At 66.2% G+C, this 109794-nt stretch carries 116 protein-coding genes and 1 other RNA gene (2 of these 117 only partly in view); 84 read left to right on the top strand and 33 right to left on the bottom strand.

Annotated elements, in window-relative coordinates:
- Window positions 1-1648, bottom strand: partial view of a molecular chaperone HtpG gene (gene htpG, locus C2U58_RS10085; RefSeq protein ID WP_102945734.1) — the 5' portion only. Its footprint begins 278 nt before the window's first position; 1648 of the gene's 1926 nt are visible here — the first part of the coding sequence; it begins with the start codon at window positions 1646-1648; its stop codon lies off the left edge, out of view.
- A 279-nt stretch (window positions 1649-1927) separates the two neighbouring features.
- Between htpG and rsmD the strand changes: the two genes are divergently transcribed.
- The 6 genes from rsmD (at window position 1928) to C2U58_RS10055 (ending at window position 7109) form a co-directional block, all read left to right on the top strand.
- Entirely contained in the window at window positions 1928-2533 is a 606-nt protein-coding gene (rsmD, locus tag C2U58_RS10080; RefSeq protein ID WP_102945733.1) for a 16S rRNA (guanine(966)-N(2))-methyltransferase RsmD, read from the top strand.
- 7 nt (window positions 2534-2540) lie between these two features.
- On the top strand, window positions 2541-3050 hold the full coding sequence (coaD, locus tag C2U58_RS10075; protein WP_070209086.1) for a pantetheine-phosphate adenylyltransferase: 510 nt from the start codon (window positions 2541-2543) through the stop codon (window positions 3048-3050).
- A 44-nt stretch (window positions 3051-3094) separates the two neighbouring features.
- A complete protein-coding gene (locus C2U58_RS10070; protein ID WP_102945732.1) occupies window positions 3095-3586 on the top strand; it encodes a hypothetical protein in 492 nt (163 codons plus the stop codon).
- Between the two features lie 97 nt (window positions 3587-3683).
- Window positions 3684-3965 carry a YfhL family 4Fe-4S dicluster ferredoxin gene (locus C2U58_RS10065; protein ID WP_070209088.1) on the top strand — a complete coding sequence of 94 codons (282 nt, stop codon included), beginning with the start codon at window positions 3684-3686 and terminating at the stop codon, window positions 3963-3965.
- The gene (gene ggt, locus C2U58_RS10060) at window positions 3962-5698 is read left to right on the top strand and encodes a gamma-glutamyltransferase (protein ID WP_102945731.1); all 1737 of its coding nucleotides are present in this window, start codon (window positions 3962-3964) and stop codon (window positions 5696-5698) included. The genes C2U58_RS10065 and ggt overlap by 4 nt, the downstream gene beginning before the upstream one ends.
- Window positions 5699-6221: 523 nt before the next feature.
- A complete protein-coding gene (locus C2U58_RS10055; RefSeq protein WP_102945730.1) occupies window positions 6222-7109 on the top strand; it encodes an MBL fold metallo-hydrolase in 888 nt (295 codons plus the stop codon).
- Between the two features lie 38 nt (window positions 7110-7147).
- On the opposite strand, the gene upp is transcribed toward C2U58_RS10055, so the two are convergent.
- Window positions 7148-7783, bottom strand: a complete 636-nt coding sequence (upp, locus tag C2U58_RS10050) for a uracil phosphoribosyltransferase (protein WP_102945729.1) — start codon at window positions 7781-7783, stop codon at window positions 7148-7150.
- Between the two features lie 157 nt (window positions 7784-7940).
- Between upp and C2U58_RS10045 the strand changes: the two genes are divergently transcribed.
- From C2U58_RS10045 to C2U58_RS10020, 6 genes are all read left to right on the top strand, one after another.
- Complete coding sequence (locus C2U58_RS10045) at window positions 7941-10490, top strand: TonB-dependent receptor (RefSeq protein WP_102945728.1); 2550 nt, start codon at window positions 7941-7943, stop codon at window positions 10488-10490.
- The gene (locus tag C2U58_RS10040; RefSeq protein WP_102945903.1) at window positions 10490-11605 is read left to right on the top strand and encodes a phytase; all 1116 of its coding nucleotides are present in this window, start codon (window positions 10490-10492) and stop codon (window positions 11603-11605) included. The genes C2U58_RS10045 and C2U58_RS10040 overlap by 1 nt, the downstream gene beginning before the upstream one ends.
- Entirely contained in the window at window positions 11602-12981 is a 1380-nt protein-coding gene (locus tag C2U58_RS10035; RefSeq protein WP_172448126.1) for a metallophosphoesterase family protein, read from the top strand. Before C2U58_RS10040 ends, C2U58_RS10035 begins: the two co-directional genes overlap by 4 nt.
- Window positions 12978-13616 carry an inorganic diphosphatase gene (locus C2U58_RS10030; protein WP_102945726.1) on the top strand — a complete coding sequence of 213 codons (639 nt, stop codon included), beginning with the start codon at window positions 12978-12980 and terminating at the stop codon, window positions 13614-13616. The genes C2U58_RS10035 and C2U58_RS10030 overlap by 4 nt, the downstream gene beginning before the upstream one ends.
- A gap of 94 nt (window positions 13617-13710) precedes the next feature.
- Window positions 13711-14139, top strand: a complete 429-nt coding sequence (locus C2U58_RS10025; RefSeq protein ID WP_102945725.1) for a hypothetical protein — start codon at window positions 13711-13713, stop codon at window positions 14137-14139.
- A gap of 30 nt (window positions 14140-14169) precedes the next feature.
- Complete coding sequence (locus C2U58_RS10020; protein WP_102945724.1) at window positions 14170-14961, top strand: amidohydrolase family protein; 792 nt, start codon at window positions 14170-14172, stop codon at window positions 14959-14961.
- A gap of 58 nt (window positions 14962-15019) precedes the next feature.
- Here the strand turns inward: C2U58_RS10020 and C2U58_RS10015 are convergent, their stop codons facing one another.
- On the bottom strand, window positions 15020-16126 hold the full coding sequence (locus tag C2U58_RS10015; RefSeq protein ID WP_102945723.1) for a catalase family protein: 1107 nt from the start codon (window positions 16124-16126) through the stop codon (window positions 15020-15022).
- 196 nt (window positions 16127-16322) lie between these two features.
- Here C2U58_RS10015 and C2U58_RS10010 point away from each other — a divergent pair, with 196 nt between their 5' ends.
- Window positions 16323-17732, top strand: coding sequence for a deoxyribodipyrimidine photo-lyase (locus C2U58_RS10010; protein WP_102945722.1), 1410 nt, complete (start codon window positions 16323-16325; stop codon window positions 17730-17732).
- A 118-nt stretch (window positions 17733-17850) separates the two neighbouring features.
- A complete protein-coding gene (locus tag C2U58_RS10005) occupies window positions 17851-18546 on the top strand; it encodes an OmpA family protein (RefSeq protein ID WP_102945721.1) in 696 nt (231 codons plus the stop codon).
- A 113-nt stretch (window positions 18547-18659) separates the two neighbouring features.
- Here the strand turns inward: C2U58_RS10005 and C2U58_RS10000 are convergent, their stop codons facing one another.
- On the bottom strand, window positions 18660-19682 hold the full coding sequence (locus C2U58_RS10000; protein ID WP_070206428.1) for a LysR family transcriptional regulator: 1023 nt from the start codon (window positions 19680-19682) through the stop codon (window positions 18660-18662).
- 140 nt (window positions 19683-19822) lie between these two features.
- On the opposite strand from C2U58_RS10000, the gene C2U58_RS09995 reads away from it, so the two are divergent.
- From C2U58_RS09995 to C2U58_RS09965, 7 genes are all read left to right on the top strand, one after another.
- A complete protein-coding gene (locus C2U58_RS09995) occupies window positions 19823-20050 on the top strand; it encodes a hypothetical protein (protein WP_102945720.1) in 228 nt (75 codons plus the stop codon).
- The gene (locus C2U58_RS09990) at window positions 20047-20820 is read left to right on the top strand and encodes an SDR family NAD(P)-dependent oxidoreductase (protein WP_102945719.1); all 774 of its coding nucleotides are present in this window, start codon (window positions 20047-20049) and stop codon (window positions 20818-20820) included. The genes C2U58_RS09995 and C2U58_RS09990 overlap by 4 nt, the downstream gene beginning before the upstream one ends.
- A gap of 140 nt (window positions 20821-20960) precedes the next feature.
- Window positions 20961-22127 (top strand): efflux RND transporter periplasmic adaptor subunit, encoded by a 1167-nt coding sequence (locus C2U58_RS09985; protein WP_102945902.1) that lies wholly within the window; start codon window positions 20961-20963, stop codon window positions 22125-22127.
- A gap of 119 nt (window positions 22128-22246) precedes the next feature.
- Entirely contained in the window at window positions 22247-25417 is a 3171-nt protein-coding gene (locus C2U58_RS09980; RefSeq protein WP_102945718.1) for a multidrug efflux RND transporter permease subunit, read from the top strand.
- A gap of 24 nt (window positions 25418-25441) precedes the next feature.
- The gene (locus C2U58_RS09975) at window positions 25442-26179 is read left to right on the top strand and encodes an SDR family oxidoreductase (RefSeq protein WP_102945717.1); all 738 of its coding nucleotides are present in this window, start codon (window positions 25442-25444) and stop codon (window positions 26177-26179) included.
- On the top strand, window positions 26173-27603 hold the full coding sequence (locus C2U58_RS09970) for an efflux transporter outer membrane subunit (protein WP_102945716.1): 1431 nt from the start codon (window positions 26173-26175) through the stop codon (window positions 27601-27603). Before C2U58_RS09975 ends, C2U58_RS09970 begins: the two co-directional genes overlap by 7 nt.
- 150 nt (window positions 27604-27753) lie before the next feature.
- Window positions 27754-28026, top strand: coding sequence for a hypothetical protein (locus C2U58_RS09965; RefSeq protein ID WP_102945715.1), 273 nt, complete (start codon window positions 27754-27756; stop codon window positions 28024-28026).
- A gap of 6 nt (window positions 28027-28032) precedes the next feature.
- Here the strand turns inward: C2U58_RS09965 and C2U58_RS09960 are convergent, their stop codons facing one another.
- Window positions 28033-28899, bottom strand: coding sequence for an endonuclease/exonuclease/phosphatase family protein (locus C2U58_RS09960; RefSeq protein ID WP_102945714.1), 867 nt, complete (start codon window positions 28897-28899; stop codon window positions 28033-28035).
- 95 nt (window positions 28900-28994) lie between these two features.
- On the bottom strand, window positions 28995-36677 hold the full coding sequence (locus tag C2U58_RS09955; RefSeq protein WP_172448121.1) for a deaminase domain-containing protein: 7683 nt from the start codon (window positions 36675-36677) through the stop codon (window positions 28995-28997).
- Window positions 36678-36914: 237 nt separating this feature from the next.
- Here C2U58_RS09955 and C2U58_RS09950 point away from each other — a divergent pair, with 237 nt between their 5' ends.
- Both C2U58_RS09950 and C2U58_RS09945 read left to right on the top strand, forming a co-directional pair.
- Entirely contained in the window at window positions 36915-37931 is a 1017-nt protein-coding gene (locus C2U58_RS09950) for a serine hydrolase domain-containing protein (RefSeq protein ID WP_216362395.1), read from the top strand.
- 43 nt (window positions 37932-37974) lie between these two features.
- Window positions 37975-38286, top strand: coding sequence for a hypothetical protein (locus C2U58_RS09945; protein WP_102945712.1), 312 nt, complete (start codon window positions 37975-37977; stop codon window positions 38284-38286).
- A 15-nt stretch (window positions 38287-38301) separates the two neighbouring features.
- Here C2U58_RS09945 and C2U58_RS09940 read toward each other — a convergent pair whose 3' ends face one another.
- The 3 genes from C2U58_RS09940 to C2U58_RS20280 form a co-directional block, all read right to left on the bottom strand.
- On the bottom strand, window positions 38302-38973 hold the full coding sequence (locus C2U58_RS09940; protein ID WP_102945711.1) for an AprI/Inh family metalloprotease inhibitor: 672 nt from the start codon (window positions 38971-38973) through the stop codon (window positions 38302-38304).
- A 175-nt stretch (window positions 38974-39148) separates the two neighbouring features.
- Window positions 39149-39427: an AlpA family transcriptional regulator gene (locus C2U58_RS09935; RefSeq protein WP_102945710.1), complete on the bottom strand. Its 279-nt coding sequence runs from the start codon at window positions 39425-39427 to the stop codon at window positions 39149-39151.
- Between the two features lie 62 nt (window positions 39428-39489).
- Window positions 39490-39786 carry a hypothetical protein gene (locus tag C2U58_RS20280; protein ID WP_102945709.1) on the bottom strand — a complete coding sequence of 99 codons (297 nt, stop codon included), beginning with the start codon at window positions 39784-39786 and terminating at the stop codon, window positions 39490-39492.
- A gap of 452 nt (window positions 39787-40238) precedes the next feature.
- On the opposite strand from C2U58_RS20280, the gene C2U58_RS09925 reads away from it, so the two are divergent.
- Window positions 40239-40472, top strand: coding sequence for a hypothetical protein (locus C2U58_RS09925; RefSeq protein WP_102945708.1), 234 nt, complete (start codon window positions 40239-40241; stop codon window positions 40470-40472).
- Between the two features lie 50 nt (window positions 40473-40522).
- On the opposite strand, the gene C2U58_RS09920 is transcribed toward C2U58_RS09925, so the two are convergent.
- Complete coding sequence (locus C2U58_RS09920; protein ID WP_102945707.1) at window positions 40523-42403, bottom strand: DNA cytosine methyltransferase; 1881 nt, start codon at window positions 42401-42403, stop codon at window positions 40523-40525.
- A 428-nt stretch (window positions 42404-42831) separates the two neighbouring features.
- On the opposite strand from C2U58_RS09920, the gene C2U58_RS09915 reads away from it, so the two are divergent.
- Window positions 42832-43122 (top strand): hypothetical protein, encoded by a 291-nt coding sequence (locus tag C2U58_RS09915; protein ID WP_102945706.1) that lies wholly within the window; start codon window positions 42832-42834, stop codon window positions 43120-43122.
- Window positions 43123-43178: 56 nt separating this feature from the next.
- Here C2U58_RS09915 and C2U58_RS09910 read toward each other — a convergent pair whose 3' ends face one another.
- The 5 genes from C2U58_RS09910 to C2U58_RS09890 form a co-directional block, all read right to left on the bottom strand.
- On the bottom strand, window positions 43179-43610 hold the full coding sequence (locus tag C2U58_RS09910) for a hypothetical protein (RefSeq protein WP_102945705.1): 432 nt from the start codon (window positions 43608-43610) through the stop codon (window positions 43179-43181).
- Window positions 43607-44152, bottom strand: a complete 546-nt coding sequence (locus tag C2U58_RS09905) for a hypothetical protein (RefSeq protein ID WP_146033447.1) — start codon at window positions 44150-44152, stop codon at window positions 43607-43609. The genes C2U58_RS09910 and C2U58_RS09905 overlap by 4 nt, the downstream gene beginning before the upstream one ends.
- A gap of 136 nt (window positions 44153-44288) precedes the next feature.
- Window positions 44289-44486, bottom strand: coding sequence for a hypothetical protein (locus C2U58_RS09900; protein ID WP_102945703.1), 198 nt, complete (start codon window positions 44484-44486; stop codon window positions 44289-44291).
- Window positions 44483-44791: a hypothetical protein gene (locus C2U58_RS09895; RefSeq protein WP_102945702.1), complete on the bottom strand. Its 309-nt coding sequence runs from the start codon at window positions 44789-44791 to the stop codon at window positions 44483-44485. The genes C2U58_RS09900 and C2U58_RS09895 overlap by 4 nt, the downstream gene beginning before the upstream one ends.
- On the bottom strand, window positions 44788-45030 hold the full coding sequence (locus C2U58_RS09890; RefSeq protein ID WP_102945701.1) for a hypothetical protein: 243 nt from the start codon (window positions 45028-45030) through the stop codon (window positions 44788-44790). Before C2U58_RS09890 ends, C2U58_RS09895 begins: the two co-directional genes overlap by 4 nt.
- Before the next feature lie 49 nt (window positions 45031-45079).
- Here C2U58_RS09890 and C2U58_RS09885 point away from each other — a divergent pair, with 49 nt between their 5' ends.
- Window positions 45080-45502, top strand: coding sequence for a hypothetical protein (locus C2U58_RS09885; RefSeq protein WP_102945700.1), 423 nt, complete (start codon window positions 45080-45082; stop codon window positions 45500-45502).
- Between the two features lie 270 nt (window positions 45503-45772).
- On the opposite strand, the gene C2U58_RS20275 is transcribed toward C2U58_RS09885, so the two are convergent.
- The gene (locus C2U58_RS20275; RefSeq protein WP_253256700.1) at window positions 45773-46114 is read right to left on the bottom strand and encodes a hypothetical protein; all 342 of its coding nucleotides are present in this window, start codon (window positions 46112-46114) and stop codon (window positions 45773-45775) included.
- Window positions 46056-46553: a helix-turn-helix transcriptional regulator gene (locus C2U58_RS09875; RefSeq protein WP_172448120.1), complete on the bottom strand. Its 498-nt coding sequence runs from the start codon at window positions 46551-46553 to the stop codon at window positions 46056-46058. The genes C2U58_RS20275 and C2U58_RS09875 overlap by 59 nt, the downstream gene beginning before the upstream one ends.
- 82 nt (window positions 46554-46635) lie before the next feature.
- Here C2U58_RS09875 and C2U58_RS09870 point away from each other — a divergent pair, with 82 nt between their 5' ends.
- Window positions 46636-47112 (top strand): YdaS family helix-turn-helix protein, encoded by a 477-nt coding sequence (locus tag C2U58_RS09870; protein WP_102945697.1) that lies wholly within the window; start codon window positions 46636-46638, stop codon window positions 47110-47112.
- A gap of 158 nt (window positions 47113-47270) precedes the next feature.
- Here C2U58_RS09870 and C2U58_RS09865 read toward each other — a convergent pair whose 3' ends face one another.
- Window positions 47271-47531, bottom strand: a complete 261-nt coding sequence (locus tag C2U58_RS09865; RefSeq protein ID WP_146033446.1) for a hypothetical protein — start codon at window positions 47529-47531, stop codon at window positions 47271-47273.
- 155 nt (window positions 47532-47686) lie between these two features.
- Here C2U58_RS09865 and C2U58_RS09860 point away from each other — a divergent pair, with 155 nt between their 5' ends.
- Together C2U58_RS09860 and C2U58_RS09855 are read left to right on the top strand one after the other, a co-directional pair.
- Entirely contained in the window at window positions 47687-48217 is a 531-nt protein-coding gene (locus C2U58_RS09860; protein ID WP_102945695.1) for a hypothetical protein, read from the top strand.
- Window positions 48214-48525 carry a winged helix-turn-helix domain-containing protein gene (locus tag C2U58_RS09855; protein ID WP_102945694.1) on the top strand — a complete coding sequence of 104 codons (312 nt, stop codon included), beginning with the start codon at window positions 48214-48216 and terminating at the stop codon, window positions 48523-48525. The genes C2U58_RS09860 and C2U58_RS09855 overlap by 4 nt, the downstream gene beginning before the upstream one ends.
- A 64-nt stretch (window positions 48526-48589) precedes the next feature.
- Here C2U58_RS09855 and C2U58_RS09850 read toward each other — a convergent pair whose 3' ends face one another.
- A complete protein-coding gene (locus tag C2U58_RS09850) occupies window positions 48590-48928 on the bottom strand; it encodes a hypothetical protein (protein WP_102945693.1) in 339 nt (112 codons plus the stop codon).
- Between the two features lie 83 nt (window positions 48929-49011).
- Between C2U58_RS09850 and C2U58_RS09845 the strand changes: the two genes are divergently transcribed.
- From C2U58_RS09845 to C2U58_RS09655, 37 genes are all read left to right on the top strand, one after another.
- The gene (locus C2U58_RS09845; protein ID WP_102945692.1) at window positions 49012-49902 is read left to right on the top strand and encodes a helix-turn-helix domain-containing protein; all 891 of its coding nucleotides are present in this window, start codon (window positions 49012-49014) and stop codon (window positions 49900-49902) included.
- Window positions 49892-50566, top strand: coding sequence for a hypothetical protein (locus C2U58_RS09840; protein ID WP_102945691.1), 675 nt, complete (start codon window positions 49892-49894; stop codon window positions 50564-50566). The genes C2U58_RS09845 and C2U58_RS09840 overlap by 11 nt, the downstream gene beginning before the upstream one ends.
- Window positions 50563-50757 carry a hypothetical protein gene (locus tag C2U58_RS09835; protein ID WP_102945690.1) on the top strand — a complete coding sequence of 65 codons (195 nt, stop codon included), beginning with the start codon at window positions 50563-50565 and terminating at the stop codon, window positions 50755-50757. The genes C2U58_RS09840 and C2U58_RS09835 overlap by 4 nt, the downstream gene beginning before the upstream one ends.
- Window positions 50757-50999 (top strand): hypothetical protein, encoded by a 243-nt coding sequence (locus C2U58_RS09830; protein WP_102945689.1) that lies wholly within the window; start codon window positions 50757-50759, stop codon window positions 50997-50999. The genes C2U58_RS09835 and C2U58_RS09830 overlap by 1 nt, the downstream gene beginning before the upstream one ends.
- A complete protein-coding gene (locus C2U58_RS09825; RefSeq protein WP_102945688.1) occupies window positions 50999-51367 on the top strand; it encodes a Ref family recombination enhancement nuclease in 369 nt (122 codons plus the stop codon). The genes C2U58_RS09830 and C2U58_RS09825 overlap by 1 nt, the downstream gene beginning before the upstream one ends.
- On the top strand, window positions 51364-51804 hold the full coding sequence (locus tag C2U58_RS09820) for a hypothetical protein (RefSeq protein WP_102945687.1): 441 nt from the start codon (window positions 51364-51366) through the stop codon (window positions 51802-51804). The genes C2U58_RS09825 and C2U58_RS09820 overlap by 4 nt, the downstream gene beginning before the upstream one ends.
- A 60-nt stretch (window positions 51805-51864) precedes the next feature.
- Entirely contained in the window at window positions 51865-52569 is a 705-nt protein-coding gene (locus C2U58_RS09815) for a hypothetical protein (RefSeq protein ID WP_102945686.1), read from the top strand.
- A gap of 154 nt (window positions 52570-52723) precedes the next feature.
- Entirely contained in the window at window positions 52724-53212 is a 489-nt protein-coding gene (locus C2U58_RS09810; protein ID WP_102945685.1) for a glycoside hydrolase family 104 protein, read from the top strand.
- Window positions 53209-53526, top strand: a complete 318-nt coding sequence (locus C2U58_RS09805) for a hypothetical protein (protein WP_102945684.1) — start codon at window positions 53209-53211, stop codon at window positions 53524-53526. Before C2U58_RS09810 ends, C2U58_RS09805 begins: the two co-directional genes overlap by 4 nt.
- Window positions 53526-53996, top strand: coding sequence for a hypothetical protein (locus tag C2U58_RS09800; protein ID WP_102945683.1), 471 nt, complete (start codon window positions 53526-53528; stop codon window positions 53994-53996). The genes C2U58_RS09805 and C2U58_RS09800 overlap by 1 nt, the downstream gene beginning before the upstream one ends.
- A gap of 26 nt (window positions 53997-54022) precedes the next feature.
- Window positions 54023-54355, top strand: a complete 333-nt coding sequence (locus C2U58_RS09795) for a DUF1064 domain-containing protein (RefSeq protein ID WP_102945682.1) — start codon at window positions 54023-54025, stop codon at window positions 54353-54355.
- Window positions 54355-54561: a hypothetical protein gene (locus C2U58_RS09790; RefSeq protein WP_102945681.1), complete on the top strand. Its 207-nt coding sequence runs from the start codon at window positions 54355-54357 to the stop codon at window positions 54559-54561. The genes C2U58_RS09795 and C2U58_RS09790 overlap by 1 nt, the downstream gene beginning before the upstream one ends.
- Before the next feature lie 474 nt (window positions 54562-55035).
- Window positions 55036-55464, top strand: coding sequence for a hypothetical protein (locus C2U58_RS09780; protein WP_102945679.1), 429 nt, complete (start codon window positions 55036-55038; stop codon window positions 55462-55464).
- Entirely contained in the window at window positions 55457-57157 is a 1701-nt protein-coding gene (locus C2U58_RS09775; protein WP_102945678.1) for a terminase TerL endonuclease subunit, read from the top strand. Before C2U58_RS09780 ends, C2U58_RS09775 begins: the two co-directional genes overlap by 8 nt.
- Before the next feature lie 131 nt (window positions 57158-57288).
- On the top strand, window positions 57289-58443 hold the full coding sequence (locus tag C2U58_RS09770; protein WP_216362394.1) for a phage portal protein: 1155 nt from the start codon (window positions 57289-57291) through the stop codon (window positions 58441-58443).
- A 4-nt stretch (window positions 58444-58447) separates the two neighbouring features.
- Complete coding sequence (locus C2U58_RS09765; protein WP_102945676.1) at window positions 58448-59326, top strand: head maturation protease, ClpP-related; 879 nt, start codon at window positions 58448-58450, stop codon at window positions 59324-59326.
- 11 nt (window positions 59327-59337) lie between these two features.
- Window positions 59338-60681 (top strand): phage major capsid protein, encoded by a 1344-nt coding sequence (locus tag C2U58_RS09760; protein ID WP_102945675.1) that lies wholly within the window; start codon window positions 59338-59340, stop codon window positions 60679-60681.
- Between the two features lie 63 nt (window positions 60682-60744).
- The gene (locus C2U58_RS09755; protein WP_102945674.1) at window positions 60745-61173 is read left to right on the top strand and encodes a hypothetical protein; all 429 of its coding nucleotides are present in this window, start codon (window positions 60745-60747) and stop codon (window positions 61171-61173) included.
- Window position 61174: 1 nt separating this feature from the next.
- Window positions 61175-61513 carry a head-tail connector protein gene (locus C2U58_RS09750; protein WP_102945673.1) on the top strand — a complete coding sequence of 113 codons (339 nt, stop codon included), beginning with the start codon at window positions 61175-61177 and terminating at the stop codon, window positions 61511-61513.
- 1 nt (window position 61514) lies between these two features.
- The gene (locus C2U58_RS09745) at window positions 61515-61874 is read left to right on the top strand and encodes a head-tail adaptor protein (protein ID WP_102945672.1); all 360 of its coding nucleotides are present in this window, start codon (window positions 61515-61517) and stop codon (window positions 61872-61874) included.
- Window positions 61867-62370, top strand: coding sequence for an HK97-gp10 family putative phage morphogenesis protein (locus tag C2U58_RS09740; RefSeq protein ID WP_102945671.1), 504 nt, complete (start codon window positions 61867-61869; stop codon window positions 62368-62370). The genes C2U58_RS09745 and C2U58_RS09740 overlap by 8 nt, the downstream gene beginning before the upstream one ends.
- Window positions 62367-62729, top strand: a complete 363-nt coding sequence (locus tag C2U58_RS09735) for a DUF3168 domain-containing protein (protein WP_102945670.1) — start codon at window positions 62367-62369, stop codon at window positions 62727-62729. The genes C2U58_RS09740 and C2U58_RS09735 overlap by 4 nt, the downstream gene beginning before the upstream one ends.
- Window positions 62730-62813: 84 nt before the next feature.
- A complete protein-coding gene (locus C2U58_RS09730; RefSeq protein WP_102945669.1) occupies window positions 62814-63284 on the top strand; it encodes a phage tail tube protein in 471 nt (156 codons plus the stop codon).
- Window positions 63285-63404: 120 nt separating this feature from the next.
- On the top strand, window positions 63405-63782 hold the full coding sequence (locus C2U58_RS09725; protein ID WP_102945668.1) for a hypothetical protein: 378 nt from the start codon (window positions 63405-63407) through the stop codon (window positions 63780-63782).
- Between the two features lie 77 nt (window positions 63783-63859).
- Window positions 63860-64072: a hypothetical protein gene (locus C2U58_RS09720; RefSeq protein WP_102945667.1), complete on the top strand. Its 213-nt coding sequence runs from the start codon at window positions 63860-63862 to the stop codon at window positions 64070-64072.
- A 6-nt stretch (window positions 64073-64078) separates the two neighbouring features.
- Window positions 64079-66046 carry a hypothetical protein gene (locus tag C2U58_RS09715; protein ID WP_102945666.1) on the top strand — a complete coding sequence of 656 codons (1968 nt, stop codon included), beginning with the start codon at window positions 64079-64081 and terminating at the stop codon, window positions 66044-66046.
- A 22-nt stretch (window positions 66047-66068) separates the two neighbouring features.
- Window positions 66069-66812: a hypothetical protein gene (locus tag C2U58_RS09710; protein ID WP_102945665.1), complete on the top strand. Its 744-nt coding sequence runs from the start codon at window positions 66069-66071 to the stop codon at window positions 66810-66812.
- 289 nt (window positions 66813-67101) lie between these two features.
- Complete coding sequence (locus tag C2U58_RS09705) at window positions 67102-70863, top strand: phage tail protein (RefSeq protein ID WP_102945664.1); 3762 nt, start codon at window positions 67102-67104, stop codon at window positions 70861-70863.
- Between the two features lie 88 nt (window positions 70864-70951).
- On the top strand, window positions 70952-71260 hold the full coding sequence (locus C2U58_RS09700; protein WP_146033445.1) for a hypothetical protein: 309 nt from the start codon (window positions 70952-70954) through the stop codon (window positions 71258-71260).
- 63 nt (window positions 71261-71323) lie between these two features.
- The gene (locus tag C2U58_RS09695; protein ID WP_102945662.1) at window positions 71324-73147 is read left to right on the top strand and encodes a hypothetical protein; all 1824 of its coding nucleotides are present in this window, start codon (window positions 71324-71326) and stop codon (window positions 73145-73147) included.
- Window positions 73147-73410, top strand: coding sequence for a hypothetical protein (locus C2U58_RS09690; protein ID WP_102945661.1), 264 nt, complete (start codon window positions 73147-73149; stop codon window positions 73408-73410). Before C2U58_RS09695 ends, C2U58_RS09690 begins: the two co-directional genes overlap by 1 nt.
- A 20-nt stretch (window positions 73411-73430) precedes the next feature.
- Window positions 73431-74108, top strand: a complete 678-nt coding sequence (locus tag C2U58_RS09685; protein ID WP_146033444.1) for a hypothetical protein — start codon at window positions 73431-73433, stop codon at window positions 74106-74108.
- A gap of 23 nt (window positions 74109-74131) precedes the next feature.
- Window positions 74132-74467, top strand: coding sequence for a hypothetical protein (locus C2U58_RS09680; RefSeq protein WP_172448119.1), 336 nt, complete (start codon window positions 74132-74134; stop codon window positions 74465-74467).
- Window positions 74468-75149: 682 nt separating this feature from the next.
- Entirely contained in the window at window positions 75150-75572 is a 423-nt protein-coding gene (locus tag C2U58_RS09670; RefSeq protein ID WP_102945657.1) for a BLUF domain-containing protein, read from the top strand.
- Between the two features lie 356 nt (window positions 75573-75928).
- Window positions 75929-76588: a response regulator transcription factor gene (locus C2U58_RS09665; RefSeq protein WP_343125469.1), complete on the top strand. Its 660-nt coding sequence runs from the start codon at window positions 75929-75931 to the stop codon at window positions 76586-76588.
- Window positions 76589-76713: 125 nt separating this feature from the next.
- The gene (locus C2U58_RS09660) at window positions 76714-77163 is read left to right on the top strand and encodes a BLUF domain-containing protein (RefSeq protein WP_343125468.1); all 450 of its coding nucleotides are present in this window, start codon (window positions 76714-76716) and stop codon (window positions 77161-77163) included.
- A gap of 442 nt (window positions 77164-77605) precedes the next feature.
- The gene (locus C2U58_RS09655) at window positions 77606-78046 is read left to right on the top strand and encodes a BLUF domain-containing protein (RefSeq protein WP_102945656.1); all 441 of its coding nucleotides are present in this window, start codon (window positions 77606-77608) and stop codon (window positions 78044-78046) included.
- A 34-nt stretch (window positions 78047-78080) separates the two neighbouring features.
- On the opposite strand, the gene C2U58_RS09650 is transcribed toward C2U58_RS09655, so the two are convergent.
- The gene (locus tag C2U58_RS09650) at window positions 78081-78320 is read right to left on the bottom strand and encodes a cyclase (RefSeq protein WP_102945655.1); all 240 of its coding nucleotides are present in this window, start codon (window positions 78318-78320) and stop codon (window positions 78081-78083) included.
- A 318-nt stretch (window positions 78321-78638) separates the two neighbouring features.
- On the opposite strand from C2U58_RS09650, the gene C2U58_RS20060 reads away from it, so the two are divergent.
- Window positions 78639-78782, top strand: coding sequence for a hypothetical protein (locus C2U58_RS20060; protein WP_172448118.1), 144 nt, complete (start codon window positions 78639-78641; stop codon window positions 78780-78782).
- A 379-nt stretch (window positions 78783-79161) separates the two neighbouring features.
- Complete coding sequence (gene tmk / locus C2U58_RS09645) at window positions 79162-79836, top strand: dTMP kinase (RefSeq protein WP_102945654.1); 675 nt, start codon at window positions 79162-79164, stop codon at window positions 79834-79836.
- A gap of 22 nt (window positions 79837-79858) precedes the next feature.
- On the opposite strand, the gene C2U58_RS09640 is transcribed toward tmk, so the two are convergent.
- The 4 genes from C2U58_RS09640 to smpB form a co-directional block, all read right to left on the bottom strand.
- Entirely contained in the window at window positions 79859-81082 is a 1224-nt protein-coding gene (locus C2U58_RS09640) for an integrase arm-type DNA-binding domain-containing protein (protein WP_102945653.1), read from the bottom strand.
- Window positions 81083-81243: 161 nt separating this feature from the next.
- Window positions 81244-81597: a transfer-messenger RNA gene (gene ssrA / locus C2U58_RS09635) on the bottom strand.
- Window positions 81598-81706: 109 nt separating this feature from the next.
- Window positions 81707-82063 carry a hypothetical protein gene (locus C2U58_RS09630; protein WP_102945652.1) on the bottom strand — a complete coding sequence of 119 codons (357 nt, stop codon included), beginning with the start codon at window positions 82061-82063 and terminating at the stop codon, window positions 81707-81709.
- Between the two features lie 62 nt (window positions 82064-82125).
- On the bottom strand, window positions 82126-82629 hold the full coding sequence (gene smpB / locus C2U58_RS09625) for an SsrA-binding protein SmpB (RefSeq protein WP_102945651.1): 504 nt from the start codon (window positions 82627-82629) through the stop codon (window positions 82126-82128).
- 57 nt (window positions 82630-82686) lie between these two features.
- On the opposite strand from smpB, the gene C2U58_RS09620 reads away from it, so the two are divergent.
- Together C2U58_RS09620 and C2U58_RS09615 are read left to right on the top strand one after the other, a co-directional pair.
- Entirely contained in the window at window positions 82687-83115 is a 429-nt protein-coding gene (locus tag C2U58_RS09620) for a type II toxin-antitoxin system RatA family toxin (protein ID WP_102945650.1), read from the top strand.
- Window positions 83116-83118: 3 nt separating this feature from the next.
- Window positions 83119-83382 carry an RnfH family protein gene (locus tag C2U58_RS09615; RefSeq protein ID WP_102945649.1) on the top strand — a complete coding sequence of 88 codons (264 nt, stop codon included), beginning with the start codon at window positions 83119-83121 and terminating at the stop codon, window positions 83380-83382.
- 91 nt (window positions 83383-83473) lie between these two features.
- Here C2U58_RS09615 and bamE read toward each other — a convergent pair whose 3' ends face one another.
- Window positions 83474-83869: an outer membrane protein assembly factor BamE gene (gene bamE / locus C2U58_RS09610; RefSeq protein ID WP_070206514.1), complete on the bottom strand. Its 396-nt coding sequence runs from the start codon at window positions 83867-83869 to the stop codon at window positions 83474-83476.
- Between the two features lie 103 nt (window positions 83870-83972).
- On the opposite strand from bamE, the gene fur reads away from it, so the two are divergent.
- Entirely contained in the window at window positions 83973-84389 is a 417-nt protein-coding gene (gene fur / locus C2U58_RS09605) for a ferric iron uptake transcriptional regulator (RefSeq protein ID WP_068851145.1), read from the top strand.
- Window positions 84390-84505: 116 nt separating this feature from the next.
- On the opposite strand, the gene recN is transcribed toward fur, so the two are convergent.
- Window positions 84506-86167: a DNA repair protein RecN gene (gene recN, locus C2U58_RS09600; protein WP_102945648.1), complete on the bottom strand. Its 1662-nt coding sequence runs from the start codon at window positions 86165-86167 to the stop codon at window positions 84506-84508.
- Between the two features lie 125 nt (window positions 86168-86292).
- Here recN and hrcA point away from each other — a divergent pair, with 125 nt between their 5' ends.
- From hrcA to C2U58_RS09570, 6 genes are all read left to right on the top strand, one after another.
- Entirely contained in the window at window positions 86293-87360 is a 1068-nt protein-coding gene (gene hrcA / locus C2U58_RS09595) for a heat-inducible transcriptional repressor HrcA (protein ID WP_102945647.1), read from the top strand.
- Window positions 87361-87442: 82 nt separating this feature from the next.
- Window positions 87443-87958, top strand: coding sequence for a nucleotide exchange factor GrpE (grpE, locus tag C2U58_RS09590; RefSeq protein WP_102945646.1), 516 nt, complete (start codon window positions 87443-87445; stop codon window positions 87956-87958).
- A 129-nt stretch (window positions 87959-88087) separates the two neighbouring features.
- Window positions 88088-90019 (top strand): molecular chaperone DnaK, encoded by a 1932-nt coding sequence (gene dnaK, locus C2U58_RS09585; protein WP_102945645.1) that lies wholly within the window; start codon window positions 88088-88090, stop codon window positions 90017-90019.
- An 85-nt stretch (window positions 90020-90104) separates the two neighbouring features.
- Entirely contained in the window at window positions 90105-91229 is a 1125-nt protein-coding gene (dnaJ, locus tag C2U58_RS09580) for a molecular chaperone DnaJ (protein ID WP_102945644.1), read from the top strand.
- Between the two features lie 76 nt (window positions 91230-91305).
- Entirely contained in the window at window positions 91306-92214 is a 909-nt protein-coding gene (gene pdxY / locus C2U58_RS09575) for a pyridoxal kinase (protein WP_102945643.1), read from the top strand.
- Complete coding sequence (locus C2U58_RS09570) at window positions 92211-93323, top strand: prephenate dehydrogenase (protein ID WP_102945898.1); 1113 nt, start codon at window positions 92211-92213, stop codon at window positions 93321-93323. The genes pdxY and C2U58_RS09570 overlap by 4 nt, the downstream gene beginning before the upstream one ends.
- 121 nt (window positions 93324-93444) lie before the next feature.
- Here the strand turns inward: C2U58_RS09570 and C2U58_RS09565 are convergent, their stop codons facing one another.
- From C2U58_RS09565 to C2U58_RS09545, 5 genes are all read right to left on the bottom strand, one after another.
- Window positions 93445-93642, bottom strand: coding sequence for a hypothetical protein (locus C2U58_RS09565; RefSeq protein WP_070206524.1), 198 nt, complete (start codon window positions 93640-93642; stop codon window positions 93445-93447).
- Window positions 93643-93711: 69 nt separating this feature from the next.
- Window positions 93712-95478 (bottom strand): ABC transporter transmembrane domain-containing protein, encoded by a 1767-nt coding sequence (locus C2U58_RS09560; RefSeq protein WP_102945642.1) that lies wholly within the window; start codon window positions 95476-95478, stop codon window positions 93712-93714.
- Entirely contained in the window at window positions 95471-96079 is a 609-nt protein-coding gene (locus C2U58_RS09555; RefSeq protein ID WP_102945641.1) for a YigZ family protein, read from the bottom strand. The genes C2U58_RS09560 and C2U58_RS09555 overlap by 8 nt, the downstream gene beginning before the upstream one ends.
- A 37-nt stretch (window positions 96080-96116) precedes the next feature.
- Window positions 96117-97070, bottom strand: coding sequence for a hypothetical protein (locus C2U58_RS09550; protein WP_102945640.1), 954 nt, complete (start codon window positions 97068-97070; stop codon window positions 96117-96119).
- Window positions 97067-97621 (bottom strand): RNA polymerase sigma factor, encoded by a 555-nt coding sequence (locus C2U58_RS09545; protein ID WP_172448125.1) that lies wholly within the window; start codon window positions 97619-97621, stop codon window positions 97067-97069. The genes C2U58_RS09550 and C2U58_RS09545 overlap by 4 nt, the downstream gene beginning before the upstream one ends.
- 182 nt (window positions 97622-97803) lie before the next feature.
- Here C2U58_RS09545 and C2U58_RS09540 point away from each other — a divergent pair, with 182 nt between their 5' ends.
- Window positions 97804-100692 carry an EAL domain-containing protein gene (locus C2U58_RS09540; RefSeq protein ID WP_102945639.1) on the top strand — a complete coding sequence of 963 codons (2889 nt, stop codon included), beginning with the start codon at window positions 97804-97806 and terminating at the stop codon, window positions 100690-100692.
- Here C2U58_RS09540 and C2U58_RS09535 read toward each other — a convergent pair whose 3' ends face one another.
- Both C2U58_RS09535 and C2U58_RS09530 read right to left on the bottom strand, forming a co-directional pair.
- Complete coding sequence (locus tag C2U58_RS09535; RefSeq protein ID WP_102945638.1) at window positions 100693-101286, bottom strand: TIGR00730 family Rossman fold protein; 594 nt, start codon at window positions 101284-101286, stop codon at window positions 100693-100695.
- 43 nt (window positions 101287-101329) lie between these two features.
- Window positions 101330-102826, bottom strand: a complete 1497-nt coding sequence (locus C2U58_RS09530; RefSeq protein WP_102945637.1) for an aminotransferase class III-fold pyridoxal phosphate-dependent enzyme — start codon at window positions 102824-102826, stop codon at window positions 101330-101332.
- A gap of 247 nt (window positions 102827-103073) precedes the next feature.
- Between C2U58_RS09530 and queA the strand changes: the two genes are divergently transcribed.
- The 6 genes from queA to fabV form a co-directional block, all read left to right on the top strand.
- A complete protein-coding gene (queA, locus tag C2U58_RS09525) occupies window positions 103074-104105 on the top strand; it encodes a tRNA preQ1(34) S-adenosylmethionine ribosyltransferase-isomerase QueA (protein WP_102945636.1) in 1032 nt (343 codons plus the stop codon).
- Window positions 104106-104162: 57 nt separating this feature from the next.
- On the top strand, window positions 104163-105293 hold the full coding sequence (gene tgt, locus C2U58_RS09520; protein ID WP_102945635.1) for a tRNA guanosine(34) transglycosylase Tgt: 1131 nt from the start codon (window positions 104163-104165) through the stop codon (window positions 105291-105293).
- A gap of 98 nt (window positions 105294-105391) precedes the next feature.
- Window positions 105392-105736: a preprotein translocase subunit YajC gene (yajC, locus tag C2U58_RS09515; protein ID WP_070206534.1), complete on the top strand. Its 345-nt coding sequence runs from the start codon at window positions 105392-105394 to the stop codon at window positions 105734-105736.
- A 61-nt stretch (window positions 105737-105797) separates the two neighbouring features.
- Window positions 105798-107654: a protein translocase subunit SecD gene (secD, locus tag C2U58_RS09510; protein ID WP_102945896.1), complete on the top strand. Its 1857-nt coding sequence runs from the start codon at window positions 105798-105800 to the stop codon at window positions 107652-107654.
- A 16-nt stretch (window positions 107655-107670) separates the two neighbouring features.
- A complete protein-coding gene (secF, locus tag C2U58_RS09505; RefSeq protein WP_070206535.1) occupies window positions 107671-108651 on the top strand; it encodes a protein translocase subunit SecF in 981 nt (326 codons plus the stop codon).
- 207 nt (window positions 108652-108858) lie between these two features.
- A protein-coding gene (fabV, locus tag C2U58_RS09500) for an enoyl-ACP reductase FabV (protein WP_102945634.1) crosses the window boundary here: on the top strand, window positions 108859-109794 show its 5' portion. The gene runs 321 nt beyond the window's last position; 936 of the gene's 1257 nt are visible here — the first part of the coding sequence; it begins with the start codon at window positions 108859-108861; the stop codon falls past the right edge of the window.

Genomic DNA, 109794 nt, shown 5'->3' with positions numbered 1-109794 from the left:
GCGAGTCGGTCAGGCGATGCGAGACGCGCACGTCGGCCACCTCGTCGCCCAGCGCGGTCTTGAGGCGCTCGACCAAGCCCTGCTTTTCCTTGGCCGCTTCTTCCTGGGCCTGCTTGTCCTCGGCGCTTTCCAGCGCGCCCAGGTCGAGGTCGCCGCGGGCGACGTCGACGAACGACTTGCCGTCGAACTCGGTCAGGTAGCCCATCAGCCATTCGTCGATGCGGTCGGTCAGCAGCAGCACCTCGATGCCCTTCTTGCGGAACACTTCCAGGTGCGGGCTGTCCTTGACCTGGGTATGGCTGTCGCCGGTCAGGAAGTAGATCTTGTCCTGGCCTTCGATCATGCGGCCCAGGTAGTCGGCCAGCGATACGCTCTGCTCGCCGCTGGCGTCATGGGTGGAGGCGAAGCGCAGCAGGCCGGCGATCTTCTCGCGGTTGTTGAAGTCTTCGGCGGGACCTTCCTTGAGCACCTGGCCGAACTGCTTCCAGAAGCCGGCGTAGACCTCGGGCTTGTCGGTGGCCAGCTTCTCCAGCATGTCCAGCGAACGCTTGGTCAGCGCGGACTTCATCGAGTCGATGACCGGGCCGGACTGCAGGATTTCGCGGGAGACGTTCAGCGAGAGGTCGTTGGAATCGACCACGCCCTTGATGAAGCGCAGGTACAGCGGCAGGAACTGCTCGGCCTGGTCCATCACGAACACGCGCTGCACGTACAGCTTCAGGCCCTTGGGCGCGTCGCGGTGGTACAGGTCGAACGGGGCGTGGCCGGGCACGTACAGCAGCGAGGTGTACTCGAGCTTGCCTTCGACCTTGTTGTGGCTCCAGGCCAGCGGGTCCTGGTGGTCGTGCGCGGCGTGCTTGTAGAACTCCTGGTATTCGGCGTCGGTGATCTCGCTGCGCGGGCGGGTCCACAGTGCGCTGGCGCGGTTGACGGTTTCCCATTCGACCTCGGCCGGGGCGTCGTCGCCATGGTGTTCCTTGACCATCTGGATCGGCAGGCCGATATGGTCGGAGTACTTCTTGATGATGCTGCGCAGGCGCCAGGCATCGGCGAAGTCCTGCTGGTCGTCCTTCAGGTGCAGCACGATGCGGGTGCCGCGCTCGGGCTTGTCGACGGTTTCCACGTCGAATTCGCCTTCGCCGCGCGAGGACCAGTGCACGCCCTCGCTGGCCGGCAAGCCGGCACGGCGGGAGTAGACGTCGACCTGGTCGGCGACGATGAAGGCGCTGTAGAAGCCGACGCCGAACTGGCCGATCAGCTGGGAGTCCTTCTTCTGGTCGCCGGAGAGTTGGCGCAGGAAGTCGCCGGTGCCGGACTTGGCGATGGTGCCGAGGTGGGCAATGGCTTCGTCGCGGCTCATGCCGATGCCGTTGTCGTCGATGGTCACGGTATGCGCCTGCGGATCGACGCTGACCTGGATGCGCAGTTCACCGCCGCCGGGTGGAGCCGGGCTCTGCCCGGCTGCCTCCAGCAGTTCCGGCTGGGTCAGCGCTTCGAAGCGCAGCTTGTCGGCGGCGTCGGCGGCATTGGAGATCAGCTCGCGAAGGAAGATTTCCTTGTTGGAGTACAGCGAGTGGATCATCAGCTGCAGCAGCTGCTTGACCTCGGTCTGGAAGCCCAGGGTCTCTTTGTGGGTCTGCTCGGTCATGCGACGGTGCTCCTTGAATGCGGTGGCGCGCGGTGCGCGGCGGCTGGCTCAAGGGGTAGGGGTCGATTGTCCCAATTTCAAGGCGGCGGCGTTTCATTTTCTACGTGCTGGGGAGGCCGCCGGGCAGCCCCGCTCCGGGACACGCCGCAAGTACGTCCATGTAGGCTGCGCCAAAACATCCATGTTTTGGAGCGTCCCTCCGGGGGCTACCCGGCGGCCTCCCCCGATGGATGGTCGGGTCCGGAATGAAAGGCAACGCCGGCGCGGTATCCTTCACATATGAAATCACGCTCTTCCGCAGCTGCCCCCATCGGCCAGGTCCGCATCATTGGCGGCAAATGGCGTAATACCAAACTGCCGGTGCCGCTGGTGGCGGGCCTGCGACCCAGCAGTGACCGGGTTCGCGAGACCCTGTTCAACTGGCTGACGCCGCGCCTGGGCGGGGCCCGGGTGTTGGATCTGTTCGCCGGCAGCGGGGCGTTGGGGCTGGAGGCGGTGTCGCGCGGCGCGACGCAGGCGACCCTGGTGGAGCGCGATGCCGGGCTGGCCCGGCAGCTGCGGGAGTCCGTGGCCAGGCTGGGCGCCCAGGCCCAGGTCGAGGTGGTCCAGGCCGATGCGCTGCACTGGCTGGCGCAACGACCGTCGGGGCTGGCCGACATCGTGTTCATCGACCCGCCGTTCGCCGATGGCTTGTGGGACAGCGTCCTGGCCGGGCTGGGGCCGCACCTGGCGGCCGATGCCTGGCTGTACCTGGAGTCGCCGGCCGGGCAGACCCTGCGCCTGCCGCCGGGCTGGCTGCTGCACCGGGAGGGGGGCACCCGCGAGGTCGGCTTTGCCCTGTACCGCCGCGCCACTGTTACACTTTCACCAGATCAGAACGCGTAGCGTCCGCATGACCGTAGCCAATCGCCGCATCGCCGTATACCCGGGCACCTTCGATCCGATCACCAACGGTCACATCGACCTGGTGAACCGGGCCGCGCCGTTGTTCGAGAAGCTGGTGGTGGGCGTGGCGCAGAGCCCTTCGAAGGGGCCTTCGCTGCCGCTGGAGCTGCGGGTGTCGCTGGCGCGGGACGCGCTGGCCCACCACCGCAACGTGGAAGTGCGCGGATTCGACACCCTGCTGGCGCATTTCGTGCGCTCCGAGCAGGGTGGGGTGCTGCTGCGCGGGCTGCGCGCGGTGTCCGATTTTGAATACGAGTTCCAGATGGCGAGCATGAACCGCCACCTGATCCCGGAGGTCGAGACGCTGTTCCTGACCCCGGCCGAGCAGCACAGCTTCATTTCGTCCTCGCTGGTCCGCGAGATCGCCCGCCTTGGTGGTGACGTGTCCGGCTTCGTGCCGGCCTCGGTACTCGAGGCGCTGCGCAAGGTCCGCGAAGCGAAGTCGGGCCCGTCGTAACCCCAAGACCTACACATACCAAGAATCACCAAGAGGGAGACTCCATGAACAACACCATGCGTGCCATGTTGATCGCGTCGTTCGCGCTGGCTTTCACCGCCTGCAAGAAGGAAGAAGCCGCGCCGGTCGCCGAAGCCCAGCAGGCGCTGGTCGCCCCGTCCAAGGACGATGATGCGGGCTGGAAGAAGTACCTGCAGGCCGTGGCCGTGCAGAACATGGGCAACATCACCAACAGCCCGTTCCTGTACTACCTGGCGCCGGAATCGGATCCGGAGTTCCAGGCCAAGTATGACCGCCAGGTCGAAAGCGCCACCGCTGCGGTCGCCCGTGGCGTGCAGCCGGGCAACATGCTGGCCTTCGGTTCGTCTGCCTCGGGCAAGATGGCCGACATGATCCAGTCCGTGTTCAAGGACGTGTCCGCCGACTCGATGAAGGGTGTGCGCGTGGTGTTCATCGGCCAGGCCGCTGACAACGCCCGCGTGCAGTCGATCGTGCAGCCGACCGGCGCCGAGTACATCTTCGTAGAAGCCAAGTAAGCCGTGCCATGGCGGCCGCGCCCTGTGCGCGGCCCGGGCGGCGTCCCTGCGAGGGGGCGCCGCTTTCCCTTTGCCGGCACTGGCGTGGAGTAACGCCATGTCGCTGAAAATCAATGAGCTCTGCGTCAACTGCGACGTATGCGAGCCGGCCTGTCCCAACCAGGCCATTTCGATGGGTGAAACCATCTACGTGATCGACCCTGCACGCTGCACCGAATGCGTGGGGCATTTCGACGAACCGCAATGCGTGGTCGTGTGCCCGGTGGAATGCATCGATCCCGATCCGGACATTCCGGAAACCCAGGAGGCGTTGCTGGCCAAGTTGCATGGGCTGCAGCGCGATCATCCCGAACTGTATGCGGAGTCTTCCCCCGAATGAAAAAGCCGTCGCGTCGCTGGTTGTTGCTGGTCCTGCTGTGGACCCCTGCGCTCTGGGCCGCTGAGCCTGCAAAGGCGCCGCTGGCCACCCACCCGGATGGCGCGGCGATCGCCAGTGGCCATCACCTCGCCACGGAGGCGGGGATGGAGATCCTGGCCAAGGGCGGCAATGCGTTCGATGCGGCGGTGGCGGTGTCGTCGACGCTGGCGGTGGTGGAACCGATCAGTTCGGGGCTGGGCGGTGGCGGGTTCTTCCTGCTGCACGATGCGCGGACCGGCAAGGACGTGATGCTGGACGCGCGCGAGACGGCGCCTGCTGCGGCCACGCCGGAAGCATTCCTGGACAAGCAGGGCGAGCTGGACCGCGACCGTTCGGTGAACGGGCCGTGGTCGGCCGGCATTCCGGGCCTGCCAGCGGCGCTGGTGGAGCTGTCTGCGAAGCACGGCACGCTGCCGCTGAAGGATTCGCTGGCACCGGCGATCCGGATCGCGCGCGAGGGCTTCCCGGTATATGCGCGCATGGCCAAGGGCTATGCGTCGCGCCGTGAGGTGATGGAGCGTTTCCCGGGTACGCGGGAGGTGTACCTGCGCAACGGCAAGCCGATTGCCGAGGGCGATGTATTCAAGCAGCCGGAACTGGCGCAGACGCTGGAGCGGCTGGCGGCCGGCGGATTCGATGGTTTCTACAAGGGCCAGACCGGCAAGCTGCTGCTGGCGGGTGTGAAGCAGGCCGGTGGCAAGTGGACGGCGGACGAGCTGGCGGGCTACCGGGTCAAGCAGCGCGAGCCGATCGTGTTCAATTACCGGGACTGGAAGGTGACCACGGCGTCGCCGCCGTCGTCGGGCGGGATCGCGCTGGCGTCGATGCTGCAGATCCTGGAAGGCTGGGACCTGAAGTCGATGGATCCGGCGCACCGGACGCACCTGGTGGTGGAGTCGATGCGCCGTGCGTTCCGTGACCGTACGTTCTTCCTGGGCGACCCGGACTTCGTGCAGATTCCGCAGAAGGTGCTGACCAGCCGAGATTACGCGCAGGGTCTGCGTGCGACGATCCATCCGGAGAAGGCGACGCCGAGCGATCTGCTGTCGGGGAATCCGACGCCGCTGGAAGATGACGAGACGACGCATTTCTCGATCATCGATGGCGAGGGCAACCGGGTGGGGGCGACGCAGACGGTGAACCTGTTGTACGGGTCGGGCCTGATTCCGTCGGGCACGGGGGTGCTGCTGAACAATGAGATGGACGATTTCGCGCTGAAGCCGGGCACGCCGAATGCGTTCGGGGTGATGGGCTACGCGGCGAATGCGCCGAAGCCGGGCAAGCGGATGCTGAGTTCGATGACGCCGACGTTCATGGAGTCGGCTGACAAGGTAGTGGTGCTGGGCACGCCGGGCGGCAGTCGGATCATCACGATGGTGCTGTTGGGGGTGCTGGGCTATGACGACGGGCTGGACGCGCAGCAGGTGGCGGCGCTGCCGCGCTTCCACCACCAGTGGCTGCCGGACGTGATCGAGGCGGAAAGCAACGCGTTCGACGAGGCGACGATCAAGCAGCTGCAGGCGATGGGCCACAAGATCGACCTGCCGGGCAACAGCGCGGCAGGCGGCCGCGGCTCCAGCCACGTCTGGGGCAACCTGCAGACGGTCGAATGGAACCGCCGCAGCAATGTCCTCAGCGTCGGCAGCGACCCGCGCAATCCGGTAGGCAGCGGTGCAATCTCCAAGACGAACTGACCACCACGCGTAGTGCCGGCCGCCGGCCGGCTCCTTGGATTGCATGCGATCCGGTAGAGCTGGGCTCTGCCCAGCTCGTTGTTGGATTCAGGCGAACAGCCGTCGTTTGCGCGGTTTCCCTGGCTTGGGCCGCCCGGTGCCGGTTTGCGGGGTCGCCGTAAACCCATCCATGGGGGCTACGCGGACGCCATCCATGGCGCCGAGTCCCCCGCAAACCGACCCCGGTCGACCCTTTGACAGTCTGTCGGCGGCCACGGCAAACGCGTACCGCCGGGCTCTGCCCGGCTGCTTTTTCCCACCGCACACGACCATGTATGGGGGCGGCCGCCGGGTAGCCCCCGGAGGGACGCTAGAAAACATGGATGTTTTCTAGCAGCCTACATGGACGTACTTGCGGCGTGTCCCGGAGCGGGGCTGCCCGGCGGCCGCCCCTGCACGTACCACGGAGAAGCTGCTCTGGCCCTGGCTCTAGCGACGCCCGCGCATAGCGATTTATTAACGCCGACCGCCGGATAATTTACCGATGAAACTATGGTCGATCCGCGGTAACTCACAGAAGCTCGATGGCGGCGCGATGTTCGGCAATGCGCCGCGCGCGGTGTGGGAAAAATGGGCGGCGCCCGACGATCTCAACCGGATCGAACTGGCCTGCCGCGCGTTGCTCGCCAGTCCGCTGGCCGGCAAGACGGTGCTGTTCGAGACCGGCATTGGTGCGTTCTTCGAGCCTAAGCTGCGTGATCGCTATGGCGTGCAGGAACCCAGCCATGTGCTGATCGAGTCGCTGCGCGAAGCCGGCTTCGAGCATGAAGATATCGACGTCGTGGTGCTGAGCCATCTGCACTTCGATCACGCCGGTGGCCTGCTGGCGCCGTGGAGCGAAGGACGGGGGCCCGAGCTGCTGTTCCCGAATGCCACGTTCCTGGTCGGTGCCGAACATTGGGAGCGCGCGCTGCACCCGCATCCGCGTGACCGCGCCAGTTTCATTCCCGAGTTGCCGCAGCTGCTGCAGGACAGCGGTCGGCTGGAGATCGTGCAGGGGCCGTATTCGCGCACCCTCGGCGAGAGCGTGCGTTTCAGTTTCAGTGACGGGCATACGCCGGGGCTGATGCTGGCCGAGATCGTCGGGCCCGAACAGGTCGAAGGCCAGCCGCGCGGGGGCGTGGTGTTCTGCGCCGACCTGATTCCCGGGCGCTCATGGGTGCATGTTCCGATCACCATGGGCTACGACCGCAACGCGGAGCTGCTGATCGACGAAAAGCGCAGCTTCCTGGAAGACAAGCTGGCTCGCAACGTGCATCTGTTCTTTACCCACGACCCGCAGGTCGCGCTGGCCCAGGTGACCCGCGATGAGAAGGGCCGTTTCGGAACGGCCCACGAACAGGGTGAGTTGAAGGCGCGCGCGTTGGCCTGAGATTGCGTGTCCCACGCAATGCCGGATCGACGCCGGCCTCAGCCGACCACGCGGGTCCCGAAGATGCGGTCGCCGGCATCGCCAAGCCCCGGCAGGATGTAGCCGCGCTCATTGAGCCGCTCGTCGATCGCCGCCGTGAAGATCTCCACGTCCGGGTGCGCCGCCTGCACCGCAGCAATGCCTTCCGGGGCTGCCACCAGGAAAATGCCCTTGATCCGCCGCGCGCCGGCACGCTTGAGCATGTCGATGGTCGCGATCAGGGTGCCGCCGGTGGCCAGCATCGGGTCAAGGATCAGCGCGTCGCGCTCTTCCAGGCGGCCGGTCAGCCGCTCGAAGTACGGCACCGGCTGCAGGGTTTCCTCGTCGCGCTGCAGGCCGACCACGCTGACCCGCGCCGCCGGGATCAGCGACAGCACGCCGCTCAGCATGCCCAGCCCCGCACGCAGGATCGGCACCACGGTGATCTTGGCGCCTGCGATGCGCTGCACCGTGACCGGGCCGGCCCAGCCCGGAAGGGTGTGGGCTTCGGTGTCCAGGTCGGCGGTGGCCTCGTAGGCGAGCAGGCCGCCCAGCTCGTTGGCCAGTTCGCGGAAGTCCTTGGTGCTCAGGGACGCGTCGCGCATCAGGCCGATCTTGTGCTGCACCAGCGGGTGGCGAACTTCGACGATTTTCATGGGAATGCCAGCAAAACGGGGAGGACGCCATTTTGCCGCAGCCGCCCCGTACCCGGCCAGAGGCGACTGCCGCGACGCGAAATCACCACCGGTGTCACGTTCATGAAACCTCGCGGACATACCGTGCTGACCCAATCTTTACACCGTTGGGGATCTCGTGCAGAACAAATCGCCGCTGGGCCTGGCCATCCGCCTGTCGTTGCTCGTCCTGTCCACCGCGCCCGCCGTGGCCGCCGCGAGCGGGGAGCTCGCCGGCGCTGCGGCGGCCACCGAACTGGACCGCGTGGAAGTCCGTCCGCAGCTGGAATCGCAGACCCGCGCCGTCGACCTCAAGCGCAGCAGCGACGCGATCCAGGACGCGGTGTCGTCCGATTCCATGGGCGTCTATCCCGACAAGAACGTGGCCGAGTCGCTGCAGCGCCTGCCGGGCGTGAGCGTCACCCGCGACCAGGGCGAAGGCCGCTTCGTGGTGGTGCGCGGCCTGGACGCCAACCTCAACAGCGTCAGCATCGACGGCGTCTCGGTCGGTACCCCGGAAGACTCCAGCCGCGCCGCGCCGCTGGATGTGATCCCCTCCGACTCCACCGAGCGCCTGCGCGTGGTCAAGTCGCCCACTCCGGACATGCCCGGCGATGCCATCGGCGGCGCGATCCTGGTCGAGTCGGCGTCGGCCTTCGACCGCGACGGTCGCAGCCTGCGCGGCAAGATCGAAGCCAGCCACCAGGACCTGTCCGGCCACACCAGCCCGAAGGCCGCGTTCAACTACAGCGAAGTGTTCGCCGATACCTTCGGCGTGGCGCTGGGCGTGAACTACCAGAACCGCAAGTTTGAGTCCGACAACACCGAAGTCGAGTACGGTGAGTTCGACGGCGGCAGCGAGGACGATCTGTTCGCCACCAGCCTGCAGCACCGCAAGTACGAGATCGAGCGCAAGCGCATCGGCGCCAACCTCAACTTCGACTGGCGCCCCAGCGAAGACAGCCAGTACTACCTGCGCACGCTCTACAGCCAGTTCGACGATGCCGAAACCCGCCAGCGCGCCATCTTCAACTTCGGCGACGGCGAGGTCACCGCACTGGGCAACAACCAGTTCCGGGTCGATGACCTGCCGGCTGATGCCATCCAGAAGCGCATGCGCTACCGCACCAAGGAAGAGAACACCTTCGCGGCGAGCCTGGGCGGTGAGAACCGCCTGACCAACGCGGTGCTCGACTACAAGGTCGGCTATACCCGCACCGAAGAGCGCGTCAACGACGAAATGGAAGCGCGCTTCGAGTACAACGGCGACGACCTGGCCGCCACCGTGGACCAGAACAGCGGCATCCCGCGCTACACGCTCAGCGATGCAAGCTGGATGGACAACGGCAACTACGACTTCGACCGCTTCGTGCTCTCGCCCAAGCGCGTGGACGACAAGGAACACAGCGCACAGGTCAACATCCGCTTCGACGGCGACAACAGCAGCTACAAGTTCGGCCTGCTCGGCCGCTGGCGCGACCGCGACGTCGATACCGACGAGCGCGAACTGCGGGTCGGGCCGGACGTGGCCCTGTCCGACTGGACCACCTCCAGCCCCGACCACCGCGGCGGCAGCCTCGGCCAGGGCATGAGCTCGGACGCGATGCGCCGCTACTGGGCGCAGTTCGGCAGCCAGTACAGCGCCCGTCCGCAGGACGTCGGTGCCAACGCGATGACCTCGCTGGAAGAGGACTACACCGCCAGCGAAGACATCTTCGCCACCTACGCCATGGGCACGTGGGACATCGGCAACCTGCGCGTGATCGGCGGCGTGCGCGTGGAGAACACCCAGTTCCAGGCGACCGGCAACCAGGTGGACGTGGCCGCCAATGGCCGCAGCTACACCGTTACCCCGCTCACTGCCGACCGCAGCTACACCAACGTGCTGCCCGGCCTGCACCTGCGCTATGACGCCGGCAGCGACTGGGTGCTGCGCGCGGCCGCCAACAAGACCGTCTCGCGTCCGTCCTTCGGCGACATCGCACCGCGCATCGGCTACAACCGCGGCGATGAGGAAGTGCGGATCGGCAATCCCGAGCTGGACCCGTACGAATCGAAGAACCTGGACCTGTCGCTGGAGCACTACATCGGCAGCACCGGCATCGTCTCGCTGGGCCTGTTCCACAAGAGCATCGACGGCTACATCGTCAACACCGTCAGCGACAGCGACCCGGAGTACCCGGGCTTCGAAGTCACCCGCGTGATCAACGGCGACACCGCCAAGGTCTACGGCGCCGAATTCAACTGGCAGCAGCAGCTGAGCTTCCTGCCGGCGGGCTGGGACGGCCTGCTGGTCGGCGCCAGCGGCACCTGGCTCGACACCGACTTCGACCCGGGCCTGGACGGGCGTGCCGACGAGGATTTCACCCTGCCGCGCGCCTCGAAGCACGTGTACAGCGCGCACCTGGGGTATGAAAAGGAAGGGTTCAGCACCCGCCTGGCCGCGGTGTACCGCAGCGAGTACCTGGATACGCTCGGGGACAGCGGCGCCTACGATATCTTCGTGGCACCCAACACCCAGCTCGACTTCAGCCTGGACTACAAGATCACCGACAACGTGAGCGTCTATTTCGAAGCGCAGAACCTGCTCGACAAGCCGCTGGAGCTTTACCAGGGCGTGCGTTCGCGCACCCTGCAGAACGAAGAGTATGGCCGCACCTACGCACTGGGCCTGAAGGTGGCGCTGTGATGCGCGCGGCTCCCGTCGCCAGCCTGCTGGCCGTGGCGCTGCTGGCCGGCTGCAAGCCCGCGGCGGCACCGGCCCCGGCCGCACCGGCGGTGGACGCCGCGACGGCGACCACCACCAACCGTGCCGTGGCCACCGTGGCCGAGGCCTTCCTGACCCCGATGACCCCGGCCGACAACATCGACTCGCCGGCCAGCTGGACCACGCCGGACGGGCAGGTGTGGCTGATCGCCACCGCCAAGGCCACCGACAAGCTGGTGGTCTACGACGGCCAGACCGGCGCGCACGTGCGCGACGTGGGCAGCACCGGCACCGCGCCGGGCCAGTTCGTCCGGCCCAACGGCATTGCCGTGGTCGATGACCTGGTGCTGATCGTGGAGCGCGACAACCATCGCGTGCAGGTCCTGCAGCTGCCGGACTTCACCCCGCTGGGCGTGTTCGCCGCCGATGACCTGCGCAAGCCGTACGGCCTGTGGGTCAACAAACTGGCCAATGGCTATGACGTGTACGTCACCGACTCCTACGACGCCGGCGAAGACGCGCAGGGCAACGACGTGCTGCCGCCGCTGGCCGAACTGGACAAGCGCGTGCGTCGTTACGCGTTGCAGGTGCAGGACGGCAAGGCGCAGGCGAAGCTGGTGTCCAGCATCGGCGACACCAGCGAAGCCGGCGCGCTGCGCGTGGTCGAATCGATCTGGGGCGACCCGGCCAACGACCGCCTGCTGATCGCCGAGGAAGATGAAAGCTACGCCAGCGAGTTCAAGGTCTACACGCTGGAAGGCAAATTCACCGGCACCACCTTCGGCCGCGACGCCTTCAAGGCACAGGCCGAAGGCGTGATGCTGCGCCCCTGCGGCAAGGACGGCTGGTGGATCACCACCGAGCAGGGCAAGCAGCGCAGCGTGTTCCATCTGTTCGACCGCCACACGTTGAAGCATGTGGGCGCGTTCCAGGGCAACACGGTGGCCAACACCGATGGCATCTGGATGAGCATGGCGGCGTCGCCACGCTTCCCACACGGCGCGCTGTATGCGGTGCACGACGACCAGGGTGTGGTCGCCTTCGACTGGGCCAGCGTGGCCAAGCAACTGTCCTTGCCGCTGGAGTGTGAAAACTGATGTCCGTGCGTGATTGTGTGAAGGCGCTGGGCTTGGCGTTGCTGCTGTGTTCGGGGGCTGCATCGGCCAAAACCGCGACCCAGGTGGAACCCAACACGCAGGTGCCGGTGGGTAACCGTCATTACGCCGCTACGGGTTTCCCGGACCGCATCGTCGCCTCGCCGGCGCAGGACGCCGCGCGCGGCTTCGGCGTGGCCTGGCGCACCGATGGCACGGTGAAGTCACCGGTGCTGGAGTGGGTCGTGGCCGGCGACTCGCCGGACGTGGGCAAGGTGACCCGGGTGACCGCGACGACCACCGCGCTCACCACCGAGCTGGGCGCCTCCAACCACCACCGTGCAGACGTGACCGGCCTCGCGCCGGACACGCTGTATCTGTGGCGGGTGCAGGGCAACGGCACCTGGAGTGCCTGGAACCAGCTGCGCACGGCCGGGACGGCAGACAAGCCGCTGACGCTGCTGTACTTCGGCGACACCCAGAACAAGAACCTGAGCCACGTCTCGCGCGTGCTGCGCGCCGGTATCAAGGCGGCCCCTACCGCGACGCTTTCGCTGTTCGCCGGCGACCTGGTCAGCGGCGGCGACGGACAGGACGACAGCGAGTGGGGCGAGTGGTTCGCCGCCGCCGGCTGGCTGCCGCAGGAAAGCATGGTGGCGCCGGCGATCGGAAACCATGAGTACTTCGAAGAATTTGAAGACACCCCGCAGGAACGCCGCGTACTGGGCAAGCACTGGCCGGTGACGTTCGCACTGCCGCGCAATGGCGTGGACGCCGCCTCCACCAGCACCTACTGGTTCGACTATCAGGGCGTGCGCATCGTGGTGCTCGATGGGACGTCCGCGCTCGACCTGGGCACGGCCAAGGCGCAGGCGCAGTGGCTGGACAAGGTGCTCACGGACAACACCCAGCGCTGGACCATCGTGCTGCTGCACCAGCCGTTCTACTCGCCGCGCGAAGGCCGTGAGAATGCCGAGCTGCGCGACGTACTGCTGCCGGTGGTGCGTCGCCACGACGTCGACCTGGTCCTGCAGGGCCACGACCATACCTATGGCCGTCGCGGCGAAGGCAGCGATGCCACCCCGCAGTACGTGGTCACCGTGGCCGGTCCCAAGCAGTACCGCCTGTCGGACGAGGCGCGCGCGACCATGGCCCCGGTCGGCGAGGATACCCAGCTGTTCCAGGTACTCACGGTCGATCCACAGCAGCTGCGCTATGAAGCCCGCACGGTGACCGGCCGCCTGTACGACGGCTTTGAACTGACCCGCGCGGCCGACGGCAGCAAGCGCAAGACCGAGCTGACCGAAGGCCGCATTGCCCCGCGCGACTGCGCGCGTACCGAGACCCTCAAGGGTCGCGCCGACCGATGCTGGGAATGATGCTGATGAATCGCCACCTTCCGCTTCTCGCCCTCACCGCCGCGCTGCTCCTGCTCACCGGCGCCAGCGTTGCCAGCAACGCGGTCCTGCACCCGTTCCTGGCTGCGCAACCGAAGGAAGCGCCGGAAGAAGCCAACCTGGCGGTGGAGATCCCCGCCGGCAGCTTCACCAAGTACGAGATCAAGGAGGACGGCCTGGTCCACGTCGACCGCTTCCAGTCGATGCCCGTCGCGTACCCGGCCAACTACGGTTCGATGCCGCGCACCCTGGCCGGCGACAACGACCCGCTCGACGCCCTGGTCCTCACTCGTGAGCCGCTGCACCCCGGCGTGATCGTGCGCTTCCGACCGATCGGGTATCTCAAAATGGTCGACAAGGGCGAGCACGACGAGAAGGTGATCGGCGTGCCGACCGACAAGATCGACCCCACCTACGCCAGCATCCGCGACCTGCAGGACCTGCCGCTGATCGAACGCCAGCGCATCGAGGCCTTCTTCCGGGTCTACAAGGACCTGCCCGAGGGTCGGAACCCGGTGCAGCTCAATGGCTGGGGCAACGCGGCAGAGGCAAAGGCGCTGATCCGCGAATCCATGCAGCGCTTCGATGCGCAGCAACGGCGCGGCAAGGGCGACTGACCCACGGACGCACGCCGGGCGGCACCCTGACTAACGGCCCTTCTGCGGGTCCCGTAGTGCAGTAGCCTTGAGGTAGACGCCAAGGAGAGCCTGCATGTCCCGTACCGTGCTGAAACCCGTCGTGTTCGCTGCCGCGCTGCTGCTGGCTGGCCCCGCTGTCGCAGAGGATTTTGCCATCGTAGGCGCGCAGGTGTTTCCTTCACCGGACGCCGCCCCGATTACCAATGGGACGGTGGTGGTCCGTGACGGACGCATTACTGCGGTCGGCCCTCGCAGCAAGGTGAAGGTGCCGGAAGGGACCCGCATCATCGACGGCAAGGGCCGCAGCGTGACCGCCGGGTTCTGGAACAGCCATGTGCACCTGATGTCCCCGCCGTTCCACCAGCCCGACGCGCAGGCGCCGCAGGCGCTGCAGGACGCACTGCGCGACCGCTTCGGAAAGTGGGGTTTCACCACGCTGTTCGACATCGGTTCCCTGCCGGGCGATGTCGGCGCGCTGCGCACGCGCATGGCAAAAGGCTAGGTCCAGGGACCGCGCCTGCTGACCGTGGACATGCCGTTCTACCCCGAGCACGGAACGCCGATCTACGTGCGCGAGCTGTGGGCACAGACCCGCACGATCAGCGCGGAAGTCGCCACGCCCGCAGAGGCGCGCCAACGCGCCGAAGCCCAACTGGATGCTGGCGCCGACGGCGTGAAGGTCTTCACCGGTGCAATCGTGGGCGGCCCGCAAGGGGTACTGCCGATGCGGGTGGACGTCGCCAGCGCGGCCGTGGCCGCCGCGCACGCGCATGGCAAGCCGGCGTTCGCGCATCCGACCAACATGGCCGGGCTCGAGGTTGCCGAGGCCAGCGGCGTGGACGTGCTGGCGCATACCGCGCCGGACGCAGGCACGTGGTCCCCGGAACTGGTGGCGCGGCTGAGAGCGAAGCACATGGCACTGGTCCCAACGCTGTCGCTGTTCGACGCCCACCTGCGCCAGGAAGGCGTGCCTGACGAGGTGGTGAAGCGTTTCGTCGGCAATGCCCAGCAGCAGGTGAAGGCGATGGCCGACGGCGGCGGGCAGGTGCTGTTCGGCACCGACGCCGGCTACACCGAGGTCTACGACACCCGGCTGGAATACCGGCTGATGACCGCCGCCGGCCTCGACTGGCGGCAGATCCTGACCAGCCTGACCACCGCGCCCGCATCGCGGTTCGGCGACGCCACCCAGCGTGGACGGCTGGCCGAAGGTTACGCCGCCGATCTGGTAATGCTGGGCAGCGATCCACAGCAGTCCACCGAAGCCTTCGCGGATGTGCAGATGACCGTACGCGACGGCAGGATCATCTACACTCCCCGGTAGAGCCACGCCCTGCGTGGCTGCCTGCAGGGCGCGAAATGCTGCGGGGCAGAGCCCCGCTCTACCGCAGGGTATCGGACGTCCCGGCGGTGCTGGTCGGCTCGTGGATCGGGCAGCGGTTGAACCTCGAGCGGAATTCCCGCGAGGCCGCCATCACCACGCGTCGCGCGCGGTTGAGGTTGCCCAATGGCTGGTGCGCCGCCAACGCGTGCCATGGCGCAAAGGCGAGGGCATCTTCAGTCGCTTCGGCATCGGTGCTCCAGGACGACTGCGCTTCCACCACGAGCCGACCCACGGGCAGGTACGGGCTGAGGTCTTCCGGCCAGACTACTGATGCATCTTCGATCGGCATCTTCTCCAGATCGCGGCACAGCTGCACGCGCAGTTCCCATTCGGCAACGGCGCCGGGTGCTGCAAAGAACGCGGAAATCGCATCGCGCTGCGTGTCTGGCTCCGATTCCAGTTTCGTCCCCGTGAGTGCCACCAGCGCCGGCGAAACCGGCACCCACGAGAACTTCGCGATGTAGTCGCCATAGCGGAACGGAACCTGGGTGAAGAACGTTTCCCCCAGCGGATGGTGCTGTGGCTCGCCGCCCAGCGCCTTCAACGACGCACTCTGTCCACCAACGGCTTCCAGCGCTGCCTCGGTACCGCGCAGCGTTGCCGAGATCACCTGTTTGGTCCGGGGCATGCGCTCGGTGGTGGCGGCCAGCAGCTTGGCCGAGCGAAGGAAGCCGCCGATGCCCGGCGTGTTGAATGCCGGTCCATTGACCATCAGGAAATCCTGGCTGCGCAGCTCGTCGCCGCCTTCAACGCGGGCGCCGGGCACGTCCAGGATCTTGACCGCCATTGCACGCGGGGTGGATACGGTATCCGGCAGCTGTTCGGCCGGCGGCGACGACAATCGCACCAGCGCGTCGAATTCGCCGGGCGCGGCGAACAAGCCCTGCGCAAGTTCGGGCGACAGCCCATCCAGTACCCGGAAGCGTCCACGCAGCAGCGCGTGCCCTTTGGCATGCACGGCGCGATGCGCGTGCCCTTCCTGCGCCGCCACGGTGTGGGCCATATCCGTGAAGACTTTCACCATCTCGGCAATGGTGGCGTCCTCATCCGCATCGCGGTGCTCGACGGCCGGGGAATAGGGAACAGCAGGCAGGGTAGGGGTCATCGCATGGGCATCCGGATCAGGCAGGAAGGGCTCCGCCACGCGGCCTTGGCAACGAGCGGCTGGGGCATGCGCCCACCATGTGCGTTTCCGGGTGCAGGCGTGGTGCATGCCGCATGCGGGCCATGCGAAGGACGCGTGCAGGGCCTTCACTTCAGCTCGTTATCATGACCGCTCTTTTCAAGCGTAGGCGGTGTCCGTGTCGGTAGCTCTGGTCTGGTTTCGTCGCGATCTGCGCCTTCAGGACAATCCGGCGCTGCAGGCCGCGCTTGAGGCCGGACACACGCCCGTACCGGTGTACATCCATGCACCGCAGGAAGAGGGCGACTGGGCACCCGGCGCAGCCTCCAACACCTGGTTGCACCGCTCGCTGGCGGCGCTGGATGCCGACCTGCGCGAACGCGGCTCGTCGCTGGTGCTGCGCCAGGGCGACAGCGAAGCCGAGCTGCAGGCGCTGATTGCCGAGACCGGCGCGGTGGCGGTGTACTGGAACCGCAAATACGAGCCGGCCACCCAGCCACGCGATGCGCGGATCAAGCGCGAGCTGCGCGAGCAGGGCATCGAAGCAGACAGCCATAACGGCAGCCTGATGTTCGAACCCTGGGACATCGCCACCCTGCAAGGCGGCCCCTACAAGGTGTTCACCCCGTTCTGGCGCAACGCGCTGACCCGCATGAACCTGCCCGCACCGCTGCCGGTGCCGGAGCGCCTGCCGTCGCACAAGGCCACGGGCGTCAGTCTCGACGCGTTGCAGCTGACCCCCACGCTCGACTGGGACCGGCAGTTCTGGGACCACTGGCAGCCCGGCGAAGCGGGCGCCGACGAGGCGCTGACGGTGTTCGTCGACGGCGCGCTGAACGGCTATCGCCAACAGCGCGACCTGCCTGATCGGGTAGGGACGTCGCTGCTGTCCCCGCACCTGCACTTCGGCGAAATCTCGCCGTGGCAGGTCGTGCGCCGGCTGGAGAAAGAGCGCAGCGCCAGCCGTGACGCCGACATCGACGGCTACATCCGCGAACTGGGCTGGCGCGAGTTCTCGTACCACCTGATGCACCACTTCCCGCAGACACCGGAACAGAACCTCAATCCGCGTTTCGCCACCTTCAAATGGGCTGCTCCCAACGCGACGCAGCTGCAGGCCTGGCAGCAGGGCCGCACCGGCGTGCCGATCGTCGACGCCGGCCTGCGCGAATTGTGGGCCACCGGCTACATGCACAACCGCGTGCGCATGATCGTCGCCAGTTTCCTGTGCAAGCACATGCGCCAGCACTGGCTGCACGGCGCGCGCTGGTTCTGGGACACGCTGGTGGATGCCGACCTCGCCAACAACACCATGGGCTGGCAGTGGGTGGCCGGAACCGGGGCAGATGCGGCACCGTACTTCCGCATTTTCAACCCGGTCACGCAGTCGCAGAAGTTCGATCCGCACGCGCGCTACATCACGCGCTGGGTGCCGGAACTGGCGCCGTTGCCGGTCAAGGCGCGCTTCGCGCCGTGGCAGTCGGCGGCCCTGCTGGCCGAGCTGGCGCCGTCCTATCCCGCCGTACCGCTGGTGGACCTGGGCGCCGGACGGGAGGCGGCCTTGGCCGCGTATCGCCACACGGGCTAGAGACAGCTACCTGAATGAAATGCCGAATACGTGCGTGTTCATCATGCAGGCATCGCATTTCCCTGTTTATCCTTTCGGCCATTCACACGCCGCACGGCCGTCACTCGAGGAGAACACCATGATCCGATCCGCACCCCGCAACGTGGCCCTGGCCCTGATGACCGCTGCCGCCCTGTCGGCTTGCGCCACCGGTGGCTCCTACGTGCAGAGCGACCAGTACGGCAACCCGACCGAGCAGCAGAGCCGCACCGGCCGCAACGCGCTGATCGGTACCGCCATCGGCGTGGCCGCCGGCCTGCTGACCGGCGACAGCGCCACCGAACGTCGCCAGCACGCCATGGTGGGCGCGGGCATCGGCGCACTGGCCGGTGCCGGCGTGGGCGCTTACCAGAACAAGCAGGAGCGTCAGCTGCGCGAGCGTACCGCCAACACCGGCATCGACGTGCAGCGCCAGGGCGACAACATCGTGCTGAACCTGCCGGACGGCGTGACCTTCGACTTCGGCAAGTCCGCCCTGAAGCCGCAGTTCTACCCGGCCCTCAATGGCGTGGCCGCCACGCTCAACGAGTACAACCAGACCATGATCGAAGTGGTTGGGCACACCGACAGCATCGGCAGTGACGCGGTCAACAACAAGCTGTCCAAGGAGCGTGCCGATTCGGTCGCCGCCTACCTGAGCGGGCAGGGCGTGCAGAGCGTGCGCATGGAAACCCTGGGTGCCGGCAAGGCCTACCCGATTGCTGACAACAGCACCGATGCCGGCCGCGCCAAGAACCGTCGCGTCGAAATTCGGGTGATCCCGCTGACGCAGTAACAACGCACAGCGTTGTTACTGCGATACGTCGGTAACACCGGCGTATAGCGAAAATGCCGCCCCAACGGGCGGCATTTTCTGTAGAGCCGGGCTCTGCCCGGCTGCCCCAACCATCACTCCGCAGTAACCGTCTCCAGGATCCGCTTCCCGGTTTCCTGCAACTCCGCTTCCGCTTCCTTCGCCTGCTGCTTGGCCAGCTTCGCCGCCGGGCACTGCGCCAGCATGTAGTTCGCGTCGAAGTTCAGCTTCTCCACCAGGAAATCCACGAACGCGCGCACCTTCGGCGATACCAGCCGCCCACCGGCAAACACTGCGTTGAAGTCCACTTCAGGCCCGGTCCAGCCGGCCAGCACACGGCGCACCATGCCCGATTCGATGAATGGCTTGGCCATCACGTCACCGGTCAGCAGCAGCCCTTCGCCGCAGACCAACGCACCGTTCAACGCCGACGGATCATTCGCCACCAGCAGCGGATTGACCGGGAAATCGCGCAGGTCGCCGCCATTTTCGCCAAGCTGCCAGAAGAACCGGTTGTTGTTGAGGTTGCGCGCCTTGCGCATCGCCAGGATGCGGTGGAACTGCAGTTCGTCCGGATGCAGCGGCTCGCCATACCGTTCGATGTAGGCCGGGCTGGCGAACACCTGCGTGCGCAGGCTGCCCAGCTTGCGCGCCACCAGGTTCGAGTCGGGCAACGCCCCCACGCGCAGCGCCAGGTCCGCTTCGCCTGCGATCAGGTCCAGCTTTTCGTTACCCAGGTGCATGTCCAGCTGGATTTCCGGGTACTGCGCGTGGAACTGCCCCAGCAGCGGCGCTATCCAGGTGATGCCGATGGAGTAGGGCACGGTGAAGCGCAGCCAGCCGCGCGGGCCGGACTGCAGCTGGTTGACCGCACCTTCGGCTTCTTCCAGCTCGCGCGCGATGCGCTGGCAGTGCTCGTGGTAGACCGAACCCGCCTCGGTCAGGCCCAGCCTGCGCGTGGTCCGGTGGAGCAGCCGCGCACCCAGGCGGGTTTCCAGTTCCTGCACCTTGCGGCTGACGGTGGTCTTGGGCAGGCCGAGCGCGTTGGCAGCTGCGATGAAACTGCCTTGCTCGACCACCTTGACGAAGATGAGCGTGTCGTTGAGATCGTGGGCCATGAGGAGGATCCGAATCGGGGTGGGTAGGGTGCCCGAAAGATTGTGCCGGGTACGGGACGATTATTCCCCTTAATTCGGACTAATCAAGGGGGAGTTCGAGGACTAATCTGGCGCCATTCCCGATTTGGAGGACGCCAACCATGTGGTTGCAGAACATTCTTGGCCGCGTCATTGGCGGCCGCACCCCCTCGCTCGACCTGGCCCTGACCGTTGAGAAGCGCCCCTCGTCCTTCTCCGGCAAGGCTTTCCGCGAGTTCACCCCGCCCGCCAACCTGCAGCGCGGCGGCAGCCTGCGCCTGGGCGCCCGCAACGGCGGCCGACTGGGCCGAATTGGGATTATCCCGGCGACGGGAGTTAAAGTCCCATGAGTGGGACGCTGGCCCCCGAGGTTCTGGTGCTGGGCGGCACCGGCAGCGTCGGGCAGGGCATCGTGGCCGCATTGCTGGAGGCCGGCAGCCCGGTCCTGGTGGTCGGCCGCGACCCGGGCCGGCTTGCCGCACTGCGCGAACAGTTCGCCGACGAACCGGGCCTGGAAACCCTGCTCGGGTCGCTGGGCGATGACGGCTCCGCACGCAGCGTGGCCGAGCGCGTTGCGCAGCGCCGCCGCCCGCTGGCCGCCGTGGTCGACGCCATGGGCGGCCCGTACAACCGTGGCCGGGTCACCGACCGCAGCGGCGATGCGTTGCTGCAGGCGCTGCAGGCCGACGTGATGCCGCATGTGCACGCCGGCCGCCATCTGCTGCCGCTGCTGCAGGGTGGCCCGCACGCGCGCCGCTACGTCGTGATCGGTGGGCCGGCCGGCTACAAGGCGTGGGCCGGGCACGGCGAAACCTCGATCACCATGTCGGCCACGCGCATGTATGCGCAGGTGCTGCACCAGGAAGCGCAGGCACTGGGCGTACGCGCGCAGATGCTGGAAGTGAACAACCCGGTGTGCACGCCGACCAACGCCGCCAATGCCTGCATCGAATGGCCGAGCGCGCTGCTGGTTGGGCGCCGGCTGGTGTCGCTGCTCGACACCTGCACCGACAACCGCCCCATCGTCCGCTGCGACACCCGCGACGCCGAACTTCCCCGCGGCCTGCTCAACCAGGAATGGCCGCCGGACCGCTCGCACAACATCGCCGGCACCGCTTGACCTCTACCAAGGTTGAGGTCTCACGCTACGCCACCTCGTTGCACCGCCCTTCTGTTTTTCGCCTCACCCACTTTGCCGTAAGGATGCATCTCATGACCTCCCACACTCCCACCTCCACCCGCATCACCCGACGGCTGGCCATGGCCGGCGTGTCGATCCTCGCCGCTGCGGTGCTGGCCGCCTGCAGTGGTGGCCACGCCGAAGAAGCCGGCGCGCCGCCGCCGCCGCAGGTCAGTGCCGCGCCGGTGCTGGTCAAGCCGGTCAGCCAGTGGGACGACTTCAGCGGCCGCGTCGAAGCGGTGCAGAGCGTTGAACTGCGCCCGCGCGTGTCCGGCTACATCGACAAGGTCAACTATGTCGAAGGCGATGAAGTAAAGAAGGGCGACGTGCTGTTCACCATCGACGCGCGCAGCTATCGCGCCGAACTGGACCGCGCCACCGCCGAACTGGCCCGCGCCCGCACCCAGGCCACGCTGAGCCGCAGCGAAGCCGAACGTGCACGCCGCCTGTCCGACCAGCAGGCGATCTCCACCGAGACCTGGGAACAGCGCCGCGCCACCGCCGACCAGGCGCAGGCCTCGGTGCTGGCCGCGCAGGCCGCGGTGGACGCAGCGCGCTTGAACATGGAGTTCACCCAGGTGCGCGCACCCATCGACGGCCGCGCCGGCCGCGCGATGGTGACCGCCGGCAACCTGGTCACCGCCGGCGACAGCGCCAGCGTGCTGACCACGCTGGTCTCGCTGGACACGGTGTTCGTGTACTTCGACGCCGATGAAGGCACCTTCCTGCGCTATGCCCAGATGGCCCGCAAGGGCGAACGCCCGAGCGAGCGCGACAGCGACCTGCCGGTCAAGGTCGGGCTGTCCGGCGAAGAGGGCTTCCCGCACCAGGGCAAGGTCGACTTCCTCGACAACCAGGTGACCCGCAGCACCGGCACCATCCGTGTCCGTGCGCTGCTGGACAACACCGACCGTGCCTTCACCCCGGGCCTGTTCGCGCGCGTGCAGCTGCTCGGCAGCGGTGAGTTCCAGGCCATGCTGATCGACGACAAGGCCGTGCTGACCGACCAGGACCGCAAGTATGTGTACGTGGTCGACAAGGACGGCAAGGCGCAGCGTCGCGACATCACCCTCGGGCGCACCGCTGAAGGCCTGCGCATCGTGCAGCAGGGCCTGAACGCAGGCGACCGCGTGATCATCGACGGCGTGCAGAAGGTCTTCATGCCCGGCATGCCGGTGCAGGCCAAGGCGGTTGCGATGCAGCCGGCCCCGGCGGTCGTACCGGCACGTGCAACCGCGTTGAATTGAGTTGGTAGCCGGGCCCGGCCCGGCATTACCCGCCGCGTGACACCTCCCTTCCGCTGTCGGTCTCGACAGCGGCCGGGGTGCTGCACGCCGGCGTTGCTGAAAACACCAGGAATCCACCCATGGACTTTTCCCGTTTCTTCATCGACAGGCCGATTTTCGCGGCGGTGTTGTCGATCGTGATCTTCGCCGCCGGCCTGATCTCCATCCCGATCCTGCCGATCGGCGAGTACCCCGAAGTGGTGCCGCCGTCGGTGGTGGTGCGCACCGTGTATCCGGGTGCCAACCCGAAGGTGATCGCCGAAACCGTGGCCACGCCGCTGGAAGAGGCGATCAACGGCGTCGAGGGCATGATGTACCTCAAGTCGGTGGCCGGCTCGGACGGCGTGCTGCAGATGACCGTCACCTTCCGCCCGGGCACCGACCCGGACGACGCGGCGGTGAAGGTGCAGAACCGCGTCGCCCAGGCGCAGGCGCGCCTCCCTGAAGACGTGGGCCGCCAGGGTGTGACCACCCAGAAGCAGTCGCCGACCTTCCTGATGGTGGTGCACCTGACTTCGCCGAACGGCAAGTACGACACCCTGTACCTGCGCAACTACGCCCGCCTGCACGTCAAGGACGCGCTGGCGCGCATTCCCGGCGTGGGCGACGCGCAGATCTTCGGCGGTGGCGACTACGCCATGCGCGCCTGGCTCGACCCGGACAAGGTCGCCGCGCGCGGCCTGACCGCCAGCGACGTGGTCCGTGCCATGCGCGAGCAGAACGTGCAGGTCTCGGCCGGCCAGCTCGGCGCCGAACCGATGCCGAACAGCCAGTTCCTGACCCTGATCAACGCCCAGGGCCGCCTGCGCAGCGAGCAGGAGTTCGGCGACATCGTGCTCAAGGCCGGTACCGACGGTGAGGTGGTACGCCTCTCCGACGTGGCCCGCGTCGAACTGGGCGCCGGCGACTACACCCTGCGCTCGCAGCTGGACGGCAAGAACGCGGTCGGCATCGGCATCTTCCAGGCCCCCGGCGCCAACGCGCTGGAGATCCGCGATGCGGTGATCGGCACCATGGACGAGATGCAGAAGACTTTCCCGGCCGACGTGAAGTACGAAGCGGTGTACGACACCACCATCTTCGTGCGCGACTCGATCAAGGCGGTGGTGTCGACCCTGCTGGAAGCCATCGCGCTGGTGGTGCTGGTGGTGATCCTGTTCCTGCAGACCTGGCGTGCCTCGATCATTCCGCTGATCGCAGTGCCGGTGTCGATCGTGGGTACCTTTGCTGCGCTGTACGTGCTGGGCTTCTCGATCAACACGCTGAGCCTGTTCGGCCTGGTGCTGGCGATCGGCATCGTGGTCGACGACGCGATCGTGGTGGTGGAGAACGTCGAGCGCAACATCGAAGAAGGCCTGTCGCCCACGGCCGCTGCCCACCAGGCCATGAAGGAAGTGTCTGGCCCGATCATCGCGATCGCGCTGGTGCTGTGCGCGGTGTTCGTGCCGATGGCGTTCCTGTCCGGCGTGACCGGTCAGTTCTACAAGCAGTTCGCGGTGACCATCGCCATCTCGACTGTGATTTCGGCGATCAACTCGCTGACCCTGTCGCCGGCCCTGGCTGCGCGCCTGCTCAAGCCGCATGACGCGGCCAAGGATGCGCCGACCCGCATCATCGACCGCCTGTTCGGCTGGATCTTCCGTCCGTTCAACCGCTTCTTCAAGTCCAGCTCGGAGAAGTACGAGCGCAGCGTCTCGAAGATCCTCGGTCGTCGCGGTGCGGTGTTCGTGGTCTACGCGGTGCTGCTGGTCGGTACCGGTTTCATCTTCAAGCTGGTGCCGCCGGGCTTCATTCCGACCCAGGACAAGCTGTACCTGATCGCCGGCGTGAAGCTGCCGGAAGGCTCGTCGATCGCGCGTACCGATGAAATGCTGCGCAAGGTGGCGAAGATCGCCCAGGAAACCGACGGCGTGGCCCACACCATTTCGTTCCCGGGCCTGAACGCGCTGCAGTTCACCAACACGCCCAACACCGGCGTGGCGTTCATCCCGCTCAAGCCGTTCAACGAGCGCCATGGCCGCACCGCTGCCGAGATCAATGCCGAGATCAACCAGAAGATCGCCGGGCTGCAGGAAGGCTTCGCGTTCGCGATGATGCCGCCGCCGATCCTGGGCCTGGGCAACGGCAACGGCTACCAGATGTTCATCGAAGACCGTGGCAACCTGGGCTATGGCGCACTGCAGACGGCGGTGAGCCAGATGCAGGGCGCGGTGGCACAGACCCCGGGCATGGCGTTCCCGATCACCAGCTACCAGGCCAACGTGCCGCAGCTGGACGCCGAAGTGGACCGGGTCAAGGCCAAGGCGCAGGGCGTGCAGCTCACCGAGCTGTTCGACACCCTGCAGACCTACCTGGGTTCGTCGTACGTCAATGACTTCAATGAGTTCGGTCGTACCTGGCAGGTCATCGCCCAGGCCGACGGCCAGTTCCGCAACAGCGTGGAAGACATCGGCAAGCTGCGTACCCGCAACGATCGTGGCGAGATGGTGCCGATCGGTTCGATGGTGACCGTGAAGGAAACCTATGGCCCGGACCCGGTGCTGCGCTTCAACGGTTACCCGGCCGCGGACCTGGCCGGTGAAGCCGACCCGCGCATGCTGTCCTCGGCCCAGGCCATGAACAACCTGACCGAGATCGCCGCCAAGGTGCTGCCGGTGGGCATGACCACCGAATGGACCGACCTGAGCTACCAGCAGGCCACCCAGGGCAAGGCCGCATTCATCGTGTTCCCGGTGGCGATCCTGCTGGCGTTCCTGGTGCTGGCCGCACTGTACGAGAGCTGGTCGCTGCCGCTGGCGGTGATCCTGATCGTGCCGATGACGCTGCTGTCGGCCCTGTTCGGCGTATGGTTGACCGGCGGTGACAACAATGTGTTCGTGCAGGTCGGCCTGGTGGTGCTGATGGGCCTGGCGTGCAAGAACGCGATCCTGATCGTCGAATTCGCCCGCGAGCTGGAAATGGGCGGCAAGGGGATCGTGGAAGCCGCGCTGGAAGCCTGCCGCCTGCGACTGCGCCCGATCGTGATGACCTCGATCGCGTTCATCGCCGGCACCATCCCGCTGGTGCTCTCGCATGGCGCCGGTGCGGAAGTGCGCTCGGTAACCGGCATCACCGTGTTTGCCGGCATGCTCGGCGTGACCCTGTTCGGCCTGTTCCTGACCCCGGTGTTCTACGTGGCGCTGCGCAAGTTCGTCAGCCGCAACGGCGGCGGCAAGCTGGTCGCCCACGGCGACTCCACCCTTCATCACTGATCCCGATCCCCACGAGGACGTTCCATGAACACTGCTACTTCCAAGATCGCGCTGGTCACCGGCGCCACCCGTGGCATCGGCCTGGAAACCGTGCGCCAGTTGGCCCAGGCCGGCGTGCATACGCTGCTGGCGGGGCGCAATCGCGACACCGCCGTGGCCGAAGCGCTGAAGCTGCAGGCCGAAGGCTTGCCGGTGGAAGCGATCCATCTTGACGTGGTCGACGCTGCCAGCATCGCCGCCGCCGTGCAGGAGGTCACCGACCGCCACGGTCGCCTGGACATCCTGGTCAACAACGCCGGCATCCTGCTCGACAACCCGGCGCTGGCGCCCTCGGCGCAGACCCTGGACACCTGGCGCAGCACCTTCGACACCAACCTGTTCGCGGTGATCGCCGTGACCCAGGCCTTCCTGCCGCTGCTCAACCAGTCGCCGGCCGGCCGCATCGTCAACGTCTCCAGCATCCTGGGCTCGCTGACCCTGCACAGCCAGCCCGGTTCGCCGATCTACGGCTTCATGGTGCCGGCCTACAACGCGTCCAAGAGCGCGGTGAATGCCTGGACCGTGCAGCTGGCCTACGAGCTGCGCGAGAGCACCACCAAGGTCAACACCGTGCACCCGGGTTACGTGAAAACCGACATGAACAGTGGCGAAGGCGAGCTCGAAATCGCCGACGGCGCGCGCTCCAGCGTGGGCATGGCGCTGATCGGTGCCGACGGCCCCAACGGCAGCTTCACCTACCTGGGCGAGGTGCTGCCATGGTGATCCGTGTGTTGACCGCCGCCGTTGCCAGCGCGCTGCTGGCCGGCTGCGTCAGCGTCGGCCCGAACTACCAGGCACCGCCGGCACAGCCGGTGGTCCTGCAGGGCGCGGCCGCGCCGGTGTTCACTACCACCTCGCCGGTGGCCAGCTGGTGGGCGCAGTTCGACGACCCGGTGCTGGAGCAGCTGGTGCACGACGCGCTGGGCGACAACCTCGACCTGCGCATCGCCATGGCGCGGGTGCGCGAGGCCCGTGCGGTGTTCGTCGAGCAGCGCCTCGACCAGTTGCCGCATGTCACCGCGGGCGGCAGCTACGACCGTCGCAAGCAGCCGGACCTGACCCCCGGCGGCGAGCGTGTCTTCGGCGAAACCTACCAGCTCGGCTTCGATGCGGGCTGGGAGCTGGACCTGTTCGGTCGCCAGCGCCGGGCCGCCGAAGCGGCGCGTGCCGACCTCGGCGCCGAGCAGGACAACCTGGCCGACGCGCAGGTGACCGTGGCCGCGGAAGTGGCACGCAACTACTTCGAGCTGCGTGGCACCCAGAAGCGGATCGACGTGGCCCAGCGCACCCTGGTGAACCTGCGTGACACGCAGCGGTTGACCGAAGCGCGCTGGGAACTGGGCGCGGGCAGTGAGCTGGACGTGCAGAGCAGCCGGGCGCGGTTGAAGGCGATCGAGGCCGACATTCCGCTGCTGGAAGTAGCTGAGGTGCAGTCGCGACACCGCCTGGCGGTGCTGCTGGGGCAGCGTCCGGATGCGCTGGATGCACTGCTGGCCCCGCGCGAGGTCCCGCCGTACGCGAAGGCGTTGCCGTTGGGCGACACCACCGACCTGCTGCGGCAGCGCGCCGACGTGCGCGTGGCCGAGCGTCGCCTGGCCGCTGCAACGGCCCGCGTGGGCGTGGCCACGGCCGACCTGTTCCCGCGGATCAGCCTGAGCGGTTTCGTTGGCTTCCTGTCCGGCGATGCCAGCGGGCTGGTCAACGGCAACAACAAGGCGTGGTCGGTGACCCCGTCGATCAGCTGGGCCGCGTTCGACTTCGGCACGGTCAAGGCACGGTTGCGCGCAAGCAAGGCGCAGGCCGACGGCGCCGCTGCCGAGTACGAAAAGGCGGTGCTGCTGGCGCTGGAAGACACCGAGAACGCGCTGACGCGTTATGCCAAGCAGCAGGCGCGGCTGGGCATCGTGGCCGAGCAGGCGCAGGCCGCGCGACGTGCCGAGCAGCTGGCGCAGATCCGCTACCGTGAGGGGTCGGAAGACTTCCTGACCCTGCTGGATGCGCAGCGCACCCAGCTGGCGGCCGACGATGCGTTGGCCGCGGCCGAGTCCACGGTCAATGTCAGCGTGGTCGGCGTGTACAAGGCGCTGGGCGGCTGGGGCCAGCAGCAGGACGCTACTCCGCCGGCGCTGGCCGGCACGATGCGGTAACCGTATGCAGGGGGCGGCAAGCGTCGCCCCCTGCCATTTTTGTAATGGTTCGCCGCAATGGCGTACCGGAAAACCCCGCGCTGACGGCTTTGCCTCTGCCGGGTCGGTCTGGGCCGGTGCTAAAAACACCGCCAGTCCGGGAGATGAGCCATGCAACGGAAGTGCTGGGAGCCGCCACGCGCGGCCAGGGAAGAACGCCACGCGGGCACCGCGGGCCTGTCGGCCAGCGTGATCGTGCTGCTGGTCGTGGCCGCGCTGACGGTCAGCCTCGGCTTTGCGTGGCTGCCCGACAGCCTGCTCGGCATCGGCGTGGTCGGCGTCGGCCTGTTCCTCGCCATCAGCGCCCGCATCTGCCAGGCGCGCGAACAGCACCAGGCGCTGTGCAGGGTGTTGGAGCACCTGCGCGGTGCTCCGCGATGTTGAAACCGATCAACGCTTCGGGGCTTGCGGGAACACCAACTCCGCCATCACCGGATAATGGTCCGACGGCACCACGCCATCGAACGTCTGGTCCAGTGTGCTGAACTGCTTTACCCCAAACCCGCGCACCAGGATCCAATCGATCTCCACCGTCGGCGTGGTGCTGAAATTCTGGAAGGTCAGGCGCGGGCCGTCGACCTTGCCGGCCAGCTTTCTTGCATCGCTTAGCGTGCGGGTGAATTCTGCATACGTGGGGCTGGTCGGCTCGCTGTTGAAATCGCCGGTGACCACCACCGGAATGTCCTTCGGCAGCTTCGCCAACCGCTCGGTGATCAGCTTCGCACCCAGCACGCGGCGCGGTTCGTCCTCATCGCGATAGGGCAGGTGGGTGTTGTACAGGTAGAACTGCCTGCCATCGGCCTGGCGCTGGAACAACGCCCAGGTGACCATGCGCGGCATCAGGTTGCCCCAGGTGATGCTGCCGGCGACTTCCGGCGTGTCGGACAGCCAGAAGTTGCCCGATTCGACCACCTTCAGTTTGGCGCTGTCGTAGAACACGCCCATGTGCTCCTCGTTGTCGCCCGGACCGCGCGGTTCACCGAACCAGCGATAGCCGGGCAGGTGCTGCACCAGATACTCGGCCTGGTTGGCCTTCAGCTCCTGGGTGCCGAATACCACCGGATGCTGTTCCTTCAACAGCGTGACCATCGCATCGCGACGGTCCTCCCAGCGCTTGTTGGGCTCGGTATCCACCGGCGTGCGCACGTTGAATGACATGACCCGCAGCGGTTCGGGACTTTTGGCCAGTGCGGAGCCGAGCGGCAACGCCAGCACGATCAGGGCCAGCAGGGCCGGACGACGAAAACGAGACAACATGGGAATCCCTCCATTCCGTGAAATCGTTTCCAGAGGGTCGCACGGAACCTGTGCCGGTGGATATGCGCAGATTGGCGAAACGGGTAGGGCAGACGTCATGTCAGGCCCCGCTCACGCCGCCACTGGGCGAAAAATGTGACGAGGTTGGGGTTCGGGTCCAGGTCATTCGCCACGGGGGGCAGCGCCTCGACGGGCCGGGGCGGCCCGCCGTAGGTCTGAAGGTAGTGGATGGAGAAGTCGGCGTCGGGGAAGCGGAAGCGGAGCTGCGGCACGACGACCCCGCCGCAGGAGGCGCAGGTGTCCAGCAGTGAGAACAGGCGGAAGCGCTTGACCGGCGGACCGTCTTCAATCGAACTGGCGATCAGCCGCTCGGAGTCCTTCTCACGATCGAACACGACAGTGCGCGTGTCGCCGTCCCTGCGAAGCACAGGCAGGCTGGTGATGTCGGATCGCGGCTCCTTGCCCTTCATCGCCTCACCTGCATCGATCAAGCGGGTGCCATCGGGAAGCGCAGCGGTAGGCTTCAGGTAGATCTTCCTGCTTCGCTTCCCGCCGGACAATGCGCAGTAGATCTCGCGCCCGCCGTTTTCGCGGACTACGTCGGCAATGGCCAGGTTGGCGCCATTGAGGTGCGCAATGATCCGCCTGCCCGCATCGGGTTCGGCCAGTGACGCTGCGGTGATCGGCGCCAGATCGCCCTTGCCCCCGGTGGCGGGCAGGATGGCATTGAGGATCTCGGCGACCGCCGCGCGCTCCTGCCCGCTCGCTGTGGTCAATGCCGTCCACTCGGGGACGTGCTTGCGGGCCAGCGCGACGAAGGTGGCTTGTTGGGGCTCCCCATTGAGGACCTTCCTGGCGTAGCCGGTGAGTGCGTTGGGTCGGCCGCGCGCCGCCTGGTAGCCCGCGTAGGCGTCGTACGTGGGGTAGCGTTCGAGCAGGTCTGCAGGCAGCGTTGGCCTCAGGTAGTTGTATGTAATACGCGCGATGTTGTCCTCATCCTGCCGGAGGAAGGGTCGAAGCAGATCCATGCGGTAACCTTCCGACTTCCGCAGGTAGGTATTGATCGCCGCCTTGTCGCGCCCGGTTTCCATCTTCGTGAAGTGAAGCGCGGTTTGCCCCGGCGCCGGCAACGGGGCCTGGTAGAACACCCCGTCGTCCGGTTCGATGCACAACGCGCGCAGGAACGGCGACTCCACCCGGATCGCGCGCAGCCTGCGCGCGTCGCCGATGCCGGGCAGCAGGGCACCGACATCCACGACCGGCAGTTCGTGTCCAAGGCGTGCGACATGGTCTTCGGGCAACCCGGCGTGCAGGCCGAACATGCGCTGATCGGACAGCGTTCCTTCCAGCGTGGCGGGGTAGTTCACGCTGGCCGGCAAGCCCATTACATCGAGCTGCCCGGCGGTCAACGGCACCAGTCGCGGTGCTGCTGCGCGCGCGGACGGCGTCCACGAGCAGACCATGCCCTCATGCACCATGAGGCGCAGCGTCTCGCTGCTGTCAGGCCGGGTGTGCGCAAGGTCCAGCGTGAACTCGCGCGTGGCGGCGGCGATGCCGTCCACGCGCTCGGGCGGCAGCTGGTCCACGCGCAGGCCGTTGGCGGCGTCGGGAGTGAAGCGCAGGCGCGACTGTTGTGCGCAGGGGATCACCACCAGCGAACGGCGAGGCCTGCAGTGCGCGGGCAGCTCCTGCCACTGCCCGGGCGCGCTGCGGTGTTCGGCCGTCGCCGTCTGCTCGAATGCGGTGCGTTGCGCATTGAGCCGGTAGCCGTGCTCGCCGATCAGCATTTCCCAGTCATCGTTGCCGTGGTCGAGGAACTGCGCGGGCGTGTCGCCCAGCGCAACCTGCAGACCTTCGTCCGTATGCTGCACGGGAATGATGGGCGGCAGTTCATTCGCGAACGCGAAGGTGTCCAGCCTGGGCCCATACGGTTTACCGGTGAACACGTCGTAGCGATGCCAGGCGGTGCCGCGTGCAGCCACCAGCACCACGCTGCCGTCTTCCAGCGTCGCCTCCGCCAGCGTCGGGGTGGCGGCGCGTCGCGTCTGCAGCACCGCCTTCGGGACCCGTCCGCTGGCAATGGCGTGCTCGAGTGCGAGCGTGGATTCCTGCAGCGCCGGGCTGCTGCGCAGGCTGCGCTTGAGCCAGTCCGCACCCTGGAGCGCAGTTTCCCAGGCATGGCTGCCGAGCCACTGCGAGCCCTTGACGACGTTGCGCACGGTCCCCAGCCCGCCCTGCATGGCCAGCGACGTTCCCAGCTTGTGAAGGGCTTCGGCGGACTCCGCTGCAATCGACGTGATGGTGTGCTCGCCGGCGGTGCGCACGATACGGACGGTGCTTGCGAAGAACTCGCTCACCGGCGCCACCGTGGAAACAACGTCCATCACGCAGCCGCCGATCGTACCGGCCGAGAAGTCGCCGGCACGGAGCTGCTCCACGCAGCTCAAGCCGGGCACCAGGAACTCGGCCAATGCATTCAGATCGTGCAGCTCCTGCGCGTGGAGTTGTTCCAGCCCCGTGCGCTGCGCGAGTTCATCCGTGTACGCCTGGTCCAGTCGTTCCTTCCAGAGGTCCGTCGCCGCCGCGCGCGCGAGTGACGGGAAGGTGTGTGGGCCGCTTCCGGTCACCGTGCTGCGGTACGGCGCCAGGGTCAGGCCAGACAGCGGTTCGAGCAGGCCGCCATCGCGCTGGCGCTGGGCGTTGCCGGTAAACAGTCCTTCGGTGTCCACCAGGCTGCCGAGCGCCTGATCCTGCCATACCCGCCGTGCCACCCCGGCCTGCGGGATGATTTCGAAGTACACAGGCTCCGTGCCCTGTTGGGTGGGCGTGCAACGCAGCAGCAGGCCGCGGTCGGCATGCCGATCGCCCAGGCTGATGCGCAGCGGCGTGCACACCGACGATTCGATCAACCGCCGGTCGACTGCCGGGAGGCCTTCCAGCACCGTTGCGATGACACCGGCCAGTCCGGATTCTACAGTCCGCTTCCATGCATCGAACGCGCTTTCGAAACGGCTCGCGGTAGTGGGTCCGTTGGTCGATACCCAGGCGTCGGCCACCACCAGTTCCTGCAGCGTATCGTCGTTGGTGACCAGGGCGCGTTCGACCGGGTCGTCCATTGCACTGCCACCGCCCGGGCCCGGCCGGTAGGTGTCGTAGAAGCGGGTCTCGAAGTCGATCAGGTGCGAGGGTACGATGCCGTGGCGCTTCAGGTACGCCTCACCGATGTCGACCGGGCGCTTCGACCACAGCGCCGGGTCGATGCCTGCTTCCTCAAGGGTCTGTGCGGCGATGTCCATGCGTCTGGGCGATTCGCTGGCCAGCTGCTGCACATGCAGCGCGTGGATGGCCTGGTCGGCCTGCAGCAGGGTGAGCGCGTCACTCACCTGTTGCCCGGTGGTGGCGTCGAGCCGCGTGAGGTTACCCGCTCCACCGCGCGCGGCCGCATACGCCAACGCCTCGGGTGCAAGCGCTCGCGCCCACGCATCGTGCAGGTCGTCGTGCCCGCCGGGTGTCTTCGCCGGCAGCGAGAGCTGCGCGGGCAGGGCACAGACCTCATCGAAGCGGCCCCCGCTGCAGGCGCCCGGTTGCATGCCGTCCAGCAGCGTCGCGCCATGCCGCAGGGCCACGCTCTGCAGCGAGCCGCCGTAGGTGAGCCAGTCGGGAATGCCGTCCACCATCAGTGCCGGCTGCTCCAGCTCGCTGGCGAGCATCCAGTACAGCATGCCCAGCGCGGCCGGCGACGCCTCGCCGTTTTCATCCAACACCGCCAGGCGCAGTTCGTGGGCAAGGTGCGCAAACGGCACATCCACCACCTCGGCGGAGGCGAAGCGTTCGCGCAGCGCATCGATCCGGTCGCGGCCGATGTAGCGTTCCAGCATCAACTGCGCGAGCAGCGTCTGCGCGCCGCGCGCGGAACCGGTATCTCCGGCGTCGCCACCCACCCAACCGGCCTCGGCCAGCAGCGGTTGGCAGAACGCGGCGAACTGGCGCGTGCGTGCCATCAGCGCCCAGGCATTGGGTGCGGTCAACGGTTCGTCGTCACGGCCGTCGGCTTCGGGCGGATGCAGCAGCGACAGGCCGAATCCTTCAAGCAGGTCATCCAGCGCTGGCAGGTGCGCCGGATCTACGCGGGGCGTGTCCGGGCGGGGTGGGGCGTCCGACTGCACGATTGCTGCCAGCAGCGCATCCTCCGATGCGTCCGCGCCACGCGCTGGCACGTGGGGCGGCTGCAACAGCGGGAAGCTCACTGGCGCGCGCGCTGGTGGGACCCCGCGTGCGTCAGGCGGCAGCAGCACGGCGCCGAATGCCAACGCCTCATCTGCCGTCAGCGCCGGATGCAGCCGTTGCAGGTCGATTGCCAGCGACAATACCGGCGCAGCGTCGTTGGCAGGGTCGTGAGTGAGTCCTTTGGGATCTTCGCCGAGCGACAGCTGCACCTCAGCCGACGCGCCCAACATCGCTGCGCAGGTGCTGGGCGACAACGGCGCCTCGCGGTCCAGCCGCGTGCCGGCGCTGCGCCCGGCAACCGAGCGTTGCAGGTGCTGCCAGGCGACCCGCTGCGCATCGTCGCTGGCGCACCACTGGTCCAGCGCCTGCGGTGCCTCCATGACCCGCGCCCACAGCGCTGGCGGAGCCTGTGTCCCGCGCGTTCCAGCAGTTGCAGCCAACGCGTGCTCGACGGCATTGACCACGCCCTCGCGGTTGGTGCGCATGCCGGGCGTTCGCCATAGCGATGCCAGTTCCCGCTCAGGCAGCAGGCTCAGCCACTCGTCCGGCGACAGGTGCCAGGTGGAGCCGCGCTGGAACTCGTCGCGCCAGTGGCCGAATGCTTCAGCGCCTGGCGCGCTGGCCAGTTGCCGGAAGAACCCGTGAACCAGCTCTGGCGTAACGTCGTCCGCGCCGATGTCCAACATCTGCGCCACCAGCCGGCGTGTCTCACTGCCGCGCATCAGGCGCATCAGGTCGCGGGCCTGCTGCTGCGGCTCGTCTGCGATCCGGTCGCGACCGAGCAGGTGACGCAGCACGGCGGCCGGCAGGGGCAGGGTGACCGTCATCGGCAGCAGCAACGGCCGCAGGCGCTCGGGATTTCGTGCAAGGTCCAGCGCTTCCAGCGGGTCCAGGGCGGGGGACGCGTGGGCGCCACCGGTCCACGCGAAGAAGCCCGCATAGGCAGGGTAGGCAGTGGGGTACCACGGGTCGGCCTGTGCCATCGGCAGGTCCAGCCCCGAATACAGCTGCAGCAGCGGGGCGATCAGTTCACCCGTCAGCACGCGCAGGTCGTTGCGGCGGGGATCGATCACCGACTGCAGCGGCGGTTCCAGGTCTTCGTAGCGGGCCAGCGACGCGGCCACCTGGTGGAACAGCACGCCCAGTTCGGTCACCCAGTGCGTGCCGGCCACGGCAGCCTTGCGCTCGAGGTGGTCGCGCCAGTCGGCAGCGCCGGGCGGCTTGCCGCGCCAATCCCAGTATCTGCCGAAGCGTAGTGCATCGACCTCACCGCGCAGCGTGACCAGCAGGTCTGCCAGCAGGGTATCTGCGCTGTCGAGCAGATCGAACGTTCTTTCGTCCAGCAACGCAGGTTGCGCCTGTACCAGCCAGGCCCGCATCTGTTCGGTACTGGAGCCGTGCGGCAGCGGTTTGCCGTAGGCGAGGTGCATGCGCGCACGGTGTGCCTGCAGCTGCGCATCGGTCATCGGCGTTGCCAGGCGGCCGGCCACGGTATCGGTACGCCAGGCCAACGTATCGAAGTGCGCATGCGCGGCGACCAACGCGTTGGCGTCCTGTTCCTGCACGTACGCGACGGCGGCGCGACCAATGCAGGCCAGGCTGTGCAGCGCCCTGCGTTCGCCTTCGGCGTGCGGGTGCTGGGTGAGCTGTTCCAGCATGCGGGTGAACGCGTAAGCGCGTGCGCTGGCGCCGCCGTCGGCCAGGCTGCGGCGGGCGCCTTCCGGCAGCATCGGCAGCGTCTGCAGCGCGTCATACCATGCGCGTGCCGGCGTGGATGCGAAGAAGGAAGCCAGTGCGTCCGCGCTGGGTGCCCGGTGCTGCAGGTCCAGCCCGGCCTGCGCAAACGCGTCGGTGACGGCTGCATGCAGGCCACCCAGCGTGCGAGGCACCTGCCAATCCAGTGTGTTCCACCAGTCGCCGGGCGCAAGGCGGTCGAGCAGGGGCGCCTGTACCAGCAGCGGCAGCCGGCCGTCGACCCGGATCATCTCCTGGGCGACCGCGCCATGGCAGGGCAGCGCGGCGGGCGCGGGGGCGGCCGTTCGGCCGAGGTCGGTCAGCGCGCCGGCATCGGCGCGCGGCGCGCGCGTGCGGTGGTGAAGCATGGGCGTCGCCGAGGACGCCGGGTCGATGTCATGCACGGGGCACATCCCGTCTGTCGGCGTGGCTTTTGGGGCGTCGGGCGCTGTCAACGTCGTCGTTCCGGTGGGTTGACGTGCGAGGAATGCGCCGATCCCTGCGCTCTGCTCGCGCAACATGCCGGGTACGTTATGCGGCGCCTCCCAGCACTGACCGCGCAGCGCGACAGCAGTCCCCATCTGCGGGCGGCCAAGCAGCGCGCTGGTGTCGTCCACGAGCGGCGTTTCACCCACCATCGGCGTGCAGGCCAGGATGTTGACCGGCCGCGCCCACGCACCGCCAAGCCCATAAGGCTGCGCGGTATTCGCTACCGCTTCGGGCGTCGGCAGGGTCCTGCTGCCCAGCAGCCTCGCGCTTTTCGCAGCAGTAAAGCTGAGGTCCGCGCCGCCCTTCACCAGCTGCGGAAGCTGCCATGGAAGGCTGAGCAGGCTGACGGCTGCGCGCGCAGGGCTGTCGTAGCGGCCCAGGGGCTGCGCGGGAGCGGGGGTATCGAGATCGGCCTGTTGCGCCACGGCCAGCAGCTGCATGGCCAGCGGAGGCGCCTTTTCGAACGCCACTGTCGCCGTGGAGGGTACATTGGACCCGGTGCGCGTCGTGACCTGCTGCATCGCCGACAGTCGGGCACGAACGTCCGCAATCGACGCGGCATCGCCCGCGTGGGCAAACACCGTGCGCAGACCGGCGCGCGGATCGAGCAGGCCGGCATCGCGTTGTTCGTGCCGGCGCACCCACTTCATCGCCCCCTGCAGCGCCTGGGCGGTTGCGGCAGGTGCCAGTTCTGCCAGCAGCTTCGCCACGGCGCCATGGCGTTTGTCGGTATCCAGTCCACCGTACTGCGTGCGCTGGTGGTCGAGCGCAATCTGCCGTGCGTCCGCCTCCGCATCGCGCGCACGCGGGCCGGCAAGCATCTCCTGCCAAGCAGCCGGCGTCTTGTCCAAGGGCCGATACAGCGCATCGCGCAGACGCTGCAACAGCGGATCGCGGCCGGAAACAGCGGCACTCAAGCGCGCCCTTTCGGCAACGCATTCCACTTCCCAGTGCGCCTGCGGCAGGCGCAGGGCATACAGCAGCACGCAGCGCCAGGCGGCGGCCTCGTCGTCGCTGCAGGAGGGAAGTACGCATTGAGCGGCCAGCCACTCCGACAGCGCATCGCCGAGCGGGCTGCCCGGCAACCCGCCGTCGAGCAAGCTCCCGATCAGCGTGGTATCGATCGGCCCCCTGGACAGCGCGTCCGCCAATGAATCCAGCTGTGCGGGCGGCACGCCCACCAGCGACAGCGTCGTCGCGTCGCGATTACGTACCTGCCACGGTGCCGCCGTTGGGCGCGTCTGCTCCTGGACGGGGGCAGGGGTGCGCTGCGCGGCAGCCGTGCACTTGGATGCGGTAGGGCAAGGGGACAGGTTCGGCACAGGCATGGAATCGTGACAGGCGCAGGGGCGCGGAAGGGCGCCGATCCTACGGATGGGTCTCAGCGCTGCAATCGACAACGCCAATGGAACCTGACTAAACGAGTGACTGCATACATCGAGATCGTTGCGGCATGGGGGATGCCGACAGTTGGCCGGTCCGCGCGGCCGGGAACGGCGACGTGTCGGTATCGGAATAGTTGTATCGGCTAGACTCGCCCCATCCTGGTTCGGGAGGTGCGTACGATGAAGCGGACGTGGTCGACCCTGATGCTGCTGACGATGGCGTGGGCAGTTCCCGTGCTGGCCAGCGATCCGCTGACCACCGTGCTGGCCCGCTGGGACCAGGACGAACATCCCGACCTGCGCGCGGTAGTGGTGATGCGCGACGGCCGGATCGTCGCCGAGCGCTATTACAACGGCGAAACCGCAGCCTCGCTGCACGATGTGCGCTCCGCCGGCAAAAGCGTCACCGCGCTGCTGGCCGGCATCGCCATCGACCAGGGCGCGTTGAAGAACGTGGACGAACGCGTCACCGCGCACTGGCCCGAGGCTGCTGGCAGCGCCGTGGGCGATGTGCGCCTGGACGACCTGCTGACCATGCGCTCCGGCCTGGCCGCCTTCGACGAAGATCCCGCCTCGCCCGGCAACGAAGACAAGCTCGACGAAGCCGCCGACCCGTTGGCGTTCGTGCTGGCAGTACCGCGCGCGACCCCGCCGGGCCAGGCCTATCGCTACAACTCGCTGACCAGCTATGTAGTGGGCGTGGAACTGGCCAAGGCCACCGGCATGTCGATGGCCGACTTCGCCCGCGCCAACCTGTTCACCCCGCTGGGCATCAGCCGATGGGAATGGGCCAGCGACGCCGCCGGGTACACCAAAGGGCAGGGCAACCTGTCGCTGACCGCGCGCGACTTCGCCACCCTGGGCGAGATGGTCCGGAACAAGGGCCTGTACAACGGCCGCCGCATCGTCAGCGAGGCCTGGCTGAGCGAAGCATTGGCGCCCCGCGTGCCCATCGCCGACAGCGATCCGTATGCCGACCATTACGGCTACTTCTGGTACCACAAGGTCCACGACATCAACGGCCAGAAGGTTCCGGTGTCGTTCGCCTCCGGCAACGGCGGCAACAAGATCTACGTCATCCCCAGCCGAAATATGGTGGTGGCGATCACCTCCAGCGCGTACGGCAGGGGTTACGGGCAACGGCGCTCGGAAGCGATCCTCAAGGCGCTGCTGTCAGCCGACACGCCCGCGCCGTGAGGTACTCTGGTCAGTCCCCCATGTCAGAACACCGGACCGCCCGATGGATTACCAGCTGATCATCAAGTTCTGGCGCAAATCGCTGGACGACGAAGGCTTCCTGGCTACGCTCGAAGCCGAACTGGGCGCGGCGCTGGGCAGCGCTGCGAAGCTGGACGGCTATGACGTCAGCGCGAAAGAGATCAACCTCTTCATGGACACCTCCGACCCGCGCCCGACCTTCCGCAAGGCCAAGGACGTGCTGGAACGGCTGGGCGTGATGCACAGCGTCTCGGCCGCCTACCGGCTGGTCGGCGGCGCGCAGTTCACCTCGGTCTGGCCGACCCGGATGGCACGCAAGTTCACGCTGCCCTGAGGCGGAAGACCGGCCTCAGTTGCCAACCGGGTTCAGATACAGCCGCGCTCCGTCGGACTCGCGTTTTCCCGACCAGCGGCCACTGCGGTCCTGGCGGAAACGGCCAATGGTGGTGTTGCTGGTGTCGGTAATCAGCAACTGGTTGCCCGACAGCACCCAGCGGTTGGCCGGGAAGAACCCATCCGGGCAGCCTGCGGGCACGTAGGCGCTGTGCCCACCGAACCACTCGGCGTCCTTGAGTTCGATGGTGCAGGTGTTGCCGTTTTCCTGGCCAAGCGTCCAGCGCCCCACCAGTTCTTCGCCCCAGCCGGGACGGCCGCCGTGATGGTTGCCATGATCGTGACCGTGCGACCAATCGTCGTCATCGCCGCCCATGTCGATCTCCACCGAGCTGCCCTTGCTCTCGCTGCGCGACTCCGAATGCGAGCTGCCGCTGGTGGTGGATTGCTGGTTGAGCGAACCGAAGTTGCCGAACGCGGAGTCGCCGTTCTGATCGGAGCTGGTCGTTCCGTCCTGGTCCTGGCCGGTTGTCGACTGGCTGCTGGTGGTGGTCGTGCTGGAGCTGTCCTGCTCGCTGCTGGTGTGCTCCTCCATCGAACCGAACGACACGTCCTGGCCAAGGGCCACGGCCGGGGAGCCCAGCAGGAGCAGGGCGAGCAGAGGGGTAGGGGGGAAGTTCGTTGCCATTGCATTCTCCAGACGTAGACCGACGGGAACAGCGCGAGGCAAGCGGAGCACATCCGGCGTGAGCGGACTGGCAATAAAAAAGCCGGGACCCCGTTGAAGGAGGTCCCGGCTCTTTGGGTCCTTGCGGACCGTCTTATGGTGGAGGTGGGCTCTACTTGAAGCGGTGTTCTGGTCTTTACGCTGCAAGGCGCGGGAGGGGCTTCTCCCCTACGATACCCCCATCGATACCCCCTGCATCCGCGTGCTGATCGCGCTCGTCAACCAACGCCTGAATCCATGCTTCGATCTCCGACTCAACCCACCGAACGGAGCACCCCACGGGGACCTGTTTCGGAAAAGTTCCGGCGGAAATGCGCGAGTAGATGGTCGACTTGGGCAAGCCCGTCCGGTCGAGCACCTGCTTCAGGCGCAGGAGACGCCGGGGTGCTTGGGCGATGTTGGTGCTGGTGGTCATGCGCTCTCCTTCGCCGCAGCGGGCGGTTGATCTGTTACGAGTGACGGTGTGGTGGTGGGGCTTCATGAACTGGCCGACCGGGATGCGCCCTGCATGTGAAGGCTTAGCTGTACGACGTTGTCGGCCGGCGCCGCGATCGCGGGTAGTACCTTGCGCGCGCTGCGGGCAGGGCGGTTGTTGCGACGCCATTCGGTAAGTGCCGCCTCAGGCTCAGCGTGTCGCCTGGTAGCCTGGCACTGGCACTCGATGAAGTGTCCGCCGCCGGCGGCAGCGCCGCGCAGGTCATGGATGTGGCGCGCGCTGTGCCCGGCAGCGCACCGCGGTAGGCCCTCCGGATGGCTGATGTGTCGTTGTGTCATTGGAGGACCTCCATGATGAGTGCTTCAGCTCTGAGGGCTTGTGGACCCTGCCCGCGCGAGGCAGACTCGGGCTGGGAGTAGATGCGGCGGTAGAAATGGGAACAGATCAGGCACCTGAGTCGTTTCATAGCGTCACGCTGTCGGTACACGGATCCGGGCACCCGTACACCGCCAACATCTGGCGGGGGAGTGCCAAGCAGTGGCGTTTGCTCTCTGTCGACGTCCATCACTGCGCGGTGGTCGAGGTCCATTCGGGCCCGTTCGGCTCTTGCCGAGCCGCTCTTGAAGAAGCCGAAAGGGTCGCCATCCAAGCGCTGATCAAAGGTTCCAACAGCAAAGACAGCGCCGCTTAGCGAGATCCCGGTGATGGGATGGTCCGGACCAGCCCAAGGAGCTATCCATCGCTGCTGGCCAGGGTTACAGTGCATGCGCCCATTTATCGAAGACCCCGCATGCCCGATCGCGTCAGAGACAGCACGTTCCGTGGCAGCATCGGCGGCTACCACGTTGTGCTCACAGTCGCCCAAGACGAATCCGGCTTCTTCGGCTGTGCAGTCGAGATCGACGGGCAGCCGGTGTTGATCCTGCCGCGTCGGCTTGACCGCGTGACGGATAAGGGCGACGCCATGCAGCTCGGGGTTGCCGCCGTCGAAGCGTATATCGAAGGATTGCCGCGCAAGACCTAGCGGTGCAGAGATGGCACGCGACGCGTCTTTAGTGCCGTTGACGGCGTCCATCAGGCAGCCTCCGCCATTGGCGTAACTACCGGGTCCAGGTTGGCCTCGGCCAGAGCCCGCAACGGTGGCGGGCTGACGCTATTGCCGACCATCCGCACGGCTGCGCTCGTGGTGAGCGGGGTGCCGTCGGCGGTCCGGTCGATAACGTAGCTCTGCGGGAACCCCTGTGCTCGGAAGAGCTCGTGCGGCTTGAGCATGCGCAGACCGATGTCCACGATGACGTAGGGCGTGCCGCGGATCACCACAGTGACCAGCGCCAAGCGGTCGCGGGTCGTTACGGTATCGAGGGGGTCGACCAGCGAAGGCACGTTCGCGCCGCTGCCGTAGTACTTCACCAGAAAGGCGGCGACCCGCAGAGCGCCAGCTTCCTGCTCTTCCGACAGGACCGCGAGGTCAGCGGACACCAGTCGCTGCTGGCTACCGCTGGCAGTGATGGTGCTCACCGGGTCGCGCGCCTCGTTCCCAGCGCCTTGGTAGAAACCACCGTTCGCCTGCTCAAGGAACGCGGTGGCAATGCCGAGTGCGTGTGCCGCGCCCGCCGGACGCGCGGCGCCGGCGCCGGAGGTGATGGTGGGTACAGGCTCGGTGGCCGGCGTCCCGATGCTATCGCCCCGAAATTTGACCAGGTGCGGTGCCACCAGAGCGGTGTCAGCCTTCTGGGTCATGGTGTAGAGCGGTTCGCCACCGGAACGCGGCTCCGATTGTCCCGCCCGGCCGCCGACGCCGGCGAGGACGGGCGTTACCACGGAGAAGTGGCCTCCCTTCACCCCGGCGCAGACGGTGCGCAGGGGTTCGTCGGCCGCCATCGTGCGCTGGTTGCTGGCATTGGCATGCTCGGCAATGAACGGTGCCAGTTCTGGCTCGGCCAGCATCAGCTCTCCCCGGTTGGCGGCGGTGATGGTGCGCATCGGTTCGCGCACGTCGTGCACCCGCTCGCCGCCTTGGTGGGTAACCGGGACGATGAAGGGATCTGCCGAGTTGATGACGTGGCGCATTACACCCTTGGCAATGCGGCGCATGGTGGCGTCGGCCAGCGGCCGGCTGCGGGTGAAGATGGACGGGCAGGGTATGGAGAAGTCCAGGCAGTCAGCTGCGGTGACGCGCGGCTGCTGGTCCTTTCGGGAGCCATGACTCGCGGCCGGCCAAACAATGGCCTCTCCGTCGCGGCGGGCCAGCAGGAACAGGCGTTCGCGGCTGGTGCCGGCGCCGTAGTCGCTGGCGACGAGCTTGCGCCAGTCGACCACGTAGCCCAGTGCCCGCAGCGCGGCGACGAACTGCTGCCAAGTGCGGCCCTTGTGGCGGTTGTCCGGCACCAGCTGCTGGCATTCGACAGGCACGCGCTCGCCGCGCGCTGCAATGGAGCCGTCCATCTTGAGCACGCGGCGGGTGGCCTTGCAGCGCTTCGCCACCAGCGGACCCCAGGTGAGGATCTGCCAGACGTTTTCCATGGAGATGATTCGCGGAGCGGTATTGGTGCCGTTGAGTGCGTCAGCGCTGCGCAGTTGACCCACCCACTTCAGCACTACCCACGACAGGGCGCGGGTCTTCCTGCTTCGCGGCTGGCCGCCCTTGGCCTGGCTGAAGTGCGTGCAATCCGGCGAGGCATGGAACCAGCCGATGGCCCGCCCGGCGACATCCCGGCGCGGATCTGCGTGCCAGATGTCCTCGCGGTGGTGCTGGGTGAGCGGGTGGTTCGCGGCGTGCATGCCGATCGCGAGCTCGTCGTGGTTGTACGCCAGCGCCGGATCGATGCCGAGGGCCTGTTTGAGGCCTTCGCTGGCGCCGCCGCCGCCGGCGAATAGGTCGACGACGATCTCGCCGCGGCGCAGGCGCGAACGCTGCGGCATCGGGAAGTTGAAGGAGCGGGAGCCGTCAGCCACGGAAGTTCTCCAGGTTGTGAGTTTTGGGGGGCGGCGGAAGTTCATGGCAGAATCGGCTCCAACAGGGAGGGGGTGCTATGTCGATGCTTGACGACGTAAGCCAATGCCGGTGGCTCGGCAGCCCATGTGTTCTTGATTGGAACGCCGCGCCCGGGATCGACACCGCCAATGGCATGGCCTATGACGTTCAGGGCCTCGCTAATGTCGCGGGCAGCCAGATGGTGCAGGGCAAGGGCGCGGGCCTCCCGCAGACGTACAGTCCTACCGCACGCCTTTGCCAAATCGACGCACGAATGCGATACCAACTGGCAAGCCACCGTCTGGTTGCTGAATGGCTCAGGTGCTGCTGGTGCGACCCCAGTGAGTCCTGCACTTCGGTCCTCACACCCCGCGTTGTAGGCTTCAGGCACCCCTAACGGAGCTTCCCAATGAGCCCTATCGAAAACAGCGAACTTGTGACTCGCACCGGTGAAGTCGCCGGCGCCCAGTACATCATCAGCCTCAGGGTCGGGACTGACGGTGACACCAGGATTGAGGCAATCGTCGCAGTCGTTGGCGACCATGAGCTGCGTGCGCCCGGCTCCGGCAGCGTCTTTGATTCCGAAGAGGCCGCGATGACCGAAGCGATCAAGACAGTCGAAGGTCTGGCGGAGAGTGACGAACTGCGCCCCGATGTGGCTGGCTTGAAGCCGACCGGAGCACATCTCGCCGGTAGATAGACCTGTGCAAGGGCCGAGAAATCCTGCTCCTTGCTTGCGGTTCCGCCCGCGTTTCATTAGCGTTCCTCAGCGGGCGCCCGGCGGTGGTCGTCGATCAGCTTCTGGACCTGGTCTTGGAGCGTTGCCGCCTGGTCACAGAAGTTCGGCACCATAGTGGTGGCGAGCATGTGCAGGTGGTTGCGGACGCCCAGCAGTTCCACCAGCGGGAAGGCCGCCGGTTGGGCCAGCTGCACGGTGCCGCCGGGCTTCACCGTGGACAGCGTCGCCGGCACCGCAAACTGCAGCGCTTGGGCGACGACGGCGCGCCCGGCGTCCGTTAGGTCGAACTCGTTGTTCTCGTGGCCCTTCTGCAACCAGCCTCGCTTTTGCAGGTCCAGCAGCTCGGGCAGGTTGAGGGTGGTTTCGCCCGCCCAGCCGAACTGTGTGTCGCACACGATCAGGTTCCGGACGGCATCTTCTGGGGTGATGGTGCTGCTCTCGGTGGTCATGCCAAGGTTTCCTTGTCGTACTGCTCGAGTCTTTCGAGCAGGTAGGCGGTCTCTCGCTTCCACTTCGATGCGTCCGAGAGGCTGATGATCTTGTTGGTGGCGAAGCGCTGGAGCGCTTCCAGCGGCTCCCGGAACCAGGAGGGGTCGAAGGGGAGGGCGGCACGACTATCGGGAGTCGGTGCCAGTGGCTCGCAGTTGGGCCCTGCGTAGAAGTGACCGTCGCCGCAGTCTTGGCAAACGTCGTTCTTGTAGCGGTGGGCTTTTCCCGGCTTTTCGGCCTTGGGATGCAGATACAGGGCGCGGATATCGAGCTTCCGGCGCCTCGCGTGGATCACGTCAGCGTCTTCTGCCTTGATCCACGGCTCGACCGAGTACAAGGGCCTGCACTCGATTCGCACGGGCTTCTGCGGGCCGTACAGCTGGACCATGAAGGTTCGTCCCCAGGCTGCCACCTCGGCGGCCGGCACCGGCTCGCCAGCTGCGCCCGCGCGGCGCATGGCGCGCACAACAGCCGCCACGGTCATGGGTGCAGCTGCCGTCATGCGCGCGGCCCCAGCGACTTGATCTGCTCCAGCATTCGTTCGAAGTGCTCGGATTGGTTCCTCTCCAGCCACGCTGCGGCCGCCGCCACTGCAATAGCAGCGCCGATAGCGACGCCCAAGAGGAAGGCGACCGCGTTCACGCGGCACCCGGCGACAGGTCGTCGCGGAACTGGCGGCTCAGTTTCTGCGCGGCGGCGACCACCGCCTGGCCGCGCATGCCCGCGCGCTGTTCCGCAAGCAGCTGGCGATAGAGCGGCGCTGGGTTGAGGCCGGCAGCGCGGACGTTGTCCCGAACGGTCTGGAACTGGCGGAAATCGAAGACGTTGGTGCTCATGCGGCACCCCCTTGAGCGGCGTTCAGCGCTGCACGTCGACGAGCGCGCGCGGCTTCCAGGCGGGCGTCGGCGGCATGCAGGACCGCGAAGTCCCCGTCGTCCGCCGTGGTGGGGCCGTGATCCTTATTCCACTGCCGGTAGGTGTCCAGCCGGTGGGCGCCGGCGGCGTCGTATTCGACATCCGCTGCGATCAGCTCGGCGACGGCGGCGCGCGCGTCGAGCAGACTCTCGACGTTGCCCGTGTGCCCTGTTGCGCGGCAGTCCGCAATCTCGGTGTCGATCACAGCCACAGCAAGGGCGTTCATGCCGACACCTCGACCAGGTCGGCATTGCCGAGCTGCAGCTCCAGCGGCCGGCGCGGGAACATGCCCATGCGGGGGCGGTGCAACTGCAGCGCTGCGCGGGACAGGTCTTGGCAGAGCTGGGGAACGTCGGCGGGTTCAAGGCTGAGCAGAGCGTCGCCAATTTTGACAACGACGGTGTTGTTCTGGGGGCGCGCTTCCACGACGGCGGGAGCGCGGGCGCTAAGGGTGAGGTGCGGCATGGAAGCTCCTGGGTTTCGATTCAGGGCGAGGCGCAGTTATGCTTCGGCCATGAACTGGACGAATTGGCTGACGTTAGGACTCGCAGTGCTTGGCGCCACGCTGGGCGTCTTCAACGCTGTTTGGCTCATTCGGAAGGACACCGTGCGGCTCAAGGTCAGCTGCACGTCGCTTTTCATTCCGAGTACGGGCACGTGGACTTGCGCCGTTGAGGTCGTCAACGTCGGCTACCTTCCGGTAACGATCAACGAGGTGGCGTTCCGCCATGGTCGGCGGAGCAAGACGCGAGCCGCAGTAATTACAGATTACTTGCAGCGCACCCGGCTCCCGCTCCGGCTCGAACCGCGCACTGCCGTGAGCATCGCGGCGCAGCCCCAGATGCTGGCTGACATTGAGAGTGGGAGGTTCTCCTGGTGCAGCACGAGGACCGCGTGCGGCATCGAGTTGTTCGCCAAGATCAAGCGGCTCAGGTAACGGCTGCCAGGCTTTCGCAGCCCCGCATCGGCGGCGCCACAGACGCAAGGCGGCCCACACATTGAGAATCAATGCAGCGACCGCGAGCACCAGGGTTGCCGGTTGCGCTGAAGTTGTTTGCACGGGAAGGTCTCCGTGCCCCGGCCCGGATGGGCTGCTACGGGGGCGACGGGACTAGGATCACAAAGCGTGATCTTTAAGTCAACACGTTACGTGATGTTTCGGCGCTCGTTTTCTGAACGCGAACGATGTCGTTCAGAAAGGGACGGCTTAGTCGAAGCTGTTGCGAAGAATGCCGGCTTCTTCAAACGATACATCGTCGCGGATACACTCGCGGGCCCTGTCCAAATCACGGTGCAGGGCAATGAGCTCTGTGTCCGAGAGCTCATCGACTCCCGATTTCCCGAGCGTTGCCTGATCAACGATCAACTGCATGCCGAACTGGCGATACGTTCGGGCCAGGGAACGAATCATGCGGATATGGCTCTCACGCACGACGGAGTCAAAACTGGATCTGGCCGGCACCGGCATGGAGCCGTATGCCGTTGGCGCGTTAGGCGCTGCGTTGATTCTTTCTACCAGCTTGTGCAGCAACGCGTCCGTCTTGCTCATCTATTCCGTGCCCTCTGTCCAAATCGCGCTTCTCGCGCCACTTCGCGAAATCCACCAGGTTCCGTTGATCGGCCGGGCGGTCGTCGGCCGCAATCCACTCGTAAACGTCCGCAAACAGGTCAGCCTCGTTTTCAAAGACGACGACTTTCCCGATAGTGGCGAACGCTTCTACAAGGAAGCGGTACGTGCTGGCGAGAATGGCAGGATCGGGTCGCGAGGAATGAGACGCCGGGGCCTCGCCGAAGAGGGAGGCCACCGAGACACCTAGAGCCTTGGCCAGGAGTGGGACCTCCGACACTTTCGGCTCGCGCGCGCTGGGTGCTGACGATTCGTAGTTTGCAATGCGGCTTTGCCCAGACCAGCCACAGGCCAAGGCAAGAGCTTCTTGGGTCATGCCACGGGCAAGCCGGGCAGCGCGGAGATTGTCGGAGAAGGCCATCCGGCAATTCTTCACGTGATGTGATGTTAAGCCAACACAAAACGTGTTGCGTCGAGGATCACGATATGTGATTCTAGCGTCCATGGACGCACTCGACAAAGCTGTCAAAGCCGCTGGCGGGGTCACTTCGCTGGCCGATTCCCTGGGGGTGGTCCAGTCCACCGTCAGCAACTGGCGCAAACGCCGCCGGGTGCCGCCCGGGCACGTCATCCGAATCGAAGGGGTGACGGGAGTATCCCGGCATGAGCTGTGTCCGGAGGTATTCGGCCCTGCGAATGGGCAAGCCTCGGGAGGGCAGGGCGCAGTCGCCGGCAGGGTGCTTGAGAGCACCGTGACCAAGCGCGCGCTGCGATCCCGTCTCGGTTTGAGTAGCGACGCCCACTTGGCCAAGGTCCTGCAGCTGCCGGTTAAGCAGGTCGAGGCCTGGCCAGATGAGCAGGGCGTCCCTGCCTTGCCGAAGGTGCTGCAGCTGCTTGGTGTCCAAGAAGAACAACCGGCCGCGCTCGCGGCCCCGAACGATCCCGACGCAGACCGCGTCATTCAAGTGCAGGTGGCCTGATATGCGCGCGCTATCCGATAAGTGGAACCTGCGGCTGTGGCTGCGGGATTGGTTAAACCGGCCGTCGGTGCAGGAACTGGCCGCTCGGGCTGAAGGCGAGCGCGTTTCGCGAGAGTTCTTCGACGAGCTTTCGCGGCAATCGCTGCGGGTGAAAGGCGTCAGTCCGGACCAAGGACGTTCCGGGCGTAGCTCAACCAACCCTCCGCCTGCGGCCCCATCTGCTGGTCGGCAAGTTTGCCGATTGGCCCTTCCGCAGCCCGCTGCGCACTCACTGATCGAACGAGAGCGATGTTCTGCTCGATGTGCTCCAGCAGCTCCGCCGGTCGCGGATGCGACTTGAGCGATGCCATCAATACCGCGTCCATAACCTGGACCTGAGTGAACAGGCTCAGGAACGTTGGGTCCTCGATCAGCTCCATGTCGCCCTCCTTGCGGGCTTTGTTGTTCAGACAACCAGCGTAGCGCAAGGAGGGCGACGCCCTCGATCCCTGACTTGAATTCGTCCATGGCGCCCATCGTGCGCCGGCCGGGCCCGCCCCGAAACCTTGAAACACCCGTCTTCCCAAGGTGACCCATGACCTGCCGTACATCCGCCCTCAACTGGCTCGACGTCCTCTACAACTCCGTGCGCAAGACGCCCGGCGGCGTGGCCGACGCTGCCGCGTACCTGGCCGACAGGCGCGGCAAGACGATGCACCCGGAGACCCTGCGCGCGAAGCTGCGCGGCCTAGAGGGCGAGTCGGTATCGATCGAGATCGCCGAGCTGCTGACTGAATGGATGCAGGAGAAAGCAGGCGGAAGCGAGTACGCCTTGGAGTGGATGCAGGCGCTGGCCGGCCGCTTCGGCATGGCAGTGGATCTTGTGCCGCCGGCGCCAGAGGGTGGCTGGGCGGACGAGGTCGGGGCCGTCCAGCTGAAGCTGCTGGAAATTACCACGCGGGTGGGCCGCCTGACCGGCACTGCCGTAGACGCGATGGAAGACCGCCACATCGATAGCGACGAGGCCGCGTTGATGGTCAGCGAAGCTCGCGCGCTACGGACCATGGCGCACCGCTTGGAGCGCAACGTCGCGCGCGCTGCGGCGAAGGGGAGGGCGGAACGATGAGCGCTCTGGCCCGCAACACCCATATCAGCACCAGCCACGACGCCGCGGCTTTCGTTGCCGCCAGCGGTATCCAGCAGGCACAGCAGGGTCAGGCTGCAGCCGCCGTCAGGCGCTATCCCGGCATGACCAGCATGGAGCTGTCGAAGGCGGCCGGGTTGGACCGCTACATGCTCGGCCGCCGTCTCCCGGAACTGCTAGAGGGCGCCCAGGTGTGGCGCGGTCCGAAGAAGCCCTGCGAGGTCAGTGGGCGCAGTGCATGCACTTGGTGGCCGGTGGCCCCGGGCGACAACCTAGAACTGGCGGTTTAAAAATGTCGACGCTCACATTGGCTTGGTCGTACGCGCGCTGCGCTAGCACGCTGGTAGGTTCCAATCAGATATTCAGCTGCGCCGGGATCGCCCAGCTCGGTGCGCCGAGCCTGACAGCGGCATCACGCAATGCCGGGATTTGCGCCCCAAGCTTTGAGCGTGACTGGATCCCTGCGAGGACAGCTTGTTTGAATGCCGCTTCTGCCGCGTCACTTGTGCCGAGTCCGAGAACAAGCTCTTCGAAATGGGCTTTCATTTGGACGGGGTCCCGTTTGACGAAGCTCATCCTGTTCTTGGCTGACATGGCTGCGGCGTCGGCATCCGTTGCCGAATTCTTCTCGAGGAAGTCGAAGAACTGCGTGAGAAAGGTTTGGTCCTGCTGCTCGTGTTCGCTGATGGACATCCTCGGATACCTCGAAAGCTGCTGGAAGTCATTGGAGTCTAGTCCGGCGAGAGAGCGTCTGTCTCTAAGCGGGGGCGCTTGACATGTCCACAATCATCATGAGCAGCTGCTGGCCGCTGCAGGGTCTGAGCGTGACACAGAAAGCTGTTCTGATCTCGCTAGCCGACCAGGCCAACGACGAGGGCGTCTGCTGGCCGGCCATTGCCACCATCGGTAAGCGTTGCTGCATGTCCGCGCGCGCTGTGCGCACCGCCATGGACCATCTGGAAGCCGTCGGTATCCTGACCCGGGAGCGCAGGTTCAACAGCAGCAACGTCTACGTGGTCACTCCGGCCAAGTTCAACGCCGCCGCCGTCGCGCCGAAGGGCAAGCGGAAGACTGGCAGAGCGGGGGATGCACCGGGCGCAGGTGCTGCGCCCCATGCAGGGGGTGCGCCCGATGCAGGTGGTACTGCGCCCGGTGCAGGGGGTGAGGCACGGGGCGCAGGTCTGGAGGTGCGCCCCGTGCCGCCTAACCGTCATATAACCCTCATTGAACCGTCAGGAGAACCGTCATTGCCGGCGGGCCTGTCGGCCGCGCCGCAGGTGGTGGATTCCGAAACCGAGGTCCAGGCCGCTTGCCGAGCAACGTGGACGGCGTATGCCCGGGCCTACGGTGAGCGCCACGGCGTGACCCCGGTGCGCAATGCCAAGGTCAACGGCAACGTGAAGCAGCTGGTGAAGCGCCTGGGCCACGTCGAGGCGCCGCTGGTGGCCGCGTGGTTCCTGACGGTCAACGAGCGCTACGTCGTCCAGAACATGCACGACCTGGGGGCGCTGCTGGCGCGGTGTGAGGCGTACCGGACCCAGTGGGCGACCGGGCGCCAAGTGACCCAGACCAGCGCCATGCAGCAGGACCAGACCCAGTCCAACGTCAGCGCCGCCGACGAGGCGATCGACATCCTCCGCGCACGGAGGGCCGGCAATGCTCAGTGACCGCGAGCAGGAAGAGCTGATCAAGGTGCTGATGGCGACGGCCGAGGTTATCGGCGACCAGCTACGGCCGAATGCGGCGGTGTTCATGGTCTCTGACCTAGCAGCGTACCCGGTGGCGCTGATCGACCGCGCGCTGGCCAGCTGCCGCCGCGAGCTGAAGGGCAAGCTGTCGCTGGCCGCCATCCTCGAGCGCATCGACGACGGTCACCCCAGCCCGAACGAGGCCTGGGCGATTGCGATTCGCGCCGCCGACGAGCGGTCCACGGTGGTGTGGACGGAGCAGACCAGGGACGCGTGGAGCAAGGCGCTCCCGCTGGTGGAGGCGGGCGACATCATCGCGGCGCGGCCGGCCTTTCTGGAGGTCTACACCCGCTTGGTCAAGGACGCGCGCGCTTCCCAGAAGACGGCTACCCATCAGATCTCACTCGGTGCCGATGCCTCTGCCCGCGACGGGGTGCTGCAGCAGGCTGTCGCTGCCGGGCAACTGGTGCACGAACAGGTTGCCGAGTTCTTGGCACTGCCGAGCACGACCCCGGCTTTCAACCCGGTAGCGCTGCTGGCCGGCCGGGTAGAAGCATCGCCGAAAGCCGACGCGCGTACCCGCGCCCGCCTGGCCGAACTGGCCGAGATTCTGGAGTGCGGCCCGAAGGAGCAGGCGGCATGAACCCGAATCAGCTGGTCTTCGAGGTGCGTCCGGCGAGCGAGCCCGTCTCGGTGGCCGGCTGGTATCTGGCCTACGGCTACGGCACGAAGCCTTTGGTGCTGTACGCCCGGCGCGGCCTGACCATCTGGCGCGATGGCATGCGACACATCCCCGTGACCCGGTACGCCGGCCCTATTCCGGAGCTGACCTGATGCGCTCCCACAACCAGCAGCTCGACATCTTCGACCATGATCCGCGGCTGACTGCACCGAAGCTGGCGAAGGCGTATCGCGCCGCAGCCGACGAGGCCCTGAAACAGTTTCAGTTTAGTGCCGCAGTTCGCCAGGAACGACACGACTACTACTTGGGCGAGGCAAAGAGGCACGACGCGATCGCGAAGGAGGCCAAGCGCGCGGGTCGCCGGCGCGGCACTCGTAAGAAGGCGCTGCGCTGATGTGGTCGAAAGCTCCGCCAGCGACGAAGGAACAGGCGGCCCGAATCGAAGCGGCCAAGGTTGGGCCATGCATGGCTTGCCTGACGCTGGTGACACAGCAGCTGCTGGAACCGGAGCTCGTGGTGTACGGCTGCGACTACAACCACGCCAAAAGCGGGAACGTGCGCCGGGGCCATGCCTTCGGGTACGCCCTCTGCAAATGGCACCACATGCGGCACCCGCTGGAAGGGAACACCTTCGCGACGATGCGCCGGATCTACGGCCCGAGCCTGCTGGATGGCTCCCGGGTCTTCCACGAAACCTACGGCACCGACGACGAGCTGATCGCTCAGCAGACGTTGGTCAATGAACTGAGGGAAGCGGCATGAGCGATGAGAGTGGCGGGCGGGCGGCAGAGCTGCGTAGGGTCTTCGCGTCTGCACCGGGGGAGGCACTGACCATGCAGAGGGTGTACGAGCGCATGGGGGTGGTTGGCATCGACCAGGCAGTGGAGCGAAAGAACATCCGCAGCACCATGCCCTGCCTGGTGCGAGGCGGGTTCGTGGTTAAAAGCGGTCTCGGCCCGGCAGCGACCTTCAAGGCCACTGGCGCAGGGATGAGGCGCCCCACGGCGACTGGGGAAGGGCGCGCGGCTAGAGCCGTCCACGACCGATCGCGCGCTGCACGGGTGGGGCTGCAGGCGGCGAACACGCCCCAGCCAATCAATGTTGCGAAAGTCGAGCCGGGCGAAACGGTGGAGCAGTTCAAGGCACGAGGGGGCAAGGTTGAGATTCTGCCCACGTTCTGGGGCCAGGCGGCGGCATGAGCTTCGGGACGGGATCGGGGTCAGCGGGTAGGCATTGGGAACATCAAAGGGGAAACGCAGATGAGTGAGGGGCGGGAGCTGATGGCCCGGTTGGGGCCGAGTACGGTCAAGTTCGACACCGGTCGCGGCGGGATGCCCGACCTCACCAACCAGGACATCGCGGCGGCCCTTGGAATGGTGCCGGCGGGACTTGGCCGTGAGCTTCTGGAGGCACTGTGGTGGCCGGATAGTGGCATGCGCCGCTCGCAGCAGCTCCGGCAGGCGGTCATTGCATTGGTCGCGCCGGAATACGTGCGCCAGCAGCAGGCCCTGAATGTGGCGCGCACCGAGTTCGGCATTGCCAAGGCGTGCATGGGCTGGGCAGGCGGACCTGTCACCGAGTGCCAGCGCATTGAGCACCGCAGGGCAGAGGCCCGGTTGGAGGCGACGCGCGCGCTGTGCTGGCCGAACAACACCATGGAGCAGCTCGGGGTGCTTGCCCGCGCGATTGTGGATGAAATGGCGAGTTGCGCTTGCTGCAAGGCTTGTCAGGGGCTTCGAATCCAGGCCGCGAAGGATGGAACGGGGGTCATTGAATGCGAGGTGTGCGGAGGCGCAGGGGTGGAGTCAAGGAGCGGGCGAGAACGAGCCGCAGCCATTGGTGCGGACCATTCCGCTTATCGCCGGTACTGGCAACCGGTGTACGAATGGATGCTGGAGCACATGCGCGCTGCGGAATCGCTGGCTGCACGGGACTTCAACCGCACGCTCGCGCGCGCTGCGTAGTGGGGACTTGCCCGGTCCCCAAGAATGCGGGCAATCTTCCCAGCATCCACACGCAAGCCCCGGTCAAGCCGGGGCTTTTTCTTTGCCCGCATCCCAGCCGGATCAACCCTCGTGCCCAGCCGGCGCAGGGGCGGGCACCTCTTCCGGGACGACCATGGCACGCATCACTCCCCAACAAGCCGGCGGCGTGAACGTCGTGGCCTTCCTCGATATGCTGGCCTGGTCCGAAGGGACCGATAACGGCAAGCAGCCGACCAAGGACAGTGGCTATGACGTGATCGTCGGTGGCCAGCTGTTCAAGGGTTATGCCGACCACCCGCGCGTGCTGGTGGACCTCCCCAGGCTCAAGATCCAGTCAACCGCCGCCGGCCGCTACCAGCTCCTGCGCCGCTACTTCGAGGCCTACAAGAAGACCCTCGGCCTGAAGGATTTCTCGCCGTTGAGCCAGGATCTGATCGCCCTGCAGCAGATCCGGGAACGACGTGCGCTGCCGCTGATCCAGGCGGGGAAGATCGAGGACGCTATCCAAGCAGTCCGCAAGATCTGGGCGAGCCTGCCTGGCGCGGGCTACGGACAGCATGAGCGCAAGCTCGCCGACCTGTTGGCCGTGTATCGCAAGGCTGGTGGGGTGGTCGTGCCATGACCGAAGAAACCGTTCCGTGGTGGATGGCCGGCGGTGTCGCCGCGTTTTGGGTGGCACGGGAAACTTGGGGCGCGTTACTTTCCCGGCGCAAGGAGCGAACCGAGACGGATGCCAACGTCGATCTGCTGAATGGGTTGGTTCAGCGGGTGAAGTCGTTAGAGGAATCCCAGGCGGCGACCACTCTGCAGCTGGCTGAAGAAATCAAGTTGCGCATGACTGCGCAGGAAGAAGCGCACCGACTGAGACTGCGGGTGATGTCGCTGGAGTCGGCCATGCGCCAGGTAGGCGCAGTGATCCCGCCGGAGATGCCGTAATGATCCGTCTTTACGCCTTGCTCGCCGCCGCAGCGCTGGCCTTGTCCTTCTGGGCGGGCTGGTCCTGGCGCGGCGATCGCGCCGAAGTCGCCGAAGCCCGGCAGCAGGTCGGTGTAAGTGCCGCCCTGGTAGATCAGGTCAACGATACCCGCGCCATCGAGCATTCCCAGGCCAACAGCATGGCCGACATTGGAGCAAAGCATGAAGAAGACCGGGCAGCGGCCGCGACCGTCCATGATGCTGTTGTGGCTGACCTGCGCGCTGACCGTCTCCGGCTGCGCGATGGGTGGGCAAGCTGTGAGACCCAGCGCCTGTCCGAAACCGTCGCCAGCACCAGCGAACGTGATGCGGCAGCCCAGCGCCGAGAAGAGTTTGCGGGCGCTGTTGTTCGAGCCGGTCGCGACGCAGACGACCAACTTCGCGCCTGCCAAGCCGTCATCGCCGCAGATCGTGCCGAGGTGAGCCCTTGAAGGGCACGGGCGGCGCTGGCAAGCGGATGCTGGCCTTGGGGCGGCTCAAGACCGGTGAGATGAATAAGACCGAGGCCGCCTATGCCGAACGACTGTGCGGTCTGCAGGCTGCCGGCGAGATCCATTGGCACCATTTTGAGGGCCTGAAGCTGCGGCTGGCCGATAACACCTTCTACACCCCAGACTTCGCCGTGATGGCTGCTGACGGCGTCATGGAGTGTCACGAGGTGAAGGGCCACTGGCAGGACGATGCCAGGGCCAAGATCAAGATTGCAGCCGCCATGTACCCATTCCGATTCATCGCAGTGAAGGTGAAGCCCAAGCGGGATGGTGGGGGCTGGGAAGTGGAGAGCTTCTGATGGACGAGCGTATTGACCGCCTCCTCGCGCTTGCCGAGCGCCAGCACGCCACTATCGTGGAGCTTGGCCAACAGATCGGACGCCAGACGGAGCACATCGGATTGCTGGTGCAGTCCGTAGCGCTGTTGCTGGGTGAAGAAATTGGCGCGCCAGCAAGCGAAGACGAGGAGCCGCAGCGGTTGGACATGGATGGGAAACCGTACTGATGCCTACCCGGGCGCCCCGACACAGACCGCACGGCGGTCAGGTCAAACAGTACGCTCCGCCAGCTCGGAATCGGCAGTCAGAACGCGCCCTGGCCACCAACTCAACCTACTGGTTGCGACTGCGGGCGCTGGTGCTGGCACAGTCGCCGCTTTGCGTTGTTTGCCTCGCTGAAGGCAGAACGCGGGCAGCAAGCCACGTCGATCACATCAACGCCGACACTAGCAATAACGACCTGTCGAATCTGCAGGGCCTGTGCCGTCCCTGCCACAGCGCGAAGACTGCACGCGAGGACGGCGGGTTCGGGAACCCGCGCGCACGCGCTTGAGATTGGACCGTCAGCGGGACGAACGGGGAGGGGCGGGTCGAAAGTTGAGGTCGATCCGGCTCCGATACGTGCGCCCCCCTGTTTTTTTGCACCGTCAGTTGAGAAAAACCGTTTTTTCGCGCGCGGCCATCCCGCCCTTGGAACAGTCATGGCAAACCCCCGCAAACCCACATCGCTGAAGGTGGTTGCCGGGACGGATCGCCCTGACCGTAACGCGCCAGCGGAGGTCGCCGATCTCCCATTGGTGTCAGAGGTTCCGCCCGCTCCGGACTGGCTTCCCAATGCGCACGCGATCAAGGAATGGGACCGCTTGGCGCCGATACTTCACGCCAACAAGCTCCTCACCGAAGCAGGGCTGTCAGCACTCGGCCAGCTGTGCGCCCTCCACGGGAAGACGGTCCAGCTCTACGCTGCGGGGGAGACCCCCGTCGCTTCGATGGTGGCCCAGGTACGCGGCCTGATGAACGACTTCGGCCTGACCCCGGTAGCCCAGGGCAAGGTAAGGCCTGCCGGCGATACCGAAAGGGCCGGCAACGCCTTCGCTAACAACGGGGCAAAGCGGAAGAGCCGTGCGTGACTATGTCGGGATCGCCATCGCTTATGCAGAAGAGGCCGTAGCCGACAAGAAGGGGCGGAAATTCGGGAAGTGGATCCGGCTCGCCGGCAAGCGGTTCCTGGCAGACCTCAAGCGCGCGAAGCGCAAAAGGCCCCCATTCGTGTTCGACGAATGGCATGCCTGTGACCCCTGCGACTTCATCGAAAAGCTGCCGCACGTTGAGGGCAAGTGGGCTCGGCCGGAGATCGAACTGCACCGATCGCACGTGTTCTTCGTGGTGCAGCTGTTTGGGTTCCGCAACCTGGACGGCAGCCGGCGGTTCACGTCCGCGTTGTTTGCAGTGGCGCGAAAGAACGCCAAGTCCACCTTGGCCGCTGCGATCCTGCTGTACTGCCAGTGCTGTGAAGAGGAAGAGGGCGCCCAGATTATCTCGGCCGCCACGACCGGCAGCCAGGCGCGGATCATCTTCAACGTCGCCAAGCGGATGACGGAAAAGACGCCGGACCTGCAGGAGGCGTTCGGCCTGGCCTGTTGGGCCAATGCCATCAGCCGTGTGGAGACGGGTGCGAGCTTCAAGCCGATCAATGCGAAGGCGAGCACGCAGGACGGTTTGAATCCGTCGCACGTGGGGCTGGACGAGATCCACGCTCACAAGTCGGCAGACCTGCTGAACGTGCTCACCTCCGCCGCGGGTGCGCGCAGCAATCCATTGTGGCTTTACACCACGACCGAGGGCTACACCAACCCCGGGCCATGGGGGGAAATCCGGCAGTTCGCAAAGCAGGTTCTGCAGGGCATCCTGGGCGAGTCGGCTGACCACTTCCTGGTGGTCTTCTTCGCGGTGGACGACGAGGACGATGAGTTCGACGAGTCGGCTTGGCCCAAGGCCAACCCGCTGATGGATGCCAACCCTCACCTTCTGAAGGCAATTCGGAAGGAGGCGGTCGAGGCGCGGCAGATGCCGTCCAAGCTGGCCGAGTTCAAGATCAAGCGCCTCAATCGGCCCGCGTCTTCGGCAACAGGTTGGGTGGACCTGACCAAATGGCAGCGGTGCGGTGGCAAGGTCGATCTGGATTGGCTCGAAGGCCACTCGTGTTGGGCCGCGTTGGATCTGGCAAGCACCCTGGACCTCACGTCCTGGCGGCTGGTCTGGAAGGTTGACGGCGTCTATTACACGTGGGGTAGGCGCTTTGTCCCGTCGGAGGCTGTCCGTGCGCGTACTGAGCGCGGCGTCGTGCCCTACGCAGGCTGGGTGGCTGCTGGTCTGATCGAAGTAACAGACGGAGAGGTAACGGACTACACCGTGGTGGAAAGCCGCATCCGTGAGGACATCGAGCGATTCAACCCGGTAGCGATCGGTTACGACCGGTGGAATGTCCAGGAGATCAGCCAGCGTTTGTTGGCAGACGGCCACCCGCTGATCGAGTTCAACCAGACCACCAAGAATTACCACCCGGCGATGCAGGAGCTGGAACGGGCCTACATCAGCAAGAGCATCCAACATGGAAACGACCCGGTCCTGAACTGGTGCGCTTCCAACCTGATCGCCGTGAAGGACGGGAATCTGAACATGAAACCTGATAAGAAGCGCTCGCCGGACAAGATCGACGATATGGCCACGCTGTTGATGGGGATCGGCCTGTCGATGCCTACCGGCGATGACAACGGCGACATGGATGGCTTCCTGTCCGCCCCGATCAGGAGCCAAGCATGACGGCGGTGGCGTTGAAACAACCAGGTCGCATCGCCAGTGCCGTTCGGGCGTGGCTTGGGATCCCACTTGCGCTTACCGATGAGGCAGGGTGGTCAGCCGTCGCCGGTGCGCGTGGGCCCGCCGGAGTGTCGGTGACCCCCTCAACCGCGATGCAGGTCTCTGCCGTATGGGCTTGCGTCCGCCTGATATCGGAGACGATTGCTACCTTGCCGCTGGGGATGTACGAGCGCTCCGCGAGCGGCAAGCGACCGGCCCCGCAGCATCCGCTGCACTTCGTGATTCGCGACCAGCCAAATCCTGACTCGCCCGCCTCCGTCCACTGGGAGGCCACCGTCGCCGCGATGCTGTTGCGGGGCGCCGGGCGTGCCGAAAAGCTGATGATTGGCGGGCGGGTGGTTGGACTGCAGTTCCTCAACCCAGAGCGCCTGACGGTATCGCGCGGCTCCGATGGGAAGAAGGAGTGGCGCTATACCGGCGAAGACGGCCGGCAGCGTGTTATCCCGCGCGAGCGGCTCTGGGAGATCCCCGGCTTCACCCTTGATGGAAAGAACGGTGTATCGGTGATCGCGTACGGCGCGCACGTCTTCGGCGGTGCCATCGCTACCGACCGGGCCGCAGCCCGGACCTTCAGCAACGGCATGCTGCAGACCGTCTACTACAAGATCGCGGCCTTCCTGAAGCCCAATCAGCGTGACGAATTTCGACAGAACGTGCTTGGCTCCGTCGAACGCGGGGAAACCCCGCTGCTGGAGGGCGGCACGGACGTCGGAACCATCGGGATCAATCCGGCCGACTCGCAGCTGCTGGAGTCGCGTGGGTTCAGCGTAGAGGAAGTGTGTCGCTGGTTCCGTGTTCCGCCATGGATGGTGGGCCATACCGAAAAGTCGAGCAGTTGGGGCACCGGCATCGAGCAGCAGATGATCGGGTTCCTGACGTTCACGCTGGCGCCCTGGCTCAAGCGGATCGAGCAGGCTATTGCGAAGGATCTGATGACCCCCGCAGACCGGGCGCGCTTCTATCCGAAGTTCTCCGTGGAGGGTCTGCTTCGGGCCGACAGCGCCGGCCGCGCCGCGTTCTACACCGCCATGGTCAACAACGGCGTACTGACTCGCGATGAAGTGCGGGAGCTCGAGGACCGGGAGCCGATGGGGGGTAATGCCGCGGTGCTGACGGTGCAGAGCGCCATGACCACCTTGGATAGCCTCGGGCAGGCGTCCGAGTCCAACCAGGCCCGGGCCGCGATGCGCGCGTTCCTGGGATTCCAAGACGATCCACAGAAGGACTGACCGCATGACGATCAAGAAGCTGCCGGGCGCACCGGAGGGCAGGGTGTGCGCGGGTGTTAGCAGCCAGATCCAGCCCCGTGCGCTGGACCGCTGGAACCCGGGCGTGCGCGCCGCCGGAAATGACGACGCCGATCGCTCTATCAGCGTGTACGACGTGATCGGCCAGGACTACTGGACCGGCGAAGGCGTCACCGCCAAACGGATCGCTGGCGCGTTGCGCAGCCTCGGCAAGGGACCGGTCATCGTGAACATCAACAGTCCAGGTGGCGACATGTTCGAGGGCCTGGCCATCTACAACCTGCTGCGCGAGCACGACGGCGAGGTAACCGTGAAGGTGCTGGGCCTTGCGGCTTCGGCCGCTTCCGTCATCGCCATGGCCGGTGACACCGTGCAGATCGCACGCGCTGGCTTCCTGATGATCCACAACGCATGGGTAGTCGCCGCCGGGAACCGCAATGACCTGCGGGAGTACGCCGAGACGCTGGAGCCGTTTGATCGGGCTATGGCCGATATCTACGCAGCCCGCACCGGCCAGGACCAAAAGGCAATGGCGAAGTTGATGGACGCCGAGACGTGGATCGCGGGTAGCGACGCGATTGAGGGCGGCTTCGCCGACGAGCTGCTGCCGACCGACCAGGTCGAGCGCGGCGCCGGCAAGACCAGCGCTTCTGCGGTGCGGCGGATCGAATCGGCACTGCGCGCGTCTGGCATGCCGAAGTCCGAAGCCATGCAGCTGATCAGTGAACTCAAGTCCAGCGCGGGCGATCCCGCTGGCAGCGGTGCGGGCGATCCCACCGATCACGGCCAGGGAACTCCTGCCGTCGCACCAACCGAGGCCGATTACCTGGCCGCGCTCAAGTCGTTTTCCATCCCCAACCGCTGAGGTAAACCCCGATGAAGAACAAGTACATCCTGGCCGCCATTGTCACCACGCTGGCGCTGCTGTTGATTTCCGCAGACGCGGTCGCCGGCACCCACCTGCTGACTACCCTGTTCACCAGTCCCGAAGGCGCTCTGATCGCACCGGTGATGGCTGCCGCTCTGCCTGACGCGATCAAGGCTGAGCTGGAAAAGATCAGCGACCAGATCAAGTCGCAGGCCGAAACCGCCGAGAAAGAGATCAAGGCGCACGCGCGGCTTACCGATGAAACCCGTGCCAACGTCGACAAGCTGCTGACCGAGCAGGGCGCCCTGCAGGCGCGCCTGCAGTCGGCCGAGCAGCTGGTGGCCAAGCTGGAACAGGGCGGCGCCCAGTACGCCGCGCCGCAGTCCATGGGCGAGCAGCTCACCGCCAACGAAGACTTCCAGGCGTGGGCGGCACGGGCGGCCAGTGGCGGCGGCAGCAAGTTCAACATGGACGTGAAGGCTGTCGTGACCAGCGACGGCGCATCGGCCGGCGACCTGATCGTGCCGCAGCGCCGGGAAGGCATCATCGCCCCGGGCCTGCGCCGCCTGACCATCCGCGATCTGCTGAACGTGGTGCCGACCAGTTCCAACGCCATCCAGTACGTGCGCGAGACTGGCTACACCAACAGCGCGGACGTGGTGGCCGAAAACCCGACCGGTCTGAAGCCCGAATCGAACCTGACCTTCGAAGCCGACCAGGCGGCGGTGACCACCATCGCCCACTGGATCCACGCCTCCCGCCAGGTACTGGCCGATATTCCCACCCTGCGCGGCTACATCGACGGCCGCCTGCGCTACGGCCTGAAGCTCAAGGAAGAAACCCAGCTGCTCAAGGGCTCCGGTGTCGGCCTGAACATTGACGGCCTCTACACCCAGGCCCGCGCGTACGCCAACCCGGGCGTCACCGTCCAGAACGAAACCCGCATCGACCGCCTGCGTCTGGCGCTCCTGCAGGTCGAGCTGGCCGAAGCCTGGGCCGACGGCATCGTCATCAGCCCGCTGGACTGGGCGGCCATCGAGCTGCAGAAGACCGATGACAACGCCTACCTGTTCGCCAACCCGCGCGGCATCACCACGCCGGCGTTGTGGGGCCGCAACGTGGTTCCGACCCAGTCGATGGGCGGCGGCGAGTTCCTGGTGGGCGCTTTCGGCGGCGGCATTGCTGCCGAGCTGCATGATCGCGAGGACGTCAACGTCATGGTTGCCACGCAGGACGACCGCGACTTCGTCAAGAACATGGTGAAGATCCTGATGGAAGAGCGTCTGGCGCTGACGGTCTACCGCCCGGAAGCATTCGTGAAGGGCACCATGACCGACCTCGACACGCCGTAAGGCGGCGTTACGGTCCATCGAGAGGGCGGCTTGGCCGCCCTTTCCTTTATTTGGAGAAAGGACATGTACGAAGTACGAGCGATTGGCAGCTTTGACCACCACGGCTCCCGCAAGGTGGGCGATCAGTTCACGGTGGGAAACCAACGGCAGGCCGAAGAGCTGGAGAAGAAGGGTCTCGTAGAAGTTCTGGGCGACCCGGCCGAGGCGGGCAGCACCAGCGCCAGCACGGAAGCCGACACCGGCACCGCCACTGCCACCGGTACTGACGCTGGTAACGGCACCGGCAGTGGCGCGGCTGAAGGCGGCATCAGCGGCAGCACCACGCCGACGCCGGGGGAGCTGCTGGTCGGCGGCAATGCCCCGGACGTCATCGCGTCGCTGGCCGGGCTGCAGGACAAAGCCGTGCTGCAGTCTGCGCTCGATGCGGAGAAGGCCGGCAAGGACCGCAAGACCGTCGTCGAAGCGCTGGAAGCTGCGCTGAAGGCCGAGTGATATGCGCCTAGTCACGATCGAGCAGGCGCGTGCCCAGGTCGCTGCGGTGCCTCACCACGACGCGCAGCTCCAGCTGTACGTCGGTGCGGCGGAGCAGGCGGCCGAGGATTTCCTCAACCGCCAGGTGTACGCCACGGCGGAGGATCTGGCGTTGGCGGTGCTCGATGGCTCCGCCGGCGAGGAACCGATCGTGGTGAACGACGCTATCCGGGCAGCGGTGCTGCTGATCGCCGGCCACCTGTTCCGCAACCGCGAGGACGTGACCGGCGAGGCAACGCACCAGTTGCCGTCCGGCGCGCACTCGCTGCTGTGGCCGCATCGTCGCGGCCTGGGGGTGTGATATGGCCACTGACGCCGGCAGGTATCGGCATCAGGTAACCATTCGGGGCATCGTTGAAGGTGCCCCGGATCCGCTCAGCGGGCAGCCCAGCAAGGACTGGGGTGTCCTCTACGAGAACGTACCGGCGGAGGTCCTGACCGGCCCCGGCCGAGAGGGCGTGGCTGCGGGCGCCGAACGCGCGGAAACGGACGCCCGCATTAACCTGCGCTGGCTTCCGGGAATCGATACCGAGATGCGGGTGATCTGGGAGAGCGAACCGAACGGGCAGCGTCCTGAGTTCGCTATCCAGACCATGGAGTTGGACGCCACGGGGATGCGGGAGATTCGCCTCCGGTGTGTTCATGGGAGGGAAAGTGGCTGATCAGATCCGCATCGAGGGTCTGGACGGCCTCCTGCAGTCCCTCCGGCAGTTGCCAAAAGAGCTTCAGGGCAAGCCCCTCCAGACTGGCATGCGTAAGGGTGGCAACCTCATCCGAGACGAGGCGAAGCGCCGCGCGCCTCGCGCCAGCGGCTTCCTGGCAAACCAGATAGTCGTGCGCCGAGCTTCCGCGAAAGACCGGCGAAAGGCTGCCGTGGGCCCCGGCGGCGAGTACTTCACCGTGGGCGTCCGCACCGGCAAGAAGGTCAAGTACGCCAACACGAAGCGCAACCGCCGGCAAGGCAGGGTGGGCAAGCTTTACGAGCAAAGCGGCTGGGCCCATTACTGGCGCTTCCTCGAGTTCGGCACGAAGAACATGCGCGCGCGCCCCTTCCTCACCCCAGCGGCGGAGGCCCGCGGCCCGCAGGCGGCACAGGCGATGATCGATGAGACCCGCAACGCGATCGACAATATCCTGAAGGCAAGGGGCTGGAAATGATGGTGCCACTGATACAGGCCGTGATGCAGGGCAGCGCGGGGGTGCGCGCTCAACTGGGTAACCCAGTCCGCTTTTTCTATGGGACCGCACCGCTCAATACGCCCATGCCATACGGCGTTTGGGACATCGTCGGTGGTAGCCCGGAAAACCTGCTGAGCGAGGCGCCACCAGCCGACGGCTGGCGGGTGCGCATTACCGTGTGGGGCGGGACCCTCACCCAGGCCAACGCCGCAGCGATGGCCATCCGCGACGAGGTTGAGCGCCGCGGCAGCATCGAGTCCTACAACCCGACCCCGGACGATGACGACACCGGCGCCTTCGGCATCTCCTTCGACGTGCGGCTGCTGGAACTCCGGTAACCGTACGCAGCAACAACCCCAACCGCCGGCGCTTGCCGGTTTTTTTGTGCCCGGCGACCGGGCTCCACCCCAGGAGACAACGCAATGCCTGTCTTGAAGTCCAAACACACCCAGCTCTTTATCGCCGTGGGCGCCGCCGAGGTCATCAAGGTGACCCGCGTTCGCTCCGTCGGCTTCCCCGACGGCCAGGCTTCGGAGATCGATATCTCCGACTTCGACGACGACTGGGATCAGTTCGTGGCCGGCCGCAAGGCGACCGGCAGCACCACCATCGAGGTGATCTACGACCCCGAAGACCACGAGGCACTGGAAGAGCTGCACCGCACCGGCGAAGTCGTGGACTTCCTGGTCACCGCGCCGCTGTCCGAAACCGCTGGCGTACAGCTGCCGGTGGCGGTCGATGGGGTGATCACCGCGCCCACCACGGTAGTTTCCAAGCAGTTCCGTGGATTCGTCCAGAACTTCGCGGTGAACGTGGCCGACAACGACGTCTGGAAGGCCACAATGACCATCCGCGGCTCCGGCGCGGTCACCACCAACCGCCCGGGCCCGTAACGACGGGAACGGCTTCCAGGCCCGCTCCGGCGGGCCTTCTCTTTTGGCAGGGTGCGCGGATCCTCCGCGTGTTAGCCGTGCGCGGCCCGCGCGCTCTGCCGCCATTTCAGGAAACGGCCAATGAGCAAGACCAACGAAACCCGGGTGACCGCGCAAGACGCGGTCACCCAGTCCCTGCTGCAGACGTTCCAGACCTTGGGCATGTTCGCCCCGAAGGACGTGCAGCCCGATACCATCGAGCTGGAGCCTGGCGTCACCGCGCAGTTCCATGTGCGCGCACTGCCCGACGCGGAGTTCCGCAAGCTGTGGTCCGACGGCGATCGCGCCAAGCTGATCGCCGCGACCATCTGCGACGAGGATGGTCGCACCGTCATGACCGAGAAGCAGGCCGGTCAGCTCAAGCCGCGCGTGGCGGCACGGTTCCAGGAAATCGCCCTCAAGCATGCTGGCTTCGGTGAAGCGGCCGAGGTCATCCAGGAGGAAGCGGGAAACGACTGAGGCAGCGCGGCGAGGAATGGTTCTGGCACGTCCTCGCCGGGCACCTGCACCGAACCGTTGGGGAGCTGCGCGCCGTCATGACGCGACGCGAGTTCCTGTGGTGGTGGGAGTTCCACCAGCGCAACCCGCTCGATCCGGTCAGTCTGCACATCAAGCCCGCTGCCTTCATGGCCTACATCACCGCTGCGCACAGCCAGGGCGGCACCAAGCGCAGCATGCAGCACTTCCTCGATTCCCTGTTGCCCCGGTCCGACGAGGACGAGGCCCAGGACTGGTTCGATTCTCTGTGAGGCCCCATGGCTGAAACGTTCGGTCGCTTCGCAGCGGCCCCCATCGGTCCGCTTCTGGCTGCTCGCGACGGCGGACTCACCTTGGCCACGACAGCGGCCGCCGACCTCAACCGCATGGCCCGCTCCGACATTGCCCAAGCTGAAGGCACGGTCGGGGTGGAGTTTGCCGTGTGGGGCGATGACGAGATGGCGGCCGTCGTCGGCATCGTGACAGGCTCGGCGCCACTGGACGCCTATCCGGGTGCCACTGCTGGCGGGCTGGGTTGGAACCTGGCCGGCGGCCGCCTGATCATCAACGGCAGTGCCGCCGCGGTGGGCCTTCCGTTCGTTGGCCGCGGCGACACGGCCGGGCTGCTGGTGGAGATCGGCAGTCCGAACCGCCTGAAGCTGTACCGCAATGGCGGGCTGGTCCACCAGCGCGACTTTGTCATGGCCGGCCCGTTCTACTTCGCCGCTGCCCTCGCGGCGACGGAGGCCGGCGGCCTGAACATGGCCGTCAACGCTGGCCAGTGGGGCGCCCGCAGCCCAGCAGCTGCCGCCGGCTGGCGTGTGGCAAGCCCGGCGTTGGAGGTCGTCCGGCTGTCCGACGTGGACTGGCTGACCGCGCCCGGAGACACACCGAGCAATGCGCGGTTCGAGGGTGTGCTCTCCGAGGGAATCAACCTGGTCAGCGAGATCAATTTCTGGCCATGGGGCGGGGAGCCAGTGAGCCAGACCAGCGCCGCCGAGTCTACAGTGCTGGACGCCGAGGGCCGGCTGGATGAGCTGGCACAGCGCGGCGTGTCCGGCCTGCCGGTTCAGATCCGCATGGGGTCCGAGGCCGGCATGCTCAACGACACGGTGCCGGTCTTCCGTTTTTCGGTGGACCGCATCGAGATAAACGACGACGGCAGCAAAACACTGCACTTCAAGGACGCCCACGACGACCTCGACGGCACCATCAACCGTGGGGTGTTCTTGCCCAACATCACCGGTCTGGCGTGGAAGCCGCAACCGGTCGTGATCGGCGCAGTGGCCAGCGTGCCGGCGATGGGTGCCAATTCCGACGCCACGGCCATGTTTGTGGCCGATGGCCCGATCTTCGCGGACGTCGTGATGGACCGTGGTGACACGATGGAACCCGGCACCTATACCGTGTCGCCCGACGGCCAGCAGCTCATCATGAAGTCGCCGCCGGTGACGCCGGTGGTGGCCGATCTGTCCAGCGTGGGCCCCGGTCAACAACCGGCGACGTTTCAGCAGGCGATGGCCGACATCATGGGCCGGCTCGGCAAGTCGGCTTGGGTGGCAACAGACTGCGCAGCGATCGACGCCGCCACCGGGTACGCCGGCATTGGCTACTACGCCGGCAACGCCATCACCGGGCGGGACGCGATGAACGCGATCCTGCCCAGCTACAGCGCGGCCTGCTACCAAGATCCCAACGGCGCGCTCCGATTCACCCGCGTGGTGGCGCCGGAGAGCTACGCCGGCGCGGCGGCCTTTGACCTAGGCGAGGCGGACTTGGCGGAGGACCTGCTGTGTGTTCCGGACGACGCCCCGAACCTGACGCGGCGCATGGCGTACCGGCCCAACGCCCAGGCGCTTGCTGCCTCGGACCTGGTCACCGACGTGATCGATGTGCCCCAGTGGCGCCGGGACGAGCTGGCCGGGTTGTTCCGCGCCCAGGTGTACGGCGCCGGGGCGCTACACCCGCACTATCGCCGCGCGGATGCAGCCGATCCGGTCATCGCCCTGTTCTGGCGAGCCGCCGATGCCCAGGCTGAGATCGACAGGGTGGTGGCCATCTACCGCGAGCAGCGCTTCTTCTACCGGGTCAGCGTGCGCGGTGACCAGGAGCTGGCGCCGCAGCCTGGCCAGATCGGAAGGATCACATACAGCCGGTACGGCCTCTCTGTCGGAAAGCCGGTTTTGGTGCGCCGCGTAGAGCGCAACCCTGCCACGGGGGACGTGGTGCTGACGGTGTGGGGGTGATCCGGTGTTGATCGGGTATGGAATGCCGGCGGTCCAGTCGGTTTCGTTGGTGGGCGGCACCTGGCTGACGGCTGACGCCGGCACGGCGCTTTTCGACGGCAAGCCGGGGCGCCGCAGCCGCATCAGCCGCTCGGGCGCGCTGTCCATCAACATCGTGCTGGCCGAAGCCATCGTGCCGGGCATCGTGGCCGTCTTGGGCCTCAACGTCCCGCCCGGGGTTCAGGTCAGCGCCGCCGGCGCCACTGCCACCACCATCCGGCTGCCGAACGGAAGCGTCTGTGCGTGGCTGTTCCCGCCGGCGGGAGGCCCCGTTTCGAGCGTTGCGGTGCAGATCGATACGGTGGTTGCCAACGTCGAGGTGGGGGAGATCGCTATCTTCCGTACAGTGGACGTTGGGATCACCGACGGGTGGGCGGTGGCGCCGATCGACACCAGCGTTCACACCCGCACGAAGGGTGGCCAGGTCAACACGGTGCCCGGTGCCACGTATCGCCGCCTGACGGCCACGCTAAGCGCCAGGGCAACGGAAGTGGTGCGCAAGGGTGGCCTAGCGGGCGCGGACTGGGAGATAGTTGCCCAGGCCGCGGCGGGGCGCCAGCGGGCGTGCGTCGTGCCGCAGTACCGCGCCATGGTGAGCAAGACGTTTGACCCGGTGTTAGCCGCTCGCGCTGCACTGTATGGCTACGCCACCCAGCTTCCCACTGCCGAAAACGTGAGCCGTCAGTACTTTACGGGCTATATCGAGTTCGAAGAGATTCCTGCTTGATTTCCTGAAGGTGGTGGCATGATGGGATCTCCATAACCATCGGACCGGTTCATGCACATCGTGTTGGTAGTCCTGGCAATCCTTGTAGCCATTGCCGGGGCGCTCATGCTTACCCAGGCAACAATGGGTGTCGGAGTGATTGCGTTCGGCATCTTCCTAATCGCACTGGCCCGCGTCGTCCAAGCTGAAAGACAGCACTCACAGCTGCTTGGAACACGGGAGTAGATCCGCGCAACTGACCTCATCCAGCCCCGCCTCGAGCGGGGCTTTTTCGTTTCCGGAGCCCTTGATGTCCCTCTATACGCTCACCGTCGACCTTCTGATGAAGACTGGCGCATTCGAGAAGGACGCAGGCAAGGCTGCGCGGCAGTTCGAGCAGAAGATGCAGTCGATGACGGCCACTGCTCGCAAGGCGGGCACCGTCATCGGCACAGCGATTTCCGCAGGTCTCGCGGCCAGCAGTACGGCAGTTGTGCAGTGGAGCCGCCAAATCGCTGATCTGTCCGTGCAGTACGACCGCATGGCAACGCTGTCGGGCACCAGTTCGCAGGTGTTTCAGCGTATGGCCGCTGGTGCCAGCACCGTCGGCGTCAGCTACGAGAAGCTGGCCGATATTTATAAGGACGTGCAGGACAAGGTCGGCGACTACATCCAGACGGGTGGGGGTGCCATGGCGGACTTCTTCGAAAACATCGCCAAGAGGACGGGCGTCACTGCCGAACAGATGCGGAAGCTTTCGGGCCCGGATGCCCTTGGCCTCTACTTCAGTAGTCTCGAAAAAGCCAACCTGTCACAGTCGGAAATGACTTTTTACATGGAGGCTATCGCCAGCGACGCTTCGGCTTTAATCCCGCTTCTGCGAAACAACAGCGCAGGGATGAAGCAGTGGGGTGAGGCGGCCGACGCGGCCGGTGCAATCATCGACGGGAAGACCACGAAGGCAACGCAGCGCCTTCGGGAAATGTCGGTTGAGGCAGACCTTGCCATGCAAGGACTCAAGAACAGCGTCGCGGAAGAGCTGTTGCCGGAACTGCAAGGTCTCACCGAAATGTTGGGCTCGGAGCAGACGCGCAATGCTTTCGCCAGCATCACGCGCTGGGCTGCGGAGCTGACGGGCGAGATGGCGAATGGTGCCGTCCAGATTGTCAACTTCATCGAGCGCTTCGCCGAGCTTCAGGGCCTTGAAGGCGCTGCACCGTCGGCACTGAGCGGGGCATCGGAAGACGCGCTCAACGAGCAGTTGGGCGTGCTCAACCAGCGCAGGAAGCTGTTGCTGGCGGTCGAGGCTCCTTCGATTCAACGCGACAAGGCTGCCAGCGACCTGCATGACGAACAGTTGCGGATTCAGCGCGAGCTGACCCGGCGATACAAGCCGCAGCCGATTCTGATCGATGCTGGCCAGGAGCTACCGGATTCTGCGCTGAAGAACCCTCCCAAGCGATTGGGATACGAGCCGACTGGCAACATCGGCAAGGGCGCCCGCGACAAGGCTGCTGCTGATGCGAAGCGGATGGCTCAGGAGGCCAAGCGTCAGGCCGAGACCATTGCCCGCTACCACCAGCAGGCCGAAGAGGCGGCGGGTGCCATGAATGGGCCGGTGGCTGCGGCTATGGCCAAGCACCTGGGCAACATGGCCGAGTACAACGGCTTGCTGGCAGAGGGCAACCTCGCCCAGGCCGACGCCAACGTACTGATGGCGCAAAGCGCCATGGAGTACGCCAAGGTGGCCGCTGAAGTAGAAGCTGCAATGGCCGGGCCCGAGGCGTTGATCGCTACGATGGATGGCGAGCTGGCGATGCTGGGCAAGATCGGCCAGGCGCGCGAGCTGTACCGGCGACAACTGATCAATGAGCGCGACATGCGCCAAGAGCTCCAGAAGGCAGTAGAGGCTGCCGGCAGTAAAGAGGCGCTGGCACTGGCAAAGGGAGTAGCCAGCTACGAAGACTACGAGCGATCGATGCTCGCCGCCGCCGATGCGTCCGCTGCGCTCTCGATCCAGGTCGAGGAGGCCGCGGCCAACATGGAGGCGTGGGCCAGCGTTGTAATGCAGGGCGTCGACGGTGCTGCAGATGCGTTCGCGGACTTCGCGGCAAGCGGACTTCGTGACTTCGACAACCTGTGGGACGACATGAAGGACGTCGCCAAGCAGGGGCTCCGCGATATCGCGCGCGAGCTGTTGCAGCAGAAGCTGGTGATCCCGATCCAAACGAAGGTCATGGACGGGATCAGCAACTGGGGCAGTCAGGGCGGCGGCTTCAGCATGGACAGCCTGATGGGCCTGTTCGGTGGCAACGGCACTGCCGGTGGCGGCCAGAACCTAGGGAACATCGCCGGCCTGTTGTCGAAGGGGCAGGGGTTGTTCGGTGCGGGGGCTGGTGCGGCCAGCAGCGGCGCGAGCGCCGGCACGCTCATGGGCTTCGGAAACAACGTGGCGGCCCTCACGGGCGGCGGTGCCGCAGCAGCGGGTGGTTCGTCCGCCGCAGCCGGGGCCGGTGCGGCAAGCTCGTCGATGGCCGCTGCGGTGCCGATCATCGGCTGGATTGTGGCCGGCATGATGAAGAACGCGGAGCTGTTCGACCAGGGCTGGGACATCGCCAACGGCGAGAGTTGGGCCGGCAAGATAGCCACCGCCGGCGCTGTCGGACTGGCCGACAAGTCCTTCCGCGGGCTCGGCTTCAACGACAAGACAGCTTCTATCCTGTCTGGCTCTAGCATCCACGCCAAGCTGTTCGGCCGTAGCGCGCCCAAGATCACCGGCCAGGGTCTGACCGGCAGCTACGGTTTCGGCGGCTTCGACGGGCAGAGCTACGCGGACATCAAGGCCAAGGGCGGCCTGTTCCGCAGCGACAAGAAGTGGACGCAGTACACCGGGCTGGACCCCAACATCGACCGCACCTTCGATATGGCAGCGCGCCAGGTGCGCGGTGCCAGCACCGACTTGGCAAGGCAGCTCGGCGTGGATCTGTCCCAGCAGCTGGCCGGGGTCAAGGTCACCTTGGGCAAGCTGACGCTGTCGGCCGATTCTGCCGAGGCCAAGGAGCAGCTGGCGGCGTACTTGGGGGACATGACCGACCGCCTCTTCACCGAGGCCGTGAAGGCCGCAGGGTTCGGTGGTCAGCTGGACGAGTACTTCGAAGCGTCGGACGTCTTCAGCGCGGTGAGCGCATCGATCGCGCTGGCCGTAGGGAATGCCGACGAGCTGGGACGCGCGCTGAACGGGCTGGAGATCGACAAGGTCAACAAGGCGGTGGACTACTTCCAGGACCTGGCGGGCGTCGCCGGCACGGACCTGGCCACCCAGATCGAGAAGGTGACCGGCCTGCTGGGCAACTACGCCACCCTGATGGCGGACGTGTCCACGCAGCTGCTGACCGGAAATCTGACCAGCTACCAGTCCCAGGCTCTGACCGTCGAGCGCACGTATCGCCAGCAGGTGAAGGCGGCCAATGACTATGCCAAGGCGCTGGGGCTGTCCGGTGCCCGCGCGGAGGACCTGGCCAAGATCGAGGCGCTTCGGGCCACCAACATGGGCAAGCTGCAGGCCCAGATCGACGCCGACAAGAAGGCGATGACGTATGGCTTGTCGGTCAGCGACCTGTCGCCACTGACCGACCAGGAGAAGCTCCAGACGACGATGCGCGAGCTGGAGCGTGCAGTGTCCGGGGGCGACTCCAGCGCCGCGCAGGCGGCCGCGCAGGCCGCTCTCGGCTTCGGTCGGGACCTGTACGCCAGCGGGAAGGACTACAACGCCCTGTATGGCCAGGTCACCGGCCTGATCGACGGTATGAAGGTCGGCAACCTCGACCTCGAGGACGGCACCAGCATGGGGCAGCTGGCTGACGCGATCGAGGCACTGCCCGACAACTTCAGCCGGGCAGTTTTCGATCTGGTGGTGGACAATAAGGCCCAAGGAGAAACCACGGCAGCGGTTCAGCAAGGCAATGCTTTGCTTGCCCAGGTAGTGGAACGCCTCGACAAGATTGAGGCATCCACCGGAAAGACTGCGGCAGTTGGCAGTAGCACCGCTCTTCGGGCAACTCTTAACCGCTGATAGTAGGGGCGTGGCGTTGCGCGAGGGCCTTGCTCCTGAACGATACCGCGAGCATTATTCATTTCTCTGTCGCTAATGATCAATGCCCATGACCGTGTCTATCGTGCTGTTTCAGCGTTTCGATAATGGCGAGCATCTTTCGGATTTCATGCATGAGCTGAAGGCCAGGGTGCAAGACGTTCATCAATACGCCGACAACGTCGTCTTTGCCAAGCATGAGGGCAGCTCTCGCGATCTTTTTGAGGTTTTGAAGACGGCCCTTCCGGTTGGCAGGTTGGGGGAGGTACTGGTCATCACCGCAGAAGGGATTCAAGACACTAGTTGGATCACTAATGGCGCGACCTTCGATTGGCTCAACGCGGCCCTCCCGAACTGGGACACCAGTAAAAGGGTGTAGTTGAAGAGCGGTCGAGCCGATCAACACCGCGCTGACCGCAGCGCTTAACGAAAGGTAAGACCCATGCAGGCAAGGAAAATCACCCTGATCGAGATCGGGGCGGGCGCGTTGCCGGTAATTACGCCGGCAACGCCGCGGCAGTCGTCCTGGTTCCCCATCGTCTATGTGTCCCCGGACACGCCTCCGGTTGAGGGTGTAGTCCCGAACCCGGTGGCGGATGGCGTCCTGATCGAATGGGACGCCGTCGACCAGGAGGGCGTGCTCTACATCATCGAACGCGGGCCCACCCAGGATGGGCCCTGGACGGAGATCGCTCGGGTAGTGGAGACGCGCTACCTCTACAGTGACGGCAGCGGCCAGGAATGGTGGTTCAAGATCACCGCCAGCGTGCGTGGGAAGCCGGGTGAGGGGGCCGTTGTGGTGGCCAAGCCGCCGCAAACCGTGCAGGACATCTTGGACCTGTTCGCGGAGCAGACGCAGCAGGCGGCGGAAATGGCAGCTGGCTTCGCTGGGCAGGCCGCCCAGATCGCCAGCCTAGAAGCTGTGCTCTCGGCCGCCGACTACGATCCTGCCGTCGGCTACGCGCCCGGTACGGTGGTGAAGTGGCAGGGGGGTCTTTACTACGCCCTTGTCGAGACGCTCGGCAACGTTCCTTCGAATGCTACGTACTGGCGGAAGATCGGTGACTACGACAGCTTGGCCGAGGCCGTCGGGGCCCAGGCGCTGCTGATCGCCACGCAGCAAACCCGCCTTGAGCAGACGGAGGATGCGCTTGAGGTAGTGGCGGAGCAGGCAGGGGCGGTCGCTGCGGCTCTTCCGGGCAAAGCCGATGCATCTGCGGTCAATGCCCTGGCGGGTCGCGTTGGGCAGACGGAACAAGGCGTCGCAGCCAACGCCCAAGCCATTCAGAGCGCCAACACGGCGATAGGTGGGAAGGCCAGTGCCGCAGCGCTCAACGCGCTCTCTTCCACGGTGCAGCAACAAGGCCAGAGCATCGAAGCCAATTCCATCGGACTGAACAGCGTCCGTGCTCAGATGGGCGGGGGTGGCAACCTGCTTCGAACTACCGAGTTCTTGGGAAACAACGCTCTGGCGCCTTGGGCTACTGCGGCTGCCTCAGGGTTTTGGCAGCGCTCCGACTCGTTCCTTCAGGATGCGCGGGTCCCGCCAGGCATGAAAGCCATGGCGATGTATGCAACGCCTGACAATGGGGTCGGCACCTATCTGCAGACATACCAGGACGTTCCCTGCGAGGGCGGCAAGCCGTATATCGCCTCGGCTTACCTGCTTCCGTACGGACTTCGGGCCAACGTGTCGCTCGTGTTCATCAACGCGGCGGGGTCCGGCGTCGGTAACGCGTCCGATTCGGCATCCGCCACGAACTACAACCCCAATGGCAATTTGAGTGGCTACACCCGTGTATTTGCAACCGGGATAGCACCAGCTGATGCGGTCAGGGTTCGCGTGTCCATCTGGACAAGCAAACTAACAGGCGCTGGGTCCGATGCCGCGCTGTGGGCGTTGAGGCCTCAGCTTGAGCAGGCGAAGGAAGGGCAGTCGCAACCTTCACCGTGGCAAGCCAGCAGCGCCGGCTTGGACGAAAAGTACTCCCAGGTGACGCAGTCCATCGAAGCGCGCACCACAGTAAACGAGAACGGCCTTGCTTCCTACTTCGCCAGCTGGACCATGTCTCTGGACGCAAACGGTCGCGTCGCCGGGATCCGGTCTGTGAACAATGGCGCCACCAGCACTATTGACTTCCTCTTCGACAAGGTTCGCTTCGTGTCACCTGGTAGCGGCCGGCGTATGGAATACAGCGACGGGCACTTCCTGGGCTACGACGAGAACAACGTGCGCCGCCTTCGCCTTGGAACTTGGAGCGCCTGATGCCAACCGGACTGCAGTGCTGGGACGCGAACGGCAACCTCACCGTCGACCTGACAAGTCGTATGACGCGGCTGCTTGGGTCGGTGAATCAGAGTACAGGCGGCTCGAGGCAGGAGCCCGCGCTTGCGCAGGGAATTCCATTCGTTCTTCCAGTTTTAGATCAGAACGGGCTGATGTATCCCGAAGATATCCGGGTTCCCACCATCAGCGGAATCACCATCACTTGGCTTGCTACAGCGAACTTCTTCTACGGGACGTACTGATGCCTGCCGGTTTTGAGTTCGTGAACAACAACCAGAACGTCATCATTGACGAGAAGTTCTTCAACTACGCGTTCATCTCTAAGCACACTCTGACGTTCCAAGCTGCGGCGGGGCCGGTCACCGGAGGGTTTGGCAGGCAGGCCTTTCTAACCGTGCCCGGTGATCGTCCCATTGTGGCAGTGCGCTCCAGCAAGCCCTTCACTGTCAGTCGTGCTCGGCCAGTCAGCGGCGGGTGGCAGTTTGGTTGGATCAGTAGCAATTTTGGTGGCGCTGCGGTGGGTGACACCATTGAGGTGTTCGTATTCGATCGCCCGCCAGCGCGCTCAGGCCCTGGCTCTGGCCTTCAGGTGTTCGACGACGCCGGTCGAATCGTGTTCGATTCGCAGAACAGGTACATGAAGGTGGTGGATGCGCGCACCTTGATCGGGGCGACGCCGACTGCAGACGTGAATCTTGGCCCGGGGGTCTACGCGCAGATCATTACCGTTCCTGGCTTCCGCTGGACCGGAAATCAATCGACACCGACGGCAGACTGGCAATGGGCATGTTTCGCCGGGTTGGTTACTTCCAACGGCAACGGGTACACCGTCGCTCAGGGAACGACGGGAGAGGGCTCATATGCCTTCTTCGGCAATCCGGCTCCCCGGGCAACCAACGACCAGATGCACATCATGACCGTAGACGTAACCGGATACTGACCGGAGATAACAGGATGGCCCTTTTGAGCGAGAACACTGCTTTTGGAACCCGCGTCGAAGCGATCGCGCCGCGCATCGTCATCGACTGGAACCCGTATACCAACGACGGTCCCGTGACCTTTCACTACGAGAGGCTCACGACGCAGGCCGATGGGACCGTGTTGGAACGGACGTTCCTAGGCGTGCTGCCTGCGCAGATCAGCACACTGTTGGCTGCAAGCTACACGATCACCCACCCGGTCACGGGGGAGGAGAGTGTCGAGGCCGGATGGAAGCTGATGGCGATGATCAAGGCGGCCACCGACGCGGTGTATGCCGCTGCAACGCCGCCAGTATCTCTCTCTGACTCGGAAACCTAGTTGTTCAGGAACCTAACGTTCTCGAAGAAAATTACTAGCGACTGCGGGATATGAATTCGTTGGAGGCCGCCGGCCCTCCAACTTTCCAGCGATTTATGGGCCGTGGGCGATGTGAATGAGATTGTGACCCTGTAGGAGCGCACCGGGATCGGAGAGTCACCTCGTAGGTTCAAGCTCTACCCTTGCCGCGACCCGGAGCACATCCTTGGCTGAGGTATCGGCGACAGACCAGGTCTTGCCCTCGATCCTGGTCTTCCGCTGGGTTCGGTAGCTCGAGACGGTCAGCAGGTACGCACCATCTTGGGAGGGCTCAATCGTGCCTTTTGCGCCGACCCCGTCGCTGAATTCGATAAGCACCCACTCTTGGCTCACGATCGGCATAGGTGCGCCGTCGAGGTCAGTGAGCTTTGCTCCCCTAAATAGATGGGTGTGTGGAATGGAATAGCGACGTGTCACGTTAGCTCTCTGGCAAATTTGTGGGCCAGAGTAGACTTCACTAGATCAAGGTAGCGTGGGGTAAAGCGCAATAGCGACGTCTATAGCTGCACGGTAGCACTAGTGCTCGTCCAGCGGGCCCAACTGTTGGAACGGGATCGACTGTCTGGCGACCCATTGTTATCTGCACGGAGGAGGCAAGTTGTCTTAAAGTGTGACCTAGTCGAGGTTCGCAGAGAGGCTTGCTATGCCGCTGGAAGCAATTGCTTACGCAAGCAAGGCGACGAAGAGGCTCACCGATTGGGAGCTGAACGGTTTAATTCAGAGGGCGTCCGCGGTCAACAAGATCGCAGGCGTCACTGGCCTGCTGCTCTACGATGGTGCGAGGTTCCTTCAATATTTCGAAGGTCCCAACGATGGAATGGCCACTGTGTACGCTAGGATCCTCAACTCTACGCTTCACGGCGACATCATCGAGCTGGCACGAGGCAGGGTGGGGCGACGTCGGATGCCTTACTGGTCGATGCGCTGGATACTGACGGACATGTACCAGTTCAATGAGGCGGCCTTCAGCGACTGGAGCACTTTCGTGAGGCATAGCGGCGAGAACCATCGCGTTCCGTCGGGAATGGATCGCCTCCATGCCTTGGCTGCACCATACGTCGAATGAGTGGCGTGCTTTGATACTGCAACCCGGCTAAGGGGCGTCCCTTTTTTGCACTATCTTCACGCGGTACGGGCCACATTCTTTTGCAACAACGGGGGAGACGCTAACCTGCATAGGAAGCGCTCCAGGAGGACAGCCCGGATATCGTGGGTGACCTGGAGGGTCGAGATCGGTCGCGCCGCCACGCAGTCGGTTCTCGTTACCCTCCAACTTAAGCAGGTTTGAGATGCAGCAGGAGCTGTCATTCGTAAACCGGAGAGTTGCTTGAGGGGGTCACGGAAATGCAGCGGGGGCTGCTACCTGCGTATCCGGGTGGGACGCGACGAGCATTGTTTAGGTGCTTCGCTCGAACATGAAGGATGTTGCGAATGGGGCGCGCGCAAGCCTGGCCTACCCAGCGGCTCTTCGATAATGCTTTGATTGCCGATCCTCACCTGGTTGTAGCCCAAGGGGTCGCTGGCCTCCTGTCGCGCGTTGTCCGGTCGACGACCGTCGTTGGCTCGGGGGAAGAGCTGATTGAGTCTGCTCGAAACGCTGCGCCAAGCTTGGTAGTCACGGAGGTGAAGATGCTTGGCATAAGTGGGATCGATGCCATGGTCCATCTGCGCAGCCAGGGGTGCAAAACTCCGTTCTTGTTCCTCACAACCAACGCTGAGCCCGCAATGGCGTTGATGGCGATACGGGCAGGCGCACGCGCATATTTACCCAAGACCGTCGCAATCGACGAGCTCCTTCGCGCATTGGAGAACGTCGCTGGTGGGCGTTCGTACGTCGCACCACATTTGACAGCGTTGATGATCGCGGAGAAGCGCTCGACCTTACCCGTGTTGACCCCGATGCAGCTACGCATTCTCCAGAGCATTTCCGATGGGGTGGGGACGAAGGAATTGGCGGCTCTCCTTGGTGTATCAGTGCGAACCGTGGAGTCGCACAAGTACGTGATGATGCAGGAGCTGAAGGTGCACACGACCCTTCAACTGTTGCGGAAGGCGAGGGCAGAGGGTCTCATCGGTGCGTGACCCCCGGGGTCTACTGCGTGGATTACAGGGATCGGGGTGCGAAACCCTTAATGGTTAAGTTTTGCTGCCTGGCACCGCCTGCAGAAAGATCCAAGCTGCTACCCTGTCGCTCCCCACCGATGTAGATGTGCTCGATGCCCCTGTGCTCAATTGCCTACTCCAGCCGAACGGCGGAGGGGCTCACGGTCGACCAGATTGATGCCCTGGTTCGGGATGCTTCACATCACAATCGGCTCGCTGGCGTCACCGGCGTACTGCTCTGCGACGGCATCCGGTTCCTTCAGTACCTAGAGGGTCCGGAGGACGGAATTGAGTTCATCTTTGCTCGCGTGATGAACTCAAGGCGGCATAGCGACGTGGTAGTGCTAGGGCGAGGGGAGGGCTCTGTACGCCGATTCCCATACTGGTCGATGCATTGGATTCCGGTCTCGCAGCACGAGCTGCACGCGGCTGCGGTAGCCGATTGGACCATGCTCAAGGCGCACCGCAGCGAAGAGCAGGTGGTGGTCCTTGGTGTGGAGCAGCTCGCGGTTCTCGCTGCCCCGCATCTTCGAGACGAAAGCCTTCCTCGATAGGGCCGGGGCTATATCGTCGTGGTTACGCCTTCAAAGAGGCTGGTGCTCACGCCCTGCCGGGCGCCACAGGCACTGCAGCTGATCACTACACCGCCCTCCATGGACTCTAGCCCAGCTCCCAGCCTGGCGAGGAAGTACCGCGAGCACGAGAGGCATTGAGCTCGCAGCTCCGTCACCTTTACGCAGCCATCGGCGGCTTCAGCGCAGGCTGCGTCGGCGCGGGTGATATCGAATCTTCCGGTGTTAGGCATATGGGGTACGTCTCTGGCGTGGCCGACATCTAACCGGATTTGCCGTTCTTGGCCGGTCAGCTCGTCGTGACGGAGATGTCGTGTGGCCAACCGGCCAAAGGCGCTTTTCTCAAGGGTCGTGGCGTGCGGGCGGCAGCATCCGGTGGTACTGTCCTAGCCGTTGGGGGAGCTTTAACAGGGGAGGAGGCGTCATGTCTCTACATGCGATTGCCTATTGCAGTCGGGCCGTAGCTGGCCTGGCGCTTCACCAGGTGGACGACCTGGCCAAAGATGCTGCAGCACATAACCTGATCGCAGGCGTCACCGGGGTGCTACTGACTGACGGCAACCGTTTCCTTCAGTACTTGGAAGGGCCGGAGGAAGGCGTGCGTCTCGCCTATGCCCGGATCATCAACTCCCGCAGCCACATGGACATGGTGGAGCTGGGTCGCAGCTCCGGCGGCCCCAGACGTTTCCCCTACTGGCCGATGCGTTGGCTTCCCGTCGAACCCGAAGATCTTCGGATAGCGATCGTGAGCGACTGGCGCGGGCTGGCTTTTCGACGGGAAGTAGATATCGACCAGGTGCCCACTGGCATTGAGCGCGCCGCCGAGCTCGTAAACCCCTTCATTGGGCAAGAACCACACGGGTAAGGAGCTAGCCCTCCGAATGCGATGGCGTGGACGGTCATGTTGAAGTCGGCTCGCTCCCCGTATTGGCCGGCCGCTTGTGCGCCTCTTCAATGATGCTTTTGTTGAGGATGCGGACCTCGCCGACCATCAGCAGCCGCATGTCGCGGACGATGTAGTCGGCCAGCTCGTCGTCGGTGATGTCGTCTCCGGGGATGTCGAGCCGAAAGCCTTGGCCTTGGATGCCGCCGCCGTTGCTGAAATCGACCTCGAAGTCGAAGCAAACCCTCTTTTCCATCCTGTTCTCCTCCTCTTGGTGATGCCTTGCCGGGACGCCAGGCAGTAATCCCGGCTCCCGCGCCGGCGCGCACCGCCGAGGCTAGCAGAGTGGGGACGTTCTTTTCGCTGCCTTCACAGGGCCGGAGAGACATTTCGCTCAAGTGTCTGGGGAGGCATCTTGGCTGCAGCAGCAGGCTGGCTCTGAAGGACGTCTGGCGGATTCGCAGGCATTCCCTTGCCGTAATAGATTGGCTGGGCGTGGCCTGCGGATCCGCCGATGATCGGTAAGTGGCCATCGTCGCATCGCGTGAGACCCGGAGCCGTAGGATTGCCGCCCATGCTCCCGCCCGACTTCCGCTGGCATGCCGTCGGCACTGCCACATTCGACCGCCCCAACTCCCTGTTGCTGGACAACACGGAAGTGCTGCGCCTGAACCAGCGGGTGGACGATGGCACGTGGTGGGTAAGCCTGAACAACTAGCGGGACGACTGGAAGCTGCGGAAGACCAGGGAATGCAGCAGCTACGCGCAGGGTAAGGCCGGCGCGGAGCTATGGGCGGAACGGCACCAGGCGCGGCTGCGCGCTGAGGTCGACCAGCGGATCAAGCGGCTCAAGGCGGGTAAGCCCTTCCTGATGCGATGAGTAGCCGGACTGCGGTTGGCTCGGCATGACGCGTTTCCCCAGGAGCTGCTGTTCTATGCGGAGGCCGGCGGCACAGAAATTGGGCAAAGCGACCCTGGCCTATCGGCCCCTGGCCCCCGGCTCCCTTGGGCGCACATCCAGGTAGCCCATCGCGCTCTTTCCAGTTAGCATCGCGGCCCCTCTGGCGGTGCCGGGGCAATTGGATACACTACCCCGCATGACGAGCATCACCATCCCCGGTGGCTTGCTGGTAGCCATCGAAGGCATCGATGGGGCTGGCAAGTCGACAGTTACGAGAGGCCTCTCCGAGCGCCTAATGGCGGCCGGCGTAGCCGTGTCTAGCAGCAAAGAGCCGACCAATGGTCCATGGGGTCAAAAGCTCAGGCAATCAGCGGAGACTGGCCGTCTTAGCCCTGAGGACGAGGTTAAGTACCTCCTAGCTGACCGCCGAGACCACGTTCAGGAATTCATTCAGCCCGCGCTCGCTAGGGGGGAGGTGGTCCTTCTAGACCGTTATTTCCCGTCCATGGTCGCCTACCAGGGCGCTGCGGGACTTCCCGTTGACGAGCTGGCTGCTGCAAACGACTTTGCGCCTCGACCGAATCTGCTTTTGCTCCTAGACGTTGCGCCGACCACTGGGCTTGAACGCATCCGGGCGCGAGGTGATCGACCCAATCATTTCGAGAACGTGGAAAATCTCTCGCTCTGCCGAGAGATCTTTCTCCAGATGGATGTGCGGGCGAAATTCGTCATTGATGCCTCTCAGCCTGCTGCCGAGGTGTTGGACGACTGCTACGCGCTTCTCATTCGGCAGTTTGCTCAAGCACTTGGCGTAGCTTCCGTTGAGAACGTAGAAAAGGTCGGTGCGCTGATGGCCAATCATCTCGCATAGGGCCATCTGCAGCTCATCGCCATCAGGCTGCCTGCCCGGTTTGGATGTTGACCGCGTTTACGGCGCGAAGTCGGTCTAAGTAGTCTGCCCATTCCTGCATCATGCGCACCCGCTCAGCCAGGTGCGTGGTGCGGTTGTAGGCGCGGCCGTTCGGATCTTTGACCGCGTGCGCCAGTTGGTGCTCGATAATGTCCGGCCGGAAGCCCAGAACCTCGTCCAGCAGCGTGCGGGCCGTGGCACGGAAGCCGTGCCCGGTGACCGTCTCCTTGTCGAACCCCATGCTCCGCAGAGCGGCCAGGACGGCCACCTCCGACATGGGGCGCAAGTCCGTGCGAAGGCCCGGGAACACGTACCGGCCGGCATAGTCCGTAGGCATCGTTTCCTTCAGGTCCCGCAGGATGTTCACAGCCTGCCGGGCCAGCGGCACCACGTGGGGCTGGCGCATCTTCATCCTGCCGGCGGGTATGCTCCATAGGGCCGCGTTCAGGTCGATCTCCGTCCATTCTGCCGCGCGCAGCTCAATCGGGCGAACGAACACCAGCGGCATCAGCTTCAGGGCGGCGCTGACCACGCCCATGCCCCGATACGCGTGCAGAGCCCGCAGCAGGCCGCCCAGCTGGACCGGCTCCACCACCGCCGCATGGTTACGCTCGGGCGCCGGCACCAGCGCGCCGCGCAGGTCCTGCACTGGATTCCGTTCTGCCCGGTCGGTGGCCACGGCATACCGCATGACCTGGCCGCAGTTCTGCATCACGCGGTGCGCCGACTCGAATGCCTCTCGTGCCTCCATCTTCCTGGCTATGGCGAGGAAGTCCGACGCCTTCAGGTCGGCCGCGCGCCGTGCACCGATGGAGGGGAACACGTCGTTCTCAAACCAGGCCACCACCTTCTTTTCGTAGCCGGGAACCCACTGCCTACCGCGCAGCCACTCCCGGGTGATCGACTCGAAGCTGTCGACGGGTATGCCTGCGGGGGAGGCAGCCACTGCTTTGCGCTGCAGTCCGGGGTCGACGCCGGAGCGCAGCAGGCGCCTGGCGTCGTCGCGCGCCTCGCGGGCGCTGGCCAGGGTGACGTCCGGGTACAGCCCTAGCGTCAGCAGCTTCTCCCTCCCGGCGACCCGGTATTTCCAGCGCCAGCTCTTGGCGCCGGCCGTGGTGATCAGGAGGTACAGGCCGCCGCCGTCAGCCAGCTTCTGTGGCTTGTCGGACGGCTTGGCGCGACGAATAGCGACGTCGGTCAGGGGCATGGGGGTATCGGGTTTTGGGGCGGAGGCGATACCCCAAGATATACCCCCACAGTCGCATGGGCTGCAACGGATACCCCCGGACTGCATTGGACAAAAAGAAAGCCGAGAGGCCCGTTTTATAAGGCTTTCTCGGCTTCTGTGGGTCCCGTGGGACCCAGCGTTGGTGGAGGTGGGCGGAATTGAACCGCCGTCCGAAGGCACTCCATCCCCGGTACTACATGCTTAGCTCACCGTTGGATCTCGTCCCGTGGCAGCACGGTGTGCAAAGCGCACCCCAGGACCAGCCTGTTTTAGTTAAGCGGTGACTGACAGGCAGCCGTCACAGCCGGTTCCGTGATAATGACCCTACACCGACGAGCACGGGCACAAGTGGGTTCGGGGCTTACGCCTTAAGCGGCGAGAGCGTAGTTGTCGTCGTTGGCAACTAGAGTATTGCCGCTGGATTTACGAGGAAAGCTGCCCCCTCGGCATGCACCAAGCAACTTCACAACCTCCGTCGAAACCAATGCACCCCCGGTTTCTTCAGAACCTGCAAGACGTCTGCGACCAGACATTACTTGACGGAATCGATCCTACTCCAATTCAGCTGAACAGTCACCCGGAAGCGTCATGGGGCTGTCGTAATTACCGGCCTTCACGCTGGCGCTTGCTGTCGGCCTGGTGCTTGGCGCGCACCTTGCGCTCGTGGTTGGCGGCGTTGCGCTGGGTCATGGCCTGCTTGCGGGCTGCCGGTTCGGCCCGGGCCATCAGGGCCTCGATCCGGGCGACCAGGCGGCGGTGCTCAAGGGAGTCGTAGCTCTGGTTTTCGGATGCGACCCGCTTGGCGTTGCGCAGGGTGTAGGTCAGCACCTTGAGCAGGGCAGCCGGGTCCATGGCGCGGGCCAGCTCGCCGAAGATGGTCTCGTAGGCGGCGACGTCGGCCTGGAGCGTGGCGGTGGGGTCCGCGGTGGAGGCGGATTCCAGGGGGGTTTCTTCGGTCACGGGGACGCTCCGGGGTGTTGGGCAAAGAGCAGCCGGGCAGAGCCCGGCGCTACAGTAAGAAATCAGGCGTCGCGGTTGTGGCGGCGCATGGTGCGCTGCTTTTCGCGGGCCCAGTCGCGGTCCTTTTCGGCGTCGCGCTTGTCGTGGGTCTGCTTGCCCTTGGCCAGCGCCACTTCCAGCTTGATCTTGTTCTTGCTCCAGTACATCGCGGTGGGCACGATGGTGTAGCCGTCCCGCTCGACCTTGCCGACCAGCTTGTCGATCTCGCTGCGGTGGAGCAGCAGCTTGCGCTCGCGGCGGTCGTTGGCGACCACGTGGGTGGAGGCCTGGATCAGCGGGGTGATCTGGGCCCCGATCAGGAAGATCTCGCCGTCCTTCACATAGGCATAGGCGTCGATGATGTTGCCGCGCCCGGCGCGGATCGATTTGACCTCCCAGCCCTGCAGGGCCAGGCCGGCCTCGTAGCGGTCCTCCAGCGAGTATTCGTGGCGGGCACGCTTGTTGAGCGCGATGGTTTTGTTGGCCGTCGCGTTCTTTGCTTTATCCTTGGCGCTGTTCTTGCTCATTTATCTATTGTCTCCGATTCAGGCCCTCCGTGGTCGATTCGCCAGCCAAGCCTTCGCATGCCAACCATCAAACGTAGTGCCCTGGTCGAACATTCGGCTGCCCGCATGTTCGACCTGGTCAATGATATCGACGCCTACCCGCGCCGCTTCCGCTGGTGCTCGGCCGCGCAGGTCCTGGAAACGGGGCCGGACCGGGTCGTGGCGCGGCTGGATCTGGGCTTGGGGTCGTTTTCGACCTGGTTCATGACCGAAAACACCCTGCAGCGTCCGCACCATATTGATATGCAGCTGCGTGATGGACCGTTCAAGCGCCTGCACGGCCGCTGGGAGTTCCACTCGCTGGCCGAGGATGCCTGCAAGGTGACCCTGACCCTGGAGTTCGAACCGAACTCGCGGCTGCTTGGGCCGGCGCTGGCGCTGGGCTTTCAGGGCCTGGCCGACCGCATGGTCAATGATTTCGTCCGTGTTGCCGACGCGCAGGACTGACCAGTGATCCGGGTGGAGGTGGTGCTGGCCTGGCCGGAGCGGGTGGAATCACGCCTGCTGGAGCTGGACGAGGGCGCCACGGTGGCCGAGGCGGTTGCGGCGGCCGGGATCGAGGGGAGTGCGGATTGCCCGGCCGTGGCCGTGCATGGGGTGCTGGCGAAACCCGGCCAGGTGCTTCGTGACGGTGACCGGGTAGAGCTGCTGAGGCCGCTGGTAGCAGACCCCAAAGACAATCGGCGGCGGCGGGCTGCGCCTCGAAAGCCCTGACGTACCGCCAGGACGAGCGCTTCGCAACGCGCCCGGGCAATAAATCGCCGTGATCGCCGCGGTAGGGCCGAGCTCTGCTCGGCCACCCCGATTACCGGCCGCGCTGCTTCTTCTTGTCCTTGGCCAGATTGCGGCCGAACTGGCGCACCTGGTCGCGGGCCAGCTGGGCGTCGTTGTTCGGGAAGAAATCACCCTCCCAACGGGTCACCTGGTCGTTCTCGAAGAACACCACGAAATTCTTGGTCTCGGTCCGGCCCAGGCGGTCCAGCCGCTGGCTGGCGGTGTAGTCCCAGCGCTGGGCGTGGAACGGGTCGTCGATGGAGGGCGTGCCGAGCAGGGCGTTGACCTGCTGCTTGCTCTGGCCCACCTGCAGCTGACCGACGGACTGCTCCCGGATCAGGTTGCCCTGGTAGATGGGTTGCTTGTAGATGATGCCGCAGCCCGTGGTGGACAGGGCAACGGCGGCGACCAGCAGGAGATTGCGCATCGGGAATGGCGTTTGGGGAAATCCAGTCGATGATACACTCCGAACGTGTCGCCGCGACCCGATCCGAGGCAGCTGGCGCTAAATCGCCAATGAACGGAGACCTATGGAAACCCACGACCTGCGCAAAGTTGGCCTGAAGGTGACCCATCCGCGTATGCGGATCCTTGCCCTGCTCGAGCAGCGCGACGCCCAGAAGCACCAGCACCACATGACGGCCGAAGACATCTACCGCCAGCTGCTGGAGCACGGCGACGAGATCGGCCTGGCCACGGTGTACCGGGTGCTGACCCAGTTCGAGGCCGCCGGCCTGGTGCTGAAGCACAATTTCGAAGGCGGCCAGGCCGTTTACGAACTGGACCGCGGCGGCCATCACGACCATATGGTCGACGTGGACTCGGGCAAGATCATCGAGTTCGAAAGCCACGAAATCGAAGAACTGCAGCGCAAGATCGCCGCCGACCACGGCTACGAGCTGGAAGAGCACTCGCTGGTGCTTTACGTGCGCAAAAAGCGCAAATAGCCGCTCGTTACCTGCATGATCGTGAAACCCCGGCCACGCCGGGGTTTTTCATTTTCGGCATCGGGGCGGGTGAGGCAGCGGGGCAGGGCCCCACTCTACGGCGGCGGGGCGCCCGGTTATGCCTGAAGGAGCTTGCGGGCGGCGGCGCGGGCTTCCTTGGTGACCTCTACGCCGCCGAGCATGCGCGCGAGTTCTTCTTCGCGGGCGCGGGCGTCCAGCTTTTCCACCGCGCTCTGGGTCATGCCTTCCACCGGGGCCTTGCTGACCCGGTAGTGGGCGTGGCCCTTGGAGGCGACCTGGGGCAGGTGGGTGACGCACAGCACCTGGCGCTTCTCGCCCAGCGCACGCAGTTTCTGGCCGACGATGTCGGCGACCGCACCGCCGATGCCGGAATCGACTTCGTCGAAGACCATGGTCGGTACCGCGTCCAGGCCCAGCGCGGCCACTTCGATCGCCAGCGAGATGCGCGAGAGCTCGCCGCCGGAGGCGACCTTGCGCAACGCGCGCGGGGGCTGCCCGGCATTGGCCGCGACCAGGAATTCGACCCGCTCGGCCCCGTTCGGGTCCGGCTTGGCCGCCGCGTGCGGTTCGATCTCGATCAGGAACTGGCCGCCGCCCATGCCGAGCTCGCCGATCAGGGCGGTGGTGGTCTCCGACAAGGCCTTGGCCGCCGTGCTGCGGCTGGCACTGAGGGTGGCGGCCACGGCCTGCCACTGCCCGGCGGCGCGGTCGATCTCGCCGGCCAAGGCCTGCAGGCGGGTATCGGCGCCGCGCAGCTGTTCGACCTCGGCTTCCATCGCGTCGCGGTGCTCGGCCAGCCCTTCCATCGGCACGCGGTGCTTGCGGGCCAGGTCGTGCAGGCGGCCCAGGCGGCGTTCGATGTCTTCGAACTGTTCGGGGTCGGCGTCCAGGTCGTCGTGGACGCGGTCGAGCAGGGCCAGGGCTTCGTGCAGCTGGATCACCGCGCTGTCCAGCAGCGCGTCCACCTCGCCAAGCCGGGCGTCGTGCTCGGCCACGCGTGCGAGGTCGTGCCGGGTCTGCTGCAGCAGCTGCAGCACCGACACGTCATCGTCGCCATTGAGGCGTGCGGCGGCTACGTCGCAGGCGCTGACCAGCGCCCCGGCGTGGGCCTGGCGGCGGTGGCTGCTGCCGAGCGCTGCGATCGACGCCGGTTCCAGGTCTTCGCGCTGCAATTCGCCGAGCTGGTGTTCGAGGAAGCCGATGCGGTCGCTGACATCGCCCTGGCGCGAGAGCGCGTCGGCCTCGTCCACCAGGGCCTGCCAGCGCGCGGCCGCCTGGCGCACCTGGACGCGTTCGGCGTCGTTGCGCGCATAGGCGTCCAGCAGGGCCAGCTGCGACGGCCGTGCCAGCAGCGCCTGCTGCTCGTGCTGGCCGTGGATCTCGACCAGCATGCCGGCCAGTTCGCTCAGCTGCGACAGGGTCACCGGGCGTCCGTTGATCCAGGCGCGCGAACCGCCGTCGGCGCGGATGATCCGGCGCAGCTGGCACTGTTCGTCGTCGTCCAGCTCGTTCTCGCGCAGCCAGCGCCGGGCCGGGGCGTCGTCGCCGGGGGCGAACTCGGCCGACAGCTCGGCGCGGGCGGCGCCGTGGCGGACCACGCCGCTGTCGGCGCGCAGGCCGGACAGGAAGCCCAGCGCGTCGACCATCAGCGACTTGCCTGCGCCGGTCTCGCCGGAAACCACGGTCATGCCCGCGCCGAACTCCAGTTCGGTGGCGCGGACCACGGCAAAATCCTTGATCGATAGATGTCTGAGCATGGTGTTCGTTTCTTGAGCCGCGCAACGCTAGCATGGGCGAGGGGCAGCTCCAATCGGCATTTCCCCGATCCCTTGCCGGACAATGGCCTGCCATTATCCAGTCTCGCGTCTCACAGGTTGATTCCATGCATCCGTCCGCGCCCCATCTCGCCCCGCGCGCCCGCCACCTGCTGCGGACGCTGATCGCGCGCCACATCCAGGACGGTGAGCCGGTCGGGTCGCAGACCCTGGCGCGGCTGGCCGGGCTGGACGTGAGCCCGGCCACCATCCGCAACATCCTCGGCGACCTGGAAGACCTCGGCCTGCTCAGCTCGGCGCACGTCTCGGCCGGGCGCGTGCCCACCGCGCACGGCTACCGGGTGTTCGTGGACAGCCTGGTCAAGATGCAGCCGCCCGGCGAGGGCGAGCTGAGCCGGCTGCGCAGCGAGCTCTCGACCGGGGCGGGCACCCAGGCCCTGCTGGGCAGCGCCTCGGAGCTGCTCTCGGCAATGAGCCACTTCGTCGGCGTGGTCGGTGCGCCCAAGCGCGAACAGTTCGCGTTCCGGCATATCGATTTCGTGGCGCTGGACGCGCGCCGGGTGCTGGCGATCCTGGTCTTCGCCGACAACGAGGTGCAGAACCGGGTGATCGAACCCCGGCGCAGCTGGGAGCCGGCCGAGCTGGAGCAGGTCGCCAATTACCTCAATGCCCACTGTGCCGGGCGGCCGCTGTCCGAGATCCGTTCAAGGCTGCTGGTCGAGCTGCGCGACGCGCGCTCGGAGATGGAACAACTGCTGGCGCACAGCGTGGAGCTGGCCGAGCAGGCGATGGCGCCGCCGGCCGACGATATCGTGCTGGCCGGGCAGACCCGCCTGATGGGGGTGCAGGACCTGTCCGACCTGGACCGGCTGCGCGAACTGTTCGACCTGTTCGCCAGCAAGCGCGAGATCCTGCAGCTGCTGGAGCGCACCATCCAGGCCCCGGGCGTGCGCATCTTCATCGGCGAGGAAACCGGGGTGATGCCGCTGGAGAACATCTCGCTGGTCACCGTGCCGTACTCGGCCGGCGGCCAGGTGCTGGGGGTGCTGGGGGTGATCGGGCCGAAGCGGATGGCCTACGACCGCATGATCCCGCTGGTGGAAGCCACCGCCCAGGTGCTGGGCGCCGCGCTGGATGCGCCGGGCGGGGCCGGATTGTCCCGCGATCGCGGATAAACGCGCCTTCGGCTCTTGAATCGGGTCCGGCCGCCCACATAGGGGTGGGTGGAGGCGGAGAGTCACCGCCAAGGATCCGGAAATGAACCAAGATCAGCCTGATATCGCATCCCAGACCCCGGCCGGCGACGCCGCCCCGGGCGATTCCCTGCAGCAGCAGCTGGACAGCCTGCACAACGAGCTGGCCCTGCTCCGGTCCGAGTCGCTGCGTGAGCGCGCCGACCTGGACAACCAGCGCAAGCGCGTGGCCCGCGACGTCGAACAGGCGCGCCGCTTCGCCAATGAAAAGCTGCTGGGCGAGCTGCTGCCCGTGTTCGACAGCCTGGACGCCGGGCTGAATGCCGCCGGTGCCGAGCCGAGCCCGCTGCGCGAAGGCCTGGAGCTGACCTACAAGCAGCTGCTCAAGGCCGCCGCCGACAACGGCCTGACCCTGCTCGACCCGACCGGCCAGCCGTTCAACCCCGAACACCACCAGGCGATCAGCCAGGTCGACGCCCCCGGCGCCGCCCCGGGCAGCGTGGTCCAGGTGTTCCAGAAGGGCTATCTGCTCAACGACCGCCTGCTGCGTCCGGCTTTGGTCGTGGTCGCCCGCGACTGACCTGAACGTGTTTGGTCGTAATCGGACACAGCGTCCGATTGATGGCTTGAAAGTGACAACTGCGTCCCACACATCCCATTCATAACCCGGCAGCAGCCGGACGTTTCCCACATTTCAGGAGTCTCCCCCATGGGCAAGATCATTGGTATCGACCTCGGCACCACCAACTCGTGCGTGGCGATCATGGACGGCGGCAAGGCCCGCGTCATCGAAAATGCCGAAGGCGACCGCACCACGCCTTCCATCGTCGCCTACACCAAGGACGGCGAAGTGCTGGTCGGTGCCTCGGCCAAGCGCCAGGCCGTGACCAACCCGAAGAACACCTTCTACGCCGTCAAGCGCCTGATCGGCCGCAAGTTCACCGACGCTGAAGTCCAGAAGGACATCGCGCACGTGCCCTACGGCATCCTGGCCCACGACAACGGCGACGCCTGGGTGCAGACCAGCGACGCCAAGAAGATGGCCCCGCAGGAAATCTCCGCCCGCGTGCTGGAGAAGATGAAGAAGACCGCCGAAGCGTACCTGGGTGAGACCGTCACCGAGGCCGTGATCACCGTGCCGGCCTACTTCAACGACAGCCAGCGCCAGGCGACCAAGGACGCCGGCCGCATCGCGGGCCTGGAAGTGAAGCGCATCATCAACGAGCCGACCGCCGCGGCCCTGGCCTATGGCCTGGACAAGGGCGACGGCAAGGACCGCAAGATCGTCGTGTACGACCTGGGCGGCGGCACCTTCGACGTGTCGATCATCGAAATCGCCAACGTCGACGGTGAGAAGCAGTTCGAAGTGCTGGCCACCAACGGCGACACCTTCCTGGGCGGCGAAGACTTCGACAACCGCGTCATCGAATACCTGGTGGACGAGTTCAACAAGGACCAGGGCATCGACCTGCGCAAGGATCCGCTGGCCCTGCAGCGCCTGAAGGACGCGGCCGAGCGCGCCAAGATCGAGCTCTCGACCAGCCAGCAGACCGAAGTGAACCTGCCGTACGTCACCGCCGATGCCTCCGGTCCGAAGCACCTGAACATCAAGCTGACCCGCGCCAAGCTGGAAGCGCTGGTCGAAGACCTGATCAAGAAGTCGATCGAGCCGTGCCGCATCGCGCTGAACGATGCCGGCCTGCGGTCGAGCGACATCAGCGAAGTGATCCTGGTCGGCGGCCAGACCCGCATGCCGAAGGTGCAGCAGGCGGTCACCGAGTTCTTCGGCAAGGAACCGCGCAAGGACGTCAACCCGGACGAAGCCGTGGCACTGGGTGCTGCGATCCAGGGCGGCGTGCTGGGTGGCGACGTCAAGGACGTGCTGCTGCTGGACGTGACCCCGCTGTCGCTGGGCATCGAAACCATGGGCGGCGTGTTCACCAAGATCATCGAAAAGAACACCACCATCCCGACCAAGGCCTCGCAGGTGTTCTCCACCGCCGAGGACAACCAGTCGGCCGTGACCGTGCACGTGCTGCAGGGTGAGCGCGAACAGGCCCGCTACAACAAGTCGCTGGCCAAGTTCGACCTCTCCGGCATCGAGCCGGCCCCGCGCGGCCTGCCGCAGGTGGAAGTGTCCTTCGACATCGACGCCAACGGCATCCTGCACGTGTCGGCCAAGGACAAGAAGACCAACAAGGAACAGAAGGTCGAGATCAAGGCCGGTTCGGGCCTGTCCGAGGACGAGATCGCACGCATGGTCGCCGACGCGGAAGCCAACCGCGAAGAAGACAAGAAGTTCCACGAGCTGGTCCAGGCCCGCAACCAGGCTGACGCGCTGATCCACGGTACCCGTACCGCGATCACCGAACACGGCAGCAAGGTTGGTGGCGATGTCATCGGCAAGGTCGAGTCGGCCCTGGCCGACCTGGAAACCGCGATGAAGGGCGACGACAAGGCGCAGATCGAAGCCAAGTCGAAGGCGCTGGAAGAAGCCGGCCAGGCGCTGTTCGCGGCGGCTTCGGCCGGTGACCAGGGCGGTGCCCCGGGTGCCGACGCCGGTGCCGGTGGCAACGGCGGCGCGCAGGACGACGTGGTGGACGCCGAGTTCACCGAAGTCAAGGACGACAAGAAGTCCTGATTCGGACGCCAAGACGGGACGTTGCGCAGGCAACGTCCCGTTGTCGTATCCATGAACGCCTGATTGCCGGAACCCGATTCAAACCATGAGCAAGCGCGATTACTACGAGGTGCTGGGTGTTTCCCGCACCGCGACCGAAGAAGAACTGAAGAAGTCCTATCGCCGTTGTGCGATGAAGTATCACCCTGACCGCAATCCGGGCGACAGCGCGGCCGAAGCCTCCTTCAAGGAGTGCAAGGAAGCCTACGAAACCCTGTCCGATGCCAACAAGCGCCGCATGTACGACGCCCACGGCCACGCCGCGTTCGAGCACGGCATGGGCGGTGGTGGTCCGGGCGGCCCGGACATGGGCGACATCTTCGGGGACATCTTCGGCAACATCTTCGGTGGCGCCGGTGGTGGTCCGCGCCAGGCCCGTCGCGGCGCCGACATCGGCTACGTGATGGAGCTGGACCTGGAAGAAGCGGTGCGCGGCATCGAGCGCCGCATCGAAATCCCGACCCTGTCCGAGTGCGACGACTGCCATGGCAGCGGGTCGGACGATGGCAAGGTCGAAACCTGCAGCGTGTGCCAGGGCCGTGGCCAGGTGCGCATCCAGCGCGGCATCTTCGCCATGCAGCAGGCCTGCCACAACTGCAACGGGCGTGGCCAGATCATCCAGAACCCCTGCAAGACCTGCCACGGCAACGGTCGCGTGGAGGAAGACAAGGTGTTGTCGGTGAAGGTGCCTGCCGGCGTCGACACCGGCGACCGCATCCGCCTGGCCGGCGAAGGCGAGGCCGGTCCGGCCGGTACGCCGCCGGGCGACCTGTACGTGGAAGTGCGGGTGCGCGAGCACGCGATCTTCCAGCGCGATGGCGACGACCTGCACTGCGAAGTGCCGATCCGCATCTCGCAGGCCGCACTCGGCGACACCGTGCGCGTGGCGACCCTGGGCGGTTACGCGGAAATCCGCATCCCGGCCGAAACCCAGACCGGCAAGCTGTTCCGCCTGCGCGGCAAGGGCGTGCGTTCGGTGCGCAGCCGCAGCGAAGGCGACCTGTACTGCCGCGTGGTGGTCGAGACCCCGGTCAACCTGACCAGCGAACAGCGCAAGCTGCTCGAGCAGTTCGAAACCACCTTCACCGGCGAGGAAGCGCGCAAGCATTCGCCGAAGTCGGCCACCTTCATGGACGGCGTGAAAGGTTTCTGGGACCGCATGACCTCGTAACCGATCGTTTCACCTGCAACACAAAAACACCGGGCATGTCCCGGTGTTTTCGTGTCTGCGGCGCTAAAATCCCCTGATGAACGAATCCCTCGAAAGCCACCTCGTCCACGGTCGCCGCCAGCGTCCGGACGGTCCGTCGCCGGTCGACGTCATCTCGGTTCAATCGCAGCTTGTGTACGGCCACGCCGGCAACAGCGCCGCCGTGCCGCCGCTGCGCGCCCTCGGCGTGCGCGTGGCCGAAGTGCCGACCACGCTGCTCAGCAATGCCCCGTTCTATCCGACCACGCGCGGCCGCGTGCTGCCGGCCGACTGGTTCGCAGACCTGCTGCTGGGCGCGGAAGAACGCGGCCTGCCGGCGCGCGCGAAGATGCTGGTGTCCGGCTACTTCGGCAGCGTCGGCAACGGTGCCGCGTTCGCCGACTGGCTCGAGCGCGTGCTGCCCGCCTCGCCGCAGCTGCGCTACTGCCTGGACCCAGTGATTGGCGACACCCATACCGGTCCCTACGTGGAACCGGGGCTGGAAACCATCTTCGCCGAACGCCTGCTGCCGCACGCCTGGCTGGTCACGCCCAACGCGTTCGAACTGGGCCGCCTGACCGGCCTGCCGAGCCTGGCCGAAGCCGACGCCATCGCCGCCTCCCGCGCGCTGCTGCAGCGCGGTCCGGAGTGGGTGATTGCGCACAGCGTGGGCGGCGACCCGGGTCAGCTGGTCACTCTGGCGGTCAGCCGCGACGCGGTCTGGCGCTGGTCCTCGCCGCACCTTCCGGTCGACGTGGCCGGCACCGGCGACGTGTTGATGTCGCTGCTGGTCGCCTTCCTGCTGCGTGGCGAGCGCTTCGAACAGGCCCTGTCGCGCTCGATTTCCGGCGTGCACGCCGCGCTGGAAGCGACCCTGGCCAACGACCACGAAGAATTCGACGTGCTGGCCGCCGCACCGGCGGCGCTGGCGCAGCCGCACCGCTTCACCGCCGAGCGGATCGCCTGATGCAGCGTCCGGTGGTCGGCATCGTTGGCAGCGCTGGTGCCTACGGGCGCTGGCTGCGCACCTTCCTCGAGCAGCGCATGGGGCTGGAGGTGATCGGCCACGACCCGGCCGATCCGGCGTCTGACGATCCCGAAGTGTTGCTGGAGCGCGCGCAGGTCCTGGTGTTCTCCGCGCCGATCCGGCACACCCCGGCGCTGATCGCCGAGTACGTGCATCGCTCGGCGGGCCGTGAGGCGGGTCGCCTGTGGCTGGACGTCACCTCGGTCAAGAGCGAACCGGTCGCGGCGATGCTGCGCTCGCAGGCGGAGGTGGCAGGCCTGCACCCGATGACCGCCCCACCCAAGGCGCCGACGCTGAAGGGCAGGGTGATGGTGGTGTGCGAAGCGCGGCTGTCGGCATGGCAGCCGTGGCTGGCGCAGCTGTGCGCGGCACTGGAAGCCGAATGCGTGCTCGCCACGCCCGAGCACCACGACCAGGTCATGGCGCTGGTGCAGGCGATGGTGCATGCGACCCACCTGGCCCAGGCCGGCGTGCTGCGCGACTACGCCGCACTGCTGGGCCCGCTGCAGGACCTGATGCCGTACCGCTCGGCCTCGTTCGAGCTGGACACCGCGATCATCGCGCGGATCCTGTCGTTGAATCCGGCCATCTATGAGGACATCCAGTTCGGCAATCCGCACGTGGCGCCGATGCTGGACCGGCTGCTGGCGCAGCTGCAGACGCTGCGCAGCCAGGTGGAACAGGGCGATGACGCCGCGCGCGCTGCGTTCCGCCAGCAACTGCTGGCCGACAACCGCGAACACCAGGGTGCCGCGCTGCTGGCCAACGGCAATTACACCTTCGAACGGGTCGGTTACCTGCTGGCCGACCTGACCGAGCGCAACGCGATCAGCGTGCACCTGCCGGAGGACCGTCCCGGGTCGCTGCGCGAGCTGCTGCATGTGTTCGAACGGCATGGCGTGAGCCTGGCCTCGATCCATTCCTCGCGCACGCCCGGCGGAGAAGTGCATTTCCGCATGGGCTTCGTGCCGGGCAGCGACCTGCAGGCGATGCAGCGGGCGGCGGTGGAGATCGACGCCAGCGGGATCGGCCGGGTCCTGCCGCGCTGACGCGCTCCCGCATTCATCCACAGGGGGTGTGGATGAAATGCGGACAAGCATGTGGATAAGCGTGCGCAGCCCCCGTACCGCAAGGCTGTCAAGATGGGTGGCGATTAATTGACCACGTCAATTACGTGGTCAAGGTGAGCTCGCCGCCACTGGTGCGGAAGGTCCTGCCATCGCGGACCAGGTGCCGGCCGTCGGCCAGCTCGTAGCGCACATGCGGGTCGGCCGCGGTGTTTGCGGTGGCGGCCAGCTCATCCTTGAATTCGATGACGACGTAATCGTCACCGTTCGCATCGGTAGCGGGAAACTGACGGAACGACATGCAACACCTCCTGCAGCGGTCTGATGGGACAGGTGTCACCTTGCGACCGCGCGTGTTAGCGGTGCGTCATCAATCGATGAACTGCAGTTTCGCCAGTTCAGCATACAGGCCACCCTCGGCCAGCAGCTCTGCGTGAGTACCTTGGGCCACGATGCGACCGTGGTCCATCACCACGATGCGGTCGGCCTTCAGTACCGTCGCCAGCCGGTGTGCGATCACCAGCGTGGTGCGCCCGGCCATCAGCCGTTCCAGCGCCTGCTGCACCGCGCGGTCGCTCTGCGCGTCCAGCGCGCTGGTGGCTTCATCCAGCAGCAGGATAGGGGCGTCCTTGAGCAGTGCGCGTGCAATGGCGATGCGCTGCTGCTGGCCGCCGGACAGGCGCGCGCCGCGCTCGCCCAGTTCGCTCAGGTAGCCGTCCGGCAGCGCCTCCAGGAATTCCTCGGCCTCGGCCGCTTCGGCCGCGCGCTGCACCTCTTCATTGGTGGCTTCCAGCCGACCGTAGCGGATGTTGTCCAGCGCACTGCTGGCGAACAGGGTCGGCTGCTGCGGCACCAGCGCCATCTGCGCGCGCAGCTGCGCCGGGTCGACCCGGCGCACGTCCACGCCATCCACCTGCACGCTGCCGGCGGCGGGGTCGTGGAAACGCAGCAGCATCGACAGCACCGTGCTCTTGCCGGCGCCGGACGGCCCGACCAGCGCCACGGTTTCGCCCGGGCGCACGTGCAGGTCGAAGTGATCCAGCGCGGCGGTGTCGGGTCGCTGCGGGTAATGGAAGACCACGTCCTGGAAGCGGATCTCGCCGCGCAGCGGCTGCGGCAGCGGCAGCGGCTCGGCCGGGCTGGTGATCTCGATGTCTTCCTGCAGCAGTTCGGCGATCCGGCCCATGCCGCCGGAGGCGCGCTGCAGTTCATTCCACACTTCAGCGAGCGCACCGACCGAGCCGCCGCCGATCAGCGCGTACAGCACGAACTGGCCCAGCGTACCGGCGCTCATGCGGCCGTCGATGACATCGTGCGCGCCCAGCCAGAGCACGCCGACGATCGCGCCGAACACCAGCACGATGGCGGTGGCGGTCACCAGCGACTGCGCACCGATGCGGCGCCGCGCGGCGCGGATCGATTCGCCCAGCGCCGCATTGAAGCGGCTGCGTTCGTACGGCTCACGCGCATGTGCCTGCACCGTGCGCACCGCGCCGAGGGTCTCTGCGGCCAGGCTGTTGGCGTCGGCGATGCGGTCCTGGCTGGCGCGCGAGATGCCGCGCAGCCGGCGTGCACCGATGATGATCGGCAGCACCGCCAGTGGAATGCCGACCAGCGACCATGCGGCCAGGCGCGGGCTGGTCACGAACAGCATCACCAGGCTACCCACCACCGTGACGCTGCTGCGCAGCGCCACCGACATGGTCGAGCCGATCACGCTGCGCAGCAGCTCGCTGTCGGCGGTCAGCCGCGAGACCAGTTCGCCGCTGCGGCTGCGGTCGTGGAAACCGGCGCCGAGTGCGATCAGGTGCGCGTACAGGCGGCTGCGCAGGTCGGCCACCACTTTTTCGCCGAGCAGCGAGACAAAGAAGAAGCGCGCCGCCGTAGCCAATGCCAGCACCACCGCAACCAGGAACAGCAGTGCGAAGGCGCGGTTGATCTGGCCGCCGCTGTTGAAGCCATGGTCGATCATCTGCTTCACCGCCGGCGGCAGGCTCAGCGTGGCCGCCGAGGACACCGCCAGCGCCACCAGCCAGGCCGCGAACAGCCCGCCATGGCGGCGCACGAACGGCCACAGCGTGCCCAGGCTGCCAAGGCGGCGCAGGGTCGGGGCCGGCGGGGAAACGGGGTCAGTCATGGGCAAGGCCTGGTTCGGTGCGTGCGTGCACCCGGATACGATCACGGGTGGCGTCGCGAAGGCGGATTTTCAACGGGTCGACCTGGTCGGCGGGCAGCCGGACCTGCAGTTCCACCCCGGAAGCGGTGAAGGTTTCGTCCAGCTTGTCGGCCAGGTGCTGTGCCAGCGCCGCATGCAGCGCGCCCAGGTCTTCGAACCCGGCCTGCACGGTCAGTTCGGACAAGGCCACCAGCGGCAGTCGTGGCGCGGTGCGCAGGCATTCGGCCGCAGTGCCGCCATAGGCCCGCACCAGCCCACCGGCACCGAGCTTGATGCCGCCGTACCAGCGGATCACCACCACCATGACGCGGTCGAAGCCCTGGCCGTCGATGGCCGCCAGGATCGGGCGCCCGGCGGTGCCGGCCGGTTCGCCGTCGTCGCTGGAGCGGTACTCATTGCCGTGCCGGTAGGCCCAGCAGTTGTGCGTGGCGTCGGCTACGGCGACCTGCTGCAGGAAAGCAAGCGCATCGGCGGCCGCCTCGATCGGCGCGGCGTGCGCGACGAAACGGCTGTGTTTGATGTCCAGGCTGTGGCTGACGGTGGTGGCGAGCGTATCGGGCATCGGCGTCATTGTAGTGCCGGGCTCTGCGCGGCACGTATCACGAATCCAGCAATTCCCGCAGGTCCCCTGGAATCCGCGCTTCCGGGTAAGCCTGCATGTACCGCTCCAGGCTCGCACGCGCCGTATCCACATCACCCGCATCGCGGCGCTCGCGGATGCGCTTGATCCACTGCCGGCGTGGCAGCGCGGCGTCGGCATCGACCGCGAGGGTGAGCGCATCGGGCGATGCCAACGCGCCATAGGCCTGCGCCGGTGCCGGTTCGGCACGGCGCATCACGCCGGGTGCACCCTGCGTGCGTGCAGGGGCGGGTGCGGCCAGCTTGGCGCGCTCCCGCGCATCGACTGCGCGGCTGCCGGTGACGACCACGCGGTCCAGTTCGGCCGACTGCGCTGCTTCGGCCTGCGCGTCCTGCAGGACCGGGGCCGCCATCGGCGCGGGGGGCGCCGGGGGAGCGGGCATGGCCATCGGTGCCGCAGCGGGCATCGGCGGTGGCGCTGGCACCGGTGCCGGCTTGGGCACCGACAACGCCCGCGCCGGCGCAGGCGGCGCAGCGGCAGGTTTCTCCTGGGTGGCCACCTCGGCAACCGGCGCTTCGGCCTGTACCGCCGCCGGTGCGGTGTCATCGCCTGCGGCGGCATCGGCCTGCAGTGCCGTCCCGGTGGCCATTTCGCTCGCCATCGGGGCCGGTGCGGCCGGCGGTGGCCCCTCCGGCTTGAGCTGCCAGGCGATGCCCACCGCGAACACCAGCGAGGCGGCCAGGCCGAGTGCGGCCGGGAAGCGCGAACGCCTGCGCGGCGTGGGGGTGGACACGGGCGCAGCAGGGGGCGAAGCCGGGTCGGCAGCAGGTGTTGCAGCCACGGGTTGCACCGCCGCACGCGCAGCGGCCAGCACCGCATCGTCCACCGCCGCCGGCGGTGCACTGGACGCCGGCCGGCCCAGCAGGCGGGCCAGTTCGCGTTCTTCCGGCGTCAGCGGATCGGGGCGGTTCATGGGCTCAACTCCGCGCGCAGTTTATCCATCGCGTAGCGCAGCCGCGATTTCACGGTTTCGCGGCCCACGCCGGTGACCTGCGCGATCTCTTCCAGGCTCAGCTCCTGTTCCAGCCGCAGTTGCAGCACGGTGCGCTGGTCATCGGGCAGCTGCTCCATGGCCAGCTGCAGGCGGCGGCGCTGTTCGAATTCGGACAGCTGGGTTTCCGGCGTGCGCGTATCGCTCATGCGCGCCACGCGCTCGTCGGCGTCGCCCGGCGCGGAAGGACGGTGCTTCAGCGCCCGCCAGTGGTCGTTGAGCCGATTATGGGCAATCCGGAACAGCCAGGTGGTGAAGGCCGCCTCCGGCTGCCAGCCGGCGCGGGCGGCGATCACCCGCTGCCACACGTCCTGGAACATTTCGTCGGCCAGCGCCGCATCGCGCAGCTGGCGCAGCAGGAAGCTGTACAGGCGGTTGCGGTGGCGCGCATACAGGCTTTCGAAGGCACGCAGGTCGCCCCCGGCCCAGGCCAGCATCAGGGACTCGTCGGTTGGCAGGGCAGCAGCATCCACGGCGCACAGAGTAAGCGCTGGAGGGGGCTGCGCATAGCCGCGCGGGGCAGGGGCGATGGCGGTGGTCACCCTGTCATCAACGTCCGAAGGCGGGCAATGGGGTGAAGGGCTTCCATTCACCCCCGGTTTGCGCGTTATGCTCGGGGGACAGGGGAGGCGCCGGGTATCCGGCGTCAAAAGAGATGAACATGTTGTCCAGCCAGGCAGTGACGACTTCGGGACAGAAGGACCGCAGCGCAGCGGTATCGGCAGCGCTTGGGCGCACGCTGTGCGCGCTGTTGCCGGCCGGTGCCCAGCTCGCCCTGGGCTGGTCCGACGCCACGCTGGGCGAAGGCTGCCTGCGGCATCCACCGCGGGCCGGTTCGGATCGCGCGCTGCTGGAGGCGCTGCTGGCCTCGCCGCCGGTCTGCCCGCAGGGCGGGGCGGTGTACCGCTGGCAGCACCAGGGCGGCGAGCTGGTCATCCACGTCCTGCTGGAAGATGGCGCAAGCCCGCCCGACGCCTGGTGGGGCGTGGCCCGCAGCGGCCTGCAGGACGCGCTGGCGCTGGCCCGGCAACGCGAGCAGATCCGCTCGCTGGAGAACTCCAAGCGGCTGCAGCAGGCGTTGTACGAAATCGCCGACCTGGCCGGTGCCGACCTGGAAATGAGCGAGATGCTGCGCCACTTCCACCGCGTGCTCAATTCGCTGATGTACGCGCAGAACTGCTACATCGTCGAGTACGACGATGTGCGCCGGCGGATCCGCTTCCTGTACTTCGCCGACCAGCGCGACGATTTCGTGGCCGACCCGGACCGCAGCTACGAAGAACATGAAATGCCGCGCAGCCTGACCTTCGCGCTGCTGCGCCACGGACAGCCGCTCAGCGGGCCGTCCAACGAACTGCTGGCGGCGATGAACGACGAATACGACCCCAGCCGCGGGCCGGAGAGCCTGGATTGGCTGGGCGTGCCGATGCTGCGCGACGGCCGGGTCTGCGGCGCCATCGTGGTGCAGAGTTACGAGCAGCGCGTGCGCTACAACGAAGCCGACCGCACCCTGCTCGGCTATGTGGCCCAGCACATCCTGACCGCGATGGACCGGCGCCAGGCGCAGGTGCAGCTGGAGCGCCAGGTGGAGCGGCGCACGCTGGAGCTGCAGCGCGCCAACCACAGCCTGCAGGACGAGGTGGTCGAGCGCCGCCGCGCCGAGAAACTGCAGCTGGCGTTGTTCAACATCGCCGAAATGGCGATGAGCGCCGAAAGCCTGGCCCAGTTCTACGTGCAGGTGCATGGCGTGGTCGGCACGCTGCTGGATGCGCGTAATTTCTACATCGCGCTGGTCGACGAATCCGGCGAAGGGCTGGAGTTCGTCTACTCGGTGGACGAGTACAACCCGGCCCGTGCCCCGCGGCCGTTCAGCATGGGCCTGACCGAGTACATCGTGCGCAACCGGCAGCCGCTGCTGGCCTCGCGCGAGCATATCGACGCGCTGCGCGCCTCGGGCACCGTCAACGAATTCGGTGCGCGCTCGCACTGCTGGCTGGGCGTGCCGCTGCTGAGCGACGACGACGTGGTCGGCGTGATCGTGGTGCAGAGCTACTCGCCGGAGATCAGTTTCACCGCGCACGACCAGCGCCTGCTCACCTTCGTCGCGCAGAACATCGGCAACGGCCTGGCCCGGCAGCGCGACCAGGAGCGCCTGCGCAACGCGCACGCCGAGCTGGAAATACGCGTCGATGAGCGCACCCGCGAACTGGCTGAAGTGAACGACAAGCTGCTCGGCCAGATCGGCGAGCGCCTGCGCGCCGAACAGCGGCTGACCCACCAGGCCCTGCACGATGCGCTGACCGGCCTGCCCAATCGCGCGCACCTGCTCGACCGCCTGGAGGATGCCATCGCGCGCGCGCGTTCGCGCGACGGCTTGCGGTTTGCGGTGCTGTTCCTGGACCTGGACCGCTTCAAGCTGGTCAACGACAGCATCGGCCACGCCGCCGGCGACCAGATGCTGGTCGAGGTGGCCAAGCGCATCGTGTCGATGGTCGGCGGCGATGACGTGGTGGCCCGCCTGGGCGGTGACGAGTTCGCCATCCTGCTCGAATGCGAGCAGGGCCTGGAATCGGCCCGCGAGTTCTCGCAGCGCATGCTGGTGGCGCTGGAAGAATCGATGTGGGTGCAGGGGCGCGAGCTGTTCCCGTCCGGCAGCCTGGGCATCGCGATGTGGAGCCCGCGCTACCGTAATGGCGAAGAAATGGTGCGCGACGCGGACGCGGCGATGTACCGCGCCAAGGCGCAGGGCAAGGACCGCTGGGCCGTGTTCGATGAAGCCATGCGCGAAGAAGCGCTGCGCAGCCTGGACCTGGAAGCCGACCTGCGCCGGGCCATCAACAATCGCGATTTCATGCCGTTCTACCAGCCCATCGTGCGCCTCACCGACGGCCAGGTGGTGGGCTACGAGGCACTGCTGCGCTGGCAGCATGAGCGCCGCGGCCTGCTGCTGCCGAGCGCGTTCCTGGACCTTGGCGAGGAGAGCGGCCTGATCGAACAGGTCGACTGGCTGCTGTATGAAGAAGTCATCGGCCAGCTCGCGCGCGGTGGCGAAGGCTATCTGTCGGTGAACGTGTCGCCGCGGCATTTCCGTTCGCCCGATTTCAGCTCACGGCTGTTCGGCCTGATCGAAGCAGCCGGTGCCGACCCACGCCGGCTGCGCCTGGAAATCACCGAAGTGGCGCTGCTCGACGACGGCCCGCGCACGCTGCGGATCCTGCAGGCACTGCGCGAACGCGGCGTGCTGGTGCAGCTGGACGATTTCGGTACCGGCTTCTCGGCGCTGTCCTACCTGCACCGCTTCCCGATCTCCACGCTGAAGATCGACCAGAGCTTCATCGCCGGGCTGCATGGCCAGGACCTGCAGAGCACCTACGCGCTGGTCCAGGGCGTGCTGTCGCTGGCGCGCACGCTGGGCATCGAAACGGTGGGCGAGGGCATCGAAAACGCCGCCCAGCGCGAGACCCTGCTGCAGCTGGGCTGCGATTATGGGCAGGGCTACCTGCTGGGTCGCCCTGCGCCGATGGAGACATTCGTTACCGCGTGATCAACGCAACGCCGTACGCCGCTTCTCGTCGATCCACTTCGATGCCTGCGCCGGCTCATACGCGCGCATCCATTCCAGCATCGCGTCGATGTCCGAGCCGTACCACAGGTCGGCGCGCTGGTCCGGGTGCAGGAAGCGCTCTTCGACCATGCGGTCGATCATGCCGATCAGGGGCGCGTAGAAGCCGTCCACATCGAGGAAGGCGCACGGCTTGTTGCCGATCCCAAGCTGGCGCCAGGTGAGCATCTCGAAGATCTCTTCCATGGTGCCGAACCCGCCGGGCAGGGCCACGAACGCGTCGGACAGGTCGAACATGCGCGACTTGCGTTCGTGCATCGAGCCGACGATTTCCAGTTCGGTCAGGCCGCGATGGGCCACTTCCCAGTCGGCCAGCTGCTGCGGGATGACCCCGGTCACTTCGCCGCCGCCGGCCAGCACCGCATTGGCCACCGTGCCCATCAGGCCGACATTGCCGCCGCCATAGACCAGGCGCAGGCCGTCGCGGGCGATGCGGTCGCCCAGCGCGATCGCGCGTTCGGTGTAGATGGGCTTGCTGCCGGCGTTGGAGCCGCAGTAGACGCAGATGGACTTCATGGGTGGTTCCCGCTGGAAACCACCCATTATCGCATGGTGGGGTTTACGCCGCCTGCGATTGTTCCCGGCGCGGGCCTTCCTTCAGGGCGCGACCCACCAGGTTCACGAGCAGGTCCAGCTCCTCGCTGTCCATGCCGAAATGCGGGGTGAAGCGCAGCGAGTTCTCACCGCCATGGATGACGTTGATGCCATGGTTGCGCAGCCACTCTTCGGTGGAATTGGCGCCGTAGCACTTGAACTGCGGGGCCAGTTCGCAGGAGAACAGCAGGCCGGTGCCCTGGACCTTGGTGATCAGCCCGCCCAGCTCGCTGCGCAGCTGTTCCAGCTTGCGCACCGCTTCATCGCCGCGCTGGCGGATGTTCTCGCGCACCTCCGGGGTAAGCAGGCCCAGGGTGGCGCAGGCCACGTCCAGCGCACGCGGGTTGGAGGTCATGGTGTTGCCGTAGATGCCCTTGCGGTACAGCTGCGCGGCATGCTCGGTCACGGCCAGCACCGACAGCGGGAACTGCGCGGCGTTCAGCGCCTTGGAGTAGGTCTCCATGTCCGGCACCTCCAGCCCTTCGAAGCCGGGGTAGTCCACGATCGAGAGCACGCCATGCGCGCGCAGGCCGGCCTGGATCGAGTCCAGCAGCAGCAGGCTGCCGTGCTGGCGGGTGAGCTCGCGGGCCAGTGCGTAGAACGACGGCGGCACCGAGCGGCCCGGGTCGCCTTCGCCCATCACCGGCTCCAGGAACACCGCTTCGATGAACCAGTGGTTCTGTTCGGCCTCGGCAAATACCCGCTTCAGCGCGTCTTCGTCGTACGGCGCGATGGCGATCACGCTGTCCTCGCCACGGTAGCTAGCCAGGTGCTGCATGTAGGTCCTGCGGCTGGAATCGGAGTACAGGCCCGGACGGTCGGTGCGACCGTGGAAGCTGCCCTTGACCACCACGCGCTTGATCTTCGCACCGGCATGGCGGGCGCCCGGATCGGTCTGCAGCTTGGCGTTCACGTCGGCGATGCGCGCGGCCAGGCCGACCGCCTCGGAACCGGAATTCAGGCACATGAACCGTGCATACGGGCAGCCGCCGCGGCGGTGGCCGATCTCGCGGCGAAGCGCCTGGATGAAGCGGTGCTGGGACAGGTTCGGGGTCATCACGTTGGCCATCACCTGCGGGGCGGCCATCGCGTCCAGCACCGCCTGCGGGGTGTGACCGAAGCCGAGCATGCCGTAGCCGCCGGCGTCGTACAGCACCGCACCCTTGAGGGTGACCACCCAGGGGCCACGGGCGGCGAGGGCAACGTAGGGGGTGACTGCGTCGTCGGCATAGAAATTGACGAAGCCGTCCTGCATGGCATCGATCTGGGCGCGTTCGTCCAGCGCCAGCAGCTCGGCCAGGTCGTCGCGGACCCGCTCGAATTCGGCCGCAGCGGCGTCCACGGCAGCCAGCAGCTGCGGGTGGCCGGCGGCCAGGCGGTCGAGGGTGGCGTCATCCAGGCCGGCGGTGAGGCGGGTGCCGGGCTGGGCGCGGAGGGGGGCGAGGCGTTCGATGAAGCTCATTGCAGATCTCCTGAAACGATTGGCGGCACGGCGCAAATGCAAAACGCGCGACCGGGGCGCGCGCTTGGGGGAATGCGGCTCGTGCATCAGACTTCCGGTTCGATGCTAGCACGCGCTTTTTCGCGCGATAACCCCGGCAAAAACTGTTGCATAGCAGCATTTTGCGCGACGTTCGCCGCCGCGCTCGTTGCCACCGGGAGCCAGTCGTACAATGCGCGACATTGCCTACACGTTGCCGTGCGCTCCCTTGAAGAAGTCCGATTTCCATTACGACCTGCCCGCCGAACTGATCGCCCAGGCCCCGCTCGCCGAGCGCTCGGCCAGCCGCCTGATGGTGGTGCCGCCGGCCCCTGCAGCCTTCGACCATCGCCAGGTGCGCGACCTGCCTGACCTGCTGCAGCCCGGCGACCTGCTGGTGTTCAACGACACCCGGGTCATTCCGGCGCGCCTGTTCGGGCAGAAGGCCAGCGGCGGCCGGGTCGAGATCCTGATCGAGCGCCTGCTCGGCGGGCAGCAGGCGCGGGCCCAGGTCGGGGCCAGCAAATCGCCCAAGCCGGGCAGCCGGATCGCGCTGGACGCCGGCGGCGAAGCGGAGGTGCTGGGTCGCGACGGCGAGTTCTACGTGCTGCAGTTCCATGTGCCCGAGTCGCTGGAGCAGTGGCTGCTGCACGCCGGCCGCCTGCCGCTGCCGCCGTACATCCAGCGCGAGCCGGGGCTGGATGACCGCGAGCGCTACCAGACCGTGTTCGCCCGCGAAGTGGGTGCGGTGGCCGCGCCGACCGCCGGGCTGCACTTCGACGAAGCCCTGCTCGCGGCCCTGAAGGAAAAGGGCATTGGCTTCGGCCACGTCACCCTGCACGTCGGCGCGGGCACCTTCCAGCCGGTGCGTGCCGATGACCTGAAGGACCACGTCATGCACCGCGAGTGGCTCAACGTCGGCGCCGAGCTGGTCCAGCAGGTCCGCCAGACCCGTGCGGCCGGCGGCCGGGTGATCGGCGTGGGCACCACGGTGGTGCGCGCGCTGGAAAGCGCGATGCGCGACGGCGAACTGCTGCCGTATGCCGGCGAAACCCAGATCTTCATCACGCCCGGCTACCGGATCCGCAGCGTGGACGCCATGGTCACCAACTTCCACCTGCCCGAAAGCACGCTGCTGATGATGATTTCGGCCTTCGCCGGGCAGGAGCGGGTGTTCGAGGCCTACCGCGCGGCGATCGCGGAAAAGTACCGGTTCTTCAGCTATGGCGACGCCATGTTGTTGTTCCCGCAGGGGGATTGAAAGCGGGCGCGGCGGTTTTAGGCGATAATCGAGGATTATTTGCCCCGATTCCGCCCGATGTCCCGACTCCAGTTCCAGCTCCAGACCACCGACGGGCGTGCCCGCCGCGGCCGCCTGACCTTCCCGCGCGGGACGGTGGAAACCCCGGCGTTCATGCCGGTGGGCACCTATGGCTCGGTCAAGGGCATCCTGCCGGAGCAGATCCGCGCGCTGGGCGCCGAGATCATCTTGGGCAACACCTTCCATCTGTACCTGCGCCCGGGCCTGGACGTGATCGCCGATCACGGCGGCCTGCACGGCTTCGCGCGCTGGAACGGGCCGATCCTGACCGATTCCGGCGGTTTCCAGGTGTTTTCGCTGGCCCATCGCCGCAAGATCACCGAGCAGGGCGTGACCTTCGCCTCGCCGACCGACGGCGCCCGGGTGTTCCTGGGCCCCGAAGAGAGCATGAAGATCCAGAAGGTGCTCGATTCGGACGTGGTCATGATCTTCGACGAGTGCACCCCGTACCCGGCCACCGAGCCGGTGGCGCGCACCTCGATGGAGCTCAGCCTGCGCTGGGCCCAGCGCAGCCGCAACGCGCACGACGAACTGGGCAACGACGCGGCGCTGTTTGGCATCGTCCAGGGCGGGGTCCACCACGACCTGCGCACCCGTTCGGCCGAGGGCCTGCAGCAGATCGGCTTCGACGGCTACGCCATCGGTGGCCTGGCGGTGGGCGAGCCGGAGCACGAGCGCAACGCCATGCTCGACCACATGCACCCGATCCTGCCGGCCGACCGTCCGCGCTACCTGATGGGCGTGGGCCGGCCGGAAGACCTGGTCGAAGGGGTCGCCCGCGGCGTTGACATGTTCGACTGCGTGATGCCGACCCGCAACGCCCGCAACGGCCACTATTTCACCTCCACCGGCACGGTGCGGATCCGCAATGCCCGCTATGAGCGGGACATGGACACCATCGAGCCGGGCTGCGGCTGCCATGCCTGCACCAGCGGCTATACCCGGTCCTACCTGCGCCACCTGGACCGCTGCAACGAGATGCTGGCGCCGATGCTGGGCACCCTCCACAACCTCTTCTATTACGAGAAGCTGATGGCCGACATGCGCGCGGCCATCGCGACGGGAACCTTCGGGGCCTTCCGCGAGTCCTTCTATGCGGCCCGGGGCATGGCCACGCCGCCGCTGTAACCCGCCCGGGGCCGTGGCATACTTCGCGGCTGACCCCTGTTTCGCGGCGACACCCGACCCCATGTGGGGAAGGGCGCCTCCCAACCCAAGGACACACCATGAACCTGATCGCCTTCCTGATTCCCGCCGCCCACGCCCAAGCCGCCGGTGGCCAGCCGCAGGGCATGGGCCTGACCACGCTGCTGTTCCCGATCATCCTGATCGCGATCATGTACTTCCTGATGATCCGCCCGCAGATGAAGCGCCAGAAGGAACACAAGGCGATGCTGGAAAAGATCAAGATCGGCGACGAAGTCCTGACCAACGGCGGCATCGCCGGCACCGTCAAGGGCATCGGCGACAACTTCGTCACCATCGAAGTGGCCGACAACGTCAACATCCGCGTGCAGAAGGGCGCCGTGGGCAACGTGCTGCCGACCGGCACGCTGAAGTCGGCCAACTGAGTCATCTCCTTTCCGAAGCACAACCGCGGCGCCGGGAATGGCGCCGCGCAGGAACCTGGCAATGCTTGAATTTCCACGCTGGAAATACGTCGTCATCCTGATCGTACTGGCGCTCAGCGCGCTGTACGCTCTGCCCAACATCTACCAGAAGGACCCCGCCGTCCAGATCACCGCCAACCGGGGCGGGCAGGTCGACGAGGCCCTTCGCGAGCGCGTGCTGGCCGACCTGAAGGCCGCCGGCATCGCCAACATCGGTGCGGACAAGGAAGGCGAGAGCCTGATCGTGCGCCTGCCGGACCTGCAGACGCAGGCTGCGGCCAGCGCCCGGCTGCGCGACAGCGTGGGTGAGAACTACACGGTGGCGCTGAACCTGGCCTCGACCGTGCCGGACTGGCTGCAGCGCCTGGGCGGTCGCCCGATGGTGCTGGGCCTGGACCTGCAGGGTGGCGTGCACTTCGTGCTGCAGGTCGACCAGAAGGCGGCCATCGACAAGCGCATGGACGCCTACGCCGAAGACGTGCGCGGCACGCTGCGCGAGTCGCGCGTACCGTTCCAGTCGGTCGAGCGTCGCCCGGACAACTCCATCGTCGCCACGCTGAGCCCGTCCACCGATGACGCGGCCGTGGACCGCGCCCGCGTGGCGCTGGCCAAGGCGCAGCCGACCCTGGGCTACGACGTGGTGGGCAAGCGCATCACCGTGACCGTGCCGGAAACCGAGCTGAGCCAGATCACCAACGGTGCGATCGAGCAGAACATCAACACCCTGCGCAACCGCGTCAACCAGCTGGGCGTGGCCGAGCCGATCATCCAGCGCCAGGGCGCCGACCGCGTGGTCGTGCAGCTCCCGGGCGTGCAGGACACCGCCGAAGCCAAGCGCATGATCGGTGCGACCGCCACCCTGGAATACCGTGCGGTGGTCGACGGCAACGCGCAGGACGCCATCGACACCGGCCGCATTCCGCCGGAGGCCAAGGTCTACACGCGCCGTGACACGGGTGCCCCGATCCTGCTGAACAAGCGCGTGATCGTCACCGGCGACCAGATGGTCGCTGCCCAGGCGGTCAACGACGCCACCACCGGCACCCCGTCGGTCAGCGTGACGCTCAACAGCGTCGGCGGCCAGCGCATGTTCGACTTCACCAGCGCCAATGTCGGCAAGCCGATGGCGGTGGTGTACACCGAACGCGTGCCGACCGTGACCACGGTCGACGGCAAGGAAGTGCGCAGCTTCCGGGTCAACGAGGAAGTGATCTCGGTGGCCAACATCAACGGCGTGTTCGGCAAGAACTTCCAGACCACCGGTCTGGAGAAGAAGGAATCCGAAGAACTGGCCAAGCTGCTGAAGTCGGGCTCGCTGGCCGCGCCGATGGACTTCGTGGAAGAGCGCGTGGTCGGCCCCAGCCTGGGTGCCGAGAACGTCGAGCGCGGCATCACCGCGGTGATCTACGCCTTCATGTTCACCCTGGTGTTCTTCACCGTGTACTACCGCATGTTCGGCCTGATCACCTCGGCGGCGATGCTGTTCAACCTGCTGATCGTGGTTGCGGTGATGTCGCTGTTCGGCGCCACCATGACCCTGCCGGGCTTCGCCGGCCTGGCGTTGTCGGTGGGCCTGTCGGTCGACGCCAACGTGCTGATCAACGAGCGTATCCGTGAAGAGCTGCGTGCCGGCGTGCCGGGCAAGACCGCGATCGTGACCGGTTATGAGCGCGCCAGTGGCACCATCCTGGACGCCAACCTGACCGGCCTGATCGTGGGCGTGGCCCTGTTCGCGTTCGGTACCGGTCCGCTGAAGGGCTTCGCCCTGACCATGATCATCGGTATTTTCGCCTCGATGTTCACTGCGATCACCGTGTCGCGCGCCCTGGCGACGCTGATCTACGGTCGTCGCAAGAAGCTCCAGAACGTGGCCATCTGACGGGACGACTCGCACAATGAAACTGTTTCCGCTGCACATCCTCCCGAACGACACCACGATCGACTTCATGCGGTGGCGCCATGTCGCCATGGCAGTCACCATCGCGGTGTTCCTGGCCTCGGTTGCCATCATCGGCATCAAGGGCTTCACCTTCGCACTGGACTTCACCGGCGGCACCCTGATCGAAGCGCGCTTCGATCGCCAGGTGGACGTGGAAGAAGTCCGCTCGCGCCTGGAAGCCAACGGCTTCGAAGGCACCCAGGTACAGAGCTTCGGTGGCAACACCGACGTGCTGATCCGCCTGGCCCCGCACGGCGAGCATGCCCCCGGCACCGGCGCAGCCAGTGCAGAGGACAAGGCCACCGGCGCGGCGGTGCTCAAGGCGATCACCACCAGCGAGAACCCGGCCACGATCCTGCGCAATGAGTTCGTGGGTCCGCAGATCGGCAAGGACCTGGCCATGAACGGCCTGTACGCGACGATCTTCATGCTGGCCGGCTTCCTGATCTACATCGGCTTCCGCTTCGAGTGGAAGTTCGCGGTCACCGCGAGCATCGTGGCGCTGTTCGACCTGCTGGTGACGCTGGCCTACGTGTCGCTGATGGGCCGCGAGTTCGACCTGAACGTGCTGGCCGGCCTGCTGTCGGTGATGGGCTTTGCGATCAACGACATCATCGTGGTGTTCGACCGCGTCCGCGAAAACTTCCGCAGCCTGCGCGTGGAGCCGCTGGAAGTGCTGAACCGCTCGATCAACCAGACGCTGTCGCGTACGGTGATCACCGCGGTGATGTTCTTCCTGTCGGCCCTGGCGCTGTACATGTACGGCGGCGCATCGATGGAAGGCCTGGCCGAAACCCACATGGTGGGTGCGGTGATCGTGGTGCTGTCCTCGATCCTGGTCGCGGTGCCCATGCTGACGATCGGCTTCCTGCGCGTGAGCAAGCAGGACCTGCTGCCGAAGGCCAAGGACGTCGAAGCCCTGGCACGCCGTCCGTAAGTTGCAGGTCCGGCCGCTGGCCGGACACGACCCCGCTGTAGGTCCGGCCGCTGGCCGGACACCGGCAAAAGGAAAAAGCCGCGCACTGCGCGGCTTTTTCGTTGCCACCGTACCGGGGCGTCGGTTGTGCTGTCTGCCCGTGCGCACTACGATTTCGGGGTTGCGTGCGGCCGTTCCCGTGGCTGCACCGTTTCTACCGAGGTTTCCATGGTCATCAAACCGCGTGTGCGCGGCTTCATCTGCGTCACCACCCATCCGGTCGGCTGCGACGCAGCCGTCAAGCAGCAGATCGATTACATCAAGGCGCAGCCGAAGATCCAGAACGGTCCCAAGCGCGTGCTGGTGCTGGGTGCGTCCACCGGTTATGGCCTTGCGGCCCGCATCACCGCCGCGTTCGGCAGCGGCGCGGCGACGCTCGGCGTGTTCTTCGAGCGTCCGGGTACCGAAACCAAGCCGGGTACGGCGGGCTGGTACAACTCGGCGGCATTCCAGAAGTACGCCACGGAGGCCGGCCTGTACGCGCGCAGCGTGAACGGCGATGCGTTCTCGGACGAGGTGAAGGCCAAGGTCATCGAGCTGATCCGGCAGGACCTGGGCCAGGTCGACCAGGTGGTGTACAGCCTGGCCGCGCCGCGCCGCAAGCACCCGAAGACCGGTGAGGTGATCAGCTCGACGCTGAAGCCGATCGGCGCGCCGATCACCCTGCGCGGCCTGGACACCGACAAGGAAGTGATCACCGAAACCACGATCGAGCCGGCCACCCCGGAAGAAGTCGCGGGCACGGTGGCGGTGATGGGCGGCGAGGACTGGCAGATGTGGATCGACGCGCTGCTGGAGGCCGGTGTGCTGGCCGAGGGTGCGACCACCACGGCCTTCACCTACGTGGGCGAGGAAATCACCCAGGCGATCTACTGGAACGGTTCGATCGGTGCGGCGAAGAAGGACCTGGACCAGAAGGTGCAGGGCATCCGCGCCAAGCTGGCACCGCTGGGCGGCGACGCGCGCGTGTCGGTGCTGAAGGCGGTGGTCACGCAGGCCAGCTCGGCGATTCCGACCATGCCGCTGTACCTGTCGCTGCTGTTCAAGGTGATGAAGGAGCGCGGTACGCACGAGGGCTGCATCGAGCAGCTGGATACGCTGTAC

This window comes from Stenotrophomonas sp. VV52, assembly GCF_002893095.1.
Classification (GTDB): Bacteria; Pseudomonadota; Gammaproteobacteria; order Xanthomonadales; family Xanthomonadaceae; genus Stenotrophomonas; species Stenotrophomonas aracearum.
Note: the sequence above shows the minus strand (reverse complement) of the source record. Positions and strands in the feature narration are given on the sequence as shown.

Excerpts from the sequence above, each read along its gene's own strand:
- rsmD (WP_102945733.1), top strand. The coding sequence starts at position 1,928 with ATGAAATCACGCTCTTCCGCAGCTGCCCCCATCGGCCAGGTCCGCATC.
- coaD (WP_070209086.1), top strand. The coding sequence starts at position 2,541 with ATGACCGTAGCCAATCGCCGCATCGCCGTATACCCGGGCACCTTCGAT.
- C2U58_RS10070 (WP_102945732.1), top strand. The coding sequence starts at position 3,095 with ATGAACAACACCATGCGTGCCATGTTGATCGCGTCGTTCGCGCTGGCT.
- C2U58_RS10065 (WP_070209088.1), top strand. The coding sequence starts at position 3,684 with ATGTCGCTGAAAATCAATGAGCTCTGCGTCAACTGCGACGTATGCGAG.
- ggt (WP_102945731.1), top strand. The coding sequence starts at position 3,962 with ATGAAAAAGCCGTCGCGTCGCTGGTTGTTGCTGGTCCTGCTGTGGACC.
- C2U58_RS10055 (WP_102945730.1), top strand. The coding sequence starts at position 6,222 with ATGAAACTATGGTCGATCCGCGGTAACTCACAGAAGCTCGATGGCGGC.
- upp (WP_102945729.1), bottom strand. The coding sequence starts at position 7,783 with ATGAAAATCGTCGAAGTTCGCCACCCGCTGGTGCAGCACAAGATCGGC.
- C2U58_RS10040 (WP_102945903.1), top strand. The coding sequence starts at position 10,490 with ATGCGCGCGGCTCCCGTCGCCAGCCTGCTGGCCGTGGCGCTGCTGGCC.
- C2U58_RS10030 (WP_102945726.1), top strand. The coding sequence starts at position 12,978 with ATGATGCTGATGAATCGCCACCTTCCGCTTCTCGCCCTCACCGCCGCG.
- C2U58_RS10025 (WP_102945725.1), top strand. The coding sequence starts at position 13,711 with ATGTCCCGTACCGTGCTGAAACCCGTCGTGTTCGCTGCCGCGCTGCTG.
- C2U58_RS10020 (WP_102945724.1), top strand. The coding sequence starts at position 14,170 with ATGCCGTTCTACCCCGAGCACGGAACGCCGATCTACGTGCGCGAGCTG.
- C2U58_RS10015 (WP_102945723.1), bottom strand. The coding sequence starts at position 16,126 with ATGACCCCTACCCTGCCTGCTGTTCCCTATTCCCCGGCCGTCGAGCAC.
- C2U58_RS10005 (WP_102945721.1), top strand. The coding sequence starts at position 17,851 with ATGATCCGATCCGCACCCCGCAACGTGGCCCTGGCCCTGATGACCGCT.
- C2U58_RS10000 (WP_070206428.1), bottom strand. The coding sequence starts at position 19,682 with ATGGCCCACGATCTCAACGACACGCTCATCTTCGTCAAGGTGGTCGAG.
- C2U58_RS09995 (WP_102945720.1), top strand. The coding sequence starts at position 19,823 with ATGTGGTTGCAGAACATTCTTGGCCGCGTCATTGGCGGCCGCACCCCC.
- C2U58_RS09990 (WP_102945719.1), top strand. The coding sequence starts at position 20,047 with ATGAGTGGGACGCTGGCCCCCGAGGTTCTGGTGCTGGGCGGCACCGGC.
- C2U58_RS09985 (WP_102945902.1), top strand. The coding sequence starts at position 20,961 with ATGGCCGGCGTGTCGATCCTCGCCGCTGCGGTGCTGGCCGCCTGCAGT.
- C2U58_RS09980 (WP_102945718.1), top strand. The coding sequence starts at position 22,247 with ATGGACTTTTCCCGTTTCTTCATCGACAGGCCGATTTTCGCGGCGGTG.
- C2U58_RS09975 (WP_102945717.1), top strand. The coding sequence starts at position 25,442 with ATGAACACTGCTACTTCCAAGATCGCGCTGGTCACCGGCGCCACCCGT.
- C2U58_RS09970 (WP_102945716.1), top strand. The coding sequence starts at position 26,173 with ATGGTGATCCGTGTGTTGACCGCCGCCGTTGCCAGCGCGCTGCTGGCC.
- C2U58_RS09965 (WP_102945715.1), top strand. The coding sequence starts at position 27,754 with ATGCAACGGAAGTGCTGGGAGCCGCCACGCGCGGCCAGGGAAGAACGC.
- C2U58_RS09960 (WP_102945714.1), bottom strand. The coding sequence starts at position 28,899 with ATGTTGTCTCGTTTTCGTCGTCCGGCCCTGCTGGCCCTGATCGTGCTG.
- C2U58_RS09955 (WP_172448121.1), bottom strand. The coding sequence starts at position 36,677 with ATGCCTGTGCCGAACCTGTCCCCTTGCCCTACCGCATCCAAGTGCACG.
- C2U58_RS09950 (WP_216362395.1), top strand. The coding sequence starts at position 36,915 with ATGAAGCGGACGTGGTCGACCCTGATGCTGCTGACGATGGCGTGGGCA.
- C2U58_RS09945 (WP_102945712.1), top strand. The coding sequence starts at position 37,975 with ATGGATTACCAGCTGATCATCAAGTTCTGGCGCAAATCGCTGGACGAC.
- C2U58_RS09940 (WP_102945711.1), bottom strand. The coding sequence starts at position 38,973 with ATGGCAACGAACTTCCCCCCTACCCCTCTGCTCGCCCTGCTCCTGCTG.
- C2U58_RS09935 (WP_102945710.1), bottom strand. The coding sequence starts at position 39,427 with ATGACCACCAGCACCAACATCGCCCAAGCACCCCGGCGTCTCCTGCGC.
- C2U58_RS20280 (WP_102945709.1), bottom strand. The coding sequence starts at position 39,786 with ATGACACAACGACACATCAGCCATCCGGAGGGCCTACCGCGGTGCGCT.
- C2U58_RS09925 (WP_102945708.1), top strand. The coding sequence starts at position 40,239 with ATGCCCGATCGCGTCAGAGACAGCACGTTCCGTGGCAGCATCGGCGGC.
- C2U58_RS09915 (WP_102945706.1), top strand. The coding sequence starts at position 42,832 with ATGAGCCCTATCGAAAACAGCGAACTTGTGACTCGCACCGGTGAAGTC.
- C2U58_RS09910 (WP_102945705.1), bottom strand. The coding sequence starts at position 43,610 with ATGACCACCGAGAGCAGCACCATCACCCCAGAAGATGCCGTCCGGAAC.
- C2U58_RS09905 (WP_146033447.1), bottom strand. The coding sequence starts at position 44,152 with ATGACGGCAGCTGCACCCATGACCGTGGCGGCTGTTGTGCGCGCCATG.
- C2U58_RS09900 (WP_102945703.1), bottom strand. The coding sequence starts at position 44,486 with ATGAGCACCAACGTCTTCGATTTCCGCCAGTTCCAGACCGTTCGGGAC.
- C2U58_RS09895 (WP_102945702.1), bottom strand. The coding sequence starts at position 44,791 with ATGAACGCCCTTGCTGTGGCTGTGATCGACACCGAGATTGCGGACTGC.
- C2U58_RS09890 (WP_102945701.1), bottom strand. The coding sequence starts at position 45,030 with ATGCCGCACCTCACCCTTAGCGCCCGCGCTCCCGCCGTCGTGGAAGCG.
- C2U58_RS09885 (WP_102945700.1), top strand. The coding sequence starts at position 45,080 with ATGAACTGGACGAATTGGCTGACGTTAGGACTCGCAGTGCTTGGCGCC.
- C2U58_RS20275 (WP_253256700.1), bottom strand. The coding sequence starts at position 46,114 with ATGAGCAAGACGGACGCGTTGCTGCACAAGCTGGTAGAAAGAATCAAC.
- C2U58_RS09875 (WP_172448120.1), bottom strand. The coding sequence starts at position 46,553 with ATGGCCTTCTCCGACAATCTCCGCGCTGCCCGGCTTGCCCGTGGCATG.
- C2U58_RS09870 (WP_102945697.1), top strand. The coding sequence starts at position 46,636 with ATGGACGCACTCGACAAAGCTGTCAAAGCCGCTGGCGGGGTCACTTCG.
- C2U58_RS09865 (WP_146033446.1), bottom strand. The coding sequence starts at position 47,531 with ATGGAGCTGATCGAGGACCCAACGTTCCTGAGCCTGTTCACTCAGGTC.
- C2U58_RS09860 (WP_102945695.1), top strand. The coding sequence starts at position 47,687 with ATGACCTGCCGTACATCCGCCCTCAACTGGCTCGACGTCCTCTACAAC.
- C2U58_RS09855 (WP_102945694.1), top strand. The coding sequence starts at position 48,214 with ATGAGCGCTCTGGCCCGCAACACCCATATCAGCACCAGCCACGACGCC.
- C2U58_RS09850 (WP_102945693.1), bottom strand. The coding sequence starts at position 48,928 with ATGTCCATCAGCGAACACGAGCAGCAGGACCAAACCTTTCTCACGCAG.
- C2U58_RS09845 (WP_102945692.1), top strand. The coding sequence starts at position 49,012 with ATGTCCACAATCATCATGAGCAGCTGCTGGCCGCTGCAGGGTCTGAGC.
- C2U58_RS09840 (WP_102945691.1), top strand. The coding sequence starts at position 49,892 with ATGCTCAGTGACCGCGAGCAGGAAGAGCTGATCAAGGTGCTGATGGCG.
- C2U58_RS09835 (WP_102945690.1), top strand. The coding sequence starts at position 50,563 with ATGAACCCGAATCAGCTGGTCTTCGAGGTGCGTCCGGCGAGCGAGCCC.
- C2U58_RS09830 (WP_102945689.1), top strand. The coding sequence starts at position 50,757 with ATGCGCTCCCACAACCAGCAGCTCGACATCTTCGACCATGATCCGCGG.
- C2U58_RS09825 (WP_102945688.1), top strand. The coding sequence starts at position 50,999 with ATGTGGTCGAAAGCTCCGCCAGCGACGAAGGAACAGGCGGCCCGAATC.
- C2U58_RS09820 (WP_102945687.1), top strand. The coding sequence starts at position 51,364 with ATGAGCGATGAGAGTGGCGGGCGGGCGGCAGAGCTGCGTAGGGTCTTC.
- C2U58_RS09815 (WP_102945686.1), top strand. The coding sequence starts at position 51,865 with ATGAGTGAGGGGCGGGAGCTGATGGCCCGGTTGGGGCCGAGTACGGTC.
- C2U58_RS09810 (WP_102945685.1), top strand. The coding sequence starts at position 52,724 with ATGGCACGCATCACTCCCCAACAAGCCGGCGGCGTGAACGTCGTGGCC.
- C2U58_RS09805 (WP_102945684.1), top strand. The coding sequence starts at position 53,209 with ATGACCGAAGAAACCGTTCCGTGGTGGATGGCCGGCGGTGTCGCCGCG.
- C2U58_RS09800 (WP_102945683.1), top strand. The coding sequence starts at position 53,526 with ATGATCCGTCTTTACGCCTTGCTCGCCGCCGCAGCGCTGGCCTTGTCC.
- C2U58_RS09795 (WP_102945682.1), top strand. The coding sequence starts at position 54,023 with ATGCTGGCCTTGGGGCGGCTCAAGACCGGTGAGATGAATAAGACCGAG.
- C2U58_RS09790 (WP_102945681.1), top strand. The coding sequence starts at position 54,355 with ATGGACGAGCGTATTGACCGCCTCCTCGCGCTTGCCGAGCGCCAGCAC.
- C2U58_RS09780 (WP_102945679.1), top strand. The coding sequence starts at position 55,036 with ATGGCAAACCCCCGCAAACCCACATCGCTGAAGGTGGTTGCCGGGACG.
- C2U58_RS09765 (WP_102945676.1), top strand. The coding sequence starts at position 58,448 with ATGACGATCAAGAAGCTGCCGGGCGCACCGGAGGGCAGGGTGTGCGCG.
- C2U58_RS09760 (WP_102945675.1), top strand. The coding sequence starts at position 59,338 with ATGAAGAACAAGTACATCCTGGCCGCCATTGTCACCACGCTGGCGCTG.
- C2U58_RS09755 (WP_102945674.1), top strand. The coding sequence starts at position 60,745 with ATGTACGAAGTACGAGCGATTGGCAGCTTTGACCACCACGGCTCCCGC.
- C2U58_RS09750 (WP_102945673.1), top strand. The coding sequence starts at position 61,175 with ATGCGCCTAGTCACGATCGAGCAGGCGCGTGCCCAGGTCGCTGCGGTG.
- C2U58_RS09745 (WP_102945672.1), top strand. The coding sequence starts at position 61,515 with ATGGCCACTGACGCCGGCAGGTATCGGCATCAGGTAACCATTCGGGGC.
- C2U58_RS09735 (WP_102945670.1), top strand. The coding sequence starts at position 62,367 with ATGATGGTGCCACTGATACAGGCCGTGATGCAGGGCAGCGCGGGGGTG.
- C2U58_RS09730 (WP_102945669.1), top strand. The coding sequence starts at position 62,814 with ATGCCTGTCTTGAAGTCCAAACACACCCAGCTCTTTATCGCCGTGGGC.
- C2U58_RS09725 (WP_102945668.1), top strand. The coding sequence starts at position 63,405 with ATGAGCAAGACCAACGAAACCCGGGTGACCGCGCAAGACGCGGTCACC.
- C2U58_RS09720 (WP_102945667.1), top strand. The coding sequence starts at position 63,860 with ATGACGCGACGCGAGTTCCTGTGGTGGTGGGAGTTCCACCAGCGCAAC.
- C2U58_RS09715 (WP_102945666.1), top strand. The coding sequence starts at position 64,079 with ATGGCTGAAACGTTCGGTCGCTTCGCAGCGGCCCCCATCGGTCCGCTT.
- C2U58_RS09710 (WP_102945665.1), top strand. The coding sequence starts at position 66,069 with ATGCCGGCGGTCCAGTCGGTTTCGTTGGTGGGCGGCACCTGGCTGACG.
- C2U58_RS09705 (WP_102945664.1), top strand. The coding sequence starts at position 67,102 with ATGTCCCTCTATACGCTCACCGTCGACCTTCTGATGAAGACTGGCGCA.
- C2U58_RS09700 (WP_146033445.1), top strand. The coding sequence starts at position 70,952 with ATGACCGTGTCTATCGTGCTGTTTCAGCGTTTCGATAATGGCGAGCAT.
- C2U58_RS09695 (WP_102945662.1), top strand. The coding sequence starts at position 71,324 with ATGCAGGCAAGGAAAATCACCCTGATCGAGATCGGGGCGGGCGCGTTG.
- C2U58_RS09690 (WP_102945661.1), top strand. The coding sequence starts at position 73,147 with ATGCCAACCGGACTGCAGTGCTGGGACGCGAACGGCAACCTCACCGTC.
- C2U58_RS09670 (WP_102945657.1), top strand. The coding sequence starts at position 75,150 with ATGCCGCTGGAAGCAATTGCTTACGCAAGCAAGGCGACGAAGAGGCTC.
- C2U58_RS09665 (WP_343125469.1), top strand. The coding sequence starts at position 75,929 with ATGTTGCGAATGGGGCGCGCGCAAGCCTGGCCTACCCAGCGGCTCTTC.
- C2U58_RS09660 (WP_343125468.1), top strand. The coding sequence starts at position 76,714 with ATGTGCTCGATGCCCCTGTGCTCAATTGCCTACTCCAGCCGAACGGCG.
- C2U58_RS09655 (WP_102945656.1), top strand. The coding sequence starts at position 77,606 with ATGTCTCTACATGCGATTGCCTATTGCAGTCGGGCCGTAGCTGGCCTG.
- C2U58_RS09650 (WP_102945655.1), bottom strand. The coding sequence starts at position 78,320 with ATGGAAAAGAGGGTTTGCTTCGACTTCGAGGTCGATTTCAGCAACGGC.
- C2U58_RS20060 (WP_172448118.1), top strand. The coding sequence starts at position 78,639 with ATGCTCCCGCCCGACTTCCGCTGGCATGCCGTCGGCACTGCCACATTC.
- tmk (WP_102945654.1), top strand. The coding sequence starts at position 79,162 with ATGACGAGCATCACCATCCCCGGTGGCTTGCTGGTAGCCATCGAAGGC.
- C2U58_RS09640 (WP_102945653.1), bottom strand. The coding sequence starts at position 81,082 with ATGCCCCTGACCGACGTCGCTATTCGTCGCGCCAAGCCGTCCGACAAG.
- smpB (WP_102945651.1), bottom strand. The coding sequence starts at position 82,629 with ATGAGCAAGAACAGCGCCAAGGATAAAGCAAAGAACGCGACGGCCAAC.
- C2U58_RS09620 (WP_102945650.1), top strand. The coding sequence starts at position 82,687 with ATGCCAACCATCAAACGTAGTGCCCTGGTCGAACATTCGGCTGCCCGC.
- bamE (WP_070206514.1), bottom strand. The coding sequence starts at position 83,869 with ATGCGCAATCTCCTGCTGGTCGCCGCCGTTGCCCTGTCCACCACGGGC.
- fur (WP_068851145.1), top strand. The coding sequence starts at position 83,973 with ATGGAAACCCACGACCTGCGCAAAGTTGGCCTGAAGGTGACCCATCCG.
- recN (WP_102945648.1), bottom strand. The coding sequence starts at position 86,167 with ATGCTCAGACATCTATCGATCAAGGATTTTGCCGTGGTCCGCGCCACC.
- hrcA (WP_102945647.1), top strand. The coding sequence starts at position 86,293 with ATGCATCCGTCCGCGCCCCATCTCGCCCCGCGCGCCCGCCACCTGCTG.
- grpE (WP_102945646.1), top strand. The coding sequence starts at position 87,443 with ATGAACCAAGATCAGCCTGATATCGCATCCCAGACCCCGGCCGGCGAC.
- dnaK (WP_102945645.1), top strand. The coding sequence starts at position 88,088 with ATGGGCAAGATCATTGGTATCGACCTCGGCACCACCAACTCGTGCGTG.
- dnaJ (WP_102945644.1), top strand. The coding sequence starts at position 90,105 with ATGAGCAAGCGCGATTACTACGAGGTGCTGGGTGTTTCCCGCACCGCG.
- pdxY (WP_102945643.1), top strand. The coding sequence starts at position 91,306 with ATGAACGAATCCCTCGAAAGCCACCTCGTCCACGGTCGCCGCCAGCGT.
- C2U58_RS09565 (WP_070206524.1), bottom strand. The coding sequence starts at position 93,642 with ATGTCGTTCCGTCAGTTTCCCGCTACCGATGCGAACGGTGACGATTAC.
- C2U58_RS09560 (WP_102945642.1), bottom strand. The coding sequence starts at position 95,478 with ATGACTGACCCCGTTTCCCCGCCGGCCCCGACCCTGCGCCGCCTTGGC.
- C2U58_RS09555 (WP_102945641.1), bottom strand. The coding sequence starts at position 96,079 with ATGCCCGATACGCTCGCCACCACCGTCAGCCACAGCCTGGACATCAAA.
- C2U58_RS09550 (WP_102945640.1), bottom strand. The coding sequence starts at position 97,070 with ATGAACCGCCCCGATCCGCTGACGCCGGAAGAACGCGAACTGGCCCGC.
- C2U58_RS09540 (WP_102945639.1), top strand. The coding sequence starts at position 97,804 with ATGAACATGTTGTCCAGCCAGGCAGTGACGACTTCGGGACAGAAGGAC.
- C2U58_RS09535 (WP_102945638.1), bottom strand. The coding sequence starts at position 101,286 with ATGAAGTCCATCTGCGTCTACTGCGGCTCCAACGCCGGCAGCAAGCCC.
- C2U58_RS09530 (WP_102945637.1), bottom strand. The coding sequence starts at position 102,826 with ATGAGCTTCATCGAACGCCTCGCCCCCCTCCGCGCCCAGCCCGGCACC.
- tgt (WP_102945635.1), top strand. The coding sequence starts at position 104,163 with ATGTCCCGACTCCAGTTCCAGCTCCAGACCACCGACGGGCGTGCCCGC.
- yajC (WP_070206534.1), top strand. The coding sequence starts at position 105,392 with ATGAACCTGATCGCCTTCCTGATTCCCGCCGCCCACGCCCAAGCCGCC.
- secD (WP_102945896.1), top strand. The coding sequence starts at position 105,798 with ATGCTTGAATTTCCACGCTGGAAATACGTCGTCATCCTGATCGTACTG.
- secF (WP_070206535.1), top strand. The coding sequence starts at position 107,671 with ATGAAACTGTTTCCGCTGCACATCCTCCCGAACGACACCACGATCGAC.